General features: G+C 58.7%; 67 protein-coding genes. 58 read left to right on the top strand and 9 right to left on the bottom strand.

From position 1 onward, the window contains the following. The 8 genes from PLJ71_03510 to PLJ71_03475 form a co-directional block, all read left to right on the top strand. Positions 1-188, top strand: a 188-nt coding sequence (locus PLJ71_03510; GenBank protein ID HQM47726.1) for a hypothetical protein, incomplete at its 5' end; no start/stop codon positions are given. A 31-nt stretch (positions 189-219) separates the two neighbouring features. Then, entirely contained in the window at positions 220-1,635 is a 1,416-nt protein-coding gene (locus PLJ71_03505) for a BNR-4 repeat-containing protein (protein HQM47725.1), read from the top strand. Between the two features lie 133 nt (positions 1,636-1,768). Then, positions 1,769-4,342, top strand: coding sequence for a malectin domain-containing carbohydrate-binding protein (locus tag PLJ71_03500; protein HQM47724.1), 2,574 nt, complete (start codon positions 1,769-1,771; stop codon positions 4,340-4,342). A gap of 181 nt (positions 4,343-4,523) precedes the next feature. Next, entirely contained in the window at positions 4,524-4,817 is a 294-nt protein-coding gene (gatC, locus tag PLJ71_03495) for an Asp-tRNA(Asn)/Glu-tRNA(Gln) amidotransferase subunit GatC (GenBank protein ID HQM47723.1), read from the top strand. A 48-nt stretch (positions 4,818-4,865) separates the two neighbouring features. Then, positions 4,866-6,335 carry an Asp-tRNA(Asn)/Glu-tRNA(Gln) amidotransferase subunit GatA gene (gatA, locus tag PLJ71_03490; protein ID HQM47722.1) on the top strand — a complete coding sequence of 490 codons (1,470 nt, stop codon included), beginning with the start codon at positions 4,866-4,868 and terminating at the stop codon, positions 6,333-6,335. A 37-nt stretch (positions 6,336-6,372) separates the two neighbouring features. Continuing rightward, positions 6,373-7,803 (top strand): Asp-tRNA(Asn)/Glu-tRNA(Gln) amidotransferase subunit GatB, encoded by a 1,431-nt coding sequence (gatB, locus tag PLJ71_03485; GenBank protein ID HQM47721.1) that lies wholly within the window; start codon positions 6,373-6,375, stop codon positions 7,801-7,803. 18 nt (positions 7,804-7,821) lie between these two features. Continuing rightward, on the top strand, positions 7,822-8,208 hold the full coding sequence (gene rsfS, locus PLJ71_03480; protein HQM47720.1) for a ribosome silencing factor: 387 nt from the start codon (positions 7,822-7,824) through the stop codon (positions 8,206-8,208). 16 nt (positions 8,209-8,224) lie between these two features. Continuing rightward, positions 8,225-9,058, top strand: coding sequence for a serine/threonine-protein kinase (locus tag PLJ71_03475; GenBank protein HQM47719.1), 834 nt, complete (start codon positions 8,225-8,227; stop codon positions 9,056-9,058). 188 nt (positions 9,059-9,246) lie between these two features. Here the strand turns inward: PLJ71_03475 and PLJ71_03470 are convergent, their stop codons facing one another. From PLJ71_03470 to PLJ71_03460, 3 genes are all read right to left on the bottom strand, one after another. After that, complete coding sequence (locus PLJ71_03470; GenBank protein ID HQM47718.1) at positions 9,247-9,411, bottom strand: hypothetical protein; 165 nt, start codon at positions 9,409-9,411, stop codon at positions 9,247-9,249. A 25-nt stretch (positions 9,412-9,436) separates the two neighbouring features. Continuing rightward, entirely contained in the window at positions 9,437-9,577 is a 141-nt protein-coding gene (locus PLJ71_03465) for a hypothetical protein (GenBank protein ID HQM47717.1), read from the bottom strand. Positions 9,578-9,871: 294 nt separating this feature from the next. Continuing rightward, complete coding sequence (locus tag PLJ71_03460) at positions 9,872-10,027, bottom strand: hypothetical protein (protein ID HQM47716.1); 156 nt, start codon at positions 10,025-10,027, stop codon at positions 9,872-9,874. A gap of 355 nt (positions 10,028-10,382) precedes the next feature. Here PLJ71_03460 and PLJ71_03455 point away from each other — a divergent pair, with 355 nt between their 5' ends. Genes PLJ71_03455 through PLJ71_03445 form a run of 3 tightly spaced genes read left to right on the top strand, consistent with a single transcriptional unit; the run spans position 10,383 to position 12,373 of the window. After that, complete coding sequence (locus tag PLJ71_03455) at positions 10,383-11,123, top strand: lipopolysaccharide kinase InaA family protein (protein HQM47715.1); 741 nt, start codon at positions 10,383-10,385, stop codon at positions 11,121-11,123. A gap of 3 nt (positions 11,124-11,126) precedes the next feature. Beyond that, positions 11,127-11,927, top strand: a complete 801-nt coding sequence (locus tag PLJ71_03450) for a lipopolysaccharide kinase InaA family protein (protein HQM47714.1) — start codon at positions 11,127-11,129, stop codon at positions 11,925-11,927. Then, entirely contained in the window at positions 11,900-12,373 is a 474-nt protein-coding gene (locus PLJ71_03445) for a class I SAM-dependent methyltransferase (protein HQM47713.1), read from the top strand. Before PLJ71_03450 ends, PLJ71_03445 begins: the two co-directional genes overlap by 28 nt. On the opposite strand, the gene PLJ71_03440 is transcribed toward PLJ71_03445, so the two are convergent. Next, positions 12,338-12,718 (bottom strand): hypothetical protein, encoded by a 381-nt coding sequence (locus PLJ71_03440; protein ID HQM47712.1) that lies wholly within the window; start codon positions 12,716-12,718, stop codon positions 12,338-12,340. The genes PLJ71_03445 and PLJ71_03440 overlap by 36 nt on opposite strands. 572 nt (positions 12,719-13,290) lie before the next feature. On the opposite strand from PLJ71_03440, the gene PLJ71_03435 reads away from it, so the two are divergent. The 17 genes from PLJ71_03435 to purD all read left to right on the top strand — a co-directional run bounded on the left by PLJ71_03435 (position 13,291) and on the right by purD (position 38,594). Beyond that, positions 13,291-14,901: a hypothetical protein gene (locus PLJ71_03435; GenBank protein ID HQM47711.1), complete on the top strand. Its 1,611-nt coding sequence runs from the start codon at positions 13,291-13,293 to the stop codon at positions 14,899-14,901. Between the two features lie 266 nt (positions 14,902-15,167). After that, positions 15,168-15,845, top strand: a complete 678-nt coding sequence (locus PLJ71_03430; GenBank protein HQM47710.1) for a hypothetical protein — start codon at positions 15,168-15,170, stop codon at positions 15,843-15,845. Between the two features lie 68 nt (positions 15,846-15,913). Next, positions 15,914-18,829 (top strand): VWA domain-containing protein, encoded by a 2,916-nt coding sequence (locus PLJ71_03425; GenBank protein HQM47709.1) that lies wholly within the window; start codon positions 15,914-15,916, stop codon positions 18,827-18,829. Continuing rightward, the gene (locus tag PLJ71_03420; protein HQM47708.1) at positions 18,829-19,827 is read left to right on the top strand and encodes a MoxR family ATPase; all 999 of its coding nucleotides are present in this window, start codon (positions 18,829-18,831) and stop codon (positions 19,825-19,827) included. The genes PLJ71_03425 and PLJ71_03420 overlap by 1 nt, the downstream gene beginning before the upstream one ends. 4 nt (positions 19,828-19,831) lie before the next feature. Then, on the top strand, positions 19,832-20,734 hold the full coding sequence (locus PLJ71_03415; GenBank protein HQM47707.1) for a DUF58 domain-containing protein: 903 nt from the start codon (positions 19,832-19,834) through the stop codon (positions 20,732-20,734). Beyond that, positions 20,731-22,674, top strand: coding sequence for a BatA domain-containing protein (locus tag PLJ71_03410; protein ID HQM47706.1), 1,944 nt, complete (start codon positions 20,731-20,733; stop codon positions 22,672-22,674). The genes PLJ71_03415 and PLJ71_03410 overlap by 4 nt, the downstream gene beginning before the upstream one ends. Continuing rightward, positions 22,671-25,277 (top strand): hypothetical protein, encoded by a 2,607-nt coding sequence (locus PLJ71_03405; protein HQM47705.1) that lies wholly within the window; start codon positions 22,671-22,673, stop codon positions 25,275-25,277. Before PLJ71_03410 ends, PLJ71_03405 begins: the two co-directional genes overlap by 4 nt. Beyond that, positions 25,274-26,197 (top strand): ABC transporter ATP-binding protein, encoded by a 924-nt coding sequence (locus tag PLJ71_03400; protein ID HQM47704.1) that lies wholly within the window; start codon positions 25,274-25,276, stop codon positions 26,195-26,197. Before PLJ71_03405 ends, PLJ71_03400 begins: the two co-directional genes overlap by 4 nt. A gap of 3 nt (positions 26,198-26,200) precedes the next feature. Next, positions 26,201-27,901, top strand: coding sequence for an ABC transporter permease subunit (locus tag PLJ71_03395; protein ID HQM47703.1), 1,701 nt, complete (start codon positions 26,201-26,203; stop codon positions 27,899-27,901). Positions 27,902-27,955: 54 nt separating this feature from the next. Continuing rightward, positions 27,956-29,794: an ABC transporter permease subunit gene (locus tag PLJ71_03390; protein ID HQM47702.1), complete on the top strand. Its 1,839-nt coding sequence runs from the start codon at positions 27,956-27,958 to the stop codon at positions 29,792-29,794. Positions 29,795-29,817: 23 nt separating this feature from the next. Further along, on the top strand, positions 29,818-31,551 hold the full coding sequence (locus PLJ71_03385; GenBank protein HQM47701.1) for a hypothetical protein: 1,734 nt from the start codon (positions 29,818-29,820) through the stop codon (positions 31,549-31,551). Next, positions 31,548-33,263, top strand: coding sequence for an ABC transporter permease subunit (locus tag PLJ71_03380; protein HQM47700.1), 1,716 nt, complete (start codon positions 31,548-31,550; stop codon positions 33,261-33,263). Before PLJ71_03385 ends, PLJ71_03380 begins: the two co-directional genes overlap by 4 nt. A gap of 16 nt (positions 33,264-33,279) precedes the next feature. Then, the gene (locus tag PLJ71_03375; protein ID HQM47699.1) at positions 33,280-34,299 is read left to right on the top strand and encodes an extracellular solute-binding protein; all 1,020 of its coding nucleotides are present in this window, start codon (positions 33,280-33,282) and stop codon (positions 34,297-34,299) included. Further along, positions 34,299-35,900, top strand: a complete 1,602-nt coding sequence (locus PLJ71_03370; GenBank protein ID HQM47698.1) for a hypothetical protein — start codon at positions 34,299-34,301, stop codon at positions 35,898-35,900. The genes PLJ71_03375 and PLJ71_03370 overlap by 1 nt, the downstream gene beginning before the upstream one ends. Further along, positions 35,887-36,552 (top strand): ATP-binding cassette domain-containing protein, encoded by a 666-nt coding sequence (locus PLJ71_03365; GenBank protein ID HQM47697.1) that lies wholly within the window; start codon positions 35,887-35,889, stop codon positions 36,550-36,552. Before PLJ71_03370 ends, PLJ71_03365 begins: the two co-directional genes overlap by 14 nt. Positions 36,553-36,679: 127 nt before the next feature. Further along, complete coding sequence (locus PLJ71_03360; protein ID HQM47696.1) at positions 36,680-37,291, top strand: IMP cyclohydrolase; 612 nt, start codon at positions 36,680-36,682, stop codon at positions 37,289-37,291. A 22-nt stretch (positions 37,292-37,313) separates the two neighbouring features. After that, complete coding sequence (gene purD / locus PLJ71_03355; protein ID HQM47695.1) at positions 37,314-38,594, top strand: phosphoribosylamine--glycine ligase; 1,281 nt, start codon at positions 37,314-37,316, stop codon at positions 38,592-38,594. 28 nt (positions 38,595-38,622) lie between these two features. Here the strand turns inward: purD and PLJ71_03350 are convergent, their stop codons facing one another. Beyond that, a complete protein-coding gene (locus PLJ71_03350) occupies positions 38,623-39,552 on the bottom strand; it encodes a diguanylate cyclase (protein HQM47694.1) in 930 nt (309 codons plus the stop codon). Between the two features lie 375 nt (positions 39,553-39,927). Between PLJ71_03350 and PLJ71_03345 the strand changes: the two genes are divergently transcribed. After that, positions 39,928-40,350, top strand: a complete 423-nt coding sequence (locus tag PLJ71_03345; protein HQM47693.1) for a biopolymer transporter ExbD — start codon at positions 39,928-39,930, stop codon at positions 40,348-40,350. 43 nt (positions 40,351-40,393) lie between these two features. Here PLJ71_03345 and PLJ71_03340 read toward each other — a convergent pair whose 3' ends face one another. Continuing rightward, positions 40,394-41,191, bottom strand: a complete 798-nt coding sequence (locus PLJ71_03340) for a tetratricopeptide repeat protein (GenBank protein ID HQM47692.1) — start codon at positions 41,189-41,191, stop codon at positions 40,394-40,396. Between the two features lie 577 nt (positions 41,192-41,768). Here PLJ71_03340 and PLJ71_03335 point away from each other — a divergent pair. Both PLJ71_03335 and purF read left to right on the top strand, forming a co-directional pair. After that, positions 41,769-42,659, top strand: a complete 891-nt coding sequence (locus tag PLJ71_03335) for a phosphoribosylaminoimidazolesuccinocarboxamide synthase (protein HQM47691.1) — start codon at positions 41,769-41,771, stop codon at positions 42,657-42,659. Between the two features lies 1 nt (position 42,660). Beyond that, positions 42,661-44,187, top strand: coding sequence for an amidophosphoribosyltransferase (gene purF / locus PLJ71_03330; GenBank protein ID HQM47690.1), 1,527 nt, complete (start codon positions 42,661-42,663; stop codon positions 44,185-44,187). A 33-nt stretch (positions 44,188-44,220) separates the two neighbouring features. On the opposite strand, the gene dxs is transcribed toward purF, so the two are convergent. Both dxs and PLJ71_03320 read right to left on the bottom strand, forming a co-directional pair. Continuing rightward, on the bottom strand, positions 44,221-46,140 hold the full coding sequence (gene dxs / locus PLJ71_03325) for a 1-deoxy-D-xylulose-5-phosphate synthase (protein ID HQM47689.1): 1,920 nt from the start codon (positions 46,138-46,140) through the stop codon (positions 44,221-44,223). A gap of 122 nt (positions 46,141-46,262) precedes the next feature. Continuing rightward, the gene (locus tag PLJ71_03320; GenBank protein HQM47688.1) at positions 46,263-47,810 is read right to left on the bottom strand and encodes a long-chain fatty acid--CoA ligase; all 1,548 of its coding nucleotides are present in this window, start codon (positions 47,808-47,810) and stop codon (positions 46,263-46,265) included. 358 nt (positions 47,811-48,168) lie between these two features. On the opposite strand from PLJ71_03320, the gene mgtE reads away from it, so the two are divergent. From mgtE to PLJ71_03265, 11 genes are all read left to right on the top strand, one after another. After that, entirely contained in the window at positions 48,169-49,524 is a 1,356-nt protein-coding gene (gene mgtE / locus PLJ71_03315) for a magnesium transporter (GenBank protein ID HQM47687.1), read from the top strand. Positions 49,525-49,648: 124 nt separating this feature from the next. Then, positions 49,649-50,665, top strand: coding sequence for an anthranilate phosphoribosyltransferase (gene trpD, locus PLJ71_03310; protein HQM47686.1), 1,017 nt, complete (start codon positions 49,649-49,651; stop codon positions 50,663-50,665). Continuing rightward, a complete protein-coding gene (gene trpC / locus PLJ71_03305; GenBank protein HQM47685.1) occupies positions 50,655-51,437 on the top strand; it encodes an indole-3-glycerol phosphate synthase TrpC in 783 nt (260 codons plus the stop codon). The genes trpD and trpC overlap by 11 nt, the downstream gene beginning before the upstream one ends. Further along, positions 51,424-52,056 (top strand): phosphoribosylanthranilate isomerase, encoded by a 633-nt coding sequence (locus PLJ71_03300; protein ID HQM47684.1) that lies wholly within the window; start codon positions 51,424-51,426, stop codon positions 52,054-52,056. The genes trpC and PLJ71_03300 overlap by 14 nt, the downstream gene beginning before the upstream one ends. Then, the gene (trpB, locus tag PLJ71_03295) at positions 52,001-53,242 is read left to right on the top strand and encodes a tryptophan synthase subunit beta (GenBank protein ID HQM47683.1); all 1,242 of its coding nucleotides are present in this window, start codon (positions 52,001-52,003) and stop codon (positions 53,240-53,242) included. The genes PLJ71_03300 and trpB overlap by 56 nt, the downstream gene beginning before the upstream one ends. Then, entirely contained in the window at positions 53,239-54,039 is an 801-nt protein-coding gene (gene trpA, locus PLJ71_03290) for a tryptophan synthase subunit alpha (protein ID HQM47682.1), read from the top strand. Before trpB ends, trpA begins: the two co-directional genes overlap by 4 nt. Positions 54,040-54,056: 17 nt before the next feature. After that, entirely contained in the window at positions 54,057-55,388 is a 1,332-nt protein-coding gene (locus PLJ71_03285; protein ID HQM47681.1) for a TldD/PmbA family protein, read from the top strand. Beyond that, positions 55,389-56,291 carry a prepilin peptidase gene (locus PLJ71_03280; protein HQM47680.1) on the top strand — a complete coding sequence of 301 codons (903 nt, stop codon included), beginning with the start codon at positions 55,389-55,391 and terminating at the stop codon, positions 56,289-56,291. Between the two features lie 27 nt (positions 56,292-56,318). Next, entirely contained in the window at positions 56,319-57,494 is a 1,176-nt protein-coding gene (gene aroC / locus PLJ71_03275; GenBank protein HQM47679.1) for a chorismate synthase, read from the top strand. Continuing rightward, positions 57,491-58,444 carry an MBL fold metallo-hydrolase gene (locus PLJ71_03270; protein ID HQM47678.1) on the top strand — a complete coding sequence of 318 codons (954 nt, stop codon included), beginning with the start codon at positions 57,491-57,493 and terminating at the stop codon, positions 58,442-58,444. The genes aroC and PLJ71_03270 overlap by 4 nt, the downstream gene beginning before the upstream one ends. 37 nt (positions 58,445-58,481) lie before the next feature. Then, complete coding sequence (locus tag PLJ71_03265) at positions 58,482-59,576, top strand: class I mannose-6-phosphate isomerase (protein ID HQM47677.1); 1,095 nt, start codon at positions 58,482-58,484, stop codon at positions 59,574-59,576. A gap of 33 nt (positions 59,577-59,609) precedes the next feature. Here the strand turns inward: PLJ71_03265 and pap are convergent, their stop codons facing one another. Continuing rightward, positions 59,610-61,091: a polyphosphate:AMP phosphotransferase gene (gene pap / locus PLJ71_03260; GenBank protein HQM47676.1), complete on the bottom strand. Its 1,482-nt coding sequence runs from the start codon at positions 61,089-61,091 to the stop codon at positions 59,610-59,612. A gap of 301 nt (positions 61,092-61,392) precedes the next feature. Between pap and PLJ71_03255 the strand changes: the two genes are divergently transcribed. The 16 genes from PLJ71_03255 to PLJ71_03180 all read left to right on the top strand — a co-directional run bounded on the left by PLJ71_03255 (position 61,393) and on the right by PLJ71_03180 (position 86,515). Next, positions 61,393-63,453: a PDZ domain-containing protein gene (locus PLJ71_03255; protein HQM47675.1), complete on the top strand. Its 2,061-nt coding sequence runs from the start codon at positions 61,393-61,395 to the stop codon at positions 63,451-63,453. A gap of 453 nt (positions 63,454-63,906) precedes the next feature. Next, a complete protein-coding gene (locus tag PLJ71_03250; protein ID HQM47674.1) occupies positions 63,907-64,830 on the top strand; it encodes a serine protease in 924 nt (307 codons plus the stop codon). Positions 64,831-64,834: 4 nt separating this feature from the next. Continuing rightward, positions 64,835-66,220 carry a sulfatase gene (locus PLJ71_03245; GenBank protein HQM47673.1) on the top strand — a complete coding sequence of 462 codons (1,386 nt, stop codon included), beginning with the start codon at positions 64,835-64,837 and terminating at the stop codon, positions 66,218-66,220. Positions 66,221-66,400: 180 nt separating this feature from the next. Beyond that, positions 66,401-67,150 carry an SDR family oxidoreductase gene (locus PLJ71_03240; protein HQM47672.1) on the top strand — a complete coding sequence of 250 codons (750 nt, stop codon included), beginning with the start codon at positions 66,401-66,403 and terminating at the stop codon, positions 67,148-67,150. Then, positions 67,143-67,511, top strand: a complete 369-nt coding sequence (folB, locus tag PLJ71_03235) for a dihydroneopterin aldolase (GenBank protein ID HQM47671.1) — start codon at positions 67,143-67,145, stop codon at positions 67,509-67,511. The genes PLJ71_03240 and folB overlap by 8 nt, the downstream gene beginning before the upstream one ends. A 6-nt stretch (positions 67,512-67,517) precedes the next feature. Next, the gene (gene folK, locus PLJ71_03230; protein ID HQM47670.1) at positions 67,518-68,039 is read left to right on the top strand and encodes a 2-amino-4-hydroxy-6-hydroxymethyldihydropteridine diphosphokinase; all 522 of its coding nucleotides are present in this window, start codon (positions 67,518-67,520) and stop codon (positions 68,037-68,039) included. After that, entirely contained in the window at positions 68,032-68,610 is a 579-nt protein-coding gene (gene folE, locus PLJ71_03225) for a GTP cyclohydrolase I FolE (GenBank protein ID HQM47669.1), read from the top strand. Before folK ends, folE begins: the two co-directional genes overlap by 8 nt. A 228-nt stretch (positions 68,611-68,838) precedes the next feature. Further along, complete coding sequence (locus tag PLJ71_03220; GenBank protein HQM47668.1) at positions 68,839-71,397, top strand: helicase C-terminal domain-containing protein; 2,559 nt, start codon at positions 68,839-68,841, stop codon at positions 71,395-71,397. Next, positions 71,394-72,761: a glucose-6-phosphate isomerase gene (locus tag PLJ71_03215; protein ID HQM47667.1), complete on the top strand. Its 1,368-nt coding sequence runs from the start codon at positions 71,394-71,396 to the stop codon at positions 72,759-72,761. The genes PLJ71_03220 and PLJ71_03215 overlap by 4 nt, the downstream gene beginning before the upstream one ends. Beyond that, positions 72,758-74,362: a hypothetical protein gene (locus PLJ71_03210; GenBank protein HQM47666.1), complete on the top strand. Its 1,605-nt coding sequence runs from the start codon at positions 72,758-72,760 to the stop codon at positions 74,360-74,362. The genes PLJ71_03215 and PLJ71_03210 overlap by 4 nt, the downstream gene beginning before the upstream one ends. A gap of 199 nt (positions 74,363-74,561) precedes the next feature. Beyond that, positions 74,562-75,146, top strand: coding sequence for a response regulator (locus PLJ71_03205; GenBank protein HQM47665.1), 585 nt, complete (start codon positions 74,562-74,564; stop codon positions 75,144-75,146). Positions 75,147-75,167: 21 nt separating this feature from the next. Next, positions 75,168-78,833 (top strand): response regulator, encoded by a 3,666-nt coding sequence (locus tag PLJ71_03200; GenBank protein ID HQM47664.1) that lies wholly within the window; start codon positions 75,168-75,170, stop codon positions 78,831-78,833. Between the two features lie 3 nt (positions 78,834-78,836). Further along, positions 78,837-80,612 (top strand): ABC transporter ATP-binding protein, encoded by a 1,776-nt coding sequence (locus PLJ71_03195; protein ID HQM47663.1) that lies wholly within the window; start codon positions 78,837-78,839, stop codon positions 80,610-80,612. Further along, complete coding sequence (locus tag PLJ71_03190) at positions 80,609-82,480, top strand: ABC transporter ATP-binding protein (protein HQM47662.1); 1,872 nt, start codon at positions 80,609-80,611, stop codon at positions 82,478-82,480. The genes PLJ71_03195 and PLJ71_03190 overlap by 4 nt, the downstream gene beginning before the upstream one ends. A 458-nt stretch (positions 82,481-82,938) precedes the next feature. After that, on the top strand, positions 82,939-84,726 hold the full coding sequence (locus tag PLJ71_03185; protein HQM47661.1) for a hypothetical protein: 1,788 nt from the start codon (positions 82,939-82,941) through the stop codon (positions 84,724-84,726). 103 nt (positions 84,727-84,829) lie between these two features. Next, positions 84,830-86,515, top strand: a complete 1,686-nt coding sequence (locus PLJ71_03180) for a hypothetical protein (protein HQM47660.1) — start codon at positions 84,830-84,832, stop codon at positions 86,513-86,515. Positions 86,516-86,619 lie beyond the last annotated feature (104 nt).

The following is an 86,619-nucleotide window of genomic DNA, read 5'->3' as shown; positions in this document are numbered from 1 at the left end:
AACTCGAATCGCGCATCGAGGCCATGGAGGAGGCCGTCGAGGACCTCGAAGCCCAATTCGCGCAATTGGACCCTGCCGGCCACGAAGCACAGCGCCGGTTGAAGGAAGAATACGACGGACTGAGGGCCGATCTATTGTTGCTCTACCAGGAATGGGAAGAATTGACCGAAGAACTGGCCCAGAGCTAAAGCTGCGGCCAGCCGGAAAGGAGGCGCGGGCATGAACATCGCCAGGGGGCTTCGAATGGCGCTGATGGGGACAATTCTGGCCTCGGCCATGGGCGTCAGGGCCGCCGAAGAGGCCGAAAAGGGCCCGATTCTTCTCAACACGCGTGAGGATGGCTACCGGGGCATCTGGTATTTTAATCAGAAGTCCAACGACGAGTATGTCTACAAGTACAGCGGCGGGCTGGGGACCTATTGCGCCAAGCATATCCCCTTCGCGTGGTATGCCCCCGAAGCCAACAAGACCTTCTTCACATACGGCGGAGCGTACAAAGACAAAAACCGGCTCATCCACATGGTCTCATACTACGACCACGCGACCGGGGAGGTGCCGAGGCCCTTGCTGCTGTTAGACAAACAGACCGACGATGCCCACGACAACCCCGTGATCAATATCGACCCGGATGGCTATGTCTGGATTTTTTCGAGCAGCCACGGCACGAGCCGCCCGTCGTACATCTCGCGGAGTGTCGAGCCGTATTGCATAGACCAATTCGAGTTGAAGTGGCAAGGGAATTTCTCGTATCCCCAGCCGTGGATCATTCCCGGCAAGGGCTGGCTGTTCATGCACACCCACTACACGGGGGGCCGGGCCATCTGCATGTCCACCAGCGAGGACGGCATCAATTGGTCCGAGCGGCGCTTCCTCTCGCGCATGGGCGAAGGCCATTATCAAATCACGAATTTCTTCGGGCAAAAAGTCGGCAGCGCGTTCAACTACCATCCGCCCAAGAAAGGGTTGAACTGGCGCACGAACCTGTACTACATGGAGTCCGATGACTTCGGGGAGACGTGGAAGACCGCCGGCGGTCAAGTGCTCGAGCCCATGCTCACCGACCCCGCGAGTTCCTGCCGTGTGGCCGAATACGAGTCTAAAGGGTTGAACGTATACATCAAGGACGTCTCGTTCGATTCCGCCGGCCGGCCCGTCATCCTTTACCTCACCAGCAAAGGCTACGAATCGGGCCCCAAGAACATGCCCCGGACCTGGACTATCGCCCGCTGGACCGGCCGGGAATGGCTGATTCTGCCGTCAAACATCATCTCCGACAACAACTACGACATGGGCTCGCTCTACGTCGAGTCCGACACCCAGTGGCGGCTCATCGCGCCGACGGAGGCCGGACCCCAGCCTTACAACCCCGGCGGGGAGGTCGTCATGTGGTTCACGGAAGACGCCGGGGAATCGTGGGCCATGGTCAGGCAGATGACAAAGAACAGCCCGTACAACCATACCTACGTGCGGAGGCCGGTCAACGCCCACCCGGATTTCTACGGGTTCTGGGCGGACGGCCACGGACGGGAGCCGTCCGTATCGCGGCTCTACTTCTGCAACAAGAACGGAGACGTGTTCCGGCTGCCCTTCGATATGGAAGGCGAGACCGCGAAGCCCGAGCTGATAAAACCTTAGGGGCAAAGAACTCCTTACACGAAGCCGCGAAGGGCACAGAGACAGAGCCTTTCAATCGTGGCGTTATGTGGAAGTTTTCGATAGACTCGCGATAGACGGCCCGACACATTGACCAAATCCCGTGGGGTGAGCCATGACGCTTCGCAACTTATCGACCGTCTCTCTTGTCTCCGTCGTTTTTGTCGCTTCCGCGGCGCCCGCTCATGCCGCCAACCGCTTGGACAGCTATTATGCGCACGGGACGCGCGAGGACGAGAACGGAGTCCTGGCCCCTTGGCACGAGGGGCAGAACGGGCAGTTGGACGAACGCCTGCGCATCGCTATCGAGGTCTATAAACGGTATCCGTGGATCGGGACGGACCGAGCGGTGATGGCCGCGCCGGATTTCATCTATAACTCCCACTGGAGCATTACCAGCAAGGGCGAAATACAGATTCCCGAGACCAATGACTGGATGTGCGGCGACCTCAGCCAGCGGGCATGGAGCATCATCAAGGGTCTGACCGATTATTACCGCTACAGCGGAGATCCCATCGCGCTAACGTACGTTACCCTGACGGTCGACTATGTGCTCGACTATGGCTTGACGGACGCCGGGCACGAATGGCCGCGGTTTCCCATCAGCACGCCGACCCGGGGAAAGGTCTACGGGAAATGCATGCAGGACACCCGCATCCAGCTCGATTTGTGCGCTCGGCTGGGCGAGGACGTCCTCAAAACCTACAAACTCACGGGCGAGGAGCGGTACTGGGAGGCCGCCAGGCATTGGGCAGATGTTTTCGCCGAAAAGTGCAATTTTGATCCCGCGTTCCCGCCGTGGAACCGCTACGTCGACCCATCGGTGGTCGGATGGTCGGACAAGTTGACCGGCAGCACCACCATGGTCTGTGAGTTCCTTGACGAGGTTATCGCTTCCGGGTACGCCGGAGAGAATGGCGCCTTGATGCGCGCTCGGGACGCCGGCCGCGCCTGCATACGTCACCAGTTGCTGCCCCGATGGACCGACAACGAGGTATGGGGACGCCAATACTGGGACTGGGACAATCCGGTAACGTGCGGCATAGTGTCAATGTGCGTGGACTATATGCTGAAGTACCGTGGAGCGTTTCCGAACTGGCAGAATGACCTGCGCAACATCATGCCTCTCGTGTTTGCACGAAACAGCGTAGACCCCAATTCGTGCGCCGACACCTACAGCGGCGTCTGGGCATTTCCGGAATCGTCGACCTGCTGCGGCACGTCGCTGTCCTACAACCAATACACCGCCGCGCCGACGTGGATTCGGTACGGCGTGCTCGCGGACAGCGAATGGGCGCGCGAGATCGGCCGCCGCATGATCCTCATGGCCACGTACGACAGCGAAACAAACGGTGTCGTGAAGGACGGCCTGTTCGGGGACGCCGTGGCCACGGGCGAGTGGTCGAACCTTGCGCATCCCTGGCCGCTGTGCCAGGTCATGGAAGCCTTGGCGTGGATGCCCGAAACCTTCGGCCCCGCACGTGAAAACCACCTCATGCGCAGCACCTCCGTTGTTAACTGGATTGAATACGCCGACGGCCGGATTGCCTACACCACATGTGATGCGCTCCCTGAGACCATCGACGTCGCGCGTCTGGCTTTCATGCCGCAGGCCGTAACGGCCAACGGCAAAGAGTTGGAGGAGCGCCCAGAGCTGGATACCAACGGATACCGCATCGACACCCTTCCCAACGGCGACTGCATAGTGACCATCCGGCACGACAACGCCGGCCGCGTGGAAATCACCGGGCAGGATCCCCAGCAGTTCGTCGCGGCCGAAACCTTGGCAAGAACCGGGGCATGGAACGAGCGCAGGGGTGTTATGGCGGCGTCTGAGCCGGAAGCCTCCGTGACCTGCGCCTTCGAGGGCAACCAGGTGCGCGTGACCGGCGACGTCGGGCCCGGCGGAGGGCTCGCAGAGGTTTTCCTCGACGGAAAGAAGCAGCAAACCTTCATCGACTGTTGGAGCCCCAAGCCCAGAGCCAACCAGACCATCTACTCTCGGAGCGGGCTGAAACAAGACGAGCATACGCTCCGCGTTGTAGCCCTGGGACGAGGCAACCCCGTTTCCGGGGGCGCGGAAGTGTCATTGCGCGGCATCCAATACTCCGCGGCACAAGGGAATTCAGGATTCGGCAGCGGGGGAGGGCCAAGAACCGCCCAACGCATGATCTTTGGCTACACGGGGCGCACGGACTACAAGGATTCGCAGGGCAACGCATGGCGGCCGGCCTCGGAGTTCGTGGTTCGGAGCGGCTACGGCAGGGATGTCATGAAAGACGCCCTGTGGACTGAGCGCCGCACCATGTATATCGGAAACACCGAAGACCCGGAACTCTACCGTTACGGCATCCACGGCAGGGAGTTTTGGGTCAACCTTACCACCGGCCCCGGACGTTACACCGTGCGTCTCTTGTTTGCCAGTACGCCTTTGCACTGGTTCCTCGAAAAAGACAAAGACGGGGGATTCGTCAAGCACATTCTGAATGTGGACATCAATGGCGACCGGCTCATTTCCGGGATGGATGTCGAGGAAGCAGCCGGCGGGACATTCCGCGCCTACGATGCCGTTTTCAGTGACATTGCTCCCCGCCACGGCATTATCGAGGTGCGTCTGACCGGGTGCGACGAGCGCGAGGCCGTCCTGCAGGCCCTTGAGCTGGTTCCAATGGCACAATCTGAAGAGTAACGAAGAACGGGTAGCGACTCGGTGGCTTGCCGAACATACTCAGATGTTCCAAGCGTTTTTCGCTTCTATGACGGGGGCTGCTTTTAGCGCCCGCTTTCGTGGAATCCGGATGGCTCTCTATGCTACGATCGCCTTTCATTGTGGCGTTTCTTGATTCTGACATGCGTGGGGAATGACAACAGTGGCGAAGATCACCCAACAAGACGTTGATTATGTGGCCCGATTGGCGCATTTGGCGCTGGATGACGCTACGAAGGAGCGTCTGGTCGGCGAGATGACCGATATTCTGGGCTACATGGATAAGCTGAACGAGCTGAATACCGATACTATCGAGCCCATGATGCACGCGCAGGAAATGACCAATGTGTATCGGGACGATGTCGTAAAACCTTCCCTGAACAGGGAAGATGCTCTCCGAAACGCGCCCCAGACTAACGGCGAGTACTTTCTCGTGCCGAAGATCCTGGAAGGCTAGGGCTATTCAACGGGCGGCGCACAGCCCCCATTTCGCCGGGAGTTGCTCATGAGTCGTGAATGGTACAGGTTGACTGCACATGAGTTGCGCGATGCCGTGCGGAGCGGCGAAACCACCGCTGCCGAGGTGACCCAGAGCTTTCTAAACCGCATCAAGGCCGTCGATGGCAAGGTGCAAGCATATACGGACGTGTGGGAAGACCATGCTCTGCGCCAGGCGGAGAAGGTCGACGCGAAACTGAAGAGGGGAGAGGACGCCGGTCCTCTCGCCGGCGTGCCCGTCGGCGTCAAAGACGTATTCTGCACCAAGGTGGGCACGACAACATGCTGCTCAAAGATCTTGAAGGGTTATCGAAGCCCGTTTGACGCGACGATTATCGAGAAACTAGACGCCGCGGGGGGCATTTTCCTCGGCAAACTCAATATGGACGAATTCGCCATGGGCTCGTCGACAGAGAACTCGGCAGTCCAGATCACTCATAACCCTTGGAATCTCGCGTGCGTGCCGGGCGGCTCGAGCGGCGGTTCAGCGGCGGCTATTGCGGCCGACGAGTGCGCAATCGCGCTCGGGAGCGATACAGGCGGGTCCATCCGCCAGCCGGCGGCATGCTGTGGATGCGTCGGACTGAAACCGACCTACGGGCGCGTGTCGCGCTACGGGCTGGTGGCGTTCGCGTCATCGCTGGACCAGGTCGGCCCCTTCACCAAGGACATGAAAGACATGGCCTTGGCGCTCAACGTGTTGTGCGGTCTGGACCCGCGCGACTCGACTTCGTCCGATACACCCGTTCCCGATTTCACCAGAGCCTTGCGCGATGACGTCTCGGATATCACGGTCGGCCTTCCCAAGGAATATTTCACTGACGCTCTGGGCGGTGATGTGCGGACCCGCGTCGAGGCCGCCGTCGACGTATTGAAAGGCTTGGGGGCAAAGGTCATCGACGTCTCCCTGCCTCACACGGATTATGCGATCGCGGTCTATTACATCATCTGCACGGCCGAAGCGAGCGCCAACCTCGCACGTTTTGACGGCGTCCGGTACGGCTACCGTTCGCCGAATGTCACTGACGTGCGCGACATGTACGTCAACTCCAAGACAGAGGCATTTGGCCCGGAAGTGCGGCGGCGCATCATGCTCGGGACGTACGTGCTTTCGAGCGGCTACTACGACGCGTACTACCTCAAGGCCCAGAAGGTGCGGACCCTTATCCGGCAGGATTTCCAGAAGGCGTTTGAAAAATGCGACGTGATCCTTACGCCCACATCGCCTACCCCCGCCTTCAAACTGGGCGAAAAAACCGCCGACCCCCTCGAGATGTACCTGAGTGACATCTATACCATTTCGGTGAATCTGGCCAGCATCCCGGGAATGAGCATGCCCTGCGGCCTCACGGAATCGGGGTTGCCGGTGGGCTTGCAGATGCTGGGCAAGCCATTTGACGAGGAAACGGTGCTCCGCGTGGGGTATACCTATGAACAACATCGGAACCTGGAGATGGGCGTTCCCCCAATTGCGTAAACGGACGGCGCGTCGCGCCGGTTAGGGACCTGACGAGATGGAATATGAAGCAGTAATCGGGATGGAAGTCCACGTCGAGCTGAACACCGCATCCAAGATGTTTTGCAGCTGCAGCACACGGTTCCATGCGCCGCCGAACACGAATGTCTGCCCCATATGCCTGGGCATGCCGGGCGTGCTGCCGGTCATGAACAAGCGGGCAGTAGAATTTGCCGTGGCGGCAGGACTCGCGCTGAATTGCACCATCGCGCGCTGGTCAAAAATGGACCGCAAGAATTACTTCTACCCGGACCTTGCGAAGAATTACCAGATCAGCCAGTACGATCTGCCGTTGTGCCATGACGGATGCATCCAGATTACCGTCAACGGCGAAACAAAGCGGATCGGCATCACACGGGCGCATCTCGAGGAAGATACCGCTCGGAATACCCACACGCTGGGTGGCGGCGTAAGCGGCATCGACTTCAACCGCAGCGGCGTTCCCTTGCTCGAGATCGTCACCGAGCCCGATATTTCGAGCGCGGACGAGGCGTTCGCCTACCTCACCCAACTCAAACGCATCCTGCAGTACCTCGAAGTCAGCGACTGCAACATGGAAGAAGGGTCGCTGCGCGCTGAAGCCAACGTCAGCATCCGGCCAGCCGGCGCAAAGGAGTTCGGCGTCAAGACAGAGGTCAAGAACGTGGCCTCGTTCAGCGGCGTGCAGAAGGCCATCGAATTTGAAATCGCGCGCCAGCGGCAGCTCCTCGACGAAGGTGGAACCATTCTGCAGGAGACCCGGGGATGGGATGCAGACCGCGGAATCACGGTTTCGCAACGCAGCAAAGAATCGGCTCATGATTACCGCTATTTCCCCGAGCCCGACCTCGTGCCTTTGGCCGTTGACGAAGCATGGGAAGCCAAGATCCGCGAGACCCTTCCCGAACTGCCCCGCGCCCGCTGGACGCGTCTTCAGGAAGAGTACGGGTTGTCGGCCTATGACGCCGATGTCTTGACCGCGTCACGCGGCATGGCTGACTATTTCGAGATCACCGTGAAGGCCGGCGCTGCAGCAAAACCCGCCGCGAACTGGATTATGGGCGATTTGCAGGCTTTGCTCGTCAAGACCGGCGTCGCCATCGAAACATGCAAGGTCTCCAGCGGTGAACTGGCAGCGATGATTCGTTTGATCGATGATGGTACAATCAGCGGCAAGATCGCCAAAGATGTGCTGCTGGAGATGTTCGAAACGGGCAAGAGCGCAAAAAGCATCGTGGAAGCAAGAGGGTTGGTACAAATCAGTGACGAGAACGAACTGACGAAAGTCGTCGCGAGCGTGGTCGCCGCCAATCCCGGGCCGGTTGACGATTTCAGGAACGGAAAAGAAAAGGCGCTGGGTTTTCTGGTGGGCCAGGTGATGAAGGCCACAAAAGGCAAAGCCAATCCCAAATTGGTAAACGACATCCTCATGAAGGCATTGGAACGGTAACAAGGAGCATAAGGGGAATTGGCGAAACTCGTTCGCAAATCCAAATCAACCGAGCCGGACTTCCTTCCCAACACCCTGCGCATCGCTGAATGCGCCGCGAAGCACAAGGCCCGCGATATCAGGGCCTACGATTTACGCGGCCTTACAGTAATGGCGGATGTTTTCGTTATTTGCAGCGCTTCCAGCGAGCCGCAGGTCAAAGCAATCTACAATTCCATTCGCATGGGCATGAAGGAAATCGGCATACTGCCCCGGGGAGCCGAAGGCGATGCAGGGGCGGGCTGGCTTCTAATTGACTTTGGCAATATCATCGTGCACGTCTTTCGTGAAAAGGCGCGGGAATTCTATGATCTGGACGGCCTCTGGGGCGACGCCCCCGAAATCAACCTTGCATTTGACGTATAGAAGGGGATGAACTGCGTTGCGTCACGAACCCCCGGATAGATACAAACTGTATCATTTTCGGATCGACCTCCTGCTGGGACGCGGAGGCACCGGCGTAGTCTATCGCGCCATCGATACGAAAACAGGCAACATCGTGGCGGTCAAACTGTTTCACGCCAATTTCTTTCGCAACAATCTCCACCTCCGCGAATTGGCCAAGAGCGTCAAACGCTTCAAGAAGTTTGAACACAGCAACGTCGTCCAGATATACGACCTGGTTTCCGGAGACGAGGGGCATTGTCTGGTCGAAGAATACGTGGACGGGCCGGACCTCAGGTGGTACATCGAAAACCGGCCGTGGAACCTCCAGGAACGCATGGTGGTCGTCGCGCAGATGTGCAATGGCCTGCAATACATTCACGACCAGGGGTTCATCCACCACGACATGAAGCCGGCAAACGTCTTGTTCACTCGCAAGGGTATTGCCAAGCTGACAGATTACTCGCTGGCGCGCGAAAGGCTGTTTACCCTGTTGGACACCGGGTTGAAGGAACAAGTGACGCCAATGTACGTCGCGCCGGAAATCATCCGAGGCGAACGCGCTACGTCGCGGAGCGATATTTATTCGTTGGGCGCCACTTTCTACTTGATATTTACGGGAAAGGTGCCTTTCCGAGTCGACAATCTGCAGCGGCTTTACGAGTGCCATCTTCAGACCATGCCGGACCACCCTTCGGACGCCAATCCGAGATGCCCCAGAGATTTAGGGGATATCATCATGCGGATGATGAGCAAGGAGCCGGAAAAACGTTTCGAGAACTGCGACGAACTGAGAATACGCATGTCCGCCATCGGACGAAGCCGCATCTGAAGACGTGCAGGAAAAACAAACTGCCGCCCGGGATGGGTTTCCCAGGCGGCAGTTCCAATTCTCAATCCCTGACTTTGCCGTAACAGCCGTGACTCAGGCGTCTTGTCGCATTTCCCTGCGCCCCTGCCATCTGACGTGCCACTCACTCGCGGAACCGGCGGACAACGCCCTCACAATCTCGGCCCGGCTTAATCTTCATCTCCCCCGCCGGGCGGCCAGTAGATTCCCCATGGTTTGGAGCGCTGAATACTCAACACGCGCTCGGCCAAATCCTGGGTGAAGTTCTTCAGCAGAACGAAATTCGATGTTTGAGCCCGCTCGGGGATCTTCGAAATAGGTTTGCAGTGGTTCATCAAGGATGTTCTCCGGTTGACCTGCCTACACAACAGCGTTTTCAAACTTGTTAAAGACGTACTCGGCCCCTGCGTCAACATAATACAGAAGCGCTTCCAACTTGACCTCCAAAACCGTCTGCTGCGCAACCCCGGGTTTCCGCGAAAGTGGTTTCACGTGCTTCATTCGGTACCATCCTCTCCCCATCTTCCAGCTATAGCCGGAACTCCAGGCAGTCACTCATGGGCCCCTCTCTCCAGAGGATACTCCCTCAACCTTGTCTCGGGGAGCGAAACCTGCGCCTCAATTACGCGCATGGCTCCCGCGCTTCCCGTTCCTGGGAAGAACCCCGACTCCCGATAACGTTACACAAAACACGCGCGAAACGCAACTGTCAAGTATTATATACGCTGGAATATTCCCCCGGGCACGCGCAATTTGGCCTCTTGCGCGGACCCGCCCCCGCCCAGCCTGCCCCGGTCAGGAACTGGCTTGGGTCTTCGGGCTGTTTGCTAAGAACGTATTGAGCAAACCCATCAGATTCCTGATGAACGCGAAAAGATCGAGAGTGTTTTGAACATCGCTTGTATCAGCGCTCCCCGGTTTGCTGATGGCTTTTGCGTGCAGTTTCGTCATGAGCTTTCTCCTCGCGTTCTGGACATCCGGAGTCCCGGGTAGACGCATTCTCGCACTTTATGGTTAATACCACAAGCTGCCCTAAATGTTTCACAGAACCTCATGTTTTGCCTTCTTTGCGCGCCGCCTTGTTCTCGCCAATGCGCATGAAACCCGGCCAGCTTTCAGGTGGGAGGCAAGCCATGCGAGCGAGGCCCCTTCTCTTCGCTTCAATGGATTCCGCCCTTTTGAAAAGGTATTATGTTATGCTTATCGTTTGTGAGTATTCACCCCGAAAAGGGATGCACAGTACCGCTTGAGAATCCCGAACCTATGAACGCCTCGGGCTGTCGGATCCGAGTCAGACACCAAGATAATGTTAGAAGGATATGAATTCGTTTGCGGGGACGGCAAATCCGGGTTGCTTCGCGGGGAATTTGCCGGTCTTGTGAAAGACGCTTTGCTCTCAGGGACCGGCACAGCTCCTGACAATGCGTCGGGACGGGGTACCGTTTACAGGTTCCCTTTACCCCGGGGCTCGGCCCTGGTGCGCGAGTACCGTCGGGGAGGCCTGCTGCGGTACGTGAACCGTGACGCCTATTTGACAAACCGGCCCCTGGCGGAGCTGCGCATCGTCGATTACCTTTGGAGGCAAGATTTTCCGGTGCCGGAGCCGTTGGGCATATGCTGGTGGCGCCGCTGCGGCCTGTTGCGAGGCCGTATCGCAACAATGGCCCTGGATGCGCTTCACCTCCAGGACTGCTTATTGACGGGTTCGGAACCGTCCTCTGCTACATTGAAGAAAATCGGCGAGACCATCCGCCGGATGCACGATTTAGGCGTATGGCACGCAGATCTCCAAGTCCGAAACATCTTGGTCTCAGGGGGCAGACCTTTCCTTATCGACTTCGATAAAGCCAGAAAAACCAAGCACTTATCGTCGTATGCCCGCGCGGCAAACTTGTTTCGGCTGCGGCGTTCGTTCGAGAAGAACTATCTCGACCCCAAGGCGTATGAGATGATCTTTGAAGGATATGGCCGACTTTCACGCCATCTCTTGCTCTCGTTCCTGTACCGAGTGAAATCGAGGGCGTCCCTCTCTGGACCCAGGAAATAGTTTATGCACATGCACACATTCATGCAGGCTTCCGACAACACAATATGTGACCGGCGCGGTAATGCCATCATCCATCACCGAAAGGACATATCGTGTGAAACCCTGTTGACGGCCATTTCAGCCGAGGGCGCCGTCTTGAAGGCCTCGTCAAGATATGTCACGCGCCGTGTGGATGGTCTGGTCGTGAAGGCCTGTTCAGGGGGGGCGGTCCGGGGCTTATTGAAGCGTACGCTGCGCCGCAACCGGTTCCGGCGCGGCTGGCTGGCCAGCCTCTACCTCGAACAGCAGGGCGTCAGCGTTCCCCGCGCCCATGGACTGATCGAGACGGAACGCTGGGGCTTCGTCACGGCAAGCTACCTGGTTATGGATTACCTTGACCAAACCAGCAACGTCGAGCGCTTTGCCGCGGAAATGGTCCAGGAGGGGGCTACGGAGAACCAGATTCGAGATTTTCTCAGAGACTTGGCTCTGGCCATTGACACCCTTCGCGAGGTCGGGGTATTTCATCGGGACCTCTCGGGGAAAAACATCTTGACGCGGGATGGCAAAACGTTCTTTTTTGTTGACTTGGAAAGCGTCGTCCCCGTAAAACGCTACACGCCCAGGATGCGGTACAAGAACCATGTACAGCTGTACGACTCGTTTTGCGATTTCCTGGGGGATGATGTGCTTGAGCCGTTCTTGTCCCTGATGCTGCCCGAGGACCAGGATTACGCCACATGGTCCAAGATTGTCCGCCAAGGTCAGACCGCCCGGCGTTCCCGGCAGATTGCGGCATGGCGAAAGCAAGGCAGATCACTTTAGAACACGACCTCGAATGGGGGACATTCATGGACCCGTCCCATCTCACGGAAGACCAGCGCAACGAGATCCGGGGACAGAAGCGGGCCGTGTGGGCGCAGGAGGGCGCCGGAAATCATTACTTTCATCTCGTGCACCAGAACGAGCCCGTAGTCCGCTTGAGGAACCTCACGGAAACAGGATTTGTCCTGCAGCATGCCTTGGGCCCCAAGAACCTGGACGCCGGGGCAGGCACCGGCCGCTTCACATTTCCCCTGCTAGGGGCGGACTACCAAGTCATGGCTCTGGATATCTCACGCGATATGCTGGGCCGCGGGAAAGCGTACGCTCGAGAGGAGAGGAAAGCGTTTCCCTGTGTCCAAGGCGAGCTCGAGCGGCTGCCATTCAGCGACGGCATTTTCGACAGCGTCGTTTCAATGACCGTGCTTCGCCATTTCCCCCAGTGGTAGCCCTTGTTGGACGCGTGCCTTCGTGTAACGCGCGACGGCGGGCGAATCGTCTTCGACATGGCTTCCGGCGAGCAGCAGCAGTTCGGAGACACTATCGGAATACCGCGCCCGCATGTCAAAGACGGATTCCATCCGTTGGACTCTGACACGGGCGTTACGTTCCGCGAAATCGAGCAGCATGCACGGGAACGCGAGTGCCGGGTGGCCGTCTACCAGGCTCATGATTTCTTCAACAACAACCATCTTCTCGAACACGTGCTCAGTGACGAATATGAGGAGTTCATGAAGACCCTGCGAATCCATCTTGCCCACGATGACGTTTTGCGATTCTGCGAGATGGTCCACAGGCGTTTTCTTCCTGCGGCCAGTCCCGCAACGTGCAGCTCCGTCCTCATTGTGCTTGAGAAGCAGCCCGGCGAGGGGTTGTGCCGTCGGGAATGTGTAACAGACGAAACGCTACTTTCGCAAGACCCCGGCACGGTCCTACTCACCATGTTGAGGCAGGGCCTGGGAAGGCGGCATGGAAGTTTCATGCGAGAAGCCTTGCGGCATATGGATTCGCCGGAGGTCAAGGAGTTCGTTGCGTTCTGCAGGGGACACATATTTGCCCCGCCTGCCGTCCAAAGCCCTCACGGAGGGCTCTACAGTGCGCCAATGAAGAAGGCAGGGCCGGACCCGCCCCTTTTCTGGTTCCCTGCACCTTTCCTGCTTGTCCTGGAGCCCTCGCTGTGTGAACAATTCATGCCGCTGAACGTAAAGGGAGATGGAGAATAGGATCGGGCTCACCGCCTCTCACTATTCGCATTTTTGCGTGAGCGGAAAATGATCTTTTCTGGCGATGGGCGTCATGATATGGTGGAGGTAATGGGTCTGCAGGCACTGATTGTCGCCTGCCATTAACCGGAAAGAACAAAGTGATGGCTGCCAAACGTTTCGGGAAGCTTTTGGGCGCTGTCCGGCGGCGTCTGATTGTCACGGCCTGGCTCTATTTTCTGGCCCTGTTCCTGACATGGGCCTGCTCCCTGGCCTTGCTCTGGCTCGTGGCTGTGCGCTTGTTTCCCTACTTGGGACCGCCCGAACCGGTCCTGATAGTCCTGTTGGCGGTTGCTGGCGCTGCGGCGTTCCTGTTGACCTATCACCAGCGTCCTTCTTTCTCAATGGCCGCGCTCGAGGTAGACCGGCGGTTGGGTCTCGAAGAGCGTATCACCAGCTCTCTCGAACTGTCTGACGCGGACGGAGAGATGGTTCAAGCGCTTCATCGCGACGCCGAGATTCATTCCTGTAACATCAATACCGGCAAGGACTTCCCGGTGAGAATGCCCCGAGTCACCAAGTGGCTTGCAGTAGCTGTGCTGGTGTACGGACTTGCCTATGTGCTCCTGCCTGAATTTGACGTGCTCGGACACCGGGAACGCGTGGCGAAGGCGCGCGAGCTTCGTGAAACCATGACGGCCCGGGCGCGCAAGCTCGAAGAGGCCATGCGCCCGATCAAAGAATTGCCGGAATCTGAGCGTCACCCAAGTCTCACCGAAGACGTCAAGAAAGTGGAGCGGATTGCGGAAGGTCTTGAGAGCGGTGAGCTATCCGAAAAGCAGGCATTGGCCAAGTTGACCAATATGGCCAAGGAAATCCGCGAAGAACGGGAGAAGATCGCGAGCGAGATGCCCGTTGCCCGGCCTGGCATGAGTAAAGCGGACCTGGACAAGACCAAGGACCTCGCGTCGAGCATTGAGGAAGGAAATTTCGAGAAAGCAGCCGAAAAGGCCCGGGAACTGCAGGAGCAACTCGCGGAGAAGATACAAAAAGAAGGCGGCCTTACCGAGGAAGAACGAAAAGCCTTGGCCAAAGAACTCAGCGAATTGGCCAAGGAATTGGGCGGCAAGGACTCCATGCTCGGTCAGGCGCTGGAAAAGGCGGCCGAAGGCATGTCTATAAAGGACGCCGCAGGCATGCTCGCATCGCTCGAACAGATGCAGATGGCCCTGGAAGACGTCGCCTCGGCGATGGAACAGATGCAGCAGATGGACATGGCCATGCAATGCATGGGGGAAGGTTGCAAGGCGTGTTCGGGCGGGAAATGCGATCTTGCGGCCCTTGGGTTCGGCGGCATGGGCTCCGGCGGCCAGAATGGCCAGGGTATCGGCGCCAACTGGGGTAGCCGCGGCCCCGGCCGGTCTCCTTGGAGCGCCGGTTCCAATCAGGGGTCCGGTCCCGGGATGGGCGGGCCGGGAAGCGGCCGCGGCGGCACGGTCGGCGATTTGCCCGACGTTCAGGGAGGCTTCAGCCCAACGTTTTTGCCCGGCGAAATGACGCCCGGGAAGGTTTTGTCGAGTATCATGAAGCATAACGCCCCTGATGAAGACCCCGAAGCCACAACCGAGTTCGTCTCCGAAACCATCATCGAAGTGCAGCAAGCCGCTGAGGAAGCGTTGACAAAGGAAGAGATTCCGCAGGGCTCGAAAGAGTTCGTGCGGCAGTATTTTGGGTCGCTGGAACCCGAACGGTCGCCGCGCGAACGGCGCGAATGACCGTCCGGAAACAGGTGCATAGAACTGTGGGGGTTACACGGCGGGAGTTCCTGGTTGCGTCCGCCGCTGCATGTGCCTGCGCATGCAGCGTGCAAACTGTTCAAACCGAAGCTGTTTGGACCACATGGGGCTGCCCGGGACAGCGTGATGGCGAGTTCTTGCGCCCTCGCGCCGTCGGCGCGTTTGGTGGAGAGATATACGTCATTGACACGACGGGCAGGGTCCAAGTCTTTTCCGAACAGGGCGAATTCCAAAGAAAATGGCATATGCCTGCCGCGGACAATGGAACGCCGACCGGGGTTGCTTTTGACCACAATGGCCGGGTGTTGATTGCGGACACTCACTACAGCGCTATCCGCGAGTACACCCCCGAAGGTGATTTGGTGGTCGAATGGGGCAGCTACGGTTCCCAACCGGGCAACTTCATCTATCCCACCGATATCGCCCGGCATCCGGACGGGCGGTCGTTCATCTCGGAGTATGGCATGGACGCGGACCGGGTGCAGGTGTTCGATTCGAACAATGAGTTTCTGTTCAGTTTTGGCGAGTTTGGCGCTGAACCCGGGCAGTTCAGCCGGGCTATGGCGATTGATGTCTTCGAAGATCGCGTTTATGTTTGTGACACCGTGAACCATCGCATTCAACTGTTCGATCTCGAAGGGAAATGCCTTCAAATCATCGGGAATAGCGGTGAAAACGGACAAAGACTCAAGTATCCTTACGATACCGCCATGCTTCCGGACGGAGGCATCCTGGCATGCGAATACGGCAACAACCGCGTGTCACACTTCAGCCCGGAGGGTAAATTCCTTGGGGCTTACGGCGGGCCCGGGCGAGACCCGGGGCAGTTTCACGGCCCCAGGGGCGTCGCGGTGAGCAGCAGGGGGATGGCTTACGTCGCGGATACGGACAACCACCGCATCCAATCGTTCACATTAGGATAGACGCGAATGCGCAAGGCAACCAATACCTTCATGCGAGAAACGGCCAACCACCGGAAGGGGGAGCAGCAGTGGATGTAACCCCCCGGTTCATATTCCCGTGGGTATTGGTCCTGCTCGTTCTGGTGCCGTGGACCGCGTGGATAGCCTTGCGAATGCGGTCGCTGTCTCGAACGCGAAAATGGATTGCGCTCACGCTTCGCTGTCTGATCCTGACTGCGTTGATCGCGGCCCTTGCGGGGGCAGAACTGGTTCGTACCAACGACAAACTGGCGGTGTTCTTTCTGCTCGACCAATCCAACAGCATCGTCGAGGAATTCCGCCAGGCGGCCGTGGATGCCGTCAAACAGACCTGTGAGACCTTCATGGGGCAAAATGACGAAGCGGGCGTCATTGTGTTCGGAGAACAACCGAGCATCGAGCACAAGATCGAGGCGCGCCTTCGCCTGGAACAAGTGCGCTCGTATGTCGGAGGAGAGCAGACCGACATCGCCGCGGCGGTGCGCCTTGCCATGGCCGCTTTCCCACAGGGCCACATGAAGCGAATGGTCCTGTACACGGACGGCAACGAGACTGTCGGCGCCGCGTTGGAAGAGATAAAACTCGCGCGGGCGGCGGGCATCGAAGTGAATGTCGCGCCGCTCGAGACGGGGGAATCCCCGGAAGTGCGGGTCCGTGAGGTAAACGTTCCATCCCGCGTGAACACCGAAGAACCGTTCAAGTTGCAGGTGATTGTCGAGTCGGACCAAGACTGCGATGCAATCCTGCGCGTGTACCAGCGCGTCCAGCAGGGAAAACGGTTGCTGCAGTCCGCGGACGTGACCTTGCAGCAGGGCGATAACGCTTTCCTGTTGCCCCAGGAATTGAATCAGCAAGGGTTTTACGAATACGAAGCGACGATCGAATCCGCCGCCGACACCGTGAATGCTAACAATGTCGGGCGCGCGTTCACGGTCATCCAGGGAGAGCCTCGAGTCTTGTATCTCGAGGCAGATCCTGAGCACAGCACGCGGCTGGGACAAGCTCTTGTTGCCGAGGGGCTGCACGTCGTGACCGCGGACCTGGGGAGTTTCCCGACCTCTCTGGCGGGGTTCCAGGATTTCGACGTGGTGATACTCTCGAATGTAAGCAGCACAGACCTGACCACCGAGCAAATCCGATCGCTGGAAGCCATGGTGCGCGACCTCGGAATCGGGCTCGTGATGATTGGAGGACCGGACAGTTTCGGCGCCGGGGGGTACTACGACAGTGCGGTCGAGCGCGCGCTGCCGGTCAACATGGACATCAAAGAACGGAAGGTCATGCCGCGCGGGGCCCTGGTGTTGATCATGCACACCTGCGAGATTCCGGAGGGCAATGCCTGGGCACGAGAGATCGGCATCGCCTCGCTGAACGTCTTGGCCTCACAAGACCTCATGGGAACCCTGGCCTATAAATGGGACGGAACGGACGACTGGCTTTTTCCCCTGCAACCCGTGGGCGACAAGCGGCGTATGCAGGCGGCGCTCACCAATCCGCAAATAGGCGATATGCCTGCCACGGGACCGGGCCTCCAAATGGCGTACGACGCGCTGGTTGTGGCCGACGCCGCGGCAAAACGCGTGGTTATCATCTCGGATGGCGATGCCCAGCAGCCTCCGCGCGCGCTGCTCAAGAATCTGGCGGACGCCAAGATTACCGTGAGCACGGTCTGCATCAGTCCGCACAGCTTGAGCGACCAACAGTCGCTGCAAGTGGTTGCCCAAGCCACGGGCGGCGAGTATTACCTGGTGCAGAATCCAACCAACCTCCCTCAGATTTTCACCAAGGAGGCCGCCACCGTGAAACGCGGCCTCCTCGTCGAGAAAGAGTTCGTCCCCCAAGCCCAATACGCCTCGGAAATTCTCCGGGGCGTGCTGGATAACGGATTGCCGCCGTTGCGCGGATATGTGGTGACCGTCCCCAAAGAGAACGCGTCGGTGCCGCTGGTTTCCGATGAGGCCGACCCTATCCTGGCGCATTGGCGGTACGGGCTGGGCAAGTCGGTGGCGTTTACCTCCGACGTGACAACGCGCTGGGCCCCCAACTGGATGCAGTGGGAGGAGTTCAACCGTTTCTGGGCGCAAGCGGTGCGCTGGGCGACACGGGACACCGCTCCGACAACGTTCCAGGTCAATGTGCGCGCAGAGGGGGGATGGGGGCATGTCCGGATCGACGCCGTAGACGAGCAAGGGCGTTTCGTCAACTTCCTGAGGCCTCGAGGGGCGGTCACTGGGCCCGGTCCGGATTTCAGCCACAGCGAGATCAACCTGGCCCAAACTGGTCCTGGCATCTACGAAGGCATGTTCCCCGTCGATGAACATGGGGTGTACATGGTAAACCTGGTGTATACCAGACAAGACGGCAGCCAGGGGATGCTGCCTGCCGGGCTGGCACTCGGGTATTCCCCCGAGTACGAATACCACACCTCCAACATGCCGCTCCTGGAAGAAATGGCAGCCGAAGGCGGCGGAAACCTCGTGTCTCCGGGCGACAATCCGTTTCTTCACAATCTGGAAGCGTCAGCAACGATCACGCCCGTCTGGCACTATCTTGTGGCGTTCGCGGTTTGCCTGTTTCCTGTCGAGATCTTCGTGCGGCGGGTCGTGGTCGATTTTCTGGCGCCGCTCGCATGGCTGGCCGCCCTATTGCGGCGGGTTCCCGGCATCCGGCGCATGGTGCCCGCGCAGGGAACGCGTCTGCGCCCGCTTACCGGCGCCTATGGCGCCATGAGACAAGTCTCGAAGACATTCGTCTATTCCGTGGAAGGAACCGGCGTGCTGGACAATGTCCCTGCGGTCCGGGAACGGCTGGAAGCCGCTGCGGCAGCCCAGGTCAGCGCCGCGGAAAAGGCGGGACAACAACGCGGAAGCACCGAATATACCGCGCAACTACTGGCAGCGAAAGATCGCGCTCTCGACAAACGGGCGCGGAAATCGCGGTCCGATGAGACCGGGGAGAACAAATGATGAGCAATCCAGAGATGGCGGCAGCACAGTTTCGCGACGATTTTCAGCGGCTGCACGACGAGATCGCCAAAGTCATCGTGGGCAGCGAACACGTGATAGACGGCGTATTGACCTGCCTGTTCGCGGGGGGGCACTGCCTCCTTGAGGGTGTGCCCGGACTGGGGAAGACGCTCCTTGTCAGAACCTTGAGCCAGTCCCTCAGCCTGCAGTTCTCACGCATTCAGTTCACCCCCGACCTGATGCCGGCCGACATTATCGGCACCAACATCGTCGTTGAAGACGAGGCCGGCAACCGGGAATTCCGGTTCCGGCAGGGGCCTATCTTCGCCAACATCGTCCTCGCGGATGAGATAAACCGGGCAACCCCCAAGACACAGTCAGCGCTTCTCGAGGCGATGCAGGAGCACACGGTTTCCGTCGCGCGCACGAGTCATCGTCTCGAGGAACCGTTCTTCGTGATGGCAACCCAAAACCCAATCGAGATGGAGGGCACCTACACGCTTCCTGAGGCTCAGTTGGACCGGTTCTTCTTCAAACTGCTGGTGACATTCCCGACGGGCGATGACCTGGGGATGATCCTGGACCGTACAACACAGCGCGAGATGCCTCATGGAGAAAGGGTGATGGACGCGGCGCGCCTGACGGGGTGGGCCGGCCTTGTCCGCGATGTTCCGGTGGCGCCTCAGATAACTTCTTACGTCGTGCGCCTGGTTACCGCAACCCATCCCGAGAGCCCCGATGCGCCCGAGATCGTCAAGCAGTATGTGCGGTACGGGTCAAGTCCCCGCGGCGCGCAGGCGCTATTGTTGGCAGGGAAAGTCAACGCCCTCCGGGCGGGGCGATTCAATGTGAGTTTCAGCGATATACAGAAGACCGCCCACTCGTCCTTGCGACATCGCATACTGCTGAATTTCGAAGCCGAGGCAGACGGCGTATCGCCGGACCAGCTCGTGGATACCCTCTTGAAAGCCGTAGACACTAAAGCAAAGGTAGCCTGAGACCGTGGCAGACGGAGCCAAGACCGAATCGAAGGCGCTTCTAGACGCTGAATTCGTGCGCCGGCTCGAGCGTCTCGCCATTGCCGCGAAACGCGTCCAGCTCGGGCGGGCCAAAGGGGAGCGGAAGAGCAAGCGCAAAGGAAGCAGCGTCGAGTTCGCCGACTACCGTGACTATGTACAAGGCGACGACCTGCGGCATGTTGACTGGAACATTTACGGACGCCTCGACGCCCTCTACCTCAAGCTGTTCCAGGAGCAGGAGGACCTGACCGTCCACATCCTCATCGACGCCAGCCAGTCGATGGCCTATGGCCAGCCCGCCAAGATCGAGTTCTCCGCGAAACTCGCCGCGGCCATTGGATACGTGGGCTTGATAGGCTATGACCGGGTGTCGGTCGAGGCTTTTGCGGGTCCTCGCCGCCAAATCCTGCGCCCTGTCCGGGGAAAAGGGAACGCCAGCCGTCTTTTCTCGTTTCTGAGCGGACTCTCCGTGGGGGGTGAAACGGAACTGGAAGACTCGTGCAAGTCCTACGTGCTCCGGCACCGCGCCAAGGGCGTGGCTATCCTGCTATCCGACTTCTTCGACCCGGAGGGGTTCGAGGGGGCGCTGCGGCGGCTCCTCCAGTCCGCGTGCGACGTGTACGCGGTCCATGTCCTCGCGCGCCAGGAGATCGAGCCGGACGTGACGGGCGATCTCAAGCTGCTCGACTCTGAAACAAACGCATACACCGAGATATCGGTCAGCCCCGCCCTGCTGAAGCGGTACCGGCAGAATGTTGATGGCTTCTGCGACACCATCCGGCGGCACTGCCTCGCACGGGACATCGGCTACATGTTTGCGCCTTCGGATACGCCTCTGGACAAGCTTCTCCTCGAGGTTTTCCGGCGCGGAGGGATGCTCCGATGACTGGCCAGAGCAGCACGTTTTCGGCGTTCATGCAAGGTTTGTTCATCACCCCCGCGTTCCTGTGGTTTCTTGCCGCGATCCCGGTAATCATCATTCTGTATCTTCTCAAACTGCGCCGCACGGAAGTGGTCATCTCGAGCACCTTGTTATGGCTGAGAAGCCTCCAGGATCTGACCGCGAACGCCCCCTTTCAGCGTTTGCGCAAGAATCTCCTCTTGCTGCTGCAGATACTCATTGCGCTGGCCTTGGGGCTGGCCTTGGCGCGGCCCTATATGCGCGCTGAGATGCTGCCCGGCCAGTACATCTGCCTTCTAATCGACCGGTCGGCGAGCATGCAAACGCTGGAGAAGGAGGGCACGCGCCTCGACCTTGCCAAACAGAGCGCCCTGAGACTCGTCAACGAAATGCGCTGGGGCGACAGAATGATGATAGTCACCTTCGGCGAAACCGCCGATGTGCTCGTCGAGTTGACCGAGGACCGGGTCCGCCTGCGCGAGGTTATCGAATCCATACAGCCCACGGACGAAAGCACGAAGATGCGCGACGCCTTCTTCGTAGCACAATCCCTGCGTCAGACAAATACCGCCTTGAGCGCGATCGTTCTGACCGATGGCAACGTTTCCGACTTGGCGGAAATCCTCCCCCGAACAGCCGGCGGACTCGCTGCCGCCACCGACGAGGAACTTGCCCGGGAAGCCCAGATGCCCGAACTGATCTTCGTCCAAGTGGGTGAAACGCGAGACAACGCCGGTATCGTCCGCCTGAGCATGCGTAAGCCGTCCGAGGGCGAGGGAGAACAGCAAACCTTCGCCCTGGTCCACAATGAAAGCGCAACCGGCCTCCAGACGACGTTGACCCTCTATTTCAATAGCGAAATGGTGGGAGTTTCCGAGGTTAACGCCGCCCCAGGAGAGGATGCGGAGGTGCTGTTCGGTCACGCGGACCTCGGGGAAGGTCTGCTCCGCGCGGTGCTCGATACGGAAGATGCCCTGGCGGTCGATAACGAGGCGTGGCTATCGGTCCGCCCTGCGGCCAAACTCCGGGTTCTGCTGGTCAGCGAGCCGAAGGGGACGAGCACCTTCTTCCTGCAGCGGGTCTTTGCCCTCGATCCCCGTGTCGACCTCGAAACCGTGGCTCCCGCGAATTATTTCACCTCACAGGAGTATGATCTCATAGTGTTCAACGGATTTGCGCCGCCGGAACTGCCGAGAGGAAGCCTGCTGTTCTTCAATGCTGTTCCACCTGTCGAGGGCATCGAGGTGCTCGGCGAGCTGGAGAATCCACCCGTGATTGCCTCGGATGCGGACCATCCCGTGATGCGATACCTGAATCCCTCCAATGTAGGGATAGCCAAAGCCACCCGCCTCGGGCTCCCCGCGGGCGCGCGCACGCTTGCCTCCACGAACGGCGGCCCGTTGATTGCCGACGTATCACGGGGAGGACAGCAGATCCTGGTGGTTCCGTTTAATCTCGAGGATTCCGATTGGCCCCTGAACCTTTCCTTTCCTCTCTTCGTACAGAATGTATTGAGCTGGACGCCGCGTGCGGCCCTGTCCGAAACCCGGACAACCCGCGCGGGGCGGCCATTGTCCTTGCCGCCCGAGCCGCTGGCTACAAGCGCAACGGTGGTTCTGCCGGACGGCGGCGAATTCGAGGTACGGCTGGATGCAATGCGTCCGACCTACTTCGCCAGAACCCATGAAACCGGCCCCTACCGGGTCCGTATCGGAGAACAGGAGATGACCTACGCCGTAAACCTGCTCGATCCGGTCGAAACGGCCATCGCGCCGGCGGAGGCACTCGAAATCGGCCGCGGCAGAGTTGAGGCACAGAAAGGTAACGTTAGCGTAAACCGTGAGTTCTGGCGATGGCTGGTTGCCGCCGGGATCGCGATCCTGGTCCTCGAATGGTGGGTGTACAGCAGGAGAGCATGGGTGTGAGAAACGTACTGTTACTACTGGCGATTCTCTTTCTCGCGGCAAGCACCGGGGTTCCCGCGCGGGCCCAGGAACCCCCGGTGCAGGAAATCGCCATCGAGATTTCCACGAACTTCTTGACCGCGTACCGGGACGGCACATGGGTCCCCGTCGACGTCATCGTGCGGAACACCAAGAAGGACATCACGGGCGAATTGGCCATCCAGCTGTCATCGGCAGGCACACCCCAGGCGCCGGTATACCGCGTGCCGGTGGACAGTCCCCGCGGCTCGACCAAACGGTTTCGGCTGTACTGTTTTTTTGAAACAACAAGCGATATCTCCGCCATGCTGTACGACAACGGCCGGCCTGCTATCCGTTTTCCCTTCAAAGTCCAGCTGCCTACCCCGATCATGCAGGAGGACTTCCTGCACCTGGTGCTCGATATGAACCCCGACGAGGGGTATGCGTTCCTGCACAGGGCCGTCAACCTCCAGGGCGAAAACGTCCGCGCGGTCCGGGAATCCCTGCGGCCGTCTGAGATGGATGCGCTGCCGGACTACCCTCAGTGCTATGAACCCTACGATGCCGTCATGATTGGCAACCTGGACCCAACCCGCATAGCGGTTCCCCAGCGCGAGCTTCTTCTGCGGTTTGTTCAACGGGGCGGCACGCTCATCATCAACACGGGCGCCAACGCCCCAGTACTGCGTGGAACCTGGCTCGAGGAAGCCTCGGGTGTTGCGTTCACGACGGACATCGCCCTGAAGGAAACCGACCTTGCCATGGCCGTATTCGGTCCCTCCGGGGCTCAGGATGCCCGGCCGGACTGGGAATGCGTCTTCACCGAGCTCACCCCTCGTGACCCGGAAACCCAGACTTTCGGCGCGGACCGCATATTGGCCACCCGGCGTCCGTTGGGACAAGGGCAGATTGTCACGCTCGCGGTGGATGTCGACAGCAAATCCCTCCAACGTTGCCCGGCATACATCGAGTTCTGGTCAAAACTCTGTACCAGGAGGCGGGCGGTCGCGGACCCGTTCTTCCGCGAGGCGGCCTGGGAATTCACGCAGATGATCCCGCAAACCGCGGGAATACGGGTGCATCCCCGGTCTTCGGTAGTGATGTATCTCGCGGTGTACTTCGGCCTTGCCATCGTCGCGAACTGGGTTGTGTGGAGTATTCTCAAGCGGCGCGAGATGGCGTGGGTCTGTCTTGTGTTCTTCAGCATCGGTTTCACGCTGTACGCGATGATCGTTGGCACGGCGGGGCGCGCCAAAGCCAATGAAATGCGCGAGGTCCAGATACTGCAGGTCCCTCAGCAGGGCGGCATGTCGCGGCTGCACACCGTGACCGGCATCCTGACCGCCCGCACACTGCGGTTCGCCATGAACGTGAACCAGGAGAATATGCTCATATCCGACCTCGGCGCCATGCCGGCCCTAGGCATGGTCCGGGGGCCGCAGGGCGGCTCGAGCGGACGCCGCCCGTTCCAATTCACGCTGGGTTCGCCAGGACGTATCGAGGATTTCGTGGTGGGCGCGAGCGAGGTACGCTCGTTTGAGGGAGACGCCTTTCTCCAGCTCCCGGGAGGCTTCCAAGGGGAACTCGTGCTTGACGGCGAGGGTCTCCGGGGCGCCTTGAAAAACGAGACCGGTTTCATTCTCGAGAACCCCTGTCTGCTGCTCGACGGGGCGCTTATCCCGCTGAAAACAGACATTCGCGGAGCCTTCGACGTGAACATCGATTACAACCAGTTGCAGCAGAAGGCCAACGAGCAGACGGTAGCTCAATACTTCCCCGGGATCATCGAGAATCCCCATGTTAATCTCCCGTACTCGGGGCTTCCCGCAAGCTTCGTGGGGCCGTTGCTGACCGGCTCTCAGGCCTGGCAAGGCTCTTATTACGGAGGACAATACGCGGGCGGCAATGTCTCGTGGCTCCTGGGCCCCTGTATCTGCGGATGGGCACAGGGCGCAATCACGCCGTGCATCCAAAGCGAGCGGGAATTCCGAAAGCAAAGCGCCTCCCGTTTCGTGATGGCTGACGTCCGCGTGAAACGCGCCGAGGCGTCCGCGGCGCGCTGGGTGCAGTTGAATGCCAGCACGCAGTATCAACAAGGGTTCTTCTCGCAGCCGCAGAGTTTCAGTCTCTCCGGGCCGGTCCCCATAACCGTCTACGTCCCCGCTTCAGTTCCCATATTCACCGTGCAGGAACTCGAAGTGGACATTTACTCCGATGATGTCGGCGGCTTTACCATGTGCGTGCCGGCGCCTTTCCAGGACAGCGCCGCTGTTCTTAAGCTCGTTTCATCTGATAAGACCGATTTCATGGGTAGACGGATGTTCAAGAATGTCTACGCCGTTCAGAATTGGCAAAAGGACTTACAGATGAACTCCCGCCGGGCAACCGCGGTAAACGATCCCCGGTATGGGGTTCCTCTCTATTTCAACTTGGAACTGAAACCTGTGCCAGGCCCTGAGAACATGAACGAGCAGGAACGGCGCGCCTATATGCTTAACGCCCAAAACGAGATGAATAACAACTATCGTTCGGTCTACGTAACCGGACGCGCGAAAATAGAATTCATGGACCAGCAAGGGAGAGAGGGAATTCCATGGCGATAATCGAGACGCAGAAGCTTACCAAACGGTACGGGCGGGAAGAAGCCCTTAAGAACCTGGACCTCGTCGTCGAACAAGGGGACATTTACGGGTTCATCGGCCCGAACGGCGCGGGCAAGACCACCACATTGCGCATCCTGTCGACCCTCCTCGCGCCCACCTTCGGGAAAGCGTTCGTGGACGGGTTCGACGTCATGAAACACCCGTACCAGGTCAAGACGATTCTCGGGTTCATGCCCGACTCGTTCGGGGTCTACGACGGCATGCGGCTGATCGAGTACCTCGACTTCTTCGGCGCTGCATACAAGATCCCCAAAAAGAAACGGCGCTCGATCATCGACGACGTCCTCCAGCTCACCGATCTCACGAGCAAAGCGGACGATTTCGTCAGCACGTTCTCGCGCGGCATGAAGCAGCGGTGCTGTCTTGCCAAGACCTTGCTCCACGACCCGAAGGTGCTGTTGCTCGATGAGCCGGCCAGCGGCCTGGACCCCCGTGCCCGTATCGAAATGCGCGAGCTGCTCAAGACGCTGCGCAAGATGGGCAAGACCGTCGTGATCTCCTCGCACATCCTCTCCGAGTTGGGCGACATGTGCAACCGTATCGGCATCCTCGAACACGGGGTCCTCATCAAACAGGGAAAGTATCCGGACATCCTGGACGAGATACGGCAGACGCGCGAGATACGGCTGGTGGTGCTCGAGGGCGCCGACAAGGCCCGCAAAGTACTCGAAGAGACTACCGGTGTCCTCAATATCGACAGTTCCGGGCGCGAGTTTCAATTCGAAACCAACCTCTCCTACGACTCGCTTGCGGATCTGCACCAGCAGCTCATGGGGGTCGGCGCCAAGATCGTCTTCTTCGAAGAGGTGAAAGGCACGCTGGAAGATGTATTCCTGAAGGTCACCCAGGGGGGCCTGTGATACGTGACGGAAGTGGCGACAGAACAAGTCCATGCTTCTGAGGCCGCCAAGCCGGTCCGGCCCAGGAGATCTCTGGCTGAACTGCTGACCTTCCCATCGCTGGCGATCGTAAAGCGCGAAACGCTGTCGTACATGCGCCAGCGGCGAACGACCGTCTGGCTGGCGCTGGTGGTGGCGGCGGGCATGCTCTGGGTCCTGAGCGCCTGGCCGAAAGCAGGCGTCATGATCAGCCAGCAGGCGGGTTCACTCGACGGGCGCAACGAAAGCCGCACCGTGTTTTTCGGCACCGGCACGGTCTTCCTGCTGGGATGCATGTTCCTGTTGCCGCCCGTGGCGGCCGGCGCTATCGCCTCGGAGCGCCAACAGGACACACTGGCCCAGCTTTCGGTCACGTTGATCCGCCCCACAACGCTTCTTCTGGCCAAGGTGGCCAACACGCTTGGCTTCTTTGCAATGCTGCTCCTGGCGTACATCCCCATTTTCGGCACACTTTTCTTTCTCCCTGGGGTCGACGCGGTCGAGTTCGTCTTTGTCGTGATCATCCTGTTCTCGACGGCGCTGGGTTGCGCCGGACTGGGCATTCTCGCTTCCAGCATGGTGTCCAACACAACGGGAGCTACCGTGATTGCCTATATCGCCGTCGTTCTGTTCCAGTGTTCGCCCTATGTCGTTATTGAAGGTCTGCGCCGGGCGGGCGCATCCGAAAATACTGCTGTGGTGGCTGTCTTGACCCTGTACGAGATTTTCCTGTTTGCAATCTGCTTGCTGATCGCGCGCGCAATGCTGCGGTTCTATGTGCACAAACCGGTCCGTGTGCAGCAGGAGCGGGTTATCGACAACCCGGCCCTGTTACGGATGCGCCGGAGCACGTATCCGTTTTATCTGGTGGACCCCCTTCGCCGGAAGAAACCTATTGGCGACCACGTGAATCCCATTTTCATCCGGGAGCTCTTCTGGGGGCTCACGCGCAACCTCACGAACCTCATCCGCATCACCTATATTTCGCTCTGCCTGTTTGTGCTCGGGGCGGTCACAGCGGGAATCTTCCATGGATGGTATTGGGACACCCGCCAGTGGATGACTTTCGAGATCGGCGTCATCCTGGTGCTCATTCCCCCGTTTGTGGCAGGCGCCTTTGCCAAGGAACAAGAGGTGGGCAACCTCGACATGCTGAGGATGACTCTCATACCACCCCGCAAGATCATCGCGGGCAAAACCCTCGGCGCAGCGGCCAGCGTCCTATGTGTATGCACGGCCGCTCTCGTATCCTGCCTCATGCTTCTGTGGGTCGACCCCAAATCCGTGACCATAGCGCTGCAAGGGTTTGTATCTCTGCTCGTTTCGGCATTTTATGCCCTCTCGTGGACAATCCTGGTCTCGGTGTTATGCAGGAAGACCGTGACGGCCATCCTCATTGCATATGGCGTCATAGCCGGTTCTCTTGTTGGAATACCCCTTGCGGCGGGCAGATTGCTTTCGTGGCAGTATTTTCACGACTTTATCTATCCCGCGGCCCTGAGCCTGCAATTGCGGCGTACCATCGTGACCTTCCTGTCGCCGTGGACGGGGTATGGCATGGGAACAGACTCTTCATCACGCTCCTTCTTCTGGGCTTTGAACTGCATTGTTTTCACGGGAATATCGATATTGCTCCTGGTACTGGCCACGTCGTTCTTCCGTAAACGGCGATTGCAGGATGTGTGAGGCATGGCCCTCCGAGCTCGGCAGCTACAATCCAAAGCTCTGGGCCGCGTACGCATGAGACTCTTCTTTCCATCATGGGTTATCGTGAAGCGCGAACTCCTGACGTCCCTCCGGCGCCGCCGCTCGCTGCTCTATGTTCTCATAACGGTGCTGCCGTGCATGGCGCTCATCTATACATCCTGGCCGGAAAGGGGGCTGGACCTGATCCACGGGCGAGCTGAGGCAGCGGCCATGACGCAGGAATTCCTGGGATGGTATGCGGTAACCCTGCTCGGAATATGCGCACTACTGACCCCCGCGTTTGCCGCTGCATCAGTTTCCCATGAGCGGGACATGGATACTCTCGATCTTCTTCGCACCACGATGATTTCCCGCACGGGCATCATCCTCGCGAAACTGGCAAGCGCGGCCGGCCTCTTTATGTTGGTGGCTATCGCGTCGGCAGCGGTCGCGGCCAGCCTCTTTTTCGCGACAGGGCTGGATTGGCTGCAACTGCTCTTCATCGGCGTGACCGTCCTTCTTACGACCTTGACATGGGCGCTGATAGGTCTTGCTTGCGCGAGCCGGTTGCGCAACTTCATCATCGCCCTGGCCTTGACCTACCTTATCGTGTTCGTTCTATCAGGCTTGCCGGAAGTGATCCTGGCGAACATTCTGGGCAATTGGCCCGGCGTTACCAACACTCCCTTTCAACAACACATCTATTGGCTGTTTCCGCCCGTGGTGATTGTGGGTATCGTGACCGGCCAGTTCACCTGGGACAAATACTGCGTTTTCCTTTTCGGGCAAGCCTGTCTGGCCTGCCTGGCCCCATTCTGGGCCGCACGGGCCATCGGACGCGAGCGCGAAGACCGGAAACGGCATCTCGGTAAGCCCATAGACGACGCGGCGGTGCTGGCCGCCAGAAGACGGCGCTTCCCCTACTACCTGCTCGACCCCCTGCGCCGCGGCGAACCCATCGGCGACCACGCGAACCCTATGCGCGTCAAGGAACTCCGGTGGGGATTGCTGGGCATGCAAACGCGCATGATCCGCGCCATGTACGCCACCATGGCGGTGTTTATGGTACTCGGGATTATCGCATACGGCCCCGATGGGGTCTACATGTGGTTCTTGCTGGCCATGGGATTTCTTGCCATCGCCGCTCCGCCCTTTCTGATGCCGGCCTTCTCGCACGACCTCCAACAGAGCGTTCTGGACGGATTACGGAGCACGCTGCTCCGGCCCCGCCAGATCATCCTGGGGAAATTCGCTGCCGGACTGGCCGCCATGCTGCCCTTGATGCTCGGAATCTTTGCCGCGAGCCTGATTCTGCTTGGCGCCAACCTCTTTTTTGGAGAGCGCGTGGGCAATTTCTTTACCGGATACGCCAGCCTGGCGATGTGTGCCGTTCTTATCGTTTCCCTCTGCCTCCTGATCGCTCAATTCACCAGGAAGACCGCGACGGCGTTCGCAATGGCCTACCTGGCCATTATCCTCCTCTTCGGGGGCCTGTGGTTTGGAGGGTTATACGCCACCAAATGGACGCTGGACGCAACCATGCCGCCCCGGACTTTGAACCAAGCGCCAGGCTGGGAAATGCCAAACAGCTATTACGAGACGCTGGAATTCCATGCCCAGGCGTGGCAGTTTCTCTCTCCGGTGGGCGCCTACGGGGGAATAGCCGGCAACACGTACTATGTTGAGCAGCCGCCGTACCGGTTGCGCAGTCTGCCAGAAACACGGGCATTCGGGCGGAATTCCCCGCTCTGGGGTTACGAATCGTATGTGTGGCAGCTGCCGCACCCTCTGCTCATGTGGTCTGCGAGTATGGTTGGCTTCGCGCTCCTTGCGTCCGCGTTCATACTAATATCCGTCTGCCGGTATTCGAAAGTGGGCCTGCGCGACCCATAATCGAAAGAAGAGAGGAGTATGCTGTGATTCTTCCGTTTACAAGCATTGTACGGCACGAATTGGTGCGCCGTCTGCGGGGCGTGCGTCCTTTTCTGCTAGTGGTTTTTGCCGTATGCGTGGCAAGCATGTTTGTTATTTCCGCCTGGCCGTGGGACGCGGCGTTCTTCTTCACGATGGGCGGGGAATCGTCCCAGATCATTCTCATAACATCTCTTGTCGTCTGGTGTTTTGCGGCGGTGCTCGTGCTGCCCGCATATGGGGGCGCATCGATCGTGCTCGAACGCCAACAGGAGACCTTCGACCAGGTGTTCCTGACGCTTATCACGCCAACCGGTATCATCCTGGGCAAACTTCTGAACACCTTGGGCATGTATCTCCTAATCATGGTTTCTATGCTGCCCCTTGTCGCGACGTTGTACTTCCTCGTGGGCATTGAATTGGGCGCCTTTTTCGTGTCGGTGGCCATTCTGCTTTCGGTAGCCTACTCAGTCACATGCATCAGCCTGCTCTGTTCGGTGCTCTCTCGAAATGTGCAGCGGGCACTGGTCCGTTCCCTCTTCTTTTCGGGGGCGGCTATCGGGGGGATGTTCCTGGTGGCTGTGTACATCTACCTTATATTGTCGGCTTTCTATGGCGTTGACCCTTCGAAATACATCTCGAATCCGGAGGTATACGTCTATATTTTCGTTCCTTTCGCTTCGGCAGTGAGCTACGCGTTCCAGCCGTATATGATTTCTGCGGGCGAATGGCTAGGCGCTATTGCCGTGCAACTGGTCATCGGCACGGTTTGCCTGGTGTTCGCCGCGAACGTGGTCCGCCGGATCGCCTTGTTGCCGCTCCAAAAAGCTCATGTTCCCCTGTTGAAACGCTTGTCAGGTCCGCGCGCCGGAAGAGGCAAACCCGCCAAACCGCTCCCCGACGGAGTCAACCCAATCTATGCCCGGGAAGTACTCTGGGAGGGATTCGCCCGGACAGGGCGCCGCCTCCGGACGCTATTTCTGGCGTTGCTGGTCGAGGGAGGCATGCTGCTTGCGCTTCTCTTAGCAGGCCACGAGTACAGCGGCGAGATGATGGCCATTCTCTGGTCAGGGTTGCTCCTGGCGGCCGTGGGAATCTCAGCACCGATGGCCACGGCCAGCAGCGTCACGCGCGAAGGTGAACTGGGCAACCTCGACATGCTTCGCATGACCCTTCTCCGGCCATACCAGGTCATTCTTGGCAAGACCCTGGCCGGGCTGCGCGGCTTGTCGCCCCTCTTCATCGCTGCCGTGCTGTTGTTTCCGCTGGTACTCTATGGGGAACGCCAAGAGATGGGCGAAGCGATTGGCGTGTGCCTGGTTTCCTTCGGCTCGGCATGTGTGTTTGCCCTTGTGGGAACCAGCCTGGGGATCCTCGCGTCGGCGTTGAGCAAGCGCACCACCGTGGCCGTCATGATCGCATACATCTTCAACGCCTGCGCGTATTTCATGGTCTACCTCTTCGTCGGAGGTGTCATTAACATGTTCGCGCTGTTCTGGTCGTGGTTTGCGGGACGGGGGCAAGAGGCGCTGTTGCTCTTTAACAAGTTCGACGATATTCTCATGCTGTCTTCGCCCATGCTCGGCTATTTCAAGAATGCTTCCGAGCACTTTCACCGGAATGAATTCATCACGCCCTATTGGCTCACGAACGTGTTCATCTGCACCTCGTACAGCCTGCTTGCGCTCTGGGCGGCCATCGCCGTGTTCCGGCTCAAATGGGCGAAGGGGCAACAATGATGTTTCCCAGCACCGCCATTATCCGGCGCGACCTGTTGAGGGCGGCCCGCCAGAAACGAACCTTCCTCTGGGTTCTGGTGCTGGTAGGGATGACATCGTTTTTCGTGATCGCGTACTGGCCCAGGCAATCCTATTACTTTCTCGGTGGAGGCCGCGTCTCTCAAAACATCATTATCCCGTCAATGATGACGTGGATGTTCGCGGTCATGATCCTGGTCACGCCGTACGGAGCAACAGCCATCGTCCTCGAGCGCCAGCGAGAGACGTTCGACCTTCTGCGGACCACCCGCATCCGGCCTCTGGGTTTCGTGTTTGCCCAGCTCCTCAGCGTCGTGTCCCTTCAATTGGTTCTGCTTCTCACAACCCTCCCCGTTGTCGCGTCGATCTACTTTCTTGTGGGCCTTGAACTGCGAAACCTCATAATTGGGGTCGGAATGGTGCTGGTTACAATGGTCTCATGCGCAGTGATGGGGCTCTACGCTTCCTCGAAGTCGCAATCGGTTCTGACCGCGTTCGTCCGGGCATACCTCTATGCGTTCACGGTCATGGGAGGGCCGGTACTTGTCGGCGTCGTACTTGTCGAAGTCCTGAATCTCTACCGTATCGGCAGCCGCTTCGAGGAAGTGCTTGCCGCTGCAAGCCCGCCGTTCGCGGGGATAGCGGCCTCGATCGGCGAGGTCCAACCGGAATCCGTCGTTGTATGCGCCATCATTCAATGTGTGGTGATTCTTTTCGGTCTGGCACTCGTATACAGAAACGTCCTTCGCCCTGACACCGGGGCGAGCCCGTGGTGGGAAATCCTGGCCTCGGACCTGATACGCCCTTTCCGCCGAGCGCGAGACCACGGGCGTCTCTACTCGGGAAAGCGGGCAGGGATCAGCGACTATGCGAACCCCGTTTACGTCAAAGATACCCATTTTGTGGGCAGGGGCCACCGTTCGCTTCTGCTCGGCATGAACCTGCTCCTTCTCGCTGTGGCCGCCCTGATCGGGATTCCCGCGTTCTTCGTGGCGCTCACAAGCAATAACGTCAACCGGGAGGAAGCCCTGGTGACCTGGGTGGTCTTCATGTGGTTCGCTCTGGGCATCCTGGCGCCCCTCACGACCGCCACGTCCATCGCAAACGAGCATGAACTGGGAAACCTCGACATGCTCCGCGTAACCCGTCTTCGCGGCAGAGACGTGGTCCTCGGGAAGTTCCTGGCAGGATGCCGCTTGCTGGTGTCCGCCGTTATCGTTCTTGCCGTGGGCTCCCTTCTGCTTGCCCCCCTGGATTCGATTCCCCGCATGCAGGGAGGACTTGTCACTGGCTTCTTCTCGGCCTGTTTGGCGGGGCTGATGGGAGTCAGCATGGGGATTCTGGCGTCGTCTTTCGCGAGAACGTCGACCCGCGCCGTGATATGGGCCTATATCCTGACGGCGTGGATGCTGATCCTGATGTTCCTCTATGAGCTGATATCGTACGAGCTTCTCAGCGAAATGAACATGGCGCCAGGCCGGGGGCATCCCTTCACGGAAGCCGCATTCGAAACGACCATGTTCTTGTCTCCGCCACTGGCTTACATCCGCAATTGGGACGAGCACAGTCCGCCTGACACTTTGGTCACGGCGTATTGGCTGGCGCATGCGGCATTCCAGATACTGCTGAACAGCTTGATCGTATGGGCCGCTTGCATCAAGATGACATCACGGTGGCGCCCAAGCGAATACTAGGCCATAGGAGAATGATGTGAACGCACGCGCAAGGACATGGACTCTGGCGGCAGCACTCTCGCTCTCATGCCTGGCAGGGTGCGGGGGAGAGGACAAACCAGTCGTCGTGGTATATACGGCGCTCGACGAAATGTTCTCGCGGCCAATCCTGGCCAAGTTCGAGGAACAGACCGGGCTGGAGGTCTTGCCCGTATACGATACTGAGGCAAGCAAGACTACCGGCCTCGTCATGCGCATAATCAACGAGGCAAACCGTCCCCGCGCTGACGTGTTCTGGAACAACGAGCTCGCCCAGACCATCGTGCTCAAGCATAAAGGCCTCCTTGAAGCTTATGCCTCTCCCGCCGCCGAGGCGATCCCCGAACGATACAAAGACCCGGAGCATTTCTGGACCGGGTTCGCGGCGCGGGCCCGGGTTATCATCTACAACACCGATTTGGTGCAGGAACCGCCGGCGTCGATCATGGCTTACCTCGATCCGAAGTGGAAGGGGAGAGCGGCTATCGCGAAACCCCTGTTCGGCACCACAGCCACCCACGCGGCGGCCTTGTTCACTCTATGGGGCGAGGAGAAGGCCCAGAAATTCTTCCAGGGTCTGCTGGCGAATGACGTGGCCGTGCTGGCGGGCAATGCCACCGTGCGCGATATGGTGGCCAGCGGTGCGTACGCCTGGGGCCTCACCGACACCGATGACGCCAACGGCGCAATCGAAGACGGTCTTCCCGCCAAATGGCGTTTCCCGGACCAGGAGGACGGCGGTTTGGGCACCCTGGTCATTCCGAATACCGTTGCCGTGGTTAAGAATGCGCCCCATCCCGAAGCCGCGAGGAAACTGATAGATTACCTGCTGAGCCCCGAGGTCGAGCGGGTGCTGGCCGAAGTGCGCGGCATGCAGATCCCCTTGAACCCGGCCGTGGAAGCCCCGCAAAACGTGCCAAAACTGTCCGAAATCCGTACCATGAACGTGGATTTCAGCGCCGTGGCAGCAAACATGGAAGCCACGGCGACATTCATCCGCAAGGAATTCCTGAGATAATGGCAAGCCGCTGCATGTGCCGTAGGGTCTTTGTGGGCTCGACACTGCTGGTCTTTGCCGTCGTGTGCGTAGCGCCCCTGATTGCGTTAGCGTGGCGAGCGGTCCGCGACAGCGAAGGATTCTCCCTGGATGCGTACGGAGAGGTTCTCTCGGAACCCCGGCAATGGATGTTGTTGGCAAACAGTCTTCTCATAAGTCTGGGAACTGCCTTTGCGTCTCTGTTCCTGGGGGGAGGCGCGGCACTGGCTCTCCAGTATTGCCCCCGTTTCTTGCGCGAGGTATTGGCCGTATTGCTCTGCCTTCCACTCCTGATGCCGCCATACGTGTTTGCGGTGGCCTGGATTGACGCCATGACTCGGCTGGGCCTCCTGACGCCCCAATTCATCGCGGAGACCGTGATTTCACACTCTTTCGGCATACCCAGCGTGATCGCCATTGCCGCGCTATCGTACTATCCCATTGTCCTCCTGTTCACAGGCGTTGCCTTGCGGCGTTTTGACCGCCGGATGCTAGAGTCCGCCCGGTTAATTGCGGACCCGTTGCAGGCGTTCTTTGCCGTGCGGCTGCCGCTGTGCGCACCGTGGGTGTTTACGGGGGCGGGTTTTGTGTTTCTCCTTGCCCTCACGGGTTTCTCGGTGCCGGCTCTGTTTCAGGTGAACGTGTATCCGGTCGAGATCTTCACCGAGCTGAGCGCGTTTCAGGAAGTGGGACGGGCTGTCGCCCACATGCTCCCGCTGCTTCTGACCGGAGGGATTGTGGTCTGGGCTTGGGGCGCATGGGCGCGGCCCCGCCAGCAATGGCTGCTCCCCCCGGACATGCCGGTAGGCAGAATGCCGCCGGGCTGGAGACGGGCTGGCCTCGCCACGGCGTACTGCGTTGTGATTATCGCGCTCGCGCTGGCTGCCCCCTTGACCGTCCTGGTTGTTCGGACGGGAAACGTTACGCAGTTGCGGGCAGCCTGGGAAAACGCGCAAACGGAGATCCGAACCAGCCTGGCGATCTCCGGGCTCGCCGCAACGCTTCTTACGGCGCTCGGATTCGCGATGGCCTATGTCGCCCACGGCAGCAACCGGGCATCGAGGTTTTTTCAACTGAGCGTGGTTCCGTTCCTCATCACTGGCCCGCTCCTCGGAACAGGACTGATTGCCCTGTGGAACCACGCGGGGCCGCCCTTAATCGTATTCGAAACGCTCCTCGTACTCGTTCTGGCCTGTGCCGCAAAATACCTCTACTTTGCGTACCAGGGGGAGAAGATCGCGTTGGAGGAGTTGCATCCGCGCCCGTTGGAGGCGGCAAGAGTCCATGATGTAAGCTGGGTCAGACGGGGGACAGGCGTTGTGGCCCCGCTGACGGCCCCCGCTCTCGCGGCGATTTGGGGGTTGGCTTTCATCTTCTCGCTGCGCGAGCTCGAAGCCTCAGCAATGGTTGCCCCGCCGGGGATTACTCCGTTATCCATCCGGATCCACTCGCTCATGCACTACGGTCCCAGCGCGGCGGTCTCCGCGCTGAGCCTGATGATGGTAGGATTGCTGCTGGCCGCCGGTTGCGGCACAGTGGTTGTGTATGTTGCATGCAGGCGGTTTTTTCATGCCTATCATTAGATTCTCGAACGTGTCGAAGGGCTATCACGGCACGCGTGTGCTGCAAGGGATTACCCTTACGCTGCGGCCGGGCGAAGGGCTGTGCCTGTTCGGTCCCGTCGGAGTCGGGAAAACGACCCTTTTGCGTCTCGTCGCGGGCCTGGAAAAGCCGGACGAGGGCGTCATAACCATCGACGATGTGCCGGCAACGGAGGGCGACCTCCACACCCGGGGCATCGGCATGGTGTTTCAAGATTTCGCCCTGTGGCCGCACATGTCGGCCGAGAAACACCTCCACTTCGTGTTGCGGGCGCAGGAAATCCCCCGCGAACAGCGCCTCGACCGGGTCGAACGCATGCTCACCTTCAGCGGTCTTGCCGAAAAACGGCGCGCGAAACCGTCCGCGCTCTCGGGGGGGCAGCAGCAGCGTCTGAGTCTGGCCAGAGCGCTGATCGTGCATCCGCGCCTCCTGCTTCTTGATGAGCCCTTCGCGCATCTCGATGATATGACGCGGCACCATTTCATGGAAGAGATTGTGCGGCGGCGGGCCACTCAGCATATCAGCGTCGTGATGACAACGCACCAGCGCAAAGAAGCGTTGCCGATGGTGGACAAAATCATGCACTTGGGGGAGGGAACCTGCGAAATCGAGACCGTCCGGCCGGATCTTTGACCAGACCATGATGCTTCGTGTACAAGATCCTTCATTTTGGATGAAATGTGAAGTAGTATAGCGCCCCCCTGTGAGCCAAGGCGGCAAACCGGACAGGGCTGCCCGGGAATGGGAAGGAGTGCTGTTCATGACACCCATAAAGCGAGCCATCATCAGTTGCCACGACAAGACAGGTTTGGTGGAGCTGGTTCGTTTGCTGACCGAGTTTAACGTGGAGATTGTCAGCACCGCAGGTACCTTGCATGCCCTCGAAGAAGCTGGCCTCCACCCCATAAACATGGCCGACTTCACCGGCGTCGAAGAAATGATGGACGGGCGGGTGAAATCCCTCCATGCCAAGATACACGCGGGCTTGCTGGGGATTCGCGACAATAAATTGCATGCCGAGCAGCTTCAGGCTCATGGCTACGAATGGATCGACCTTGTGGCTGTCAACCTCCGCCCGCTCGAGTCCCTCATCAGGCAACCCGGGGTTACGCCCGAAGAGGTCATTGAGCAAATCGACATCGGCGGCATGTCCATGATCCGGTCGGCAGCCAAGAATTTCCGATACGTGGGCGTGCTGGTCAATCCGGAGCGCTACACAAGGGTCATGCACGAACTGCGCGCTCTCGGAGGCGCCTTAACGTTCGAGACGCGGCACCGCCTCGCCCAGGAAGCGTTCGCATGTGCCGCGCGATACGACCAGATGGTTGCGGACTACCTCAAGGGCGCGGAATCGGCTTGGATCCGCGAATAGCGTCTCGTAAGGAGAAAGAACGGTGAAGGTATTGGTCGTGGGAAGCGGAGGACGTGAACACGCTCTCACCTGGAAACTTGCCCAGAGTCCGAGGGTCGAAGAAGTGCTCTGCGCTCCGGGCAATCCCGGAATGGCCGCGATTGGGCGTTGCGTCGGCATAGGCGTCAATGAGTTCGATAAACTCGCCGCACTCGCTAAACACGAAAGGGTAGGACTGGCGGTTATCGGCCCGGAAGACCCGCTGTCCAGGGGGCTCGTCGACCATCTGACCGCGGAGGGCATCAAGGCGTTCGGACCAACGGCTTCCGCGGCCCGGCTGGAAGCGAGCAAGAGTTTCGCCAAGCACATCATGAGCCGCTGCGGGATCCCCACCGCCGAATCCGCCGAATTCACCGACTCTGCCGGCGCCATCGCGTACGTCCGCAGGAAGGGCGCCCCCGTTGTCATCAAAGCCGACGGATTGGCTGCAGGCAAGGGCGTCACCGTGGCCCACGACATCGATACCGCAATCAGCGCGATAAAAGCCGCCATGGAGGACAAAGCCTTCGGAGACGCCGGCGCCCGCGTCCTCATCGAAGAATGCCTGTTCGGCGAAGAGGCTTCGATTCTAGCATTCTCGGATGGGAGAACGGTGGTCCCCATGGCTTCAAGCCAGGACCATAAGGCAGTGTTCGATGGCGATAAGGGCCCCAATACCGGAGGAATGGGAGCTTACTCGCCCGCGCCTGTGGTTACCGATGCGCTGTTTGAAGAGATTACCCGCACAATTCTCGAACCGTGCGTCCTGGGCATGGCAAGAGCCGGCGCGCCGTACACCGGAGTGCTCTATGCCGGGTTGATGATTACTCGGGACGGCCCCAAGGTCATCGAGTTCAACTGCCGGTTCGGAGACCCGGAAGTCCAAGTTGTCCTTCCCCGGATGAAGAACGACCTGCTGCCGGTCCTGCTGGCATGCTGCGATGGCACGCTGGGCCGCGTCTCACTCGAATGGGAGGAGGGGGCCTGCGTCACGGTGGTGATGGCCTCGGGGGGATACCCCGGCCCATATGAAAAAGGCAAGGTCATCGAGGGGGTTTCCGACGCCGAGAAGGAAACCGGCGCGGTGGTCTTTCACGCAGGCACAGGCATTGCAAACGGCGCTCTGGTCACCAACGGCGGCAGGGTCCTTAACGTGACTGCAAAAGGCTCCGATATTCCCCGGGCGATCGCAAACGCATACGCCGCCGTAAGCAAGATCCGGTTCGACAACGCCCACTACCGCACGGATATCGGCAAAAAGGCCCTGACACATTTGAGTATCTGAGAAGACGGCTCCATCGAGTCTTGGGCGATTAGCCGCCTTCCGAAAGGGTGCGGGCCCTCACACGTTTGCCGTTCGAACCCTGGGCCGCGAGCAAGCTTTGCATCGCCTCCGCCAATACCGCTTCTGCGCCCCGAGCACTGCCATTCTTGCACGCGACAATCCCCGCGCTCAACCGGGTTTTCGAAGGAAAACAGGGGTCGGCGAACGTCGTGTTCTCGACCTCGTCGAGGATCTTGTGCGCATACCGAATGGCCTGATCCAGGTCAGCGTGAGGCAGCACGGCCGCGAACATCGAACCGTCGTACCGCGACACAATATCGAATGTGCGGCTGTGATTCCGCATGGCCATGGCCAGTTCCACCAGAAGGTCGTCCAGGGAGACCGAACCAAGTTCATCGTCGAGCGCTTCCACTTCGTCCACGTCAAAAACCACACAGGAAACAGGGAAATTGTACCGATGGGCTTTTTCGACCTCTTCCTGAAGGCGCTCCAGGAGATACCGGCGATTGCGCAATCCCGTAAGTTCATCGGTGTATGAGGTGTCGCCCAGAGCATCGTCACAGTTGTCAAGACACCTCGTGCCGAATTTCTTACGAATGGCGGCCTCCATCCGAATCATGACCATAGGCAGGTTGTAAGGTTTGGTCACGTAGTCTTCCACGCCAAGGGCGTCTTCGATGGAGAACCGCTGCTGGGCAGTCTTGTCCAATGCCGTCAATATGACCAACCCGGCCGTCTTCTGGTCGGCCTTAAGCTGCCGCGCTAAAGCAATCCCGTCCGTATCGGGCATGTTCGCATCCAGCACCAGGACTTGGACATCCCCTTTGCGGCACTCTCGGCAAACCTCTGCGCCGGTGGTGACAACCCGCACATCGTATTCATTCTGCTTCAGGCCGTCCGCCAGCAGTCTGGCGCTACCCTCATCGCTATCGGCAACACAAACACAACAGGTATGCACTTCCACTTCCTCAGGTTTGAACCCGTCAGGCTCCCTTCCCTCTCACATATCAAAGTGTACCCGAATCCCTGCAAACCACGCAAATGACAGGGACAAAAAGAATGGGGCGAAGACCTTGCCCGAAAACAGCTTAAGAACCCGCCACCTTACCGAAAAACCGGTCTTAAAGGATATGTCCCTTTTCGATTCCCGAAAAACGCCATCAGAAACAAGGTATTTGCGGCATAAGGTTCTTGGCTGGCTGCGCTCCGTTTGCGCCATGCGCTTGGCAGAGGTTTTTCAGGCGCCTCAATGAGAGGAAACGACTTGTATTCGCTTGAAAACATTCCTAGAATTGGCAATCGTCCAGATTGCTTGAACAGATGAAGGAGTGGCATGAGTTCAGCGTTTCGCAACCGTCCCAGAAGGCGGCCCACTATCAACATTACGTCGCTTATCGACATGATGTTCATTCTTCTTATCTTCTTCATGGTCTCCTCGACCTTTCGCGAGCAGCTTGGCATCGACGTGACGCTTCCTCATGCGGAGAGTGCCACCCAACAGAAAATGGACTCCCACGAGATTACGGTAACGGCCACGGGCGATTTCTTCTTTGGACAGCAGCGCGTAGATGAAAGCGGCCTGCAGAAATCCATCGTTGCGTTGTTAACCGAGGACCCGGAAGCAGTCTTCGTCTTGCGCGCCGACGAGAACGCCGACTTCGGGCGCGTTGTGCGCGCCATAGACATCGCGCGCCATGCCGGCGGCGCCAAACTTATCATCCCCACGCGTTACGAAGACCCCCGAAAAGAACAATGAACAGCTGTCGACGTCGAGCCCAGGCGCCCACCGGACGGGCGGGTCAATCGTCGGGAAGATAGGACGGACCGTCCGGCAGGAGATTGGGGCGTTCTTCAGGCAGGAGGGCGCCAGGCTCTTCTTCCGCCGGCGAAACGCTCGGGGCGCCGAGACGGCCCAAACGCTTCTTGACCGTTTCCACGTATTCCGATTCAGGGAAGCGCTCGATGTAGCCGTTGAAGGCTTCTATGGCATCCTCAGACCGGTTGAGACGCCGAAGGTAAATTTCAGCGATGCGATTGACCACCCGCAGGGATTCCTCCGCATCGGAAATGCAATTCAGCCCCCGTCTCAACCAGAGTACTGCCTCTTCGGGCCGGTCCAGTTTCATCAGATTGTCGCCGGCACGCAATGAAGCCTTGGCCTCTTTCGGAAACATACGGGCAACAGCCATGTATTCTCTAGCCGCCGCCTCATAATTGCCCTTCTGTTCGAAGCCTTCCGCCGCGCCGTATCTTGGCGTGTGACTCAGCGGAGCGCCTGACGGCATCACCGCGTCAACCAGCATATGCGAACCTAGAGAGATCAGCATGGGCCCATAAAGGGCAAGCACGGAAGCCAGAAGACCGACCACCGCGAGTATGAGTATCAACGGGGAGTTGCGAAGCCAGAGATTGAGGAAAGAGAATTCGATGATCAGAAACAGGATCAGTCCAAGAAAGGTGAGTGCCTCACCGGCCACGCTGAGTTCCTCCTGACGCTGAAATCGCACCTTCAGAAGGTAGACGCCCCAACACAGGTAGGGGATCAGCAGTAGCCCGCAGATTATCCACCCCAGACCAAGTTGCTGAAAAAGCGACATACTCGTTATCTCCGCGCGCGGTCTTGACAGACAGGCGCGCTACAAGCTCCCCCGGCACGAGTTTCCTTGCGGGAAAACCATTACCCCCGTATACCCCGCAAGACCCCCGTGCGAATGTAACACAATAAATGCCCTATTGTCTAACAATTTCAGGCTCACACCCATTTTGTCAACTAATTACCTCGCAACAACCGTTGAAACGTCGCAAATCAGCAACGCCCGGGGGCGCGTGCCCAAGATGGGTATCCAGGTCTTCAGGAAAGATAGCCCTCCCTATCAAGGCCGCATTCCCCGTATTGCATTCTCGAATTCTTCTATCCTCTTCGTGAATCTCTTGAGCTTTTCCGTTGACAAGCACTTTCCTGACACGTATCATTCGGTGGACACAGGATGCGAATTGGCAGGTCTGAAGAAAAGGGAATTGAGTGCGGGCACGGACAATTCAGCCCTTCCTTTTCCAAGACAACGTATGCAACTCCACGGCATGGCCTGCGCCGGTGCTCTGCCCAAGCATACATGGTGGTCATCCCGTCGAGTTCTTTCAAGTATACCATAGGTAACAAAGGGGAGAATCGTGATGGCGGAGGCGCTTTGTGAAACCCATTTACCGGGGAAGGAACCGGTTTCTCGCGGCAAAGTAAGAGATATCTATAATTTGGGCGACACGTTGCTCATTGTGGCAACGGATCGCATTTCAGCATTTGACTGGGTCAATCCCGTTGGCATTCCCGACAAGGGGAAGATCTTGACCCAGATGTCCCTGTACTGGTTTGACATGACGCGGGAATTGTGCCGCAACCATCTTGTTTCCAGCGACTTGCGTGATTTTCCGGATGAGTTCCAGAAATCACCGGAGCAGTTTGAAGGACGCTCGATGCTCGTGCACAAATGCCAGATGTTCCCCGTTGAATTTGTGATTCGCGGCTATCTGGCAGGAAGTGGATGGAAAGAATATCGCGACCACGGAACGGTTTGCGGCATGCCCCTGCCCAAGGGCTTGCAGGAATCCAGCAGATTGGAGCATCCGATCTTTACCCCGGCGACGAAGGCCAGCGACGGACACGACATCAATATCCATCCGGAGGAAGCGGGGGAGATCATTGGCCGGAAATGGGCGGAAGACGCCGCTGCGAAAGGCATCGCGATTTACCTTCACGCCCGCGAGATAGCCGAATCGAAGGGCATCATTCTTTGCGACACCAAGTTCGAATTTGGCCTCTATGAGGACGAGTTGATGCTCGCCGACGAGGCATTGACGCCAGACTCTTCCAGGTACTGGCCTGCGGATCAGTACGAGCCGGGGCGCGGACAGCCCAGTTACGACAAGCAGTTCGTGCGTGACTGGCTCGAGGCCACGGGCTGGGACAAAGACTCGCCCCCCCCCGCTTTGCCCGATGACGTTGTCGCGAAAACGCGTGAGAAATATGTGGAAGCGTACAGAAAACTAACCGGCAGGGACGACTTCTAAGATGACCCAAGGTACTTGTGATGACGAACCTCAAGAGTCTGCCGACACAGACCATTCCCACCGTTTGACGGAATCGCCAGGCCACGAGTGCGGCATCTTTGGCGTGTTCGGGAACCCCGAAGCAACAACACTGACTTACTTGGGGCTATACGCTTTGCAGCACCGCGGCCAGGAAGGCGCGGGCATCGTGAGTTGCGATGGCGAGACCCTGCGCGCCCATCGCGGGGTAGGCCTCGTGTCAGACGTGTTCAAGCCCCACCGCTTAGCCAATCTGACCGGAGATATCGCAATTGGCCACGTGCGCTATTCGACCTTCGGCACCAGCGAATTGAAGAACGTACAGCCTCTTCTGGCGGATTACTCGCGCGGGTCCATGGCCGTCTGCCACAACGGAAATCTTGTGAACGCGGCACGCCTCCGCGAACAACTTGAAGACCAGGGAGCCATCTTCCATTCCAGCTCAGACACGGGCGTCGTCATTCACCTGATTGCCCGGTCGCAGAAAGAGCGTTTCGCGGACGGTGTCATTGAAGCCTTGAAACAAGTGTCCGGCGCGTACTCGATTCTGGCTACCAATGGAGAGATGCTCGTGGTCGCCCGCGACCCGTTCGGGTTCCGCCCCCTGTGGCTCGGCCGCCTGGGAGACGCACACGTGGTGGCCAGTGAAACCTGCGCCCTGGACATTATTGATGCCGAATGGGTGCGCGAGATAGAGCCCGGCGAGGTGCTGGTCATGACGCGCAAAGGCATCGAGTCCATAAAACCCTTTGCACCAGAGAGAACCCGCGCGTGCATCTTTGAATTCGTCTATGTCGCGCGTCCCGACAGCACGATATTCGGCAGAAGCGTCGATGAGGTGCGCAAACAGTTGGGACGCAATCTGGCCAGAATCCGTCCTGTCGAGGCCGATCTCGTCATGGCCGTTCCGGACTCGTCGAACCAGGCGGCCCTGGGCTATTCACACGAGTCCAGGATTCCTTTCGACATGGGGTTCATCCGGAATCACTATGTCGGGCGCACGTTCATCGAGCCCGACCAGCGCATTCGCGACTTCGGCGTGAAAATCAAGCTGAACCCGGCCCGAAGCGCCATTCAGGGGAAACGCATCGTCCTGGTAGACGACTCGATAGTGCGCGGAACCACCGCCCGCAAGATCATCACGCTGCTCTGGAAATGCGGCGTGAAGGAAGTACATTTCCGAATCAGTTGCCCGCCTATCATCAGTTCCTGCTACTATGGGATCGACACCCCCAAGCAGGAAAGACTTATCGCGGCCAACATGCCGGTGGAGCAGATACGCGAATTCATCGGGGTGACGACCCTGGCATTCAACACCATCCCGAGCATGGTCGAAGCAACAGAGATTCCCCAAGAGATGTTTTGCCTCGCCTGCTTCAATAGTGACTATCCGACACCGACTCCCAAAGATTTCGAGTCTACGCGCAAGGTGCCGCGTCATGTCGACCGCAGCGCGGAAATGGGCGCTCTGGAACTTGGCCATTGGGGACCGGTTCTGCCTTCCGCCTGAACCAAGGCAGGCCTGGCATTTTTCTGATGCGCCCTATCTGACAGGCTCGGGCGCGTGTTGCCCGAGAAAGGCACAGGCGGTCCGGCAAATCGATTCCGCGCTCAGCCCGGTCTCTTCGAGCTGTTCATCCCGTGTGGCGTGCTCTATGAACCGGTCAGGAAACCCGAGCCGGTGAATCCGGACGTCGCTGGCAGGTCTGCGCTCTTCAAAGAACTCCATGACCGCGGAGCCGAACCCGCCTTCGATGGTGTTCTCTTCGACCGTGATGATGGGTAAGTCCGCCAACTTCGTGAGGAGATCGGCGTCGAGGGGTTTGACCCATCGCGCATCTGCTACGCCTACGGACAGCCCCGCGGCGGCAAGCTTTTCGGCTGCTCCCAGGCACGCGCCAACAATCGGGCCGACGGCGAGGATGGTAGCATCCTTGCCGTCCCGCAGAATCTCCCCCTTCGAAATATCCCGTTCGCCCGGCGCACCGATGGCGGGCGCCTGCCCGCGGGCAAATCGTAAGACGACGGGCCGTTGCTGCTGGAGCGCCCACCGCAGCATGGCCGCCAGGTCGAGGTCGTCACGGGGCACAAGAAGTGCGATGTCCGGAACGCACCGCAAGAAGGAAATATCGAAAGCCCCCTGCTGGGTCGGGCTATCCTCCCCGACGGCTCCCGCACGATCCAGGGCAAACACCACGGGAAGCTTTTGCAGACATACATCGTGGACAAACTGGTCGAAACACCGCTGGAAAAACGTCGAATAAATCGCACAGACCGGCTTTTGGCCCTCCGCGGCAAGGCCCGCCGCGAACGTGACCGCATGCTGCTCGCAAATGCCTACGTCAAAGACGCGGTCCGGAAAGACCTTTTGAAATTCACTCAGCCCCGTCCCCGTAGGCATAGCCGCCGTAATGCCTACGATACGACTGTCTTTGTGGGCTTCCTCGATCAAGGTTTCCGCAAACGCTTCGGTGAATGAACGGACCCGCACCTTCCTGGCGTCACCAGCGGAAGGCCGGAACTGCCCGGTCTCGAGATCAAAAGCCCGAACCCCATGGTATTTCAGGGGGTCTTCTTCAGCAAACGGGTAGCCCTTGCCTTTTTGAGTAACACAGTGGAACAGGACGGGGCCGCGAAAGTCCTTGATGTTCGAAAGGAGCCCTACCAGGGTGTCAAGATCATGACCGTCGGCAGGCCCTATGTACCTGAACCCGAGTTCTTGAAAAAGCGAGCCGGGAGTAATCAAACCCTTCACGGAATGCTCGAGTTTGTGCGCGGCTTTCGTGAATTGCGGACCGAGCATCCGTTTGACGAACGAGCCTATGTCTTCGCGCGCGCGATTATAAACCCCCGCGGTGATAAGCCGGCTCAAGTACGAGGACAAGCCGCCGACGTTCGGCGCAATCGACATCCTGTTATCGTTGAGAATCACCAGCAGGTCTGTAGCGACGTGGCCTGCGTGAGCCAATCCCTCGAATGCCATGCCGCCCGTCATGGCGCCATCGCCGATTACTGCAATGACTTTGAATTTCTGGTTCTGTCGATCGCGCGCGACTGCCATTCCCAGGGCCGCCGAAATGGATGTCGAGCTGTGGCCCACCCCAAACGCATCGTACGGGCTCTCATCCCTGCGCGGATAACCGCTCAGCCCGCCCTTCCTGCGTATGGTATGGAATCGCTCGCGGCGGCCTGTAACAAGTTTATGCGTATAGGTTTGATGACCGACGTCCCAGATGAGGCGGTCCTGAGCCGTGTCAAAAACATAATGGATGGCCAGCGTTAGCTCCACGACACCCAGATGCGGGGCAAGGTGGCCCCCGTGCTCCGAAGCATTCGCCAGGATTACCTCGCGTATTTCCTGAGCCAGCCTCTTCAGCTCATCAATTGTCAGCGCTTTCAGGTCCGTAGGAGCATTGATGCGTTCCAGGATATGCTCCTCAGGAGGCGTCTCCATGTCGCTCATTCTGAAATCCCGCAGATTAATTGGTTTGGACACTTCATTCAAGTATAGCAAACAGAAGGCTTGGGGCGCACCTCCGAAATCGTGCGAAATTGCGCGAACAGAGGCCAGCGCAGTCGCAGTAATCAAGCCGAAGGTTGGGAGGAAGCGAGGCCGCGGAGCTCTCGCTTGAGTATCTTGCCCGTAGGGCCTTTGGGCAGACTCGCCACGAGTTCAATGGACTTCGGGCACTTGAACCGGGCCATGCGCTCGAAGCAGTATTCTTTGAGTTCGTCTTCTGAGACCGCGGCATTGGGCTTTACGGCCACGAATGCCTTGACCTCCTCACCCCGCGCCTCGTCCGGAATGCCCACAACAGCCGCTTCGAGAACGGCAGGATGCCCGTATAGCGTCTCTTCCACTTCACGCGGATAAATGTTCATGCCGCTGCGGATAATCAAGTCCTTTATCCGGTCAACGATGAAAAAGTAGCCGTCCTCGTCCATGCGCGCCAAGTCCCCGGTATGAAACCAGCCGTCCGCGAAAACCTCCTCGGTAGCAAGCCCTTTCTTGTAATATCCCTTCATCACGTTATGTCCGCGCATAACGATTTCTCCCACCTCTCCCACACCGGCGAATGTGCCGTCTCCGCGCATGATGCGCATCTCGCAACCCCAAACCGGCAAACCAATGGAGCCCGGTTTGCTCGGCCGTTCGATAATGTTGAAAGAAGCTACCGGACTCGTCTCCGAAAGGCCGTAACCCTCGAGTATGCGAACGCCGAATTCCTTCTCAAAGCGCTTCAAGAGTTCGACCGGCAACGCCGAACCGCCGGATACGGCCATGCGCACAGATGAAAGGTCGTATTCTCCGTTGTCCTTTTCATGCAAGAGCCAGAAATACATGGTGGGCACCATGGCCAATATGCTCACCCGATCGCGCTGAACCACGTCGAGAACCCGCTCTGCTTCAAAGCGCGGGACCATGGTCATCGTTCCGCCAGCCATGAGTATTGCGTTCTGCACGCAGGTCTGCCCGAAAGAGTGGTACAAGGGAAGAACGGCGAGCGAAACGTCCTCAGCCTTTGCGTGCAGAATGTATTCTCGCGTGTAGAAGGCGTTGAAGAACATATTGAAATGCGTCAGTTCAGCCCCCTTGGGGTGGCCCGTTGTGCCAGACGTGTAGAGGATCACCGCAGTGTCGTCGGGCATCGTCTCCACCATATCGAACTCCGGCGAGGCGTCGCGGAGAAGTCTGTTGAACGATTCGCCTTGCTCGGGCTTCTCGAAATCGTCGGGATAGCTGATGACCAGCAGATGCTGGCATGTTGACGCCTCTTTCATCGCCTTGACGGATTCGTCCAGAAAGCCCACCCACGTGAAGAACACTTTGGCCTCGGAATCCTCCAAGTGATAGCAGATTTCGTGGCTTTTCAGGTGACAGTTGATCGGAACAACGACGCCCCCTGCCAAAAGAATGCCAAAATAGACTGCGGGAAAATGCGGCGTATTGGAGATCATCATGGCGACCTTGTCGCCAGGCCGCACCCCATGGTCCTGCACGATATTCGCAATGCGCTTCGCGTATGCGGCAATCTCCTGGTACGTGAAGCGGTAATCGTCGAGGATCACCGCGATCTTGTCTGGTTTTTCCCGGGCGGTCAACAGCAAAAAGTGCCCCAAATTCAGACTCATGCTCTCTCCTTTTGGGCGGTGTGGGGGCTCTGTCCGGCCGATCGGGATGCCCCAAGCCTTGTGCAAGAAGTTGCTTTGTACCGTCAATGTGCCAAAGAGCCCATAAGGTAATCCGTTTCACTTTCCTATCGCAAGCAAAAAAAGCCGGGGGCCACCGGAAGGCCCTCTGAGATGACATGCGTACGGAGTCCCCCTTTTGCGCAGATCGGCAGATTATGCTACTATCGCGCATTAAACAGATTCCCCGGATGCGAAAGACCGCCTCCCGCGAAGCTCAGGGCTTTCGCGTGTCATTTTCGGCCTGCCTGTTTGGGATGCTGGGGCCCGGGTCCATGAACATGCTCAAAGGATATCGGCTATGCCTGACGAGATTATGAAAGAGCCCTGGGAAGAGATCGAGGACATCGTCGCCGCACAGGACGCAGAATACCTCGACGATTATCTCCAGAAACTGAACCCGGCCGAGGTTGCCCGCGCGATCTCCCGCCTGGATGAGGAAACCCAGGCAGGGGTGCTGACACTCCTCGAACCGGAAGACGCCGCGGACCTCATCGAAGAACTGCCGGAAATACAGGGCGCCGACATTATCGAGGACCTGCCGGTCGAAAAGGCCGCGCTTATCGTCGACGAGATGGAGAGCGACGTACGAGCCGACCTCCTGCAGGAGCTCCACGAGGACGATGCAGAGGCCATTCTGGCGCAGATGGACCCTCAAGAGGCCGCGAACGCACGAAGATTGCTGGCCTACGAGGCAGACACAGCCGGCGGCATCATGATCACCGAGTTCCTGGCGTACGACATGAACACCACGATCGCCGAAGTTCTGGAAGACCTGCATAAGCATGTTGAGGCCTATTCAGACCTCAACATTCAGTATATTTATGTGGTCAATGAGAAATATTCACTCGTGGGCGTGATCCCCCTCCGAAACCTTATTCTGTCCAAGCCTGACAAAGACCTCGTGAACGTAATGATTACGAATCCTCTATACGTGCTTGTCGATACGTCACTCGACGAACTCGAACAGATATTCGACCGCTACCCGTTCATCGGCATCCCTGTCACCGACAAAGAAGGGCGTCTGGTTGGGGTCGCGCAGCAGTCGGACGTCGAAGAAGCCCTTGGCGAAATCGCCGCGGATGCCCTGAACAGCTTCAGCGGTATCATCGGGGGCGACGAACTCCGGTCTATGCCCGTATTGCCGCGTGCAGTCCGGCGCATGTCCGTGCTTAGTTTCAATCTGGTGCTCAGCGCGATTGCTGCGAGCGTTATCCTGCATTTCGAGACGACCATAGGCCAAATGACGACGTTGGCGTTCTTCATCCCTATCATCGGCAACATGAGCGGCTGTTCGGGGAATCAAGCCGTGGGAGTCAGCATTCGCGAACTGGCATTGGGCATCACAAGACCCGAGGACTGGAAACGGGTCCTGCTTAAGGAGGTCCAGGTGGGGCTCATCAACGGCGTATTGCTGGGCATATTCTTGTCCGCAGTAGCCCTCTTGCTCCACAAAGGGCCGATCATCGGTCTTGTAGCTGGCGGTGCGCTGGCGTTCAACAGCGTGTTCGCACTCTGCATTGGCGGGGTAGTCCCGTTGATGCTGCGGACGTTGGGCATAGACCCTGCACTGGCTGCGCCCCCCATCTTGACCAGTCTGACCGATATGTGCGGTTTCCTGATTTTTCTCAGTCTGGCAACGTGGCTTCTCATATAGGTTTATGAGAGATTTCCGGAATGGCAACCCTTGACTTTGTTTTTGGCCGGTTGCTAGAGTTGCCCCGCTTGGCGGGAGGTCGAAGTTTGCACACAATTAACCAGAGAATCTACAGGTTCCGGTGATGCTGGATGAAGTCATCTCCTTAATCAGCCAACGCAAAGACCTTACGAGAGAACAGGCCGCGCAGACCATGCGCGTGCTTATGTCGGGTGAGGCAAGCCCGGTCAAGATTTCCGCCTTGCTCATGGGGTTCCGCGTCAAGGGCGAGACCATTGAAGAAATCACGGGATTCGCGGAGGTCATGCGCGACATGGCGGTCCCGGTTCTCCCCAAACGCCAGCCTCTGATAGACATCGTCGGCACCGGCGGGGATCATTCCGGCAGCTTCAATATCTCCACCACTTCAGCGTTTGTGGCGGCGGGAGCGGGAATCGCCGTCGCGAAACACGGCAACCGCAGCGCAACCAGCAGGTGTGGCAGCGCCGATGTTCTTGAGGCTCTCGGAGTCAACCTTGATGCCCCCCCTGAACGGGTCGCGCGGTGTATCGATGAGGTGGGTATCGGGTTCCTGTTCGCCCGCTCGCTGCACACGGCCATGAAGCATGTCGCGCCCATACGTTCGGAACTGCGTGCTACCCGTACCGTTTTCAACGTCCTGGGGCCGTTGACCAATCCAGCCCGGGCCACGGGGCTGTCTGTAGGCGTTTTTGACGCGGCGTTGGTCGAACCTTTGGCGCATGTATTGACAAATCTCGGGGCACATCACGCGTTTGTCTCAGCGGGCAACGACGGCCTCGATGAGATATCTTTATCCGGCCCGACACGTATCGCAGAAGCCTCACAGGGCCAAGTGAATTTGTATGAAATAACACCTGAGGACATGGGATTCGCATCGGTCCCGCGGAGCGCCCTTGCGGGCGGAAGCCCTGTCGAGAATGCGGCGCTTCTCCGGTCCGTGTTGGAGGGAACGCCCGGCCCGCGCCGGGACGTCGTCTTGTTAAATGCCGCCGCCGGGATACGGGCAGGAAACGATTCACTCGATTGGCCAGCTGCCTTGAAGGTTGCCCGCGAATCCATCGACTCCGGAGCAGCCCTTCGAACGCTGGACGCGTTAATAAAGGCTTCCAATGATTCTTGACGAGATCTGTGCGCATAAACGAACCGAGGTTGAAACCAGCAAAAAATCGGTCCCGCTGAGTGCCCTTAAACAGCGCATCGCCGAAATCTCCCCGGCCCGGGACTTCCGTGCGGCCCTGAGGACTCCAGGCATCAGCCTCATCGCTGAAGTGAAGAAGGCGTCTCCCAGCAAAGGCGTACTGCGCGCGAATCTCGATCCTGTGGACATGGGCGGACTCTACGAACGGTCAGGGGCCAGCGCAATCTCCATTTTGACCGACACGAAGTACTTTCAGGGAAGTCTCAGGGATTTGACGGCGGTTCGGCGGCATGTCAAAGTGCCGTGCCTGCGCAAAGAGTTCATCGTTGACGAGTACCAGATCTATGAGGCCCGGGCCGCCGAAGCTGATGCGGTCCTGCTGATTGCCCGCGTACTCTCCGACGAACAACTGGGGGACTATCTGGCTTTGACCGCGGACCTGAGGATGGACGCCCTGGTGGAAACCCATGATGCCCAGGAAATCGAGCGCGCCATGAAATCCGGTGCGCATATCCTCGGCATCAACAATAGAGATCTCGCTACCTTCGAGGTCTCCCTGAACAGAACCTTGGAACTGAAGCGCTACGTGCCGGGCGGCCATGTACTGGTTAGCGAAAGCGGAATTCACACCCGGGAACATGTACAACTCTTGGAAGACGGAGGAATCGACGCTATTCTGGTGGGCGAGTGTCTGATAACCAGTGACAACGTCGCGCAAAAAATTCGGGAACTTCTGGGCCGTGACCAAAGTTAAGATTTGCGGCATCACGAATCTCGACGACGCCATCGCGGCGTGCGAGGCCGGAGCGGACGCGCTCGGCTTCGTTTTTGCAGAGGAAGCGCGCAAACGCAACCGCTACATCGACCCGAAGCAGGCGGCGGCGATCATTGCCCAGCTGCCTCCGTTTGTGACAGGGGTGGCGGTCTGCGTGAACGCGCCAATAAGCCAACTGCGGGAGTACTTGTCCTTCGCTCACATGGTTCAGTTGTGCGGAGAAGAAGCTCCCGAGGACTACCGGGCCATAGCGGACCGTGCATTGAAAGTCTTTCACGTGGGCCCCGGCTTCAAGAGCGAAGGGATGATTGCCCATCCGGTCCGGGCGTACGTGCTGGATGCTGATGCTCACGGAGCCCATGGCGGCACTGGCGCAACGTGTGATTGGGAGGCAGCCGCCCGGGCGGCCGCGACCCTGGAGAAGCCAGTTATTCTGGCTGGAGGATTGACGCCTGAAAACGTAGGGGAAGCCGTAAGAATCGTGCGGCCATACGCCGTGGACACGTCGGGGGGAGTGGAAGCATCACCGGGAAAGAAGGACCATGAGCGAATCCGTCAATTCATCCGCAACGCGAAATCAGCCCTATCCGTATCCTGATGCCAAAGGGCGCTTCGGGGCCTATGGCGGGAAGTATGTCCCCGAGACCCTCATGTATGCTCTCGACGAACTTGAGGACGCGTTCCGCAAATCCGCCAACGACCCCGAATTTCAGGCCACGTTGAACGTGTACCGCCGCGATTACATCGGGCGGCCAACGCCTCTGTATTTTGCCCAGCGCCTGACGCAGCACCTCGGCGGGGCAAAAGTGTATTTCAAGCGCGAGGACCTCGCTCACACCGGCGCGCACAAGATCAACAACGCCCTGGGCCAGGTGCTCCTCGCAAAACGCATGGGCAAGACCCGCATCATCGCGGAAACCGGCGCAGGCCAGCACGGCGTCGCGACGGCTACGGCCGCGGCACAACTCGGCCTCGAATGCGAGATCTACATGGGTACGGAAGACATCGAGCGCCAGAAACTCAACGTCTTTCGCATGCGCCTCCTCGGCGCGAAGGTTAATCCAGTTTCATCGGGCTCGAAAACTCTCAAGGACGCCATCAACGAAGCCCTCCGCGACTGGGTCACCAACGTCCGCAACACGCATTACGTGCTGGGAACCGTCCATGGCCCGCACCCGTTTCCGCTCATCTGCCGGGAATTCCAGAAGATCATCGGTGAGGAGACGCGGCGCCAGATTCTTGAACAGGAGGGCCGGCTTCCGGATGTCCTTCTTGCATGCGTGGGAGGCGGCAGCAACGCCCTCGGATTGTTCTTTGAGTTCATACGGGAGAAAGACATACGCATGATTGGCGTCGAGGCCGCTGGCCTCGGGATCGAGACCGGCAAACACGCCGCCCGGTTTGCCGGCGGCAGGCTTGGCACTCTCCAGGGAGCGATGAGCTATGTGCTTCAGGACGACAACGGGCAAATCCTCGGCACCCACAGTGTGTCGGCGGGCCTTGACTACGCGAGCGTGGGCCCCGAGCACGCCTTCCTGCGGAGCGAAGGACGCGTCGAATACGTGAGCGCCAGCGATGACGAAGCCTTGGCGGCTTTCAAGTTCACCAGTGAACTCGAAGGCATTATCCCTGCCCTCGAGAGCGCGCACGCGGTGGCCTACGCACAGAAGCTGGTCCCCAAGCTCGCTGACGACCAGATCGTGATCATCAACATGTCTGGCAGGGGAGATAAGGATGTCCAGCAGGCGGCAAAATTCCTGCTGCCAGGAGAGAAATTCCAGTGAACCGTATCGAAGCACGTTTTCAGGAATTGCGGGCGGCCGGCCAGAAGGCCTTCATCCCGTACATCGCGGCGGGCGACCCTACGCTCGAACGGACCGCGGAAATCGTCGTGGCCCTCGAAGAGGCCGGCGCTGACCTCATCGAACTGGGCATCCCTTTCTCGGATCCGCTGGCCGACGGCGTGGTCAACCAGGAAGCGGCCATGCGTGCGCTGCGGCATGGCACCTCGCTGCGAGACGTGATCGGCATGGTGAAGAAACTGCGCGAACGCACCCAGATCCCAGCCGTATTGTTCACCTACTTCAATCCTGTCCATTCCTATGGAATTGAGCGCTTTGGACCGGATTGCCGCGATGCGGGCGTGGATGGCGTGCTCTGCGTCGATTTGCCCCCTGAGGAAGCAGGCGAGTACAAGGCTTCTCTCGATTCCCAGGACATTGCCACCATCTTCCTCCTGGCGCCAACCAGCACCGATACGCGCATCAAGACGGTGTCAAGGCAGTGCACGGGGTTCGTCTACTACGTTTCCCGCACCGGCGTCACCGGCGAACGCGCCCAGGTGGAACAGGACGCTCGGGAGATGGTCTCCCGGATCAAGCGACACACGGACAAGCCGGTGGCGGTCGGTTTTGGCATTTCGAAACCGGAACACGCCGCCGAGATTGCGCGCTACGCCGACGGCGTCATTGTCGGCAGCGCCATTGTGCGCATGATCGGCGAACTGGGGGACTCACCGGAAACCGCCGCACGCGTGGGGGCGTTTGCGGAATCTCTTGCCAAGGCAGTAAAACATACGTAACGAATTCGAGGACGCCCGTGAACGAGAACCAACTGGCCCATGCCCTTGAATACGCCCGTGGCTGCGGCGCTCTTGAGGCCGAGGCGGTCATGGCAACGAGCCGGAGCCTCGAGCTCGAGGTATCGAGGGGCGAGCTCGAAACCCTTGCCTCGTCTACGTCATGCGGTCTTGGTATCCGCCTCTTTACCGCCGATAAGCGTATGGGTTTCGCCTATACCACATCGCCTGGGGAGACGCTCGAGACAACCATCCGCAATGCCTGGGAAAACGCCGCCGCCAACGATCCCGAACCGTACGCGGGCATCTGTCAGGAAGCGGGCGCATTCGATGAAGACTGGTCGCAACAAGACCCCTGCGCTGTTTCCATCCGCGCCAAGATAGCGTTCACCAAAGACCTGGAAAAGGCTACTCTCAGCGCCGACAAACGCATTGAACAAGTCGAACAGGCCAGTTACAGCGATACGTTGGTCGATTTCAGCCTGCTGAACTCGGCAGGCGTCCGGCGCCGCTATCGTAACGCCTATTTCAGCTGCTCCGTCGTGGCGGTGGCCGCGCAATCGGGCGCCGACTCCGAGCGGGGGTGGGAATTTGATTTTGCGAGCGCCTTCGAGGGTCTCAGGATGCAATGGGTGGCGGAAACCTGCGCACGAGACGCCGCACGCAGGCTCGGGGGCAAGCCATGCGCAACCGGCCGGATGCCAGTCGTGCTTGATTACGCAGTGGCCACACAGTTCTTGCAGGTCCTGAGTTCGGCGTTTCGCGCAGACAATGTCCTGAAGGGAAAGTCGTTCTTTGTGGGACAAACGGGCGAGATGGTGGGCTCGGAACTCCTCTCCGTTGTTGACCAGAACGATCATCCGGACGGGATCAACCGCGCTCCTTTTGATGGCGAAGGGACACCCGCCCAGCGGACCGTATTGCTCGACAATGGCCGGCTTGCCGGCTATCTCCACAACCTCCAGTCCGCGAACGAGATGGGCGAGCACACCACAGCGAATGCGTCGCGCGGCTACAGTAGCCCCCCCGTGGTAGGACCAACGAACCTGTTTATTGTCCCTGGCCCAGAAGCACAAGAGGATTTGTTTTCCATGGCCTGCAACGGTCTCTTCGTAACGGAAGCCATGGGCGTGCACACCGCGGACCCCATCTCGGGCGATTTCAGCTTCGGCGCGTCGGGGATGTTGATTGCGGGCGGCGAACTCACCCGGCCCGTACGTGGGGTGACCATAGCGGGCAATATACGGCCGCTCTTGAAAGCGGTGGCCGCCGTGGGCAATGATCTGCGGTTCATGGGGTCGTGTGGCGCCCCATCGCTGTTAATCTCTGAACTTGTAGTAAGTGGGGAATAAATGGACGGTAACTTGCAGGCCCTGAACGCTCTTCTGGCTGTATTCTCGTTTGTTTTGGGAAGCATGATCGGGAGTTTCCTGAACGTGTGCGTATACCGGCTGCCCCGAGGGCTGTCGATCGTTAAGCCGCGCTCGAAATGCCCGAAATGCGACAATCCTATCGCTTGGTACGACAACATCCCTATCGTGAGCTGGCTGGTGCTTGGCGCCAAGTGCCGCCACTGCAGCCAGCCAATCAGTTGGCAATATCCGCTGGTAGAGGCCGTCACGGGCGTGCTTTTCCTGCTCGTGTTCTGGCGTTTTGGCATCGCGATAGCCACCCCGATCTACATGCTGCTCTCGGCCGCCCTGGTACTGGCCACGTTCGTCGACTTCACCGACGGGACCATTCCCGATGAGGTCAGCCTTCCGGGAATTCCCATCGGTATTGCCTGTTCCGTGTTGTTCATGCTGTATCCCAGAAGCGGATTGTCGGTTATGGGACCGTTCGAGTTGCCCGTAGTCAATTCCCTTGTCGGCGCCCTGGTTGGCGGGGTAATCCTCTTCGCGCTCGACAAGGGCGCATTGCTGCTTCTAAAGAAGCCCGGCATGGGTTTCGGCGACGTGAAACTGATCGCCATGCTCGGCGCCTTCTTCGGCTTGTACGGCGCTGTCCTGATCATCATCATCGCGTCATTCATTGGCAGTTTCGTCGGAATCGTCTTGATCCTTGCGGGCAAACTGCAGAAAGTGCCCGCGCCAGGGGATGAGAAAACCGAGAAGGGCAAGACTGACAAGCCCGTGCTCGGCCATTACCTTCCCTTCGGGCCCTATCTGGCCCTCGCCGGCGTGGTCGTGATGCTGGCGGGCTCCGCCATTATCGACTTCTATTTCAACACACTAATCGCGCAGCCTACGCTGTAGCGCGAACTGAGGCGAAGGGACGACATCGTGCTTCGGTACTATTCGGCAGGCGAATCCCACGGGCGAGGCATTTTCTGTCTTCTGGACGGTTTCCCTGCCGGCCTTCATATCAGAGCCGACGATATCAATTTCTGGTTGGCGGAAAGACAGAAAGGATACGGACGCGGCGGACGCCAGCGCATCGAAAAAGACGAGGTCGACGTGCTTGCCGGAATTCGAGGCGGCGTCACCTTGGGTAGCCCGGTTCTTCTGGCAGTATGGAATCGCGACTTCAAGAACTGGGAAAGCGCCATGGACCCCTGGAATCCGCCGTCCGGGGAACGCGCCAAGAAAGTCGTATGCCCAAGACCCAGCCACGCTGACCTCGCAGGCGCTCTCAAGTATGAGCACGACGACTGCCGGAACGTACTCGAGCGCGCCAGCGCACGGGAGACGGCGGCCCGGGTCGCGGCGGGCGCGGTCTGCCGAAAACTTCTTGCCGAGTTCGGTATTGACATGGTTGGGCACGTTGTTCAAATCGGCGAAGCGGCCGCCAACACGGATGGCATTCCCTCCGGCGAACTGCGCGAACGGTCGATGGCGTCTGACGTGCGCTGCGCCGAGCCCGAGGCCGCTGCGCGCATGCGCGACGCCATCAAGCAAGCCAAGCGGGATAAGGATTCGCTCGGAGGCGTCGTTGAGGTTCGCGCATGGGGGCTTCCGGTCGGACTGGGAAGCCACACGCAGGCGGAGCGCAAGCTGGATGGCGCGATTGCCCAGGCCCTCATGAGCATCCAGGCCGTCAAGGGCGTGGAAGTGGGCATCGGCTTCCGCGGCGCACACTTGCGCGGCAGCCGGTACCATGACGAGATTGTCCGGTCGAATACCCCCAAAGGCGGCAGCTACTACGTGCGCACATCGAACAATCTGGGCGGAACGGAAGGGGGGATGACGTCGGGCGAAGAGTTGCTTGTCCGCATTGTCAAGAAACCCATCTCGACACTCATGCGCCCCCTGCGCAGCGTGAATATCGAGACAAAGCTGGCAGACAAGGCACTGGTCGAGCGAAGCGATACCTGCGCCGTGCCTGCGTTGGCGCTGATTGCGGAACATGCCATCGCGATCGTCCTCGCGCAGTTCTTCATCCAGCAGTTCGGCGGCGATTCGGTCGCTCAAATGAAGCGCAGCTACGATGCCTACATGGCCGCCCTGAGCCAACGATGAGCCGTGCCCGAATTGTCCCCATATCCATTCCCACCCCCCTGCCTGTGGGATCGGTGAACGTGTTCCTCCTGGCATCGGACCCCGTTACGCTCGTCGACGCCGGCCTGAACACCGGCGAAGCGTTCGAGGTTCTCAAGGCCGCATTCAAGAACGAGGGGCTCGCGTTGAGCGACCTCGAGCAGGTCCTGTTGACCCACACGCATATCGACCACGTAGGGCTCCTGGGCCGGTTGCGTGACTATGCGGACTTCACGGTCTACGCCCATCCCTGGGCCGCGCACCGCAGTCTGAATTCCGAAGACCAACACGAGAAAGCCCGCCGCTTCGGCTTGCAGATCATGCGTGAACTGGGCGCACCAGACGACGTGGCCCACAAAGCAGCCGGCGAACAACACAGTTTCCGAGAATTCGCCACAGACGCCACTGTTGACAAGGGCCTTGAAGACGGCGAAGTGATTGGGCCGCACACTGCCTGCCACGTGCCCGGGCATTCCGCGCTTGATATGCTCTTCGTCGACAATGCACACCGGATTGCGTTTACTGGAGATCACCTCCTTCCCCGGATAACTCCCAATCCCTTGCTGCGCCGTCCAAGAGCCGGCCAACCCCGCGTCAAGAGCCTCGTGCAGTACCGGGAATCCTTGCGCAAGACCCATGCCCTGGACCTCGACGTGTGCTACCCCGGGCATGGCGAACCCATTCGGAATCATCGCGCGGTCATCGAAAGCCTCCTGGAACGCCAACACAAACGGAACCAGCGCGTTCTCGAGATTCTCGGCGGCCGGCGCTTATCCGTGTACGAGGTTGCGCGCCAGCTATTCCCTCGCATGGATGCCAAGTTCACCTTCCTGGGTCTATCCTCCGCCGCCGGCCATCTTGAGATCCTGGAAGAAGAGGGTAGGGTTGTTTCCGAATATGAAGATGGTATCTTATGCTTTCGCGCAGTCTGATGACTGACTTTCACAGGTAAGGGAGGCGCAAGGATCAATGGGCCGCGAAGAATGGGATGTCCTGCATTTCGAGGAGCGCTATTACGAACGCGTTTGGGGCGGCCACAAGCTCAGGACCCTCTACAAGAAGCCCGTGCCGGAAAACATCCGGATCGGAGAAGCCTGGCTGCTTTCCGATCATCCGGGCCACGAAACCAGCATCTCCCAGGGCCCTCTGAAGGGCAAGACGGTGCAGGACCTTCTGCGCATAGACCGTCTGGCGCTGCTTGGGACACAAGCACGGCTTACCCCGGGCGGCCGTTTTCCACTCCTGCTTAAAATGCTGGACTCCGCGGAGGACCTGTCGCTGCAAGTGCATCCCGACGATGATTGCGCCCAGCGGCTGCGGGAACCGGAAACCGGCAAGACGGAAATGTGGCACGTCCTTCACGCGGAACCCGGAAGCGAATTGATCTGCGGCCTGCACCCGGGCACAAACAGGCACGCCTTCACGGAGGCAGTCCGCAACGGCTCGCCCGAAAGACTCCTCAGAAGATTCCCCGTGTGCGAGGGGACAACGGCTTTTGTGTCCGCCGGAACCGTTCACGCTATCGGCGGAGGCATCGTACTGGCCGAAATCCAGCAGAACAGCCATCTGACTTACCGCATCTATGATTGGGGAAGGCTCGGAACCAACGGGAAACCCCGCGAACTGCATCTCGAAAAAGCTCTCGCGGCCATTTCCTTCGGTTCGTCGTACGGCGGCGAAGCAGCCCCGCTTGCCTGCCCCGGCCAGGATAGCGCACAGCGAACGATCCTGGCGGCCTGCCGTTACTTCGCGTCCGACCTGGTCACCTGCCGGGGCCGCTACCAAAGAGATACGCGCGGTGATTCCTTTCACATCCTCTTGGCTAAGTCTGGCCTTCTCGCCGTCGGCGTGAAACGGGAAACACATGTCCTGAAGGCCGCTGAGGCTGTTCTGGTGCCAGGACAATACGAGGCGTTTTCCGTCGAGGGCCACGGTGAATTCCTCGACTACTATGTCCCCGACCTTCGCGCCGACGTCATCGATCCCCTGCTTTCCGCCGGGCACAGCCGCGATGCCATCACCTTGCTCGGAGGAGACAGAGAGCACAGCGACCTGCGAATCTGAGCACCGTGGAACCGAGAGACTGAATTTCCTGGCCTATTTCTTACCTTTCAACCGGTCTGAAATGCGGGCGGCGACCGTCTCGAGTGCCTGCATCCGCGCATAACGCTTGTCGTTGCCCGCGATGATGGTCCACGGCGCCTGGAGCGTTGATGTCTGCTCGATCATGTCGGAGACAGCGATCCAATAGTCATCCCAGCGTTTCCGGTTGCGCCAGTCCTCGTCGGTAATCTTCCAGCGCTTGTGCGGAGTATTCTGACGGGCCTCGAATCGTGCCAATTGTTCTTCTTTTGATATGTGAATCCAGAACTTGACCACGACCGTGCCGTATTCGGCCAGTTGCTCCTCGAACTCGTTGATTTCCCTGTAGGCCCTGCTCCATTCGTCGCGGGTTGCAAAACCTTCGACCCGTTCCACCAGAACCCGTCCGTACCAGCTCCTGTCGAAAACCGTAAAGTGTCCTGCTTTGGGAAGGGCCCGCCAGAAACGCCAGAGGTAGTGATGGGTCTTTTCGTCGCCCGTTGGCGCGCCGACAGGCACCACCTCGTAGCCCCGTGGATCCAGCTCCCCCAAGAGCCGCCGGATGTTGCCGCCCTTCCCGGCAGCGTCCCATCCCTCATACACCATAACCACGGGCACGCGTTCACGGTAACAGAGGTGTTGAAGCCGGCGGAGTTCCTCTTGGAGAGTATCCACCCGCTCACCGTACTTCTTGTCGTCCAGGACCGCCGTCATATCGACCCTGTCAAGAGGGCTCGTACGCCTCCGCCGCATCGGGACCTTTTTCTTCGCAGCTACGTGCGGCTTCTTCAGCGCGAGCGCGCGGTCAAACGCTGCCGCCAGTGTTTCGGCCACGGTCACACACGCGAACCGATCATCCGTCGAAGGCACGAGAGTCCACGGCGCATAGGGGGTGGAGGTTTCACGAAGCATATCTTCAACCGCCTCCGCGTACCGGTTGTACAGCTTGTGACGCCGTTGCTCCGCTTTGCCGACTTTCCACGCGAAGGCGGGGTCCTTCCGCAATCTGCGAAAACGTTTGGCCTGCTCCTTCTTGTCAATGTGCAGGAAGAATTTGACGATGACCGCGTCGTCGTCGGTCAATTGACGCTCAAACACTCGGATGCGTTCGTTGGCCTCTTGAAGCGCCTGAGCGGAAACGCCGTCTTCCACCCGCTCATTCAAGACCTGTCGGTACCAACTGTGGTTGTAGATGGCTATCTGGCCGTCAGCGGGGGTGATGTTCCAGTACCGGCCCATGGGAGGCCAGCAACGCGCAAGCTCTGTCGGGGCGCCAACGTTGTGGACCTTGAAACCCCGAGGGTCGAATGCCTGCAGAATACGCCCGAGCACCAAGCCCTTGCCGGCAGCGTCCCACCCTTCAAACACCACGAGGACAGGGACCCCGGCGCCCCACAAATCGCGCTGCAATTGGGCCAGGCGCAGGTCAAGCCGTTCCATCGCCGTCTTGTAATCGGACTTGGGGAGTTGGGCCCTTAAGTCAACTGTTTCGAGCATCTTATCCAAACCTCCCGCACGCCAGTCTAGCCGCAACAAATCGTTTAGGCAACAGGAATCCGCGTGTACCCCAAACGGGTATGCCCTCAACACTTGAGCAACATATGACTCCCCGAAAGGGCATACAGCCGTTTCCCTTGACACGTCCGCATGCCTTGACCATAATCGGCCCATGGATTCCGGCCGGTAGGGCATACGTCACGTCCCCGACTGATTGCCCAAGGCGGTATTGCATGATGCCGGGGCGCGGCCGTGGTTCCATAGGTAATTCCAAGTGCGAAAGCCGTTTAAGGAAAAGCCCATGAAATTCCCAATCGTCTTCAGTCTGCTGCTGTTCTTGGTCTTGATGCCTGCGGCGCTTTCGGCAGCCCAGGAAGCCGCCGCCCCCTTGGCCGGGATACCGGAAACTTTGCGCAGTTCCGTAGACGCCGCTGTGGCAAGGGTGAAGCCGGCGCTCGTGCGCATCGAGGTCGTCACGCCCGACTATTACGAAGGGCGCGAAGTAAAGTATGAATCCTCCGGCAGCGGCGTGATCATTACACCCGAAGGTCATGTCGTTACGAATCATCATGTCGCCGGCCATGCCACAAGGATGGTCTGTACGCTCTCGACAAAGGAGAAGATCGAAGCGGAACTGGTGGGACGAGACCCCCTCTCGGATATCGCATTGCTGAAACTCAAGCCCGACGAGCCGCGAGTGTTCCCAATAGCGGAATGGGGCGACTCGACGCAAATCAAAGTAGGGGACGACGTGCTGGCCATGGGCAGCCCGATGGCCCTGTCCCAATCGGTAACTCTCGGGATCATCAGCAATACCGAGATGATCATGCCGCGCTGGTTCGGCCCGTTCCGGCGCATGGACGAAGATGGGGAAGACGTGGGCTCATTTGTCGTTTGGCTGGGCCACGATGCACAGATCTACGGCGGCAACAGCGGCGGGCCCTTGGTGAACCTCCAGGGTGAAATCGTCGGGATCAACGAGATCCGCGTAGGCGGCCTTGGCGGCGCCATCCCCAGCGAGCTGGCCCAGCAGATCGCCTCGGTGCTTCTCGAACAGGGCCAGGTAAAGCGGGCATGGCTCGGATTCGACATCCAGCCGCGTTTCAAGTACAGCCCGATGGACCACGGTGCACTCATCGCAAATGTCATGAAGGATACCCCTGCGGCCCAAGCCGGGCTGCAGGCGGGCGACTACCTGCTCCGGTTGGCCGGCCAGGATGTTGACGTCGAGTTCGACGAACAGGTGCCTCTCTTCAACCGTTTCGTCGCAGACCTGCCCATCGGTGAAGCCGTCGAAGCGATTGTCCTGCGCGATGGCAACGAAAAGTCCTTTTCCATGACAACGACCGACCGCAAGGAAGCCTCCCCTAAACAGTCGGAATTGAAGCAGTGGGGGCTTACCGTCCGGGATATTTCGTTTCTCATCGCGAAAGAACTGCGGCGCGACAACCAGGACGGAGTGATCGTTACGTCGGTCCGGCCGGGCGGTCCATCCGGCGATGCGAAACCCGCCATCGAGGACAAGGACGTCATCACCGCTATCGCAGGCCAGCCCGTCAAGAACGTCCCGGATATGAAAAAGGTCACCCAGGACATAACAGAGGGCAAGACGGAGCCCACGCCGGTGCTGGTGCAATTCGAGCGACGCGAACAACAGTTGGTTACCGTGATCGACGTCGGCATTCAGGAATTGAAGGACCCGGGCCTCGAGGTCAAGAAAGCCTGGCTTCCTGTCGAAACCCAAGTGATCACGAAAGACATTGCAAAGAACATGGGGGACGAAAACTTGACGGGATTTCGCGTCACTCGCGTCTTTTCCGGCAGCACGGCCGAGAAAGCGGGGCTGCAAGTGGGTGACCTGATTCTTGAGGTCGATGGCGTGGAACTCGAGGCCAACGCCCCCGAGGATTATGAGGAGCTTCCCGTATTGATTCGGCAATATAAGGTTGGGACCTCGGCGGAGCTGGGTATAAAGCGGGGCGGAGAAAAGATGTCTGTTGCCGTCGAATTGGTCCCGGCGCCAAAACTCGACCGCGAAATGAAGAAATACCGCGATGACAACTTCGAGTTCACCGTTCGCGATATAACCTTCTTTGACCGCGCACGGGAAGAGTGGGAAGAAAGCAAGACGGGCGTGCTCGTGGAGGAAATCAAGTCGGGAAGCTGGGCGGCCTTGGGCATGCTCGGCGTTTCCGACTTGATCGCTGAGGTCAACGGCGAAAAAGTCGTGGATGTCGAATGGTTTGAGCAGAGAATGAAATCGATCGCCGACGAAAAGCCCAAGACCATTATCTTCAAAGTGCAACGGGGCATTTATACCCTTTTCCTGCAGTTCGAGCCGCAGTGGGAGAGTGGCGGATGACCCGTGGCCGAGGGCGGGCGGCAGTAGAATCTGATACGCCGACAGGTGGGTTCTCGAAAGAGCGTCCCCCGTAAAAAGCCAACGCCCTCGCTGGCATGATTCAAGAGCAAGACCCAAGACCATGGATTTGGCGGATGACACAAACAAGATCAGAGCGGGAATCGAAACCTCCAGCGTGGCCCGTACACCACGCCACTACCGCCTCCCCGTCCGAAGTCCCGAAGGGTCGCCCGAAAATAAATCAAGTCGGGGTTTCATACGAAGTCCTGAAGGGACGACAGGAAATACCCCAGGGCAAGGCACGCGGAACGCGTGACGCAGCCCTGGGATGCGCCCGCTCTCAGCTCATAGCCCCGGAGGGGCGGCAGAGGATCGGAATCACGAGAATCTCTCGAGATGTTTCTGTTGAGGAAACCCAAAACCGCGCGTAACGCATCGCCAAGGAGAACGGACATGAATTTCAGGTCACTGCAGAGAGGGCTCACAATCGCCGTTCTGAGTTGTTTTTGGATTGCTGGAACGGCAAGCTCCGACGAACTTGCCGACATGGCCCGGAGCCTCGTTGCAAATAACAAGGATGCTGTGGTGACCATCAAGCTGGTGATCGAAAACCGGTATTCCATGCAGGGAAGCGGCTCGCAGAGCGAGGAAAGCAAGTCGGAAATCACGGGTACCGTCATCAACCCTTCCGGGCTGGCCGTTGTCAGTCTGTTTTCCACCGACCCCACCTCCGCTTCGCGTAACATGATGGGGATGGACCTCGAGGAAATGGGGTTCAAGATGGAAACCGAGATCAAGAGCGTTGACATCCTCACAGCCGGCGGCGATGAAATCCCCGCTGAAATCGTCCTGCGCGACAAGGATTTGGATCTTGCCTTCCTGCGCCCAAAACAAAAAACGGATAAACCTTTCGCCGCACTGGACCTTTCCAAATCGGGCGCCCCCGCCCAACTTGACCCTGTCGTGGCCATCAGCCGGCTGGGACGCGTGGCCAACCGGGCCTATGGCGCCTTGTTGGACCGTATCGAAGCGGTTGTCGAGAAGCCTCGGACGTTCTACGTGCCTGCTGGAGGCGGGATGAGCGAGAGTTCTCTTGGTGCGCCGGTGTTCACCCTCGACGGCAATCTCATTGGCATTCTGGTCCTCCGCACTATCCGCGCCTCGAGCAGCAGCATGATGGGGATGATGGGGATGATGGGTGGCGGCGGGAGCGACAATGCCGTCATGATCATCATGCCGGCCTCGGATGTGCTGGAAGTGGCAGCCCAAGCGCCCGAGCATGCCCCCGCACAGACTCAGGAACAACCCGAAGAGCAACGTGAAGAGGCGCCCGAGGAAGAGACCGCGCCAGCGCAGGAAACCAACTCGGAAGGGTAAACTTATGAAACGGCGGGATTTCATCACGTACGCGGCGGCAGGATTGACGCTTGTGGGGATTCCGCACCTCAGAACAAAAGCAGCGGAGCGGCCATCCCGCCCGAACCTCATCTACCTGTTCAGCGATGAACATCGCTGGCAATCCATGTCGTTTACAGAGATGCCCGAGGTCCGCACGCCCCACATGGCCGCTATGGCTGCACAAGGCGCCCAGTTCACGCACGCTATCAGCAACTACCCCGTTTGTTCTCCCTACCGCGCCATTCTGATGACCGGACGCTGGCCGTACCAGCAAGGCGTCATTGACAACAGTATTCCCCTCAGCCCAGAGCAGCCCGTCATCGGAAAGGTTTTTCGGTCGGCTGGCTACCGCACCGGCTATATCGGCAAATGGCACCTGGGCGGAACCCGCGCGGAACCCTTTGGTTTCGATAAGTCCCTCATCTGGACCGGTACCGGTGCTCACTATGACACCTCCGAATACCACCCTGCCAGCGGAGGCCCTGTCCGCCCCAAAGGATACAACGCCACGCTCATGACCGATCAAGCCATCGAGTTCATACGCGAAAGCAGAGAGGATGCCAGGCCGTTCTTTCTGATGGTATCGTGGAATCCGCCGCATTCGACTTTTACTGACGCCCCCGAAGACAAGAAGGCATTGTATCCGGAGGGCTCGTTGCCCTACCGGCCGAACGTCAATCTGGCTAACGGCGCCGTTTCCGAGGAGGCGCCTGACATTGCAAAACGCAACGATTGGCCCAATTACCAAGGCTACCACGCCCATATCACCGCGATTGACGAGGAATTGGGCCGGGTCCTCAAGACCATCGACGAGATGGGCCTCGCTCCGAATACCATCGTTGTATACACTTCCGACCACGGCTCGATGTTCGGGTCGCACGGACTAGGAAGCAAACGCCAGCCATATGAAGAGTCCATTCACGTGCCATTTCTGGTGCGCTGGCCGGGCGTTGTATCGCCGGGGCTCAAGAGTGAGGCATTGTTTGGTTCCATCGATATCATGCCGACTTTGTGCGGTTTGGCAGGTCTCGAGATTCCCCAATCCTGCGAGGGGCAGGATTTCAGCGCCGCCTTGCAGGAAAGTGCGGGCCCCGACCCCGAATGTCAGTTTATCATGCACATTTCCAAGGACAACGCTACCGGAGGCAACAAGCATCCCGCGCCGATCTTTCGGGGGATTCGCACGAAGCGCTACACCTATGCCGTCAAACCGAGCGGCGAGGGTTTCTTGTTCGACATCCGCCAGGACCCCTACCAGCTCAAGAATCTGTTCGATGAACCAAGTGCCGCCGAGATCCGGAAACAGCTCAAGAACCTTACTCGCAAGTGTCTGACAAGGGCGCAAGACCCATTTGAAATGCCCGAATGAAGTAGCCCTTAAGCGCATAGCATTGGACCGCCGTCACCGCAAGGTGTTAGGCTCTGTATGATCTCTTGAAGGGCAGGTCATCCCCCTGTTGATGATGAACTTCGGTTTGGAACGGAAATATCCGCAGGTTCCCGGGTGTCTCTGTAGGGGTATTGCCGCGAAGAACACAGGAGTCATGCCATGCGCGAAGACGGTATGCTGAAGGGCGCGGCGGCGCTCGTAACCGGTGGCGCCAAGCGCCTGGGGGCCGCGTGTGTCCGCGTACTTGCGGAAGAAGGCGTGAATGTCTGCATTCATTACAGATCCTCGGGCGAAGCGGCCGCCGCCCTCGCGGGCGAGTTGCGCGCATCCGGCGTAAATGCCGGGCTGGTGCGCGGAGACCTGTCAGATCCCCGCGGTGTTGCCAAGCTTTTCGAAGAAGTGACAGGAATGTTCGGACCGATTGACATCCTCGTCAACAACGCGTCGATTTTTGAGGAATCTACAATGCTCGAGTGCTCGGTCGAGCAGATCCTCGAGAACATTAACACCAATGCCTTGTCGGCGTTCATGCTGGCGCGTGCATTCGCGGGACAGGGCCGGCCAGGGCACATCATCAATTTCCTGGATACCCGCGTTATGGACTATGACCGCACCCATTACGCGTATCATTTGAGCAAGCGCCTATTCCACACGATCACCCGGACGATGGCCCTGGAGCTCGCCCCCTCGATCCAGGTGAACGCTATTGCGCCCGGTCTCATCCTGCCTCCGGCCGGGAAGGATATCCGGTATCTGGAGGAACTGGCCCACACCAATCCACTTAACCGCTTTGGCAAGGTTGAGGACGTCATGGACGCACTGCGTTACCTGCTGAACGCCACTTTTGTCACGGGACAGGTGCTGTATGTGGACGGGGGCCGCCACATGCGAGGGAACATCTATGGCTGAGAGTGCAGATGACAGGATACATATCCGGGACCTCATGTGCCGGTGCATCGTCGGGATCTATCCCGAAGAACGCCGCGAGAGGCAAGATGTCATCATCAATATCACTATGTGGGCAGATTACCGTGCCGCATGCAAAAGCGATGATATTGCGGACACCGTGGACTACAAAGCCATCAAGAAACAGGTGATCGCGATGGTCGAGAAATCCAGTTTCAGCCTGCTCGAACGGCTTGCTCAGGAAATCGCTGGTATCTGTCTCGAGAATGCCCGAGTGAAATGTGTTGCCGTAACGGTGGATAAACCGGGCGCGCTGCGCTTCGCACGCAGCGTGGCCGTTGAAATTGTCCGTCAACGCGAGTAGAGTGCCGTGCCCAGAGCCTATATCACCATAGGATCCAACGTCGATCCGAAGACAAACATCATCAGGGCGGTGCAAGCGCTTGCTGCATCCTGCAGGCTGGTCGCACTCTCACGCTTCTACCGGAGCCGTCCTTTGAACCGCCCCGAACAGGCCGACTTCATTAACGGAGCCTGTCTGCTCGAGACGGAGGCATCACCCCAGGAATTGAAGTACGATATACTTCGTGAAATCGAGCGCGCCTTGGGCCGGGTCAGATCGACTGACAAGTACGCGGCCAGGACGATCGACCTCGATATCGCATTGTACGAAGACAAGACTATCAACGAGAAGGGCCTCATCGTGCCCGACCCGCATATCCTGGAGCGGCCGTTCCTCTATCTGCCGCTCCTGGAGTTGGACGGCCATCTCGGGGTACCGGGCTTCGATAAGGCGTTGCGGGACCTTGTCAAAACCGAAGAACACGAGGGGGTCACCGTTGACATGGAGTTCACGGAGACCCTCCGGGAGCGTTGGTCAAAACATGAATGAGAAGTACGATCAGGAACGTGTTGCCGAATTGGTTCGCCAATTACTTGTGGAATTCGGCGAGGACCCCAATCGGGAAGGATTGCTCAAGACCCCCGAGAGGGTCGCAAGAGCCTTTGAATTCCTGACTTCCGGATACAGGGCGGACATCAACAAGACGATCAATAACGCATTGTTCGAGGCCTCGACGAATAACATGATTATTTGCCGGGACATTGAGGTCTACAGCCTTTGCGAGCACCACATGCTGCCATTCTATGGCCGCTGCCACATCGGCTATATCGCACGTGCCAAAGTATTAGGCTTGAGCAAGCTGGCCCGCATCGTCGACTTCTATGCGCGCCGTCTGCAGATTCAAGAACGCCTTACCGCACAGGTAGCCCGGCAAGTCAAAGATTTAACACAGGCGGAAGGGGTCGGGGTCGTCATGGAGTGCAGGCATCTATGCATGATGATGCGCGGAGTCGAGAAACAGAATTCCATCATGACCACGTCATCCGTGCTGGGCTCTTTTCACAATGACGCACCCACGCGAACGGAATTTCTGAACCTGATCTCGAAACCAGCACTGTAGACCGCATCGGATGAATCAGCTTCGGAAATCCTGGCCTCCCTTCTCGGTTGGGGTTCGACTTTTTCGCGCGAATCTGGCTAAATAGAGTCTCAGAAGAAGAACGCATCCGTTGCCGCCGCATCCGACTCGCCATAAACTGAGCCTGTGCTGTTGCGGCAACTTTATGAACATTCATCTAGTACCGTCCGCAGCGCGTGTTCGCGGGACGGTTTTGTCCGGAGTATCCCAGTGAGCACTATCGGCCAGGACGCAGCCGCGCGCTTTACGGCAAGCGCAGCCAGGGCCATTCGTGAAGCTATCGATGAAGTGGGGGGGAGGGAAGTCTTTTTTGCGGGCCTCCTGAATGAGACCGGGCTTGTGCATGAGGTCCGCATATGCGCCCGGGGTCACGGCGCCGCCGTGCCGGCCTACGTCGAAATGGCGGACAGGGCGGACGTGGTGCTCCACAATCATCCGTCCGGGGACATCAGCCCTTCCGAAGCGGACCTCGAGCTGTCTTCCTTGTTCGGGTTCCATGGGTTGGGGGTCTACATCGTCGACAATGCCGTGTCCCGGGCCTATGTGATGGTGGAACCCTGCCGCGAACAGGCCACCCAGCCCCTGGACATTCCCGAACTCGAGAAGGCCTTGTCTCCGGGAAGCGTCCTGGGACGCACGCTCCCTCATTACGAAGTACGCCCCCAACAGGCGAGAATGATGGCCCTCGTCGCGCAGGCCTTTAATGAGCAAGGCATTGCGGTCATCGAAGCGCCGACAGGCATCGGGAAGACGATCGCCTACCTTCTTCCGGCCGCGCAGTGGGCCATCCGTAACCGAGAACGTCTCGTGATTTCCACGCGAACTATCAATCTGCAGGAACAGATTATGCAGAAGGATATCCCTGACCTTCTGCCGGCTCTCGAAAAGCCGGTACGAGCGGTCCTCGTAAAAGGACGTGGCAACTACGTATGCCCAAGACGCCTCGAAAGAGCCCTCGCTGAGGCGACCCTGTTTGAAGACGAGGAAGACCAGGAACAGCTCAAAGCCATTGCGGAATGGGCGCGAAAAACGGAAGACGGCACGCTCTCGGACCTGCCGTTCGCTCCCGGCCGCGATATTTGGGAACAGGTCTGCTCGGAGGCCGATACCTGCCAATTCACAACATGCACAAATCTGAAACGCTGTTTCGTGGGAAAAGCCCGCCGGGAAATCGCCAAAGCCGACTTGATCGTGGTGAACCATCACATGCTCTTTGCGGACCTCGCCATCAAGAAGGAGGCAGGCAATTTCTCCTCGCTCGCCGTGTTGCCGGCATTCCGACGCGTGATCTTTGACGAAGCCCACAATATCGAGGACTCCGCAACCGAGTACTTTGGCGCGGAAGCCACACGAATCGGCTCCTTACGCCTTCTCGGCCGTTTCATCCGAACGGAGAGGGGCCGGGAACGCGGCCTTCTCCCGTTTCTGAAGATGAAACTGATCAAGCACTGTTCCAAACTGTCCATGGCCAGCATCGACGCGCCCCTCAACCTCATAGACAACCTCCTGCTTCCCTGTCTTGCGGCGGCAAGGGAGTGTCTTACCGTCGCGTTTGATGCCCTGCGGGAACTGACTGCGGCAAAATGCGGGCAAATCGGCGCGGATATCAAGTGGCGCTTGACCGAAGAGGTTTTGGGCGACCCAAGCCTGCGCGAGCTCCACACAACGTACGTGCTCCCCGCAACGGAAGAGCTCAGGTCTTGTGCCGAGCACGCCGCCCAATTGCATAAGCAGTTGCTCGAACTGGACTTACGCGAGGATGACGGCGAATCCCCCATCGCGGGGGAGGTCCAGCAATTGGCAGGTTACCGAGACCGGCTGACACGGCTTGCGAACGTGTTGGTGGAGGGGACCAGCCGCGAACTGCCCGCAAACACTGTGCGCTGGGTAGAAATTGACGGCCGCAACAACCGAATCGTCCGCATCGCACGGTGTCCGCTGCATGTGGGACCCGAGCTCTCCGAGTGGGTGTATGGCAACCTGAAAAGCGTGATCATGACCTCGGCAACCCTCACCGTTGACCACACGTTCGATTATTTGTTCAACAGAATAGGGCTGGACATGGTAGAGCCCGGGAACGTGACTGCTGAGGAACTGGATTCGCCGTTCGACTTCGCCTCCCAGGCCATGTTGGCCATCCCTACCGATATCGCTACGCCTGACTCGGAGACCTTTTTGCTGGAAGTCGTCGACTATGTTCGGTCGATTCTTCACGTCACCCAGGGGCATGCTTTTGTCCTGTTCACTTCTTTCTATGCGCTCGACTACGTCTTCCGCCATCTCAAGGATGACCTTCTGAGCCAGGGGATTACCCCCCTCAAGCAGGGGAGTATCGCGCGCACACGTCTTATTGAGCGCTTTCGCAGCGATACGTCGAGCGTCTTGTTTGGCACGGACAGTTTTTGGGAAGGCGTGGACGTTGCAGGCGAAGCGCTACAGTGTGTTATACTCCCAAAATTGCCGTTTCGGGTACCCACCGAACCCGTCCTCGAAGCGCGCGCTGAGGCCATCGAAGCGGCGGGCGGCAGTTCATTCATGCAATATACCGTGCCTCAGGCTGTCGTCAAATTCCGCCAAGGTTTTGGCCGGCTGATTCGACGAAAGACAGACCGAGGCGCGGTGATTATTCTTGACCGCCGAATACTTACAAAGCACTATGGGAAGGTATTCCTCCGATCCTTGCCGCATCTGCAGCTCGTGAAGGGGCCCCGGAATGCGCTTTTGACTTCACTGGAGGCGTTCTTGGGGAAAAGTGGGGTTAAATCATGAATCCTGATATCCGCATCGATGTCTTCCGTGCTCAAGCGGAAGTTGTGGGGCCGGAGCACGGCATCACGCCTGGGGAGCTACAAGAAATCCAGCAGGAGGTCTCCAAGGCGCACTCCATTCTCCAGCACGAACGAGCCGAGGGAAAATACGGGTTCTGGGACCTGTACAAACAGACCGATGTCCTTGCTGATGTGAAAGATGCCGCGAAAAGATTCACAGAGAAGGGATTCGACAATCTCGTCGTGCTCGGGATCGGCGGTTCCTCACTGGGCACTATTGCGCTGGGCGCCGCCCTGCTTTCACCCTACCACAATCTACTTACAAAACGGGCACGTAAAGGTCTGCCCCGCTTGTTCGTCATGGACAACATCGACCCCGTTGTTTTTCGAGAAATGATGCGGATCTGTCCTCCCAAGAATTCGCTTTACAACGTGATCTCAAAATCGGGCGGCACCGCCGAAACCATGAGCCAGCTCATGATCGTAACCGGCGAAATCGAGAAAAAGCTGGGCAGCGACGCCATGAAAGACCATGTGGTGGTCACCACCAATCCGCGTATGCCCCAGGCGCCGCCCAGTCTTCTACACCCTGTCGCGGACGCGTACGGCCTCACCGAATTCGCCGTGCCTCTCAACGTAGGAGGGCGGTTCTCGGTTTTTTCGCCCGTCGGCATGTTTCCCGCAGCGATGCTTGGCATGGATATCGACGCCATGATGCAGGGGTGCGCGGCCATGGACCGGCGTTGTGAAGCCGACGACCTTCAGTCCAATCCCGCCTATCTTCGGGCAGCGGTCCAATACCTGTCGGACGTGAAGAAGGGCAAGGTCATGTCCGTGATGTTCGCATACTCGAATAGCCTTTATAGCATTGCCGACTGGTACCGCCAGCTATGGGCCGAAAGCCTGGGCAAGCGATACAGCTTGGACGGCACAGAGGTTTTCGCGGGACAGACCCCCATCAAGGCACTGGGGGCGACCGACCAGCATTCCCAGATCCAGCTCTATCGCGAAGGCCCTAACAACAAGCTTATCAACACTCTAGAGGTCAAGAAATTCGCCAAGGCGCTTAAGATCCCGGAGACCTTGTCATCGATTCAGCAATTGAGTTACCTGCGCGGGGCCAGCATGAACCGACTGATGGCGGCCGAACTTCAGGGCACGATCGACGCACTGGAAATAAGCCAGCGGCCCGTATCGCGCATTATCCTGCCCTGCGTGACTGCATACACGGTGGCCCAAGTCCTCTATATGCTCGAACTCGAGACCGCCATGGCCGGCCGTCTTTATAATGTGAATGCGTTCGACCAGCCCGGAGTCGAGTATGGCAAGAAAATTGCCCGCAAGCTTATGGGAGGAGAAGGGTGAGCACAAGCCCCCCGCAGTTTCCGGCGTATGGCGACCGCGGCGACTTGATCGGCGCCCGCAGAGCGCGCTGGTCATTTCGCTTCTGTGTCACCGCCTGCGTTATCCTGATGATATCCTTGTGGTTGTCTGAGTATTTCATCGGCTTTGAACGGGCTGAGAATCTGTATCTGAGCGCGTTGACCAAACACGAGGAGTCTGCCCGGCCTCTGTTGCGACAAGCCGTCATGCGGGACAAGGCAGCCAGTGAGTCCCCCAATCCCCGCTACCTCCAGGCGCTTGCCGAACGAGAACTGGAGGACGAGGTTCTGCCCGTCTATGAGGAGGCCTTCGAGTTAGACCCCGGCAACGCGATGCTTGCGCTTCGGTACGGATGCCGTCTGTTCACGGCCGGCAAGTTCGAAGAGGCGCGCGAACGTTTTCGAGACGCCGCCCGTAACGCCCCTGATAACGCGCTTCCTTCCTACCTTGAAGCGACCACTATTCCCTGGACGCTGCAGGACGAGGCGAATATTCTTCAGGAATCCTTGAAACTCATCGCCCAGGCCAACAGCAGCGGCAAGCAGATCGTCTTTCCGCGTCCGCTGTGGCATCCCAAACTCCCCCAACAGGGCAGTCAGTATGCCCAGTTGCGGCGCGAAGTAATAGATGAATGCCTGGCCCCCGTTATGCGTTACGAGGCGTACATCACCTTGGTGGCCAGAAGGCATATGGAGGAAGGCCACACGCAGTACTGGGACTCGTGGCTCCAGACTCTGGGAAAGGCCGGGGATAGAATCGCCCGGAGCGCCTTGTCTTCCGATGGAAGCGGAGACACATGCGCGGGCAGCGCGGCCCAGGCAATGATAGGCCTCGACTTATGGCTTCAGACCGTGCGTCTGCGGCAGGGAATACAACAGACAGAAAAGGGCCACCCGGACGATGCGCTGGCTCAGCGAGAAGCCGAACTCAGCAATGCCCTGGGCATTCTGCGCGATTTCGAAAACTCCCGCCAACCCGTCATTGAACGCGATACCAATGCGCGGCAGTTCGCTTGTTTTGCCGCGCCTTTTTTCGCCGTCCTGGCCTTGGGCGTCTTTTCCTGCGCTACCGCGTTTCTTGCACGCTGCATAGGCGCCAACAGGAATGGCTGGGCCATCGCCCACGGGCTTAGAGGGTCTATCATGATGGCGGTCTGCGCTTTAGCCCTGGGCCTTTTCATCGCGGCGGCGCCTTGGTTTCAGCAAACCAGCGAAACCGATATTGTGCCCATCTTGCGTCATATCTGGCTTCTGATGCTGGGCGCTACGGCTGTTGCCGGTCTTCTGTATCCCATGCTCGTTCTTGTGAATCCTCGGAAAGCAGCAGAAGAGACCGGGCATGATGCACCCCAATCCCCGGAACGCAATGCCGCCGCCACAGCGCGGTGGCGAGCCGCCTATATTCTGATGATTCGCCGCTTCCTGGGTACCACCCTGGGGTTGTTTCTCTGCGTGTTTTCGGTCTGGGCAATCCTTCACAGACTTGTAGCGGCCCTATATCCATGGCAGATTCCGCTCTTGGCAACTGGAATGGGCTCGGAAGAGGCTCTCGCAGTTCGTAATGCCTTGTCGTTATTGCATTAAGGCCATGTGGCCGAAAAGGGAAAACCCTCGTGAAACAAAGAGAGAATACGGGTAAATCAGCACTTACTTTTCATAACCCGCGTTTGACAAAACGGTTACGCGCGGCTATACTTTCCACATACTGAGTATTCTGCGAATTCCGAACGGGAAAAATGGCGAGTCACTGTAAAGTTTCTTCAGGCCGGGAGGTTAATCTCTAGTGAGTGACCACGAACAGAAAGCTTTCACTACATTCGAAGCCGCCAAGATCTGCCATGTCACGCATCACAGTATCAAGAACTGGATTAAACAAGGGCTGATAAAGGCTTCGCGTACTCCGGGCGGCCACTACAGAATCCTCGAGGGGGATCTGGACAGTTTCCGCGAAAAATACGATATGTTTCCGAGAGACAAGGGTCCGGTCAAGAAACGGGTGATGATTGTCGACGACGACCCCGATGCCCTCGCCCTGATGGAGAATATCCTCACGGACGAAGGTTTCGAGCTGATCAAGGTCAGCAACGCCACAGAAGTCGGATTACGCGCAGCCCAGTTGTCCCCCGACCTGATCCTCCTTGATTTCCTGATGCCCGAGATCAACGGTTTTGAGGTCTCGAAAGCTTTGCGCAATAATGAGCTAACGCGCAGCATCCCCATCATGGCCGTGACATGCCTGACCAAAGAACAGGACATCGAACGGATCTTCGAATGCGGCGCCGACGAATACCTGGCCAAACCATTTAAGGTTGATCAACTCCTGGAGAAAGTTCGCGAGCTGATAGGCCGCGGTCGCATTGTCGAATAGCTACCGCGGTCCGGAGACACTATGAGCGCTTCTGGTCCACGGCGCGGAATCGAACGCAAGATTCTCAATACTATCCTGCAGGTGGCAATCCTTCCCCTTGTTATTGCCGTCATTGTCGGATACATCACCGCCCGCGAAGGCCAAAGCAACGCCGTGGAACAGGCTCTTCTCGTTGCGGCCTGCAAGACGGCCGACGGTCTGCGCATCGCCTCAATACCCTATTTGGATAAGATCGAAGGTCTTTCCCAAGATCCCAAGATCGTGGCAGCTCTGAGCCCCGGGCCAACGGGCGGTCCCGCGGCGCTGACGGACCCCGCCGTCCGTGAGACGCTCCGGGAACGTCTCCTGGACCAGATCGTAAAGACAACCCATTCTTCCAAGGTGCCGACTATTCTGAGCATATTCGATCAAGCCGGGCGCTTTGTCGTGAGCACCCACGAGAGCATCCATACTATCTCCGGTGAAGACAATGGGCCTTCGAAATGGGCAGAAACGACGACCGAACGCATGTTTATGGATGTCGATTTCCTTTACGGCTCCTACGCGGCCGAAACCGTTGCTCCCGTATACCTCAATCCCGAGAAGAAGCAAGGTCTCCTAGGCTTCTTATCGCAAATCATAGATATCCAGCCCATGCTGTCGTTTGCCGTAGGCATCGGTCCTTCGTCGGCTGATCCAGAAAGCAAGACCGATACCTATCAAATCGTCTATGCCAGCGAAGGGTATCGCCGGACAACTTACGTAGCTGAAGGTAGCAAGCCCGGCCTGCCGGAGCTTAGCGTCGAGTCCACGGATGCCACCCTTTCGAGAATTCTGCGAAATTCGCAATCCCCCCAGTATGGGACATGCCGGATCGACGGCTACGTGACCACCGCCAACACCCACGAGGATGTCTTCCTGGCCTATGCGCAAATGTTTGACAATATGAACCTGTACGTAGTTGTCTACCGCTCGGCCGCCAAGGCCCTGCGCAACATCCATCTGGCGGGAATAATTGCGATTGTGTTCTCAGTTGGAGTCATTGCCATCCTCTGCCTCAATGCCTACCTCAACATTCACAACAGCATCGTTCGCCCGTTGTCGCTGCTCAACGAAGGCGCCCAGATCATCGGACAGGGCGATCTCGACCTTAAACTCAAAATAGGCACCGGCGACGAGATCGAGGAACTGGCCCAGTCGTTCAACAAGATGGCCCTGGCGCTGAAACGCAACGTCCGGCAGCTGGAGAGTTCGGAAGAGAAGTACCGCGGTCTGGTGACCTGGATGCGCGACGGCATCTTCCACACCGATCCTGCGTGGCTCTTGGACTTCATGAACCCCTCGGGCGTGGAGATATTCCGGTTCCACAACGTCGAGGAGTGCATCGGCAAGAGCATCAGCGGCATGTTCTACAATCCCGATGATTTCACGCAGCTGGTAACCGAGCTGCAGCAGAAAGGGTTTATCGAGCGCCGCCGTGTGTGGATGAAGCGCCGCGACGACCGAGCGATTATCGTCGAGCTTTCCGCGAACACCATTTACGGGGATGACACTATCGTTATCGGATACGAAGGGATCTTTCGGGACCTGTCAAAGAGCGTCCGTCTTGAGCGTGAGGCGCGCGACCGCGCCGAGCGGCTCAGCGCCATCAGCCAGATCGCCAACGTCATCAATTCCAGCCTGGAAGCCGGCCGTCTATACGAAAGCCTTGTTGTGGAAATCAAACGCCTGATCGACTTCGATTTCGCGAGCCTCGCGCTGCTGGACGACCAAGGCGATACCTTCGAGATCAGGCAACTGTGGCCCGAAGTGAAAACGGTGGAGCGAGACAAGGGCCGCTTGGACGACGAAACCTCTTCCGCAGCCTGGGTCGCCCGCGAACGCCAACGGTTAATTGTTGCCGACTTCACAAAGGAGGATGTCCCGTTCACCAACCGGGAATTCTCCTCTGACGCCCGAAGCTGCCTCTGCGTTCCCCTTTACGCCACAGGGCGCATCGTAGGCACTTTTAACCTTGCATCGAACCGCCGGGAAGCTTTCCGGCGGCACGATGCAGCCGTTCTTGAGCAGTTAGCGCCGCACGTGGCGGTTGCGATCCGTAACGCCAACCTGCTGGAGAATCTTCAGGATTCCCTGGAAGACGTCACTCTTGCTCGCGAAAAGCTGCACGCGGCCAATGAAGAACTCAAGTCCCTCGATGAGATGAAAACCAATCTGTTGTCGAACGTTTCTCATGAACTGCGCACGCCCTTGGTGGCCGTCATGGGCTACACCGACATGATCTACAACGAAAAGGCCGGGGCGATAAACAAGACGCAAAAGGAATACCTTTCAATAAGCCTTCGCAACATCGAGCGGCTCGTCACCCTGATCGAAAATCTTCTCGATTTCTCCCGGCTCCATCAGGGCACCGAACCGCTCGTTTTCGAGGCCTTTGATTTGGTCGATTGTGCCAAGATTAGCATTCAGACCATGAAGCCGGTGGCGGACTCCCGTTCGGTTGACCTCCTTCTTAATGCTCCCGGCCAGCCCGTGATCGTGGAAGGCGACAAAGGCAAAATCGGCCAGATCTTCAATAACCTGCTCTCGAACGGGGTGAAGTTCAACCGCAAAGGAGGCAATGTAACCGTTACTCTGCGGCCAGGAACAGAAGACGTCGAGGTTACTGTAAGCGACACGGGAATTGGGATTCCTCCCGAGGCGCTGGACAAAGTATTTACCCGTTTCTACCAGTTTGACAGCTCATCGACGCGCAAGTACGGGGGTACCGGAATAGGCCTTTCGATAGCGCAAGACATTGCGCGCCTGCATGGAAGCCGCATTACGGTGTCGAGCGAGATAGACCAGGGAACGACGTTCCGTTTCAGTTTGCCGATGAAGAAGGTCGCTGGCGAAAGAGCCATGCCGCCTCCGGCCGTGGGAGAAATCCTGCCGCCCACGGCCGCCGAGATCCTCGTCGAGTTGATCACCAAAGATACCGCCCTGAGCAATCATATCCGGGCACTGCTTACCTCTGAGGGGGTCAACATTATTCAGGCAGCCGATGCGGCCCAGGCCATCGTGCTCGCCCGCCGCCATAGTCCCGATTGTGTAGTAGCCGACGTCAACATGCCTGGAGACGGGGCAAGCACCCTCGATGCCCTGTTTGCCGATGGGACCGCGGGAACCCTGCCCATCGTCATGATAACCAACGACGAGGACATGTTTGAGAGGTACCGGCCTCTCGTTGCTGCCCGGCTGAAACGCGAATTCCGGAAGAGTACGCTGCTCAGCAGTATTCACAATGCGGTGAGCCAGCCGCCGACAGCCGGGCCGTCTCTGGGGGGGAAGATCTTGTGCGTTGACGACGACCCGGACATCGTAATCTTCATGCGCCGTTGTCTGGAAGCCGAGGGCTATGAAATCGACGACTGCGACTCGGGAGAAGAAGCCCTAAGGCGCCTTCAATCGAGAGACTATGCCCTGGTTCTTCTGGACATCGCCATGCCGGGGATAGATGGTTGGGAGACGTGCCGCCGCATCAAGACAAGTGCCTCCCTGGCAGGCATCAAGGTATATATGGTTACCGCCAAACCCATTGATGCGAAGAATCCGCTCATCAAGAGCTCTGGGTGCGACGGTTTTATTCAGAAGCCGTTCCATCCCGAGGATATTGTGGAAATCATTTCCGGACTCGTACGGCGGCCGCATACTGCAAAGAAGGTCTAAGCCGTGAACGAGAGTCTTCGCTTCGAGGCGCTTCCGCCGAACACGCCCTTTCGCGCCCTTTTTCTGTTTAGCCGGCCCTATGTCCGCGATTATTTCTGGGGAGCAGCGGCCGGGCTGTTTTTCATCTGCCTGGACTTGTGCACGCCTCTGATCATCCGCGCCGTTGTCGAACGTTTCGAAGCAAGAGACATCACCTACCGCTTCTTGTTGCTTTCGTTCGCCCTTCTTCTTGTCATCCCGGTCTTTTCGGGTATTGCGCGATATCTACAACGAATGCTGATCATCAGCGCCTCACGAAAATTCGAGTACGACCTGCGCAACGTGTACTACCGGAAGATCCAGCGTCTCTCGCAGGATTTCTTTCATAGTGTGAAGACCGGCGACATCATGGCGCGCGCTACAAACGACCTGAATTTCGTGCGCATGTTCGTCGGGCCCGGGGTAATGAATACGTTGAACATGATCCGGCTCCCCTTCACGTTGGCCGCGATGGCGTGGTTGAGCTTCAAGTTGACGGCCATCGCGCTGATCCCTCTCCCGTTCATCTCCCTGCTCGTGTATTTCTTCATGATGTACATGCACCGGCAGTCCAGGCGCGTCCAGGAACAGTTTTCGATCGTCACCGCGCGCGCCCAGGAAAATCTCGCCGGCGCCCGTGTAGTGAGGGCATACGGTATCGCTCACCACGAGATCCGGGATTTCCGGCAAGAATCCGAGAAGTACATGCGCGAAGGCCTCAAGCTCACCATTGTCATGGCGCTGGCATGGCCTCTCATAGGCGCAACGGTGGGCCTCGCTGCCCTCACGATCCTGTGGACCGGCGGCAACATGGTCATATCGGAACGCTTGAGCCTGGCGGACCTCTCAGCATTCATCGTTTACCTCATGATGCTCAGCTGGCCTCTCGCGGAATTCGGATGGGTCTTGACGCTGTATCAGCGGGGCGCGGTCAGCATGACCCGCATCCTCGAAATCCTCACGCGCCAACCTGCCATTTCCGAGAACGAGCATACCGACCGCGCTATCGCATCAATCGCAGGCGCCGTATCCTTTCGGGATGTGTCGTTCGCTTACAACGGACAAACCGTCCTCGAGGACATTTCGTTCGACATACCCGCGGGACAGACCGTAGCCGTCGTGGGCCCCACAGGCTCCGGCAAATCATCGCTGCTGGGCCTCATCGCCCGCGAGTACGACCCGCGGAAAGGCGCCGTCATGGTCGATGGGCGCGATATCCGCACGCTTCCTTTGAATGTGCTTCGACAGAACATTGGATGCGTGCCGCAAGACACGTTCCTGTTTTCCGACTCCGTAAAGGCGAACCTGACGCTGGGAAACCCCGAGGCCACCCTGGAAGATATGGACTGGGCATGCGAAATCGCCCAGTTCTCCGAAACCCTCGAGGGAATGCCTGAGGGCTACGCCACGCTCCTCGGCGAGCGGGGCATCAACCTTTCGGGCGGACAGAAGCAGCGCCTGACCATCGCCCGGGCCTTGATAGGCAGACCACGCATCCTGATCCTCGATGACGCTTTGTCGAGCGTGGACACCCATACGGAGGAGGAAATCCTGCGCCGCCTCAAGGACGTGATGCGCGAGCGCACAAGCATTATCGTCTCTCACCGGATCTCGACGGTGAGCCATGCCGATCGAATCCTGGTGCTCGACGAGGGGCGGATCGTCGAGGAGGGAACACATGAAGAACTCATTGCGCGCGAGGGACTCTATGCCAATATGTACCGCCGCCAATTGCTTGAAGAAGAAATCGAGGAAACATGAGCGAAGGGTACCACACAGAAGACGAGGTCCAGCAGCGGGCATATGATCGCCACTTGATGCGGCGCCTGCTGGGTTATCTGCGCGAGTACCGTCCGGCCATGGTAACCGCGGTCGTGTTCCTGCTGAGCGCGTCCGTCTTTGCTACCTTGGTGCCCTATCTCAACAAGGTCACCATCGACAATTACATAGGAAATCCCGACCGGCTGGGAATTCAACAGCAACTGCCCGGAAACGCGGCTTCTTCCGAACTTCCCAAGGTAGCCGAACACGACCGGAGAGGGCTCGGGGCGATGGTCCTGATCATCGCGTGCCTCATGCTGGCGGAGACTCTTACCCGGTATGTGCAGAATCTCATAGTCGCCTATGTCGGGCAAAAAACCATGCTGGCCATGCGTCTCGAGATCTTCGAGCATCTGCAGCGCATGTCGCTCCAGTTCCTGGACCGCAACCCTGTCGGGCGGCTGATGACCCGCGTCACCAACGACGTCGAGAAGATCCAGGAAACGATCGTGGGCGGCATGGTGCAGGTAATCAGCGATTTGCTTACCGTGTTTGTCATCCTGGGGTTCATGTTCTGGGTCAACTGGCGGCTTGCCTTGATTATCATGACGACGGTGCCTTTCGTGTTCGTCACCGGCTTCGTGTTCCGCAAGTACGCCCGGCGCTCCTACGTTGAAATCCGCAGAAGACTCGCCCGCATGAATGCCTACGTCCAGGAAATGGTCAGCGGCATGCGGGTTGTCCAGATGTTTGCAGCAGAACACGCCACGTACGAGGAGTACCGCAAGCGCAATGCCGAGCACCGCGATGAATGGTTCCGGCAGGTGCGCAACTACGCCATCTATTTCCCCGTTGTGGATTTTCTGGGTATGGCCGCTATTGGGCTTATCGTGTTGTACGTCGGCGACCGGTTCTTGCGTTTCGGAGACGCAGTAGGCGCTTCCGTCGGCACGCTGTTCGCGTACGTTCAATGGTCGGAACGATTCTACTCCCCCATCCGAACTATCGCGGACCGCTACAATCTGCTTCTCGAAGCCATGGCCTCCTCCGAACGCATCTTTGAACTGCTCGACACGAAGGAAGACATCCAGAATACCCCAACGGCCATCGTTCCGGAGAGGTTTGAAGGCCGTGTGGAATTCAAAGACGTCTGGTTCGCGTACGAACCCGGCCAATGGATTCTGAAAGGGCTCAACCTCTCGATTGCCCCGGGCGAGCGCATCGCTATCGTAGGCCACACCGGAGCCGGCAAGACGACCGTCATCAACCTGTTAAGCCGTTTCTACGACGTCCAGCGCGGCAGTATTTGCATCGACGGGGTAGACGTCCGGCAATACGAAAAAACCGCCCTGCGCCGGCATATAGGCGCCGTATTGCAGGATGTATTCCTCTTCTCGGGCTCCATCGAACAGAACATCCGGCTGGGTAACGTTGCCCTGTCCATGGAACGCGTACGTGAATGCGCGGCCTACGTCAATGCCGCACGGTTCATTGAAAAGATGCCCGGCAAGTACGCCTACGACGTCGGCGAACGCGGCAATAACCTCTCGACCGGCCAGCGGCAGCTCCTTGCCTTTGCCCGCGCCCTCGCCCACGAACCCCAAATCCTCGTGCTCGATGAAGCTACGTCAAGCGTCGATACCGAAACGGAATCCCTCATCCAGGACGCGATTCGAAAACTGATGTTCGGCCGAACTTCCATCGTCATCGCCCACCGCCTTTCAACGGTTCAAAACGCTGACCGCATCGTCGTCATGCACCACGGCGAGATCCGGGAGATTGGAACGCACAGGCAGTTACTCGACGAGCGCGGCCTCTACTATCGCCTCTACCAGCTCCAATACAAAGACCAGTTCGATGCCGCATAGTAGGCTGAGTATCTGCAAACATCAGTACTTCAACCATTTACGATTAGCAGAAGGAGGGGACCAAGGGGCAGGCCCTTCAGAAGGAGCAAAGGCGTTTAACGCAAAGGAGGGGCGGCAGGCCGGCCCAAAGCCAGTGACGCATTCGTCGGGTTCCGTTCTTGGCAGAACCCACGGGTGCTGAAGACGTTTCCATCTCGATGAGCCACGCCCCCGGCACTAGCGGCGGTCCACCCGGACCGGAAACTCGATTCGGGCACAAAGGAGGCTTTTCGAGCGAAACGTTGCTGTTTCAAGGATGTTCCAGCCGCCCGGCGCCCCGGTCACTGTATCTGCAAACCCTTTAATTGAAGATAGTTCCAAATCCGAGGCTCTCACGGTTCAAGCTCTCGTGAAGGGCTATTGTGAGGGCTCCCGAACTCAGGTATACTGCGCGGGGACACCAACTTCGGAGAACATTCATGCTCAATTCTCCTCGTCGATACGCGTTACTTGCAGTGGCGCTGCTGGCGGCATGGGCCGTCAGAGCAGACACGTCAAACCAGACCAACGGCGGGTTTCGCCTGGAGATGCTGGTGGATTTCCCGGACGACGCCTTGATGAGCCCTGTTGTGATCACGGCGGCTCATATAGACGCGATGATGGCGGCGTTGCGCGAAATGGGGGTTTCCCGCGTAAGCTGGGGATATTACGGTGATGGACACGGCGGGTTCCTGATGCCCTCCGGCCTGGACGCCACTTGGCGCAATTACGCTGCCACCATCGAGGCTCTAGGAAATCCTCTTCAAGTGGCTGCGGAGGCCGCTCACCGTCACGGTCTGGAACTTTACGCCTATTACAAGCCCTACGAAACGGGTCCGGCTGTCTATTTCCCCGAAGGTTCGCCGCAAGGCTTGGAATTCGGCCGGATTCCCCACCGCGGGGGATGGCTGACGTGGCTGGACCCCTTCGTTGTCGAGCATCCGGAGCTGCGCATCCGCCATCTTCCCGGCGCGTCTATCGGCGAGGCCGTCACGAAAACTCCCATTTGCACGCTGAAACTCATCAAGAAGGACGACTCCCCGACCCGGATCACTCGGGAGCATCTCCAGCTCTGGTCCAGCCAGTTGAACTGCCGCTACCAGCCGCTCGAGGCCGAGTTTTCGGTCCAGGAAAGCGTGGAACCCTCCGCGAAGGAGGTGCGCGACGTCAACGGCACGGTTGTCACACCGATGGGCGCGCCGGTGCGAACGCTTACCCTCACGGGGTTCGCGTTGACTGCCCCCTACATCCTTGTAACGACGGATTTCACGGATGGGGAGCCGGATTTCGTGAATACCGGGACGGATATGCTGGTAGCGCTCGACGCGGAGGGCAACGAAATCCCCGGAGTGTTTGCGTCCGGAAACGCCGTATGGGAGCCCGGGCGCCTGGATTTCCGTAACTGGGGACTCATTTTCGACGTCGGATTCGGAAGGTCACAGGTGTACCTGGATAAACCCAACGGCTCGGGACGCGAGGGAATGCTCGCCTTCGCACGAGGCCGGAACGAATATCTGCCAGGCGCGCTCTGCGAGACGGAGCCTCGCGTGCAGGAGTTCTGGCTGGCGTGCATCCGTGAAATGCTGGATGCCGGGGTCGACGGTGTTGATTTCCGGGTCGAGAACCACGGCACCCACACCGACTACGACGCCGAATATGGATTCAACGATGTAGTCCTCGAGGAATGCGCTCGTCGGGGACAGGCCGGCCCGGGGGCAATTGCCCAGGTCAGGGGAGAGGCCTACACGCGGTTTCTTCGGCAGGCGAAGGAGCTGATTGCCTCCCGGGGGAAGCGCATGCGCATCAATCTCAACATTGACTGGTTCCGGGCGGACCCGCCTCCCGTGCGGCGGCTGGCGTATTCCGCTAACATCTACTATGATTGGAAACGATGGCTGGACGAAGGCTTGCTCGATGAGGGGATACTGCGGCTTTTTCATCTCCCGTTCGATAGCGTCTTCAACGACAGCGTTGCCGGGGAGATGATCGCTGCATGCCAGGAAAAGGGGATACCTCTTACCGTGAGCCGGTACATCAACCCGCAGTATCCCGAGGAGTTCTCCCGTGTGCGCAATGACGGACGTTTCAGCGGCTTCATCTTGTATGAAGCGGCGAGCTGCCTTGGTTTTGCGGAGCCGCCCGCATGCACTCTTCAGAACGACGTTGTCAAGACCGTCTGCCAACTGATGAGGGAATCGGAAGCCGCCCCGGTTCCGTCGATTCCGTAGCGCACATAACGCCGGGGGCCCGAAAAGAATGGGATACATCGAGATTCGTTCACGCCGCGGGCATCGCCATCTTTATGGTTTTAAGTGTCTCAAGAAAATACTGTTGATATTGACCCTGGTGACGCCTTGTGGTCTGGTATCGGCACAGGTGGACCGGTTCTACGGCGAGCCAGTCGAACTGAAGAGCAATTTCGTCTATTTCACCAGCTGGAAATACGTGCGGCAGGGAGGATTCTCATGGCAGATCGAGCACGCGCCCGACGCTTCGGAAGAAGAGAGGAACGTGGGGGCGTGGCTCGAAGGCGACGGCACGCGTCCCGCCCGGTTTGAGCTGAGTGACATGCCGCGCGGGATCCGGCTCGTTGCGCAGAAGGCCGTCAAGAAACCATTCCAGCCGGGCCAACTTGCCGCTCAGGTTTTCGACGAGGGCAAATACAAAGCATGGTACACCATGGGGCCGTGCGCCGACCCCGAGCCCTATAGCACGAAGGACCGCATTCTGCCCGGATACAATGCGCACATCGCCTATGCCGAATCGCTCGATGGGGTGCATTGGGACATCCCCACCCTCGGCCTCTTCGAGTATGCGGGGAGCAAGGAAAACAACATCGTGTTCCGAGGCGACCTGAATGGTTCGATGCGCGGGTTTCACGGCGGCAGCGTCTTCGTCGATCCCTCATCGGATGACGAACGCTACAAGATGCTTTATCTAGGCATCATCACCGACGACGAGTGGAATGCCTTTGCAGCAAAATACCCTGATGAGGTCGACACGATGGCGCGGCGCCAGGATGTGGGTGGGTTCCGGTGCGTGGTCGCCGTTTTCGGCGCGGTGTCGCCCGACGGGATTCACTGGACATCCCTGCCGGAGCCCCTCATGATCCAGCATGCGGACACCCTGAACACGTGCTACTACGATGTCGACCGCAGAGAATATGTTGCCTATGTGAGGGCCTGGCAGGCAAACATCAAAGCGCCCGGCATGGAGACCGTTAACCCGGACGGCTGGATATCGGCGGGCCGCCGGTCGATCGGGCGCGCGGTAAGCAAGGATTTTCGGCACTTCAGCAAACCTGAGATCGTTGTGTCAACCGGCGCCGATATGGCCCCGAGCCACTTGTATTACACAAACGGCAAGACGACCCTTCCCGGCATACCCGACAACCATGTGATGTTTCCGTGGATATGGGAGTTGGAGAGCGACGGCGGCTCCACGTGGCTGCTTTCGAGCGCCGACGGCATGGTGTGGTCGCGGGTTCCCGGGGGACCCATCGTGGAGACTGATGCTCCGGGAACGCCCTCGGGCGGGTACGTGGTGTGCAGCGGCAACCTGCTCGAGTATCCCGACGCAACCTGGGGGATTAGTTACGGCGGCAACCCTATTCCTCACAAGTACCCGGGCCGCAACGTTGAGAAGCGCCGGGGATTGTTCCCGGGCGTGCCGGGCGAGGGAGGCATCGCCACGTGGCCGAAAGGGCGGCTCGTGGCAGTGCAGTGCGACGAAGAAGGGGAGTTCGCCACGCTGGCGGTCGTGCCGAGAGGGAACTTCATCCGTCTGAACGCGTCAGTCAAGCCCACGGGATACATCAAGGTGGCTGTTCGGCGTTTTGGAACGGGCAGCGACGTCCCCGGGAGAACATTCGAGGACGCCGACCGGGTCGTGGGCGACGGCCTCGAAATCCCTGTTACCTGGAAAGGGGAGGGAAACCTCAACCACGAGGGGACGGCCGTCGTATTACGGTTTCGGTTGCGCCAGGCCAGGCTGTTCGGGGTGGAATTCTACTCTTGAAGTGCAAGGGCGCGCTCTTTCCAGCCCTGGCGGGGGCCTGGGGCAGGCCGGCGAGAAATTTTCTCTTGACCTCGGGCGCTGACCTCTTTATTATCACGCAACCT

The sequence above is a fragment of the Candidatus Hydrogenedentota bacterium genome (assembly GCA_035416745.1).
Classification (GTDB): Bacteria; Hydrogenedentota; Hydrogenedentia; order Hydrogenedentales; family SLHB01; genus UBA2224.
The sequence above is the reverse complement of the archived record's forward strand: the minus strand, read 5'-3'. Positions and strand labels throughout refer to the sequence as shown.

What these genes read in the sequence shown, in the direction of transcription:
- PLJ71_03280 (HQM47680.1), top strand. Translation starts at nt 55,389, where the DNA reads ATGGACGGTAACTTGCAGGCCCTGAACGCTCTTCTGGCTGTATTCTCG.
- trpC (HQM47685.1), top strand. Translation starts at nt 50,655, where the DNA reads ATGATTCTTGACGAGATCTGTGCGCATAAACGAACCGAGGTTGAAACC.
- PLJ71_03335 (HQM47691.1), top strand. Translation starts at nt 41,769, where the DNA reads ATGGCGGAGGCGCTTTGTGAAACCCATTTACCGGGGAAGGAACCGGTT.
- gatB (HQM47721.1), top strand. Translation starts at nt 6,373, where the DNA reads ATGGAATATGAAGCAGTAATCGGGATGGAAGTCCACGTCGAGCTGAAC.
- PLJ71_03265 (HQM47677.1), top strand. Translation starts at nt 58,482, where the DNA reads ATGGGCCGCGAAGAATGGGATGTCCTGCATTTCGAGGAGCGCTATTAC.
- PLJ71_03190 (HQM47662.1), top strand. Translation starts at nt 80,609, where the DNA reads ATGAGCGAAGGGTACCACACAGAAGACGAGGTCCAGCAGCGGGCATAT.
- PLJ71_03340 (HQM47692.1), bottom strand. Translation starts at nt 41,191, where the DNA reads ATGTCGCTTTTTCAGCAACTTGGTCTGGGGTGGATAATCTGCGGGCTA.
- PLJ71_03215 (HQM47667.1), top strand. Translation starts at nt 71,394, where the DNA reads ATGAATCCTGATATCCGCATCGATGTCTTCCGTGCTCAAGCGGAAGTT.
- folB (HQM47671.1), top strand. Translation starts at nt 67,143, where the DNA reads ATGGCTGAGAGTGCAGATGACAGGATACATATCCGGGACCTCATGTGC.
- PLJ71_03380 (HQM47700.1), top strand. Translation starts at nt 31,548, where the DNA reads ATGATGTTTCCCAGCACCGCCATTATCCGGCGCGACCTGTTGAGGGCG.
- PLJ71_03345 (HQM47693.1), top strand. Translation starts at nt 39,928, where the DNA reads ATGAGTTCAGCGTTTCGCAACCGTCCCAGAAGGCGGCCCACTATCAAC.
- folE (HQM47669.1), top strand. Translation starts at nt 68,032, where the DNA reads ATGAATGAGAAGTACGATCAGGAACGTGTTGCCGAATTGGTTCGCCAA.
- PLJ71_03390 (HQM47702.1), top strand. Translation starts at nt 27,956, where the DNA reads ATGAGACTCTTCTTTCCATCATGGGTTATCGTGAAGCGCGAACTCCTG.
- PLJ71_03370 (HQM47698.1), top strand. Translation starts at nt 34,299, where the DNA reads ATGGCAAGCCGCTGCATGTGCCGTAGGGTCTTTGTGGGCTCGACACTG.
- PLJ71_03460 (HQM47716.1), bottom strand. Translation starts at nt 10,027, where the DNA reads ATGACGAAACTGCACGCAAAAGCCATCAGCAAACCGGGGAGCGCTGAT.
- PLJ71_03445 (HQM47713.1), top strand. Translation starts at nt 11,900, where the DNA reads ATGGCGAAAGCAAGGCAGATCACTTTAGAACACGACCTCGAATGGGGG.
- trpB (HQM47683.1), top strand. Translation starts at nt 52,001, where the DNA reads ATGAGCGAATCCGTCAATTCATCCGCAACGCGAAATCAGCCCTATCCG.
- PLJ71_03410 (HQM47706.1), top strand. Translation starts at nt 20,731, where the DNA reads ATGACTGGCCAGAGCAGCACGTTTTCGGCGTTCATGCAAGGTTTGTTC.
- PLJ71_03320 (HQM47688.1), bottom strand. Translation starts at nt 47,810, where the DNA reads ATGAGTCTGAATTTGGGGCACTTTTTGCTGTTGACCGCCCGGGAAAAA.
- mgtE (HQM47687.1), top strand. Translation starts at nt 48,169, where the DNA reads ATGCCTGACGAGATTATGAAAGAGCCCTGGGAAGAGATCGAGGACATC.
- PLJ71_03435 (HQM47711.1), top strand. Translation starts at nt 13,291, where the DNA reads ATGGCTGCCAAACGTTTCGGGAAGCTTTTGGGCGCTGTCCGGCGGCGT.
- PLJ71_03200 (HQM47664.1), top strand. Translation starts at nt 75,168, where the DNA reads ATGAGCGCTTCTGGTCCACGGCGCGGAATCGAACGCAAGATTCTCAAT.
- PLJ71_03360 (HQM47696.1), top strand. Translation starts at nt 36,680, where the DNA reads ATGACACCCATAAAGCGAGCCATCATCAGTTGCCACGACAAGACAGGT.
- PLJ71_03450 (HQM47714.1), top strand. Translation starts at nt 11,127, where the DNA reads ATGCACATGCACACATTCATGCAGGCTTCCGACAACACAATATGTGAC.
- PLJ71_03365 (HQM47697.1), top strand. Translation starts at nt 35,887, where the DNA reads ATGCCTATCATTAGATTCTCGAACGTGTCGAAGGGCTATCACGGCACG.
- PLJ71_03255 (HQM47675.1), top strand. Translation starts at nt 61,393, where the DNA reads ATGAAATTCCCAATCGTCTTCAGTCTGCTGCTGTTCTTGGTCTTGATG.
- PLJ71_03245 (HQM47673.1), top strand. Translation starts at nt 64,835, where the DNA reads ATGAAACGGCGGGATTTCATCACGTACGCGGCGGCAGGATTGACGCTT.
- PLJ71_03430 (HQM47710.1), top strand. Translation starts at nt 15,168, where the DNA reads ATGCCTGCCGCGGACAATGGAACGCCGACCGGGGTTGCTTTTGACCAC.
- pap (HQM47676.1), bottom strand. Translation starts at nt 61,091, where the DNA reads ATGCTCGAAACAGTTGACTTAAGGGCCCAACTCCCCAAGTCCGATTAC.
- PLJ71_03455 (HQM47715.1), top strand. Translation starts at nt 10,383, where the DNA reads ATGTTAGAAGGATATGAATTCGTTTGCGGGGACGGCAAATCCGGGTTG.
- PLJ71_03240 (HQM47672.1), top strand. Translation starts at nt 66,401, where the DNA reads ATGCGCGAAGACGGTATGCTGAAGGGCGCGGCGGCGCTCGTAACCGGT.
- PLJ71_03505 (HQM47725.1), top strand. Translation starts at nt 220, where the DNA reads ATGAACATCGCCAGGGGGCTTCGAATGGCGCTGATGGGGACAATTCTG.
- gatA (HQM47722.1), top strand. Translation starts at nt 4,866, where the DNA reads ATGAGTCGTGAATGGTACAGGTTGACTGCACATGAGTTGCGCGATGCC.
- PLJ71_03185 (HQM47661.1), top strand. Translation starts at nt 82,939, where the DNA reads ATGCTCAATTCTCCTCGTCGATACGCGTTACTTGCAGTGGCGCTGCTG.
- PLJ71_03465 (HQM47717.1), bottom strand. Translation starts at nt 9,577, where the DNA reads ATGAAGCACGTGAAACCACTTTCGCGGAAACCCGGGGTTGCGCAGCAG.
- PLJ71_03250 (HQM47674.1), top strand. Translation starts at nt 63,907, where the DNA reads ATGAATTTCAGGTCACTGCAGAGAGGGCTCACAATCGCCGTTCTGAGT.
- PLJ71_03470 (HQM47718.1), bottom strand. Translation starts at nt 9,411, where the DNA reads ATGAACCACTGCAAACCTATTTCGAAGATCCCCGAGCGGGCTCAAACA.
- PLJ71_03270 (HQM47678.1), top strand. Translation starts at nt 57,491, where the DNA reads ATGAGCCGTGCCCGAATTGTCCCCATATCCATTCCCACCCCCCTGCCT.
- PLJ71_03500 (HQM47724.1), top strand. Translation starts at nt 1,769, where the DNA reads ATGACGCTTCGCAACTTATCGACCGTCTCTCTTGTCTCCGTCGTTTTT.
- purF (HQM47690.1), top strand. Translation starts at nt 42,661, where the DNA reads ATGACCCAAGGTACTTGTGATGACGAACCTCAAGAGTCTGCCGACACA.
- PLJ71_03420 (HQM47708.1), top strand. Translation starts at nt 18,829, where the DNA reads ATGAGCAATCCAGAGATGGCGGCAGCACAGTTTCGCGACGATTTTCAG.
- trpD (HQM47686.1), top strand. Translation starts at nt 49,649, where the DNA reads ATGCTGGATGAAGTCATCTCCTTAATCAGCCAACGCAAAGACCTTACG.
- dxs (HQM47689.1), bottom strand. Translation starts at nt 46,140, where the DNA reads ATGAGCGACATGGAGACGCCTCCTGAGGAGCATATCCTGGAACGCATC.